The sequence below is a fragment of the Shewanella sp. MF08487 genome, from assembly GCF_050848685.1.
Classification (GTDB): domain Bacteria; phylum Pseudomonadota; class Gammaproteobacteria; order Enterobacterales; family Shewanellaceae; genus Shewanella; species Shewanella glacialipiscicola.
On the sequence record NZ_JBOZPB010000009.1, the window covers coordinates 1 to 115343 of the forward strand.

87 protein-coding genes, 1 tRNA gene, 4 pseudogenes and 1 riboswitch (1 of these 93 running past the window's edge) are annotated in these 115343 nt (G+C 43.7%); of the genes and pseudogenes, 63 read left to right on the forward strand and 29 right to left on the reverse strand.

Features of this window, described 5'->3' with window-relative positions:
- Positions 1-436: 436 nt before the first annotated feature.
- The 4 genes from ACRN9H_RS08350 (at position 437) to ACRN9H_RS08365 (ending at position 3303) form a co-directional block, all read left to right on the forward strand.
- On the forward strand, positions 437-730 hold the full coding sequence (locus tag ACRN9H_RS08350; RefSeq protein WP_432313272.1) for a YciI family protein: 294 nt from the start codon (positions 437-439) through the stop codon (positions 728-730).
- A gap of 312 nt (positions 731-1042) precedes the next feature.
- Positions 1043-2050, forward strand: coding sequence for a class I SAM-dependent rRNA methyltransferase (locus ACRN9H_RS08355; RefSeq protein ID WP_432313273.1), 1008 nt, complete (start codon positions 1043-1045; stop codon positions 2048-2050).
- 152 nt (positions 2051-2202) lie between these two features.
- Positions 2203-2733 (forward strand): NUDIX hydrolase, encoded by a 531-nt coding sequence (locus ACRN9H_RS08360; RefSeq protein WP_432313274.1) that lies wholly within the window; start codon positions 2203-2205, stop codon positions 2731-2733.
- A 39-nt stretch (positions 2734-2772) separates the two neighbouring features.
- The gene (locus ACRN9H_RS08365; RefSeq protein ID WP_432313275.1) at positions 2773-3303 is read left to right on the forward strand and encodes a tRNA-uridine aminocarboxypropyltransferase; all 531 of its coding nucleotides are present in this window, start codon (positions 2773-2775) and stop codon (positions 3301-3303) included.
- A gap of 79 nt (positions 3304-3382) precedes the next feature.
- Here ACRN9H_RS08365 and trhA read toward each other — a convergent pair whose 3' ends face one another.
- Positions 3383-4066 carry a PAQR family membrane homeostasis protein TrhA gene (gene trhA / locus ACRN9H_RS08370; protein WP_432313276.1) on the reverse strand — a complete coding sequence of 228 codons (684 nt, stop codon included), beginning with the start codon at positions 4064-4066 and terminating at the stop codon, positions 3383-3385.
- A gap of 600 nt (positions 4067-4666) precedes the next feature.
- Between trhA and ACRN9H_RS08375 the strand changes: the two are divergent.
- The 9 genes and pseudogenes from ACRN9H_RS08375 to ACRN9H_RS08415 all read left to right on the forward strand — a co-directional run.
- Positions 4667-5208: pseudogene (locus ACRN9H_RS08375) on the forward strand (hypothetical protein); the annotation flags it as partial.
- A gap of 167 nt (positions 5209-5375) precedes the next feature.
- Positions 5376-5474: riboswitch (TPP riboswitch) on the forward strand.
- 201 nt (positions 5475-5675) lie between these two features.
- Positions 5676-7799: a phosphomethylpyrimidine synthase ThiC gene (gene thiC, locus ACRN9H_RS08380; RefSeq protein ID WP_432313277.1), complete on the forward strand. Its 2124-nt coding sequence runs from the start codon at positions 5676-5678 to the stop codon at positions 7797-7799.
- A 2-nt stretch (positions 7800-7801) separates the two neighbouring features.
- Positions 7802-9715, forward strand: coding sequence for a bifunctional hydroxymethylpyrimidine kinase/phosphomethylpyrimidine kinase (locus tag ACRN9H_RS08385; protein ID WP_432313278.1), 1914 nt, complete (start codon positions 7802-7804; stop codon positions 9713-9715).
- Positions 9708-10619: a HesA/MoeB/ThiF family protein gene (locus ACRN9H_RS08390; RefSeq protein WP_432313279.1), complete on the forward strand. Its 912-nt coding sequence runs from the start codon at positions 9708-9710 to the stop codon at positions 10617-10619. The genes ACRN9H_RS08385 and ACRN9H_RS08390 overlap by 8 nt, the downstream gene beginning before the upstream one ends.
- A 16-nt stretch (positions 10620-10635) precedes the next feature.
- Positions 10636-10839, forward strand: a complete 204-nt coding sequence (gene thiS, locus ACRN9H_RS08395) for a sulfur carrier protein ThiS (RefSeq protein ID WP_012587571.1) — start codon at positions 10636-10638, stop codon at positions 10837-10839.
- Position 10840: 1 nt separating this feature from the next.
- Entirely contained in the window at positions 10841-11605 is a 765-nt protein-coding gene (locus tag ACRN9H_RS08400; protein ID WP_006081757.1) for a thiazole synthase, read from the forward strand.
- On the forward strand, positions 11602-12717 hold the full coding sequence (gene thiH, locus ACRN9H_RS08405) for a 2-iminoacetate synthase ThiH (RefSeq protein ID WP_432313280.1): 1116 nt from the start codon (positions 11602-11604) through the stop codon (positions 12715-12717). The genes ACRN9H_RS08400 and thiH overlap by 4 nt, the downstream gene beginning before the upstream one ends.
- 102 nt (positions 12718-12819) lie before the next feature.
- Positions 12820-13083 (forward strand): chemotaxis protein, encoded by a 264-nt coding sequence (locus ACRN9H_RS08410; RefSeq protein ID WP_432313281.1) that lies wholly within the window; start codon positions 12820-12822, stop codon positions 13081-13083.
- 5 nt (positions 13084-13088) lie between these two features.
- Complete coding sequence (locus ACRN9H_RS08415; RefSeq protein WP_432313282.1) at positions 13089-15230, forward strand: putative metalloprotease CJM1_0395 family protein; 2142 nt, start codon at positions 13089-13091, stop codon at positions 15228-15230.
- A gap of 72 nt (positions 15231-15302) precedes the next feature.
- Here ACRN9H_RS08415 and ACRN9H_RS08420 read toward each other — a convergent pair whose 3' ends face one another.
- From ACRN9H_RS08420 to cmoA, 4 genes are all read right to left on the reverse strand, one after another.
- Positions 15303-16214 (reverse strand): LysR family transcriptional regulator, encoded by a 912-nt coding sequence (locus ACRN9H_RS08420; protein ID WP_432313283.1) that lies wholly within the window; start codon positions 16212-16214, stop codon positions 15303-15305.
- 203 nt (positions 16215-16417) lie between these two features.
- The gene (locus ACRN9H_RS08425) at positions 16418-18280 is read right to left on the reverse strand and encodes a M3 family metallopeptidase (RefSeq protein ID WP_432313369.1); all 1863 of its coding nucleotides are present in this window, start codon (positions 18278-18280) and stop codon (positions 16418-16420) included.
- A 93-nt stretch (positions 18281-18373) separates the two neighbouring features.
- A complete protein-coding gene (cmoB, locus tag ACRN9H_RS08430; protein WP_432313284.1) occupies positions 18374-19369 on the reverse strand; it encodes a tRNA 5-methoxyuridine(34)/uridine 5-oxyacetic acid(34) synthase CmoB in 996 nt (331 codons plus the stop codon).
- Entirely contained in the window at positions 19366-20097 is a 732-nt protein-coding gene (gene cmoA / locus ACRN9H_RS08435; protein WP_432313285.1) for a carboxy-S-adenosyl-L-methionine synthase CmoA, read from the reverse strand. The genes cmoB and cmoA overlap by 4 nt, the downstream gene beginning before the upstream one ends.
- Positions 20098-20246: 149 nt before the next feature.
- On the opposite strand from cmoA, the gene ACRN9H_RS08440 reads away from it, so the two are divergent.
- The 11 genes from ACRN9H_RS08440 to ACRN9H_RS08490 all read left to right on the forward strand — a co-directional run bounded on the left by ACRN9H_RS08440 (position 20247) and on the right by ACRN9H_RS08490 (position 34741).
- Positions 20247-23057 (forward strand): transporter substrate-binding domain-containing protein, encoded by a 2811-nt coding sequence (locus ACRN9H_RS08440; protein ID WP_432313286.1) that lies wholly within the window; start codon positions 20247-20249, stop codon positions 23055-23057.
- Positions 23058-23241: 184 nt separating this feature from the next.
- Positions 23242-25020, forward strand: a complete 1779-nt coding sequence (aspS, locus tag ACRN9H_RS08445) for an aspartate--tRNA ligase (protein WP_432313287.1) — start codon at positions 23242-23244, stop codon at positions 25018-25020.
- A gap of 306 nt (positions 25021-25326) precedes the next feature.
- Positions 25327-26073: a YebC/PmpR family DNA-binding transcriptional regulator gene (locus tag ACRN9H_RS08450; RefSeq protein WP_432313288.1), complete on the forward strand. Its 747-nt coding sequence runs from the start codon at positions 25327-25329 to the stop codon at positions 26071-26073.
- 102 nt (positions 26074-26175) lie between these two features.
- Positions 26176-26697 (forward strand): crossover junction endodeoxyribonuclease RuvC, encoded by a 522-nt coding sequence (gene ruvC / locus ACRN9H_RS08455; RefSeq protein ID WP_220773596.1) that lies wholly within the window; start codon positions 26176-26178, stop codon positions 26695-26697.
- Positions 26694-27311, forward strand: a complete 618-nt coding sequence (gene ruvA, locus ACRN9H_RS08460) for a Holliday junction branch migration protein RuvA (protein ID WP_076500402.1) — start codon at positions 26694-26696, stop codon at positions 27309-27311. The genes ruvC and ruvA overlap by 4 nt, the downstream gene beginning before the upstream one ends.
- A 47-nt stretch (positions 27312-27358) precedes the next feature.
- On the forward strand, positions 27359-28363 hold the full coding sequence (ruvB, locus tag ACRN9H_RS08465; protein WP_220773595.1) for a Holliday junction branch migration DNA helicase RuvB: 1005 nt from the start codon (positions 27359-27361) through the stop codon (positions 28361-28363).
- 954 nt (positions 28364-29317) lie between these two features.
- Positions 29318-31855: a TonB-dependent receptor plug domain-containing protein gene (locus ACRN9H_RS08470; RefSeq protein WP_432313289.1), complete on the forward strand. Its 2538-nt coding sequence runs from the start codon at positions 29318-29320 to the stop codon at positions 31853-31855.
- A 245-nt stretch (positions 31856-32100) separates the two neighbouring features.
- On the forward strand, positions 32101-32781 hold the full coding sequence (locus ACRN9H_RS08475) for a response regulator transcription factor (RefSeq protein ID WP_432313290.1): 681 nt from the start codon (positions 32101-32103) through the stop codon (positions 32779-32781).
- Between the two features lie 224 nt (positions 32782-33005).
- Complete coding sequence (locus ACRN9H_RS08480; RefSeq protein WP_432313291.1) at positions 33006-34133, forward strand: M14 family metallopeptidase; 1128 nt, start codon at positions 33006-33008, stop codon at positions 34131-34133.
- Positions 34134-34145: 12 nt separating this feature from the next.
- Positions 34146-34463, forward strand: a complete 318-nt coding sequence (locus tag ACRN9H_RS08485; RefSeq protein WP_432313292.1) for a zinc ribbon domain-containing protein — start codon at positions 34146-34148, stop codon at positions 34461-34463.
- Positions 34460-34741: a YeaC family protein gene (locus ACRN9H_RS08490; RefSeq protein WP_076500414.1), complete on the forward strand. Its 282-nt coding sequence runs from the start codon at positions 34460-34462 to the stop codon at positions 34739-34741. The genes ACRN9H_RS08485 and ACRN9H_RS08490 overlap by 4 nt, the downstream gene beginning before the upstream one ends.
- 252 nt (positions 34742-34993) lie before the next feature.
- Here ACRN9H_RS08490 and ansA read toward each other — a convergent pair whose 3' ends face one another.
- Both ansA and sppA read right to left on the reverse strand, forming a co-directional pair.
- On the reverse strand, positions 34994-36007 hold the full coding sequence (ansA, locus tag ACRN9H_RS08495) for an asparaginase (protein WP_432313293.1): 1014 nt from the start codon (positions 36005-36007) through the stop codon (positions 34994-34996).
- Between the two features lie 137 nt (positions 36008-36144).
- Entirely contained in the window at positions 36145-37992 is a 1848-nt protein-coding gene (gene sppA, locus ACRN9H_RS08500; protein WP_432313294.1) for a signal peptide peptidase SppA, read from the reverse strand.
- Positions 37993-38157: 165 nt separating this feature from the next.
- On the opposite strand from sppA, the gene ACRN9H_RS08505 reads away from it, so the two are divergent.
- Complete coding sequence (locus ACRN9H_RS08505) at positions 38158-40176, forward strand: FAD-dependent oxidoreductase (protein ID WP_432313295.1); 2019 nt, start codon at positions 38158-38160, stop codon at positions 40174-40176.
- Between the two features lie 961 nt (positions 40177-41137).
- On the opposite strand, the gene yfaE is transcribed toward ACRN9H_RS08505, so the two are convergent.
- The 5 genes from yfaE to ubiG form a co-directional block, all read right to left on the reverse strand.
- Positions 41138-41575 (reverse strand): class I ribonucleotide reductase maintenance protein YfaE, encoded by a 438-nt coding sequence (yfaE, locus tag ACRN9H_RS08510; RefSeq protein ID WP_432313296.1) that lies wholly within the window; start codon positions 41573-41575, stop codon positions 41138-41140.
- Positions 41576-41581: 6 nt separating this feature from the next.
- Entirely contained in the window at positions 41582-42712 is a 1131-nt protein-coding gene (gene nrdB / locus ACRN9H_RS08515) for a class Ia ribonucleoside-diphosphate reductase subunit beta (protein WP_220773416.1), read from the reverse strand.
- 84 nt (positions 42713-42796) lie between these two features.
- Complete coding sequence (nrdA, locus tag ACRN9H_RS08520) at positions 42797-45085, reverse strand: class 1a ribonucleoside-diphosphate reductase subunit alpha (protein ID WP_432313297.1); 2289 nt, start codon at positions 45083-45085, stop codon at positions 42797-42799.
- Positions 45086-45605: 520 nt separating this feature from the next.
- The gene (locus tag ACRN9H_RS08525; protein WP_432305876.1) at positions 45606-46280 is read right to left on the reverse strand and encodes an HAD family hydrolase; all 675 of its coding nucleotides are present in this window, start codon (positions 46278-46280) and stop codon (positions 45606-45608) included.
- A gap of 1 nt (position 46281) precedes the next feature.
- Positions 46282-46992 (reverse strand): bifunctional 2-polyprenyl-6-hydroxyphenol methylase/3-demethylubiquinol 3-O-methyltransferase UbiG, encoded by a 711-nt coding sequence (gene ubiG, locus ACRN9H_RS08530; RefSeq protein ID WP_432313298.1) that lies wholly within the window; start codon positions 46990-46992, stop codon positions 46282-46284.
- Positions 46993-47379: 387 nt separating this feature from the next.
- Between ubiG and gyrA the strand changes: the two genes are divergently transcribed.
- From gyrA to ACRN9H_RS08550, 4 genes are all read left to right on the forward strand, one after another.
- Complete coding sequence (gyrA, locus tag ACRN9H_RS08535; protein WP_432313299.1) at positions 47380-50139, forward strand: DNA gyrase subunit A; 2760 nt, start codon at positions 47380-47382, stop codon at positions 50137-50139.
- Positions 50140-50240: 101 nt separating this feature from the next.
- The gene (gene serC / locus ACRN9H_RS08540) at positions 50241-51332 is read left to right on the forward strand and encodes a 3-phosphoserine/phosphohydroxythreonine transaminase (RefSeq protein ID WP_432313300.1); all 1092 of its coding nucleotides are present in this window, start codon (positions 50241-50243) and stop codon (positions 51330-51332) included.
- A gap of 453 nt (positions 51333-51785) precedes the next feature.
- On the forward strand, positions 51786-53120 hold the full coding sequence (locus tag ACRN9H_RS08545) for a glutamine synthetase family protein (protein WP_432313301.1): 1335 nt from the start codon (positions 51786-51788) through the stop codon (positions 53118-53120).
- A gap of 266 nt (positions 53121-53386) precedes the next feature.
- Positions 53387-54307, forward strand: a complete 921-nt coding sequence (locus ACRN9H_RS08550) for a LysR family transcriptional regulator (protein WP_432313302.1) — start codon at positions 53387-53389, stop codon at positions 54305-54307.
- Here the strand turns inward: ACRN9H_RS08550 and ACRN9H_RS08555 are convergent.
- From ACRN9H_RS08555 to ACRN9H_RS08565, 3 genes are all read right to left on the reverse strand, one after another.
- Positions 54304-55200, reverse strand: a complete 897-nt coding sequence (locus ACRN9H_RS08555; protein WP_432313303.1) for a YjjW family glycine radical enzyme activase — start codon at positions 55198-55200, stop codon at positions 54304-54306. The two genes, ACRN9H_RS08550 and ACRN9H_RS08555, sit on opposite strands and share 4 nt — an antisense overlap.
- Positions 55172-56722, reverse strand: a complete 1551-nt coding sequence (locus ACRN9H_RS08560; protein WP_432313304.1) for a YjjI family glycine radical enzyme — start codon at positions 56720-56722, stop codon at positions 55172-55174. The genes ACRN9H_RS08555 and ACRN9H_RS08560 overlap by 29 nt, the downstream gene beginning before the upstream one ends.
- Positions 56723-57099: 377 nt before the next feature.
- Positions 57100-58290 (reverse strand): amino acid aminotransferase, encoded by a 1191-nt coding sequence (locus ACRN9H_RS08565; protein ID WP_432313305.1) that lies wholly within the window; start codon positions 58288-58290, stop codon positions 57100-57102.
- Between the two features lie 435 nt (positions 58291-58725).
- Between ACRN9H_RS08565 and aroA the strand changes: the two genes are divergently transcribed.
- The 10 genes and pseudogenes from aroA to ACRN9H_RS08615 all read left to right on the forward strand — a co-directional run bounded on the left by aroA (position 58726) and on the right by ACRN9H_RS08615 (position 68826).
- Complete coding sequence (gene aroA / locus ACRN9H_RS08570; RefSeq protein ID WP_432313306.1) at positions 58726-60006, forward strand: 3-phosphoshikimate 1-carboxyvinyltransferase; 1281 nt, start codon at positions 58726-58728, stop codon at positions 60004-60006.
- A gap of 186 nt (positions 60007-60192) precedes the next feature.
- Positions 60193-60885 carry a (d)CMP kinase gene (gene cmk / locus ACRN9H_RS08575; protein WP_432313307.1) on the forward strand — a complete coding sequence of 231 codons (693 nt, stop codon included), beginning with the start codon at positions 60193-60195 and terminating at the stop codon, positions 60883-60885.
- 99 nt (positions 60886-60984) lie between these two features.
- Positions 60985-62655: pseudogene (gene rpsA / locus ACRN9H_RS08580) on the forward strand (30S ribosomal protein S1); the annotation flags it as partial.
- 73 nt (positions 62656-62728) lie between these two features.
- Positions 62729-63016 (forward strand): integration host factor subunit beta, encoded by a 288-nt coding sequence (gene ihfB, locus ACRN9H_RS08585; RefSeq protein WP_006081718.1) that lies wholly within the window; start codon positions 62729-62731, stop codon positions 63014-63016.
- Between the two features lie 112 nt (positions 63017-63128).
- Positions 63129-63404, forward strand: coding sequence for a LapA family protein (locus ACRN9H_RS08590; protein ID WP_432313308.1), 276 nt, complete (start codon positions 63129-63131; stop codon positions 63402-63404).
- Position 63405: 1 nt separating this feature from the next.
- Positions 63406-64566 carry a lipopolysaccharide assembly protein LapB gene (gene lapB / locus ACRN9H_RS08595; RefSeq protein WP_432313309.1) on the forward strand — a complete coding sequence of 387 codons (1161 nt, stop codon included), beginning with the start codon at positions 63406-63408 and terminating at the stop codon, positions 64564-64566.
- A 42-nt stretch (positions 64567-64608) separates the two neighbouring features.
- On the forward strand, positions 64609-65304 hold the full coding sequence (pyrF, locus tag ACRN9H_RS08600; RefSeq protein WP_011846776.1) for an orotidine-5'-phosphate decarboxylase: 696 nt from the start codon (positions 64609-64611) through the stop codon (positions 65302-65304).
- Positions 65305-65357: 53 nt separating this feature from the next.
- Positions 65358-66179 carry an SDR family oxidoreductase gene (locus tag ACRN9H_RS08605; RefSeq protein ID WP_432313310.1) on the forward strand — a complete coding sequence of 274 codons (822 nt, stop codon included), beginning with the start codon at positions 65358-65360 and terminating at the stop codon, positions 66177-66179.
- A gap of 75 nt (positions 66180-66254) precedes the next feature.
- Complete coding sequence (locus ACRN9H_RS08610; RefSeq protein WP_432313311.1) at positions 66255-66797, forward strand: DUF2058 domain-containing protein; 543 nt, start codon at positions 66255-66257, stop codon at positions 66795-66797.
- 271 nt (positions 66798-67068) lie between these two features.
- The gene (locus ACRN9H_RS08615) at positions 67069-68826 is read left to right on the forward strand and encodes an acyl-CoA dehydrogenase family protein (protein ID WP_432313312.1); all 1758 of its coding nucleotides are present in this window, start codon (positions 67069-67071) and stop codon (positions 68824-68826) included.
- An 89-nt stretch (positions 68827-68915) separates the two neighbouring features.
- On the opposite strand, the gene dacB is transcribed toward ACRN9H_RS08615, so the two are convergent.
- Together dacB and ACRN9H_RS08625 are read right to left on the reverse strand one after the other, a co-directional pair.
- Positions 68916-70400, reverse strand: a complete 1485-nt coding sequence (gene dacB / locus ACRN9H_RS08620) for a D-alanyl-D-alanine carboxypeptidase/D-alanyl-D-alanine endopeptidase (RefSeq protein ID WP_432313313.1) — start codon at positions 70398-70400, stop codon at positions 68916-68918.
- 70 nt (positions 70401-70470) lie between these two features.
- The gene (locus tag ACRN9H_RS08625; protein WP_107882899.1) at positions 70471-70641 is read right to left on the reverse strand and encodes a hypothetical protein; all 171 of its coding nucleotides are present in this window, start codon (positions 70639-70641) and stop codon (positions 70471-70473) included.
- A 421-nt stretch (positions 70642-71062) separates the two neighbouring features.
- On the opposite strand from ACRN9H_RS08625, the gene ACRN9H_RS08630 reads away from it, so the two are divergent.
- The 3 genes from ACRN9H_RS08630 to ACRN9H_RS08640 all read left to right on the forward strand — a co-directional run bounded on the left by ACRN9H_RS08630 (position 71063) and on the right by ACRN9H_RS08640 (position 73657).
- A complete protein-coding gene (locus ACRN9H_RS08630; RefSeq protein WP_220774746.1) occupies positions 71063-71395 on the forward strand; it encodes a DUF1904 domain-containing protein in 333 nt (110 codons plus the stop codon).
- Positions 71396-71406: 11 nt separating this feature from the next.
- On the forward strand, positions 71407-72720 hold the full coding sequence (gene pssA / locus ACRN9H_RS08635; protein WP_432313314.1) for a CDP-diacylglycerol--serine O-phosphatidyltransferase: 1314 nt from the start codon (positions 71407-71409) through the stop codon (positions 72718-72720).
- 172 nt (positions 72721-72892) lie between these two features.
- Complete coding sequence (locus tag ACRN9H_RS08640) at positions 72893-73657, forward strand: tRNA-uridine aminocarboxypropyltransferase (protein ID WP_432313315.1); 765 nt, start codon at positions 72893-72895, stop codon at positions 73655-73657.
- A gap of 158 nt (positions 73658-73815) precedes the next feature.
- On the opposite strand, the gene ACRN9H_RS08645 is transcribed toward ACRN9H_RS08640, so the two are convergent.
- Positions 73816-75873, reverse strand: a complete 2058-nt coding sequence (locus tag ACRN9H_RS08645; RefSeq protein WP_432313316.1) for a PhoX family protein — start codon at positions 75871-75873, stop codon at positions 73816-73818.
- A gap of 396 nt (positions 75874-76269) precedes the next feature.
- The gene (locus ACRN9H_RS08650; RefSeq protein ID WP_432313317.1) at positions 76270-77376 is read right to left on the reverse strand and encodes a tyrosine-type recombinase/integrase; all 1107 of its coding nucleotides are present in this window, start codon (positions 77374-77376) and stop codon (positions 76270-76272) included.
- Between the two features lie 592 nt (positions 77377-77968).
- On the opposite strand from ACRN9H_RS08650, the gene ACRN9H_RS08655 reads away from it, so the two are divergent.
- From ACRN9H_RS08655 to ACRN9H_RS08670, 4 genes are all read left to right on the forward strand, one after another.
- Complete coding sequence (locus tag ACRN9H_RS08655; protein ID WP_432313318.1) at positions 77969-78454, forward strand: hypothetical protein; 486 nt, start codon at positions 77969-77971, stop codon at positions 78452-78454.
- Between the two features lie 136 nt (positions 78455-78590).
- Positions 78591-78929, forward strand: coding sequence for a hypothetical protein (locus tag ACRN9H_RS08660; protein WP_432313319.1), 339 nt, complete (start codon positions 78591-78593; stop codon positions 78927-78929).
- Between the two features lie 354 nt (positions 78930-79283).
- The gene (locus ACRN9H_RS08665) at positions 79284-81272 is read left to right on the forward strand and encodes a RecQ family ATP-dependent DNA helicase (RefSeq protein WP_432313320.1); all 1989 of its coding nucleotides are present in this window, start codon (positions 79284-79286) and stop codon (positions 81270-81272) included.
- Entirely contained in the window at positions 81265-81540 is a 276-nt protein-coding gene (locus ACRN9H_RS08670; protein WP_076502141.1) for a hypothetical protein, read from the forward strand. Before ACRN9H_RS08665 ends, ACRN9H_RS08670 begins: the two co-directional genes overlap by 8 nt.
- 64 nt (positions 81541-81604) lie before the next feature.
- Here the strand turns inward: ACRN9H_RS08670 and eco are convergent, their stop codons facing one another.
- Complete coding sequence (gene eco / locus ACRN9H_RS08675) at positions 81605-82156, reverse strand: serine protease inhibitor ecotin (protein ID WP_432313321.1); 552 nt, start codon at positions 82154-82156, stop codon at positions 81605-81607.
- 539 nt (positions 82157-82695) lie between these two features.
- Here eco and ACRN9H_RS08680 point away from each other — a divergent pair.
- The gene (locus tag ACRN9H_RS08680) at positions 82696-83838 is read left to right on the forward strand and encodes a cation diffusion facilitator family transporter (protein WP_432313322.1); all 1143 of its coding nucleotides are present in this window, start codon (positions 82696-82698) and stop codon (positions 83836-83838) included.
- Positions 83838-84332, forward strand: coding sequence for a MarR family winged helix-turn-helix transcriptional regulator (locus ACRN9H_RS08685; RefSeq protein WP_432313323.1), 495 nt, complete (start codon positions 83838-83840; stop codon positions 84330-84332). Before ACRN9H_RS08680 ends, ACRN9H_RS08685 begins: the two co-directional genes overlap by 1 nt.
- 52 nt (positions 84333-84384) lie before the next feature.
- Here the strand turns inward: ACRN9H_RS08685 and ACRN9H_RS08690 are convergent.
- Positions 84385-84562: pseudogene (locus tag ACRN9H_RS08690) on the reverse strand (IS4 family transposase); the annotation flags it as partial.
- Between the two features lie 173 nt (positions 84563-84735).
- Here ACRN9H_RS08690 and ACRN9H_RS08695 point away from each other — a divergent pair.
- The 3 genes and pseudogenes from ACRN9H_RS08695 to ACRN9H_RS08705 all read left to right on the forward strand — a co-directional run.
- A pseudogene (locus ACRN9H_RS08695) lies at positions 84736-85123 on the forward strand (prolyl oligopeptidase family serine peptidase); the annotation flags it as partial.
- Between the two features lie 248 nt (positions 85124-85371).
- Complete coding sequence (locus ACRN9H_RS08700) at positions 85372-86997, forward strand: phosphoethanolamine transferase (RefSeq protein ID WP_432313324.1); 1626 nt, start codon at positions 85372-85374, stop codon at positions 86995-86997.
- A gap of 192 nt (positions 86998-87189) precedes the next feature.
- A complete protein-coding gene (locus ACRN9H_RS08705) occupies positions 87190-88218 on the forward strand; it encodes a GGDEF domain-containing protein (RefSeq protein ID WP_432313325.1) in 1029 nt (342 codons plus the stop codon).
- A 163-nt stretch (positions 88219-88381) separates the two neighbouring features.
- Here the strand turns inward: ACRN9H_RS08705 and ACRN9H_RS08710 are convergent, their stop codons facing one another.
- Together ACRN9H_RS08710 and ACRN9H_RS08715 are read right to left on the reverse strand one after the other, a co-directional pair.
- A complete protein-coding gene (locus ACRN9H_RS08710) occupies positions 88382-91087 on the reverse strand; it encodes an acetate--CoA ligase family protein (RefSeq protein ID WP_432313326.1) in 2706 nt (901 codons plus the stop codon).
- Between the two features lie 352 nt (positions 91088-91439).
- On the reverse strand, positions 91440-93050 hold the full coding sequence (locus ACRN9H_RS08715) for an ABC-F family ATPase (RefSeq protein WP_076502157.1): 1611 nt from the start codon (positions 93048-93050) through the stop codon (positions 91440-91442).
- 540 nt (positions 93051-93590) lie between these two features.
- Here ACRN9H_RS08715 and ACRN9H_RS08720 point away from each other — a divergent pair.
- Positions 93591-94172 carry a VF530 family DNA-binding protein gene (locus ACRN9H_RS08720; RefSeq protein ID WP_432313327.1) on the forward strand — a complete coding sequence of 194 codons (582 nt, stop codon included), beginning with the start codon at positions 93591-93593 and terminating at the stop codon, positions 94170-94172.
- A gap of 373 nt (positions 94173-94545) precedes the next feature.
- Positions 94546-95331, forward strand: a complete 786-nt coding sequence (locus ACRN9H_RS08725) for a CLCA_X family protein (RefSeq protein ID WP_432313328.1) — start codon at positions 94546-94548, stop codon at positions 95329-95331.
- Positions 95332-95672: 341 nt separating this feature from the next.
- On the opposite strand, the gene ACRN9H_RS08730 is transcribed toward ACRN9H_RS08725, so the two are convergent.
- Entirely contained in the window at positions 95673-97754 is a 2082-nt protein-coding gene (locus ACRN9H_RS08730; RefSeq protein WP_432313370.1) for a TonB-dependent siderophore receptor, read from the reverse strand.
- A gap of 127 nt (positions 97755-97881) precedes the next feature.
- Between ACRN9H_RS08730 and ACRN9H_RS08735 the strand changes: the two genes are divergently transcribed.
- From ACRN9H_RS08735 to ACRN9H_RS08750, 4 genes are all read left to right on the forward strand, one after another.
- The gene (locus ACRN9H_RS08735) at positions 97882-99051 is read left to right on the forward strand and encodes a PepSY-associated TM helix domain-containing protein (RefSeq protein WP_432313329.1); all 1170 of its coding nucleotides are present in this window, start codon (positions 97882-97884) and stop codon (positions 99049-99051) included.
- Positions 99051-99521: a hypothetical protein gene (locus ACRN9H_RS08740; RefSeq protein ID WP_432313330.1), complete on the forward strand. Its 471-nt coding sequence runs from the start codon at positions 99051-99053 to the stop codon at positions 99519-99521. Before ACRN9H_RS08735 ends, ACRN9H_RS08740 begins: the two co-directional genes overlap by 1 nt.
- Positions 99522-99807: 286 nt before the next feature.
- Positions 99808-101964 (forward strand): TonB-dependent siderophore receptor, encoded by a 2157-nt coding sequence (locus tag ACRN9H_RS08745; RefSeq protein WP_432313331.1) that lies wholly within the window; start codon positions 99808-99810, stop codon positions 101962-101964.
- A 500-nt stretch (positions 101965-102464) separates the two neighbouring features.
- Positions 102465-103439, forward strand: a complete 975-nt coding sequence (locus ACRN9H_RS08750; protein ID WP_432313332.1) for a nucleoside hydrolase — start codon at positions 102465-102467, stop codon at positions 103437-103439.
- A 159-nt stretch (positions 103440-103598) separates the two neighbouring features.
- On the opposite strand, the gene rbsK is transcribed toward ACRN9H_RS08750, so the two are convergent.
- The 3 genes from rbsK to punR all read right to left on the reverse strand — a co-directional run bounded on the left by rbsK (position 103599) and on the right by punR (position 106857).
- Complete coding sequence (rbsK, locus tag ACRN9H_RS08755) at positions 103599-104816, reverse strand: ribokinase (protein ID WP_432313333.1); 1218 nt, start codon at positions 104814-104816, stop codon at positions 103599-103601.
- A 312-nt stretch (positions 104817-105128) separates the two neighbouring features.
- On the reverse strand, positions 105129-105788 hold the full coding sequence (locus ACRN9H_RS08760) for a Bax inhibitor-1/YccA family protein (RefSeq protein ID WP_220774859.1): 660 nt from the start codon (positions 105786-105788) through the stop codon (positions 105129-105131).
- Between the two features lie 166 nt (positions 105789-105954).
- Positions 105955-106857 (reverse strand): DNA-binding transcriptional activator PunR, encoded by a 903-nt coding sequence (punR, locus tag ACRN9H_RS08765; protein WP_432313334.1) that lies wholly within the window; start codon positions 106855-106857, stop codon positions 105955-105957.
- A gap of 116 nt (positions 106858-106973) precedes the next feature.
- Here punR and punC point away from each other — a divergent pair, with 116 nt between their 5' ends.
- From punC to ACRN9H_RS08795, 6 genes are all read left to right on the forward strand, one after another.
- Positions 106974-108245 (forward strand): purine nucleoside transporter PunC, encoded by a 1272-nt coding sequence (gene punC, locus ACRN9H_RS08770; RefSeq protein ID WP_263187314.1) that lies wholly within the window; start codon positions 106974-106976, stop codon positions 108243-108245.
- A gap of 80 nt (positions 108246-108325) precedes the next feature.
- A tRNA-Ser gene (locus ACRN9H_RS08775) sits at positions 108326-108416 on the forward strand.
- 98 nt (positions 108417-108514) lie between these two features.
- Entirely contained in the window at positions 108515-109891 is a 1377-nt protein-coding gene (locus ACRN9H_RS08780; protein WP_432313335.1) for a tyrosine-type recombinase/integrase, read from the forward strand.
- Positions 109892-111165: 1274 nt separating this feature from the next.
- Positions 111166-112065 (forward strand): restriction endonuclease, encoded by a 900-nt coding sequence (locus tag ACRN9H_RS08785; protein ID WP_432313336.1) that lies wholly within the window; start codon positions 111166-111168, stop codon positions 112063-112065.
- Complete coding sequence (locus ACRN9H_RS08790; protein ID WP_432313371.1) at positions 112016-113935, forward strand: hypothetical protein; 1920 nt, start codon at positions 112016-112018, stop codon at positions 113933-113935. Before ACRN9H_RS08785 ends, ACRN9H_RS08790 begins: the two co-directional genes overlap by 50 nt.
- Before the next feature lie 290 nt (positions 113936-114225).
- Positions 114226-114417 (forward strand): hypothetical protein, encoded by a 192-nt coding sequence (locus ACRN9H_RS08795; RefSeq protein WP_432313337.1) that lies wholly within the window; start codon positions 114226-114228, stop codon positions 114415-114417.
- Positions 114418-114684: 267 nt separating this feature from the next.
- On the opposite strand, the gene ACRN9H_RS08800 is transcribed toward ACRN9H_RS08795, so the two are convergent.
- Both ACRN9H_RS08800 and ACRN9H_RS08805 read right to left on the reverse strand, forming a co-directional pair.
- Positions 114685-115137, reverse strand: a complete 453-nt coding sequence (locus ACRN9H_RS08800) for a hypothetical protein (RefSeq protein ID WP_432313338.1) — start codon at positions 115135-115137, stop codon at positions 114685-114687.
- 15 nt (positions 115138-115152) lie between these two features.
- On the reverse strand, positions 115153-115343 hold the end of the coding sequence (locus ACRN9H_RS08805; RefSeq protein WP_432313339.1) for a TorD/DmsD family molecular chaperone. Its footprint extends 469 nt past the window's final position; 191 of the gene's 660 nt are visible here — the last part of the coding sequence; its start codon lies off the right edge, out of view; it ends in the stop codon at positions 115153-115155.

The following is a 115343-nucleotide window of genomic DNA, read 5'->3' on the forward strand; positions in this document are numbered from 1 at the left end:
TTTCCCAGCGTTCATCGGTTAGCATAAGTCTTGGCATGGCTTGAGGTTATGGTTACTTTTGGCGAAGCAAATTATAACGTCTTGTCATGCTGTCTAAAAATCACTCTCGAAAGATCAACAGACCCTAGTTATAAGGCAATTGTAATTCAATACGTTAGTAAATTCACTATCAGTATTATTACTGACTATTAGCCAGTGCTCGGCGGTAAGCTGCTTATTTGTCTACGTCTTAATATTAACGTTCTGATGTCAAATCCTTATATAATCAATCCCCAGAACGTATGCCAATGGCTCGGCTCCCAAGTTACACACTATGCACTATATCGCCAACCTAAATAGCCGCTGGCTCAGATTAAAACTGAGAGGGTTATGGCCGCTTTATTGAGCGCTAAGCGCTAAATTATTTCTCATTGTTTCAGTCGATTAAAGGATTTTTATGTTTGTTGTTTCGCTCACCTATAAAAAGCCCATTGCGGAAGTGGAGTTACACTTAGCCGCCCATATTGCCTATCTTGAACAGTATTATGCCGCAGGAACTTTTATAGCCTCGGGTCGTAAAGTGCCACGTACCGGTGGCATCATTTTAGCTAAAGCAGCAACACGCACGGCATTAGAGCTGATTTTACAGCAAGATCCTTTTGCTATTGCCGATGTTGCTGAGTTTGAGGTGATTGAGTTTGTGCCGACCAAAACCGCCGCTGGTTTAGAACAGCTAATTGAAAAGATCTAATTTTTATCGTTTTTTAAAATATTAATCCGTGTATTTTGTTATCGCTTGGTGGGAGGAAACGATTGGAGCCTCAAGCCACTAGTGATGAAACCATATTAATTTTAGGTCGGTGCCGGCTTTTAGCCTTTGTCTTAAAAAGCGTCTGACGAAAGCGATATAATAAAGTCGGCGTACCTTTTACTACCTCGCCAAAGCCCATTATTTCCGGTTATGTTGGTTAATTTCTCCGATAATTTGCGACTTAGTTTGGTATTATGCCGTTTTACTTCCCCTAACCTTAAACAGGTTTGCGCTTCGCGAGTCTTGCTTTTTATGTCTATTCAAACGCTGTTATCGACTGCTCTGGCGAAACGCCATGATTTTTTACAACAAGCTGAACAGGATCAAACCGATTGTTTTCGGGTGTTCCATGGCACAGTTGAAGGCGTGAGTGGCTTGAATGTCGACCGTTACGGCGATACTTGGCTAGTGCAGAGTTTTCATCAGACCTTAACCGACGAAGAGTTGGTTGATATAGGCACAGTTTTGTTACAACAGGCCGATTTGCCGATAGTGTACAACGATCGCTCATTAGGCCATTCCCGCGTATTGAATGCGTTATCACCCGCACTGACAGAGATCGCGAGTTCTGAGCGAGTAATGCAGGAAAATGGTATTAAGTTCAGCACTAAACTGCGCCACGAAGGACAAGATCCGCTGTTATTTCTCGATATGCGCATTGGCCGTGAATATGTGCGGGCAAACAGCCAAGATAAAACCGTGCTGAATTTGTTTTCCTACACTTGCGGCATTGGTACAGCGGCAGCCATCGGCGGCGCGACTCGGGTGATGAACGTCGATTTTTCTTCCTTTGCCTTAGCGACGGGTAAAGCGAATGCGGCGTTAAATCAGGTGTCGAATGTATGTGAGTTTGTGCAGAGTGATGCGTTTCCGGCATTGCGCCAATTGGCAGGCTTGAGTGTGGGAGGGCGCCGCAATCAAAAATTACCGAGTTATCCCAAATTGGCGCAAACCCAGTTTGATCTGGTGTTTCTCGATCCGCCGCGTTATGCCAAGAGTGCTTTTGGTATTGTCGATTTGGTCAATGATTATCAAGGTTTGTTTAAGCCCGCATTAATGGCGACCAAAGTCGGTGGCACTATCGTTTGCTGTAACAATGTGGCGAAAGTCGAGCGCCAAGCATGGTTCGACAGTTTAGTGCGCTGCGTTGAAAAACAAGGCCGCACCGTTATTGCACATACTTGGCTCGATCCCCATGAGGATTTCCCCTCGTTCGATGACAATCACCCACTTAAGATAGTGGCTATGACGTTAAGCTAATGTAATAGCCTATAAAAATTTATTTTAATTTTGATAAAATGCGATTGAACGATAGAGGAAAGGGCCTAGTTGAACTGGATGTAAGGCAGTTTTTTCTCTGAAATTGTACGTTTTTCGTTTATGCTGCCCTTTTTTAATCTCGAGCAATGAGCATGCGTCTACTCAAATCTACCCAAGATCCAGCGGTTAACCTACAGACGGCACGCGTTTTTTATCGCAGAGCTGCCCGTGCTATTGTGTTATCGGGCGATGATATTTTGCTGCTTTATACCCAAAAATATCGTGATTACAGTTTACCTGGCGGTGGAGTTGACGACGGTGAAAGCCTCGAAGCGGGCCTTATCCGCGAGCTACAGGAAGAAACCGGCGCCCTAGACATTCAAGTGTTAGCGCCCTTTGGTCGTTACGAAGAGTTTCGGCCTTGGTACCGTGAAGGGGCGAACGTAGTGCACATGGAGTCATTCTGTTATGTGTGCCGTATCGACACCGCACTGGGCGAGCGTGGTTTAGGTGAGACTCGGCTCGAAGCCCACGAGATTAAAAATGGCATGCGGCCAAAGTGGTTGAACATCCATAAAGCCATTGCCCACAATGAAGCAATACAACGTAATCATCCGCAAAAAGGCCAATCGATTGAGCGAGAAACTTTTTTACTCAAACAAATCGTTTTAGAGTGCTTATGATTGTTAACAGCGACCTATTCTTAAGCAGTCAGGAAGTCAATGCAGATTATTTTGCTTACCCATGAACGCGAGCTAACCCGTAAAACTAATACTGGCCGTTTAGCCTTAGAAGCGTTTCCAGCCAAGGTGGTGAGTATTGTTTGGTCGAGAGTCGCTGCCGATAAAAACCTCATCGAAATGCTTGCATCGCAGCAAGCTAAATTGTTGTTTCCAACTGAGGATGCCGAACTTGCAGATGACTCTATAGAGAAGGGCTTACCTGAGGATGCCTTACAATTTATGCAAAATCAGGTTATTACAAAACAGGTAATGCCTGAGCACGTGGTGATTTTAGATGCGACGTGGCAGGAGGCTCGTAAAATGCTGCGCCAAAGCCCCTATCTTAAAACTGCTGCACGGGTAAGCCTACCGTCGTTGATACCGCAATCTGCCTTTATATTGCGACGTAATCAACAAGAAGGGGGCTTGTGCACCGCAGAATGTATTATTGCGCTTTGGCGCCAATATGGCTGGGACGAACAAGCGACAGTATTAGCATCGCTGTTTGCTCAGTTGAATACCCGTCAGTAATGGGATGTGTGAGAAAAATTTAAAAAGTATTGGGATAAAGCATCGATGATAACGACATCACGATTAGCGTTAATTTAGTTTAAATTACCGTCAGATAGATGCACAAAAAGTGACTTATCGCGCCGCCGAGCACAAATAGATGCCAAATCGCATGGTTAAATGGAATACGTTTACCGACGTAAAACACTACGCCCAGAGTGTAAAATAAACCACCTAAAATCAAAAGATTAAACCCCAGTTCTGACATCGCCGCGGTTAAATCGCCTATCACAGTGACGCATAGCCAACCCATGGCGAGATATAACACTAGACTTAACTTTTTGAATTTGTGAATAAACAGCGTCTTAAACAGGATCCCGCCAATCGCGAGTGACCAAATTGCCGTTAAAATCACTGTCGATTGTGTGCCTTGTAAGCTTATCAGCATTAAAGGGGTGTAAGTCCCTGCAATCAAACAGTAAATGGCGCAGTGATCGGCAATCTTAAGTTTATGTTTCCAGCCTGAATGGCTAACGCTGTGGTATAAAGTAGAGCATAGAAAAAGCATGATAATGCTGGCACCGTAAATGACAACGCCGGCAAGTTGAATTGATGTCAGGTGATCTTGCCCTTTTAGTAACATCAGCACTAATGCCACTATGCCTGCAATAACACCTAAGCCATGGGATACGCTATTAGCGATCTCTTCTTTAATACTATACGGCCCAGACTTAGCAGGGGTTTTAGCTGGGGTTTGTTGTTCGATAACACTTTGACTCGACATGGTAGATACACACTCGCAAACGATAATGACTGAGTCTATCAGTTAGGAAAATAAATCACCATATTTAAGCGTACACTTGTAAGCTTAAATTAATGACTGACATATATTATTTTCGCCCTTTAGATTTTTAACGCCGTCTCGCACTCCCATCAGTGCATCGCATTGATGATGTTATCCGCTTCAAGACTGAGAGTTAACAAACCATTGCCTTTCAATTTAGCGCAATTGTAATCTCAATTCCCAGCCCTATTTTTCTCAACTGGCAAGTGTCGTATCTATCATAGGCGTAAGCGTTATGCTTATAGCGTGTTGCATTCGCGTTGAACTTTACCCTGTTTGCCTCCTCTAATCTGCGTTGAGCACTCGCAAGTAAATGCAATCATTGGATAATTTGCTTTCAATATTCAGCAACCCGATATTGGATTGATATTGGATTTGAGTGCAATGGTTCCACGTTAAGCATCATCGAAATCAATTGAGACTATACAAAACCTAAGGATGGATTTTGCCTTTTCAACATCAACCCAAAGCCGCGTCTTTATTGACAGTATCTCCTACAGCAATAGCGATTGGAGATGATGCTGATAGTGCTTTGCCTATATCCCTCAATCGAGCCAATCTCAATCACGTGCCCAAAGTGAAGTACTGCCCGCGGAAGTGACGACAAAAAAGCCAACGAATATGTTTGATGCCACAGAAATTAAACCGCAGCTTGGCGCTAAGAGTTCACCCGCAGCAGAAGGCGAGAGCACAATAGCGACATGCTCAAGCATGAGTTTATTCACCCAGCAATATTTTGAACGTCAGCGCGAGCAAGCGCTCGATGATCTCGTCATTGAACAGGCCGATAAATTCACCCGGAAATCGAATATGAGTGAAATGAGCCCTGAGATGGAAGTGTTATTTGTCCCTAACGCCGATGATTTCGGTGGCACGACGAGTCACGATTTACCCTTAGACCCAAATCGTATTGTGCGTAAAGGGGATACTTTTTATCGCGTGGTACAAGTCGGCACTCAAGTTAATCCATACGCCGAAAATTTAGGCTTCCCATTTGACTGTAGTGGCAAAAAATCAATCAAGCTATTGATGATGCCATTCAATCTCGATTAAATAAAATGATGCTCAAACCCCATAAATAGTGACTTTATTTGATGATCTATTTTCACGCCAATTATAACTTTTTTATTTTTATTTAATTTTTTCAATTAAAAACAATAGATAGTGAGTCTTAATTTTGGATTGGTAGTTAAGGTTTTTAATTGTTTTTTTCCTTGTTTGTTGCTGCCGCTTCTGTCTATACTGCGCACTCATCTTGTCGGAGTGCCTCTTGGCTGAGACCGTTTATTCGGGATCCGTTGAACCTGATCAGGTTAAAACCTGCGAAGGAAACAAGCGTAATAACACACATTAAATCGCGAAAATAGACGGCTTGAACACCTGTTAACTCAGCAGTGTTTTAAGTCTTAATGTTTAGATTTAATTGTTATTGAGCAGGGTAACGCAATTTTTGAAGCCAGTGTTGGCCACAAAAGTTGATTGCCATGTCCAGCTATCAACAACTCAATTCTCCAGACAAGCAACTCCATTTTTTAACGTGAGATTGCTTATGTCCAGTTCAAACCAAAACCCAGCTGTAGCTGCCAATGCGATAGAAATCACAGCGCCAGAATCGACAATCCCTAATAAATCGACGGTGCCTAATAAATCGGCTGAGTCTAGTCAATCAACCGTGCCTAAGGCGCCGAGTCGCCGCGAAACCCGCGCGCAGGCTCAAGCCTTTATCGATACGTTAGCGCCGCTGCAACATCCTAATTCACAAAAGATTTATCTCGAAGGTTCCAGTGTCGATATACGCGTTGGCATGCGGCAAATCCTGCAGACTGACACGCTGGTAGGCGGTACTGATGAAACGCCTATCATGGAAAAAAATCCGCCAATCCGCGTGTACGATTGCGCTGGACCTTATTCCGATCCTGAGGCCGACATCAATGTGCGTCTAGGCCTTGGTAAATTAAGACAAAACTGGATCCTAGCCCGCAACGACACAGAGCAATTACCCTGCGCGACCTCCGATTTTACCCAACAAAGACTCGCCGATGATGGTTTAGATCATCTGCGTTTTGAGGCAGGCTCGAGTGCCATTGTCCGCCCACGCAGAGCGCTGCAGGGCAAACGAGTCAGCCAATTACACTATGCCCGTCAAGGGATTATCACGCCCGAAATGGAATATGTGGCGATCCGCGAGAACATGGCACTTGCGCAAGTACAGGATGAAATCCTCAATCGTAAAGCCAAGGGCGAAGCCTTTGGTGCCTTAGTCGGCGAACCGATTACCGCCGAATTTGTCCGCGCCGAAGTCGCCCGTGGCCGCGCGATTATTCCGCTGAATGTTAACCATCCAGAAGCTGAACCTATGATCATTGGGCGTAACTTTCTGGTGAAAGTGAACGCCAATATCGGTAATTCTGCGGTGACGTCTTCCATCGAGGAAGAAGTGGAAAAGCTCGTCTGGTCTACCCGTTGGGGCGCAGATACGGTCATGGATTTATCCACGGGGCGTTATATCCACGAGACCCGCGAGTGGATTATCCGTAACTCGCCAGTGCCCATCGGCACTGTACCGATTTATCAAGCGCTGGAGAAAGTGAACGGCGTGGCAGAGGATTTAACCTGGGAAGTGTTTCGCGATACCTTGATTGAACAAGCGGAGCAAGGTATTGATTACTTTACTATTCATGCTGGTGTACTGCTACGTTATGTGCCAATGACGGCTAAACGCGTCACCGGGATCGTTTCCCGCGGCGGTTCAATTATGGCCAAATGGTGCCTGAGTCACCACAAGGAAAACTTCCTCTACAGCCATTTTCGTGAGATCTGTGAGCTTTGCGTCGCCTACGATGTATCCCTGTCTTTAGGTGATGGTATGCGTCCAGGCTCAATTGCCGACGCTAATGATGCTGCCCAGTTTGCAGAGCTTGAAACCTTAGGTGAGCTAGTCAAAATCGCGTGGGAATACGACGTACAAACCATTATCGAAGGACCGGGACATATCCCGATGCAGCTCATTAAAGAGAACATGGACAAGCAGTTAGCTCACTGCGATGAAGCGCCGTTTTACACCCTTGGCCCGCAAATCACCGATATCGCACCTGGGTATGATCATTTCACCTCCGGCATAGGCGCGGCCATGATCGCTTGGTACGGCTGCGCTATGTTGTGTTATGTCACGCCAAAAGAACACTTAGGATTACCGAATAAACAAGATGTTAAGCAAGGTTTGATTGCCTACAAGATTGCTGCACACGCCGCCGATGTGGCGAAAGGTCATCCGAGTGCGCAAATTCGTGATAATGCGCTGGCAAAGGCGCGGTTCGAATTCCGCTGGGAAGATCAATATAACTTAGGACTCGATCCTGAAACCGCACGTGCTTATCACGATGAATCTTTACCGCAGGAATCCGCTAAAGTCGCGCATTTTTGCTCTATGTGCGGCCCTAAATTTTGTTCGATGAAAATCACCCAAGATGTGCGCGCCTATGCCGCTGGCTTAGAGGCGGCACAAGCGAAGGCGGATCAAGTTGAAGCGGCTGACCAAGCCATGCAAGTCACAGTCAAGACGCCGCAGGAGTTGGAAGCGGCTATGGCGCTAAAATCGGCACAATTTGCTGCTTCGGGCGCCGAGATCTATCACGTGAAAGACAAGCTCGTCGCCGAAGCTGAGGAAGCCTAATTATGTTGGGTATTCATGGGGATAATGCACCCATGAATACCGAGCGTCCCGCGTTTGTTTGGACCATAGCCGGTTCAGACAGTGGCGGCGGTGCCGGTATTCAGGCGGACTTGGCGACAATTCAAGATTTGGGCTGTCACGGTTGCTGCGTGATCACCACAGTGACGGCGCAAAGCTCAGTGGCGGTCACTTTAGTCGAGCCCGTATCAGCGGCGATGTTAATGGCTCAGCTGACGACTCTACTTTCCGACTTGCCACCCAAAGCAATTAAAATCGGCTTACTGGCAGATCAAACTCAAGTGGCATTGCTGGCAGATTGGATCGCGAGTTTTAAAATCCACTATCTATCTGTGCCTGTGATTGTCGATCCTGTGATGGTCGCCAGTTGTGGCGATGCATTAGCAGTCGATAACTGTCAGGATATAAAAAGTGCGGCCAAATCAGCCTTAGATTTTAAGCCTTTCAAAGGTTTAATCGAACTTATCACGCCCAATGTGCTTGAACTTGGGCGGTTAACTCACAGTGATGTTTCAACGAAAGCGCAATTCGCTGCCGCGGCACTGGCTTTATCCCAGAGCCTTGATTGCAGTGTGCTCGCTAAAGGTGGCGATGTGAGCTTTGGTTGCACTGACATTCTTGATGATACTCATGCTCAAACTCACGCTAACGCTCTTGATACCGCTTACAAGAGTAATGGCTGGGATCTTGAGCTTGCCGAGGATTATCTAGTTTGTCGTCAAGTGCGCGCGAGCTCTGAGCTGCATCAAAATGGGCGCTTCTGGTTAGCCAGCCAGCGGGTTAATACCCGTCATAATCATGGTAGCGGCTGCACTTTGTCATCGGCCATTGCCGCCGTGTTAGCGCAAGGTTTTGTATTGCAAGATGCGGTGGTTGTTGCCAAAGCCTATGTGAGTCAAGGCTTAAGCGCGGCGATTGGTTTAGGGCAAGGTCCAGGGCCGTTGGCTCGTACGGGTTGGCCTCATGATTTGTCCCGCTATGCCAAGATAAGGCAGTGTTGTGATAATGGTATCAATCAACATCTTGATGTTAGAAGTGATTTAGTTGCAACAGTTTTATTTGCAACAGATCAGGCAACAGATCAGGCAACCGCTCAGGTAAGAATAGCCTCGACGCTACCTCAAAATATTTTATCCCACGGTTTTAAAGTGCTCGATGCCGATCTTGGTGTTTACCCTGTGGTGAGTGACTTAACCATGCTGGAGAGTTTGTTAGCTGCGGGCGTTAAAACCCTGCAGTTACGGATAAAAACCGACATCAGCGAGTTAACTACTGCAGAGTTAGCCGAATCTGATTTAGGTAAATCTGCGCTAAGTAGATGTGAGTCAGGCGAACCTGAGTTAATTGGCTCCGAATTAGAAGCACAAATTCAAACGGCCATTGCCTTAGGTAAGCATTTTAATGCGCAGCTTTTTATCAATGATCACTGGCAGTTAGCGATAAAATACCATGCCTTTGGGGTACATTTAGGCCAAGAAGATCTCGCCGTTACCGACTTAGCGGCCATTCAAGCCGCGGGGCTCGCGCTAGGCATATCGAGCCACAGTTATTTCGAGTTGCTATTGGCGCACCAATACTCGCCATCCTACATAGCGCTTGGGCATATATTCCCAACCACAACGAAGCAAATGCCTTCGGCGCCCCAAGGGCTCGCAAAACTTAAACACTATGTGGCGTTACTCCAAGATCATTATCCCTTGGTCGCCATTGGCGGTATTGACTTAACAAATCTGGCAAAGGTGAAAGCCACAGGGGTTGGCAATATTGCTGTGGTGCGCGCAATAACGAAAGCTAAGGATCCGTTAGCCGCGTTTGCAGAGCTGAGCCAAGCTTGGGAGCAATGTAGCTTGTCTGAAGAACTGGCTGTAAAGCATGAGTTGGGTGCTAAGCATGAGTAAAAACCCACCGCTTGGTCACGCAGAGGTTCTTTGCGGTCATATACACAGCGACAATGAACACTGCGGCCATACACTCAGTGATGCCGATTTCATGCGTTATTCTCGGCAAGTCTTATTGCCTGAAGTCGGTGAGGCTGGGCAATTGCAATTGGTCGACGCCAGCGTTGTTATTATCGGTCTTGGCGGTTTAGGGCAATTGGCGGCGCAATATCTGGCCTGTGCAGGCATTGGCAACTTGACCTTAATCGATATGGATAAGGTTGAAGTATCGAATCTGCCAAGACAATTGTTATTCAACGATGCCGATATTGGACTCAATAAGGCGCGAGTTGCCAAGCAAAAGCTCAAAGGCTTAGCGCCGCAGTGCACTGTTACTGCCCATGAAACAGCATTTAGTGCTGAGACATCAGCTCATAACTTCGCTGAGGTTTTACAATTAAAACAACAAGGTAAAAGAGTACTTGTGCTTGACTGCACAGATAACTTCGCGACTCGCCAAGCCATTAATCGCCGCTGTATCGAAGCGGCTTTACCTTTAGTCAGTGCGTCAATCGCAGCATTTAGCGGTCAATTGTTTGCAGTCGACCAAATGCGGTTCCCCTCTGGTGGTTGTTATCACTGTATTTTCCCCGCACAGACGAGAGTGTCGCAGAGCTGTAGTACCCAAGGCGTACTCGGGCCGAGCGTGGGCGTGATGGCGTCAATGCAATCTTTGATGGCCATGCAACTCTTGCTGAGTATGGATAGTTGTGATGAACCTAAAAGTGCCTTGTTTGGGCGTTTTTGGCGCTTCGACGCTAAATCACTTTCATGGACAGCGGCGACATTAACGCGGGATCCCCATTGTGACGTATGTGGTCCAAAAGAGATTCGTTCATCATCCGATAAGCCCAGCAAACTATAAAGTATGGAGGTTTGATATGATTTTAATTCACATAAATAATGTCCCGCAGCCATTAACGGAACCGACTTCACTCGCGGCGGTGATCCTCGCGCAAAATATTACCCTCGATTCGGTCGCTATCGTGTTGAATGCAGAGGTGGTTCCGCGTAATCGCTGGCAATCGATTCTCTGCCAACATGAAGATAAATTAGAACTTTTTTCAGCTGTAGCGGGAGGTTAGTATGTTAACGATTGCCGATGTGGAGTTTGAATCACGGTTATTTACCGGAACGGGAAAATTCAGCAATAGCCAAGTGATGCTTGAGGCGATAACGGCTTCAAAATCGCAGTTAGTGACAGTTGCGATGAAAAGAATTGATTTTAAAATGGGGCTTGATGATTTACTCACGCCGTTACGCCAAGCGGGTGTACGGCTATTGCCTAACACTTCGGGGGCGAGAAACGCCAAGGAAGCGGTGTTTGCGGCTGAGCTTGCCCGTGAAATGCTGGGAACTCATTGGATTAAGCTCGAAATCCACCCGGATCCTAAGTACCTAATGCCCGATGCGATAGAAACCTTAGAGGCGGCTAGAATCCTCTGTGAGAAAGGCTTTATCGTGATGCCCTACGTGCATGCCGATCCTGTGCTCTGTCGCCGCTTGGAAGAGGTAGGCTGCGCTGCGGTTATGCCACTGGCGAGTCCGATTGGCAGTAATCAGGGTTTAGTCACTGAAAGCTTTTTAAAAATCATCATAGAGCAGGCGCGGGTGCCTGTGGTGATCGATGCCGGCATTGGCGCACCTTCGCAGGCTGCGCGGGCAATGGAGCTGGGCGCCGATGCGGTGCTCGTTAACACCGCCATCGCTAGCAGTGCGTCGCCGATAGTGATGGCCGAGTGCTTTAAAGAGGCGGTGCAATGCGGTAGACGGGCCTTTGAAGCTGGGCTTGGCCGAGTACAAACGGGCGCGGTACATACCAGTCCTCTGACGGGATTTTTAAACCAATGAGTTTTGTAGCGGAATTTGCCAAGATCCCACGGGATAAATTGTTACTCGATTTGTATTCTTGCACAGCCCAAGATGTTGAGCGGGCGTTAGTGAGTCCAGCTGGGGATTTACGTAGCTTACTGGCCTTGCTATCACCTGCGGCGGAACCTTATATCGAAACCATGGCGCAGCACTCTGCGGCGCTTACGCGGCAGCGATTTGGCGCGAATCTGGGTATGTATTTACCGCTATACGTCTCGAATCTGTGCGCTAATGATTGTGATTACTGTGGCTTTAGCATGAGTAACAAACTCAAACGCAAGACCTTGAATGAGCTGGAGTTGATGGCCGAAATGGCCATTATCAAAGATAGGGGCTTCGATTCTGTTTTACTGGTGTCGGGTGAGCATGAAACTAAGGTCGGCATCGATTATTTCAAGCAAATGTTGCCGCTGGTAAAGCAGCAATTTAGCCATGTGGCGATGGAGGTCCAGCCCATGAGTGAGGACCATTATCGCCAGTTAGTCGCGCTAGGTTTAGATGCTGTGATGATTTATCAAGAGACCTATCAACCAGAGACTTATGCTAGTCACCATTCCAGGGGGAAAAAAATGGATTTTACCTATCGCTTAGCAACACCTGACAGAGTTGCGGCGGCGGGCGTCGATAAAATTGGTCTTGGGGTATTACTGGGGCTGGATGATTGGCGTTTAGATGCGTTAATGATGGGATATCATCTCGACTATTTAGAGCGACGCTATTGGCGCACCCGCTTTAGTATTTCGCTACCAAGGTTACGACCTTGTACTGGCGGGATCCCCCCAAAAGTCATGCTATCGGATCTAGGTTTAGTGCAAATGATTTGTGCATTTAGACTTTTTAATCAACAGCTTGACATCAGCATGTCGACAAGGGAAAGCCCTGAGCTGAGGGATAATCTTTTGCCACTTGGGATCACTCAAATCAGTGCGGGCAGTTCGACACAACCGGGCGGCTATCAAGCGCCTGACAGTCAACTCGATCAATTCGAGATAAGCGATGATCGCAGTGTCGAGCTAGTTATCGAACAGATGCAACGGCAGGGTTTTAATCCCGTATTTAAGGATTGGGAAGCTAATTGGATCACAGGATAAATCTGGGCGTAAATAAATGGTGATAATGCGGATAAAACCTGTACTTTTGCAGGTGATTGGTTAATAATTGACCCATCAATCACAGCATGCAGGAATACCGTTATGCAAATCCAATCTGCTTATTCATCCGGTCTGCAAGGCTTGCAAAGTGCTCAATCTGGGCTCACTCAAGCAACAATAGATGTGGCTAAACCTACACCGACGCAAAGTGCGGCTCCGGCTGAATCTACAAGAGATGTTGCCCAGCCTGATAAAACCTCAGCCTTGCTGTCTGCAAATGAGTCATTAAGACAAGGCGAAGCGTCAACTAAAGTGATTGAAGCTGGATCAGAAACAATAGGCTCGATCATTGATATCAAGGTGTAAATATCATGTCGGTTGTGGCGCTATCACCTAAGGTTGGAGCGCCATCCTCTTCATTTTCGACACATGATAAGACGCTAAACTCGAATCTAAGCCAGACTCAAGCTAATAGCACTTATCAAGGAGCCAGCGCTCACACTGCAGGCTCCGCAAAATTTGAAGCGAGTGGTGCCTATGAACCACATTTTACTGGAACCTCAACCGCTCCGGTTCAAGCTGCGCCTATTGCTTCATTAGCAACTCACGTTTCCCAATCTCTCCACTCATCACCGAATGTATCTTTTAACGCGAGTTCTTCGGCTGCTAGTTCATTGCCCTCGAGCACTCAAACATTTTCTGTTACGCCTGCCGCTATATCATCAGCGCCTTTATTCAACGGGACAAATACCGCGACGCCTATCAGTTCAAATGTTGCTGGCATTGATGCTGCAAAAGCGCCGCTTGCAATTGCTGATGCTACGCCTGTACTACCAGCGTTTAATGGCGCAAGCCAAGCACTAAAGGCCAGTCCTTTTGCTGAATCAAGGCCGCAGGTTACACTTCCTCAAACCAATGCTCCTCGAGTCAATGGGTTAAAAGATCGGGCGAGTTTACATGCCGATGCCAGTTTTAGCTTATTAACGGGGCCAAGATCCATTTCTGGTGTGCGTGGGGGACAAATTGCAGCACCTGTGTCGACTTCGGCATTTTCATCAATCACGAGTACTATAGGAACTAGCCTTGGAGTAAACGCCTTATCTACAACGAGCCCGAGTCTTAGTCTTAGTGTCTCGAGCAGTATTCCCGCCGATATTTTTATGCCTCCGAGTTCATCAATTGGCACGAGTGGCACAGAGCTTCCCGCTTTTAATCCATCGAGTACGGGCAGTGTTTCTCCAATAACGCCTGATTTAGCCGTAGTGTTTGGGCCGCAAACTGTCTTTACTGGCGCAGCGGTAGTTGACCCCTCTACCTCGGAAGGTAACAGCTCTGTAAATAACAGTTCTGGAAATTCTGGAAATTCTGGAAATATAAGTAGTAGTAATAGTTCAGCAGCGATTGCGGGGACTGTTGAGCAGTCAAACTCTGCACAAGCAGCAGATCAATCCGCTCGCAATGAAGTTGCTCAACCGACAGTGTTGGAACAATTTACCCAGGTTTTCGGTGACGCTAAGGCTCAAGTTAGTCAGGTAGAAGATCCTGCTATAGCGTCTAACCCCGATGATCGTCAGCAAGCCTTAGCCGATGTTTTTGCTAAAAATGATAATCAGCTTGAAAAGCAAGCACAGGAAGAAGCGTCGCAGAAACAGCAAGCTGCAGCGGAACAAGCAAAGCAGCAACAATCACAAGCGCAATCACAGGCACAGCAGGCTCAGGAGCAAGTGAAGCAAGCCCAAGAAAAAGCGCAGGCGCAACAGCAACAACAAGTTGATTCACTTAAGGCCAGAGATTCTGAGGTTAAAGCCCATGAACATGCGCATGCTACAGTCGGCGGGCAATATGCTCAGAGTCCGAGTTTTAAGTATGAGAAGGGCGCCGATGGGCAACGTTATGCTACCGATGGTGAAGTGCAGATCGATGTTTCTGCTGTCGGAGGCGATCCACTCGCAACAATAAACAAAATGAAGCAAGTGTACGCGGCGGCAATGGCTCCGGTTGATCCTTCATCTGCGGATATCCGCGTTGCCGCGGAAGCTTTGCAAAAAATGAATGAAGCCAAGGAGATGCTTATAGAAGAGCGCCAGCAACAGATTGTAGATTTACAAACGACTCAAACATTATTGGGTGCTGATGCACAGATTAAAGGGCTACCGCCGTTACAAGAACGTATACCCGTAGTTACGGGGAAAGTGGAAGAGAGTGGAAATATTGCGAAGGAAGAGGAGACGGTTTCAACATCGGTATCTGATGCGCTCGATAGGATAAAACAAGGTATTGAAGCGCAAACGGCCAAAACTGTTACCGATACCCACTCTAAAACCCCGCCTGATATTGTGAATAGCAGCAGCGCAGCCAATACAAAAACGACAGTGGAATCGATTGAACCACCGACCGCCACTTTAGCGTCGGCAATGGCCTTGGCTCCTGCAGATTTAGCCGCGAGATTTATCTCAAGAGCTAATAGCACGGCGAGTCGTTACTATGCTGCTGTTGCCCAAGCCAATCCGTAATTTTTGCTCACAAACGATACAAGCCCAAGAGATGTATGTCTATTAATGATAGGTCGCGCGCGTAGTGCTTTTCTAATGATTGCTATTTGTCGTTTCAATCCCATGCTGTTTTAAAATCAATGAGGTAAGCAGTTTTGATGCGGGACCTTGTTGGTCTCTATCTGGGATTACTAGGCTGAGCATGATGCGACGTTTTTGGTTACCCGATAAATGTAAACGCGCTAAATGACCTGAGCTTAATTCCGTTTGGATTAAGAAAGAAGGGATCCAACAGAAACCAATACCTTGATTCAAAATTTCTTTTGCCTCATGAAAATTAGACACTGTCCAACGCTGCTCCGCCTTCAGCCATCCAATATCGGCATTAGATTGTACGCCAGTATCCTTTATGACTAACTGTAAATGCTGTGCCAGTAGCTTATCGTCTTCGATTATGCCTAAATCAGCCAGAGGATGACTTGGATGACAAACAAGAAAGAGCTCCTGTTCACATAACGGTTCAGATAAATATCCCTTTGGCGGGATCCCTGCACAGATAGCAATGTCGACCTTATTTTGCAAAATATGCTCCTGGGTGCCAGTTATCACTGAGTCTAGCATGATAATACGGGTCCCACGGCTATCAGGAAGAAAGGCATTGAGGGCACAAACCAAGGTTCCCATAGGATAAATAATTTCACGGGCGATAGTCAGAGTCGGCTCCCAGCCTTGCTCGAGGTTGCTTGCCAGTTGCTCTAATTCGTTAACCGCTTGAGTGACATGCCGTGAGCGGCGCAGTAATACTTCGCCCTGTTGTGTGAGATAGGCTTTTCGGCCTTTGACTTCGAGCAAGTTAATCCCAAGCTGATGTTGTAATTTTGCCACTGCATGGTTCAGGGATGATTGACTTTTATTGAGTTTTTCGGCCGCTTGGGCATAGCCGCCAAAATCGACCACCGCTTGCAAAATACGCCATTGTTCTAAGGTAGATTTAGCTCGAGTCATTATAATCTCAAAAAAACGATAGATTGAGGCTTATAGTGGCCACTTCTTACGACTTTTTCAATTAAATATCATAGAGTCAGTCACTCTCACGACATACAGCTAGCTATGTCGCGCTAAGTTATTGAGGGGATAGAGAGTCGAATCATGACGATTAACGGTGTTTGCGCCCGAGCGAGTCGCAAACACAACTTATGCATTCACAGTTAAAACGCACAAGAACCTGTGGCGTCGAAAGCTTGATTGTTGGAGTTGTCAGCATGTTCTGAAGCGGCGCTATTTGAAATTCTTTGGATCAGCGCAGCACTATCAACGGGGGCGCCAATGACCGCTTTTAATTGGTCACTTAAGGTTAAAGCGTCTTCATTGATGACTAATACATTGAATAATTTGAGTTTGTCTTGGCAGTTGAATGTGGATTGAGCTATCAGCTGGGCTAACGATGCTTGCCAGAGTGATTGGTAGTAAAGCGGTCCTTCGTTGGCGATAGCATTGAAGCTATAAGGATAATCCTGTGTTTGTGGCCAGTCTTGACCAAAGCTCGCATTAAACTCTACACCGAGATCGGGGTAGACTTGTGCACTTGAGTTTTGGTAAAAGTTGACTGCAACCTTAGCGCGAAAGACTTTAAGCTGTTTCGAATAAGCTTTCGCAAGTGTTTCACGCTCTTGTAAATAGGTGTGCTCAAACTGCGGGAAGAGTTGATGGCGCAGCACTTCAGCTAACCAGAGACTCGCTACAAAATGGCTATCCTGACTCTGTCCCATGGCATTGTTGAGGTAGAAATGACTCGCTTTAGCAAGGGAAGTGACAGCCTCTGCGATGGATTCGGTTAACTGTTCAATGTCTTTGTAGTTACTCAGCTGCGGCTTAAGATCCAACGCCTGTTGTCCAAATTGCTGGCCGAGTACACTTTGGCGCAATGTCTGCTGTTGACTTCCTTGCTGTGGATTTTGGTTGTACGCCACATAGATTTCACCTAACAATCTTTGCTGGTGGTAGACCCTGACGATATGCGGCCGATTAGGATCGGTTGGTTTTTTTTCGGCGTTGACGGTTGCTATGGTCTCAAACTGCAAACCAAACGCGTGCAGATAAGTAAAGCTGCGACTCAAGACGTCAGAGGTCTGCCATGTGGGGCCCTTGGCTGATGTTTGTTGTGACAGAGTACGTCCAATATCCCAGGGAGCCACTTGCAAATTTTGGGTTTGGCTATCAAGAAAAGCTTTGACCAACTCGGGGGATGATAACTGCTGCGAACTAAGCGCTAATGCGCTGTAATCGGTAAAGCCCGCGGCACTGGCGGCTTGTTGGCGCTGCTCTGCAATTCGCTGTAATACCGTTTGATTGGTTTCACTGGCTCTGGCTTGGTAAGCCTGCCATACATTTTGGCGACATACGGCGTTTTCCTGTGTCAGTAAGTAGCTGACGATAGTGCCCGAAAAATCGCTCTGTTTTGCACTGCTGCGCTTCGGCTCGTCACTTTTATCATCTTCTTTATGCAGATGATGTTGCTGCTGAGTCGCTTCGGGTTGGCATTGGCTGTCATTGAAGGCAATACTATACTGTTGGCTGCCTAACCCTTGGCCTATGCTGGCCTGCGCCGTATGCAGTTTCGCTTTTTCCTCGGCGCTCCAATGCTGTTGTAGCAATTGTTTAAGCTGTTGGCTCAGCAGTATTTGTTCTGCATTGCCTTGGGCTAAGGCATAGGCTAGTTGGCTCAATTCAGTTTGGCTGAGAAGTTGCGACAGGGTGTCGGCGAGGTGTAACTGGCATTGCAGTAGACCCTCGCGTTCCTCACTTGGTAAGTTAAACCCACGGTAATAGTTGAGTCTGTCGTTGATATTATTAAGCCCTAACGTCTGTTGCTCAAAAATCAGCGCTTGCTGAGCTAAGGTGGCTTCAGGTGTATTTGAGCGCGTATTAGCGAAGGCTGCCGCGAGCTCAATACTGGGTAAACGTAAACATTGCTCGACTAAGAGCGGCACAGGGCTTGGCGCCGCATAGGCAACGTCCAAGCTATAAAGACTTAAACTAAATAAGCTAATCAGTAAAGTGGGCTTTAATATAGGCGACATGTTTTGCAACTATTATTAGAGTGAGCTGACATGGCATCAACATGCTTGGCTTAAGCATAACGCCCCCTTTGTGACAACTTAGATTTAGCCCAGTAAATCTTGATTAGGCTGATTTTTCACTGCGATAATAGTGGCGCGTTTTGGCGCAGAATAGCCTTCAACGGTTTTTGTCATATCGGTTGGGTCAAGATATTCAACCAGCGACTCGTTGGGCATCCAGTCGGTACGACGTTGCTCTTCAAGGGCCGTGATATCGGTATCTACACAGCGTATATCGGTGAAGTCACATTTTTTTAACCACAGCATTAGCGCCGCAACGGATGGAATAAACCATACATTATTCATTTTGCCATATCTATCTTCAGGTACGAGTACCGCATTTTCGTCGCCATCAATAACTAACGTTTCTAACACCAGTTCACCACCGGTGCGTAACTGATCGCGCAGCTGTAACAAATGATCGATAGGCGAACGTCTGTGATACAAAACGCCCATCGAGAAAACCGTGTCGAATGCATCGAGCGGTGGCAACTCTTCAATACCAAGAGGCAACAAGTGCACAGGATGATGTGTGCCTGCTAAGCGTTTTACGGCTTCAAATTGACATAAAAACAACGGCGAAGGATCAATGCCCACCACGCGTTTGGCACCAGCACCCAACATTCGCCACATGTGATAACCACTACCGCAGCCAACATCAAGCACAGTACGATTTTTTAGCGGTGAAATATGCTGTTTAACGCGATCCCATTTCCAGTCGCTGCGCCATTCGGTATCAATATGGATACCGTGAATGTGGAACGGTCCTTTGCGCCATGGCATAAATAGGCGCAGTAGATTCTCTAGTTTCTCTTTTTCACCTGGGCTTAATTGCTCGCCGCTACCGACGGTCACGCTATCGACAAAATCCACTTGGTCGGGTGCAGGATAGTGAAGTTTATTCAGCACTTTTTCCCACTTGGGTAAGTTGCCGTGCTTATGTTCCCGCTGCCACTTACCTAAAATACTCGGTAAGGTTTCGAGCCAGTGTTGTAGATTTGAATCGGCGATTTGTTGGTAAAATGAGCTAAAGCTGATCACTTGATGGCCACCATGGAAGTAAAGTTAAAGCATTGAAACCAGAGACTAAAGTGACTAAATCCCTGGTCGGTTAGACGTTGTTGATGTGTGGTTAATGTGTCGGGCTTCATCACATTTTCCAGTGCACTGCGCTTTTGGCTGATCTCAAGTTCGCTGTAACCGTTGGCGCGTTTAAAGTCTAAATGTTGCTCTTCAAGTAAGGTTTGAATAGAAGCATCATCAAAGCGGATTTTTTCAGATAGCACTAATATTCCGCCAGGGTTTAACCCTTGGTAAATTTTAGCGATCAGTGTTTCTCTGTCTTCTGGTGGTAAAAATTGCAACGTAAAATTGAGTACCACCAGTGACGCATTTTGGATATCGATATCGCGAATATCACCACAAACCAGGTCAACCTCTGTATCGCTGACATAGGCATTTAGGTTTTCTTGGCAGCGCGCCACCATTGATTCGCTGTTATCTACGGCAATAATGCGACATTGGCGGCCTTGGATTTGACGACGAATACTTAACGTCGCCGCGCCTAATGAGCAACCTAAATCGTAAATTTGCGTATTGGGATTGACGAAACGATCTGCAAAATCGCCTATAGTATTAATAATTTGCGTATATCCAGGCACAGAGCGGCGGATCATGTCACTGAACACACCCGCCACGCGGTTATCAAACTGGAAATCGCTAATATTGTCGCTCGCTTGAGCGTAGATAGTGTCTTGAGAAACGGTCATCTGAGATTTTTCATGGGAATTCGACCTGGCATTTTAACGAATCCTATTGATTAGCAGCAAGTCTCATCTAGTAATTTGCGCTAATTTTTTGTCTAATATGCTTCTTATAACAAAACCGTTACATGTACCTTACGTACTAAGGGTTTAACTTGAAGTTTTTGACCCATTTAATTGCGATCTTGTGTAGCGTTTTTTTTTGCACTATGGGGCAGGCGAGTTCGCTGACCACTGAGCCGTTAGTTATCGTTATGGGTGAGGATAGCTTTCCTTATCAATATGTTGATAACGATGGTGAGCCAACGGGGCTGCTGGTCGATTTATGGAAAGAGTGGGCTAAACAAACCCAGACTCATGTGGTTTTTGTGACGCGCCACTGGCGCGAGTCCCTTGAACAGCTGAGGCAAAATAAAGCGCAAGTGCATATCGGCATGGGTAAAACGCAAGAGCGAGCGCAAGAATTTGACTTTGCTGAGCCTCTCACTGATGTGGGCACCTTTTTGTATTTGCATAAATCCTTACAGGGTAACAAATCGATTAAAGAACTGATCCCCTTTCAAGTTGGCATCGTGGTGGCTTCGTCCCATGAAGTGGAATTACATCGTATCGAACCTCAGCTGGTGTTTAAACGCTACGAAAGCCGTGAGGCCTTACTGGCGGGTGTAGCTGCAGGCGAGATAATTGTGTTTGCCGGCTTAGAAGGTTATTTGAAAGATCCGGCTTCATCGCAAGTGATTAGCGCAAATTTTCCTAATACTATGCGTATTCAAATTAAAACGATGCAGTTGGCTCCCGCTGTGACTAAGGGAAATACTGCATTAGTTAATAAAATTAATGCGGGTTTTACTTTACTCAAAGCCGATTTTATCCAACAAACGGAGCGACGTTGGCTGGGTTTTCAACGTCAGCAATCTGGATTAGTTATTTCTATGCAGCAAGGTGTTGAACCCTTTGTCGATATTGGCGCAGATGGTTTACCCCATGGCTTGTATGTGGATATGTGGCAGTTGTGGTCTGAAAAAACCGGTATTGCGATTGATTTTATGTCCGGTGATATGAACTCCAGTGTCGACGATGTCCGCCGTGGTCTAGCCGATGCTCATATTGGCTACCCTGAGAGTGATGATTTAAAAACAGGCCTTAAGCGTGCTTGGCACCTATATAGCTTAAAGAGTCGTTTGTTTCTGTATCAACAGCAGTTAACCGATTTAAACAGTTTAAAAGGGAAACGTATTGGTGTGGTGCCGACAGCGCCTTATTTGGTGGAGCTTCGTAAAGCCTTACCTGAGGTTTCACTGCGTTATTACGACAGTATGGATGCCATGGTGACTGGCGCACGTGCGGGGGATATTGTCGGTTTTGTTGCCGCAGGGGCATGGACATCCCACTACTTGTTACTCAATAAAAGCTGGACTGATTTTTATCAGTATCAAGGGCTAGAATTTGCTACCGATGTCTATGTGCTAACCCGCAGTGATGATCCTGGGCTTACTGAGCGGATCGCCAATGGTTTTAATAGTATCAGTCCCCAAGAGTTTGCCAATATTGAACAAAAATGGATGCTTAATCCAAAAGATCATATTTTTACTCAGGCGGAGCCCCATGTCAGTTTAAGTGTTTCCGAGAAGGCCTATGTCGATGGTTTAGGGGAGTTAAAGGTAGGTTATCTTAAGCAATGGCCACCGATGGAGTTTATGGATCCGCAAGGACAATTTTCTGGGATCAATAGCGATGTGGTTAATTTGCTCAAAGATCAACTCAATCTTAAAGTTACCGCAGTGGCATTTAACGATTGGCACTCACTTATCAAGGCATTACAGAAAGGCGAAGTCAATTTAGCTGGCAGTGTTGCCAAAACGGCGGATAGGCAGCAACGCTTAATGTTCAGCGAGGCTTACTGGCCATCACCATGGGCCTTAGTGTCACAATTAGAACAAGTTTCGCTATTCAATATTGCACAACTAGCAGGTCAAAGGGTGGCCGTTATTGAGGGTTATCATTTAGTCGCCCAACTGATGAGTCTAGAGCCATCGCTAAAGTTGGTGCTTGTCCCTAATACACAGGCTGGGCTCGCTGCTGTGGCTAACGGTAATGCCGATGTGTTTATCGATAAAGTGGTGATATTGGCATCTAATCTTAAAACAGGGCAATATCCAACACTGAAAATGTCGTTACTGAGTGATTTAGCCGATCAGCATAGCCATATTGGCGTTCATCCTCAGTTTGCGCCATTAGTACCACTGATTAATAAAACCCTTGCTTTGATTGATGCTCAAAAGCAGCAACGCATTTATGCCCGTTGGGTGTCATTTTCTGTTGCAACGGATAACAGCCAATATCAACAGTGGATAAATTATATTGTGTTTGGTGGTATAGCCTTGTGCTTAGTGATGGTGGCGGTATTGTTAGTCAATCGCCGCTTAAATCGTGAGATAACCCATCGTTTAATCGCCGAAAAACGCTTACAGCATATAGCGAACCATGACGCTTTAACTCAGTTGCCTAACCGCGCCTTACTCGATGATAGATTAGCCCAAGCGTTATTGTCACATCAGCGCGAACAAGCGCATTTTGCATTGTTATTCATTGACATAGATAATTTTAAACAAATCAATGATCAATATGGCCATCCCATTGGTGATGAATTACTTGTATGGATAGCTAAAAAGTTTAGCAAGGTTATCCGTGGTTCAGACACCGTCGCGCGATTTGGCGGCGATGAGTTTGTTATCCTGCTAAATCGTGTGCAAGATCTCGATGCTGTGACCCAAGTTGCTGATAATATTCTACAGGCATTGTCGAACCCTTTGATTATTCAAGGCGTCAGTGTCAGCATAGCGGTTAGTATTGGGGTGGTGGTTTACCCTCGAGATGGCGACACCGCGATAAGTTTGTTGAAAAAAGCCGATCAGCGAATGTACCAAGCAAAAAGTGACGGTGGACGTTGTTATCGCTTAGCTTGATGTTTTTTTGAACGCTCATGCGCCGATAGTGCACTCGGCTCTAGTCAAGGGCGTAAAACTGTTTGATACTTCACCGCCTAAGTGTGAAGTACTTTGGTAATCGGCATTATTTTACTATAATGCCGCTTTTATCTCGTTTTGATTATTTCCAAAGCACCGGTTTCCGGATAAAGGATAGAGTTAGATGCGCAGTCATTATTGTGGAGACGTCAATAAGTCTCACGTTGGACAAGAAGTTACCTTGGTAGGTTGGGTTAATCGTAGCCGTGATTTGGGTGGCGTTGTCTTTTTAGATTTAAGAGACAGAGAAGGTCTGATCCAAGTGGTCTATGATCCAGACTTACCTGAGGTGTTCAATGTCGCCAGCACGCTGCGCGCCGAATTTTGCGTTCAGGTTAAAGGCTTAGTTCGCGCTCGTCCTGACAGCCAAGTCAATGGTCAAATGAAGACGGGTGAGATTGAAGTCTTAGGCCAAGCCTTGACAATCATCAACGCTGCCGATCCACTGCCATTGAGCATGGATAACTACCAGAACAACAGCGAAGAGCAACGTCTTAAGTATCGTTACTTAGATTTACGTCGCCCAGAAATGGCGCAACGGTTAATTTTCCGCGCTAAAGTGACCAGTTCTGTGCGTCGTTTCCTCGACTCAAACGGTTTCTTAGATATAGAAACGCCAATTCTGACCAAGGCAACCCCAGAAGGTGCCCGCGATTATTTAGTACCAAGCCGTACTTATAAAGGTCAGTTCTTTGCCTTGCCACAATCACCACAGCTGTTTAAACAGTTGCTGATGATGTCTGGCTTTGATCGTTACTATCAAATCGTAAAATGCTTCCGTGATGAAGATTTACGTGCCGACCGTCAGCCAGAATTCACCCAAATCGATATCGAAACGTCTTTCATGAGCTCTGAGCAAGTGATGGCGAAAACCGAAGAAATGATGCGCGGTTTGTTCCTTGAAATGCTGAATGTGGATTTAGGCGAGTTCCCGCGCATGACCTACAACGAAGCGATGCGTCGTTTCGGTTCAGATAAGCCAGATTTACGTAACCCATTAGAGCTGGTGGACATTGCCGATTTACTCAAAGAAGTCGAATTTGCGGTATTCTCAGGCCCTGCTAACGATGAAGAAGGGCGTGTTGCTGCACTGCGTATTCCGGGCGGCGCTGCACTGTCTCGTAAGCAAATAGATGATTACACTAAGTTTGTTGGCATCTATGGTGCTAAAGGCTTAGCGTGGATGAAGATTAATGACCTAAGCCTTGGCTTAGAGGGCATTCAATCACCTGTGCTGAAATTCTTAAACGAAAGCATAGTCAATGAAATCGTCAGCCGTACTGGCGCTCAAACCGGTGACATTATTCTGTTTGGTGCTGATCAAGCGACTGTGGTTGCCGAGTCCATGGGCGCACTGCGTCTTAAAGCCGGCGAAGACTTTGATTTACTTGAAGGTCAATGGCGTCCACTGTGGGTGGTTGACTTCCCGATGTTTGAGAAGATCAACGGCAACTTCCACGCGGTTCACCATCCGTTCACCGCACCGCGCGGCGTAACGGCAGCTGAACTTGAAGCTAACCCAGCAAATCGCGTTTCTGATGCTTACGATATGGTATTAAACGGCTGCGAATTAGGCGGTGGTTCAGTGCGTATCCACAACCAAGAAATGCAGTCTGCGGTATTCCGTATTCTGGGTATTACCGACGAAGAAGCTAAAGAGAAGTTCGGCTTCCTGTTAGAAGCGCTGCGTTACGGTACTCCGCCACATGCAGGTTTAGCGTTTGGTTTAGACCGCATCATCATGCTGATGACGGGCGCAAGCTCAATCCGCGATGTGATGGCGTTCCCGAAAACGACTACAGCCGCTTGTCCGCTGACTAACGCACCAGGGTTTGCCAATCCGCAGCAGTTAGCTGAACTTGGCATTGCTGTGGTTGAGAAAGCCACTAAAACAGAAGACTAATTTTTTGGAAGAGGGCTCTATAAGTCGACTCTGGTAAGTTGTCTTTGATTAGTCCTTTTTTATCAGTCGTATCGTAAACCGAGGTACAAGCCTCGGTTTATTTTAGTAACATGTCATTTCATCGCTTATCAATATTTGTTAGTTCAATCCTTTAGGTAAATAAATAGCCATTATTCAATCCGATTACACCTTGAGCTATAAATAATCGGCTATAGATAAGCTGTGCGATGAGACATATCCAAGCAAGATTAAGAAACTCAAACGAGTATCTTAAAATAGTCTGGCTATCACTAGAGGAGACTTCCCATGGCAGGTCACAGTAAATGGGCCAACATTAAGCACCGTAAAGCAGCTCAAGATGCTAAACGCGGTAAACTCTTTACTAAATTTATTCGTGAATTAACCGTAGCAGCCCGTGAAGGCGGCTCAGATCCTGATTCAAACCCACGATTACGTGTCGCGATTGATAAAGCCCTTGGTGGCAATATGACCCGTGATACGGTCGAGCGCGCGATTAAACGTGGCGCCGGTGAATTAGAAGGTCAGCAGCTCGAAACCATTCTCTATGAAGGTTATGGCCCTGGTGGCACGGCTGTAATGGTCGAAACGATGACGGATAATCGTAATCGTACCGTGAGCGGCGTGCGTAATGCGTTTACTAAATCGGGCGGCAATTTAGGTACCGATGGCTCAGTATCTTATTTGTTCACTAAGCGTGGTGTTTTATCCTACGCGCCGGGTACCGATGAAGATATCTTGATGGAAGCGGCGCTTGAAGCGGGCGCGGAAGATATTGTGAGCTATGATGATGGCGCAATCGATGTATTCACCTCTCCCGTTGATTTCTATATGGTGAAAGAGGCGCTGGATACCGAGGGTTTTGTTGCCGATAACGCCGAAATCGCGATGATAGCAGCAACCAAAGCTGAGCTTGATCTCGATACCGCCGAAAAATTTATGCGCCTTATCGATACCCTTGAAGATCATGATGATGTGCAAGAGGTGTATCATAATGCGGAAATATCCGATGAAGTCATGGCAAGCCTAGGTTAGATTGTTGGTGAGCTGGATGGAGTAACAATTTAGGCCCAATACGGCTCTCAAACGCTAGTGTAGGAATCGGGATCAAAATTCAGATCCCATATAAGGCATTGAATGGCAATTATTTTAGGTGTTGACCCTGGCTCACGGATCACAGGCTACGGCGTGATCCAATGTGTGGGGCGACAACAGATTTACCTCGGCAGTGGTTGTATTCGCACATCGTCCGAGGAGCTTCCTGGTAGGCTCAAACAGATATTTGATGGCATCACTGAAATTATTCGTCAGTATCAGCCAGATGAATTTGCGATTGAACGGGTATTTATGGCAAAAAATGCCGATTCTGCGCTCAAGCTTGGTCAAGCACGCGGGGCGGCCATCGTTGCCGCCACTGTGGCGAATTTACCGGTTGCAGAATACAGCGCGACTCAAATAAAAAGCGCAGTCGTTGGTACGGGCCGGGCACAAAAAGCCCAAGTACAACATATGATCCAACAACTTCTTAAATTACCTGCAGCCCCGCAAGCTGACGCTGCAGATGCACTCGGTGTTGCAGTGTGTCACTATCACACCAACCAGAGCTTAATAGCATTAAGCGGCCGGGCAACAGCAAGAACATACGGACGGTACAAATGATAGGTCGTTTACGGGGCGTGTTAGTTGAGAAACAAGCGCCAGAAGTGTTGATTGATGTTAATGGTGTCGGTTACGAGTTGCAGATGCCGCTTACCAGCTTTTACGAGCTGCCAGAGATTAACCATGAAACCATGGTTTACACCCACTTTGTCGTGCGTGAAGATGCGCAGTTACTCTATGGTTTTATCACTAAGCAGGAAAGGGCGTTATTTCGCTTACTGATCAAGACTAATGGTGTGGGTCCTAAACTCGCGCTAACCATATTATCTGGCATGACCGCCGGAGAATTTGTCGGTTGCGTAGAGCGTGACGATATTGTCACCTTAGTGAAATTACCCGGCGTAGGTAAAAAAACCGCCGAGCGTTTATTGGTAGAAATGCGCGATAAGCTCAAGAGCTTAATGGCAGCTTCTGCAGGCTCAGAGCGTGAATTTGTGTTGCAATCCAATTATTCGCCAGCACCAACGGTAAATAGTGCCGAAGAAGACGCTATTTCAGCCTTGATTTCATTAGGTTATAAACCACCGCAGGCGAGTAAGTCCGTTTCTGCAGCCTATAAAGCAGGCATGGATTCAGAAACGCTGATTAAAGCAGCCCTTAAGTCGATGCTTTAATTGAATAATGATGATAATTAAGATGAAAGCTTCGATAAGGAATAATAATGATTGAGGCAGACAGACTTATCCAGCCGCAGATCCAAGTGCAAGATGAGTCCATTGACAGGGCAATGCGCCCTAAAATGCTCGATGAGTACACGGGTCAAGATGACACTCGGGCGCAGCTTAAGGTGTTTATTCAAGCGGCAAAGAATCGTAACGAAGCCTTAGATCACATGTTGATTTACGGCCCGCCAGGATTAGGTAAAACCACCTTGGCTATGATTGTCGCCAATGAGATGGGTGTAAACATCAAATCGACATCTGGACCAGTGCTTGAAAAAGCCGGTGATCTGGCCGCACTTCTGACCAATCTTGAATCCGGTGATGTGTTATTCATCGATGAAATTCATCGATTAAGCCCTGTGGTTGAAGAAATATTGTATCCTGCGATGGAAGATTATCAGCTGGACATCATGATAGGTGAAGGCCCAGCAGCGCGTTCAATTAAACTCGATTTACCGCCATTTACTTTAGTGGGCGCGACCACACGAGCAGGGGCGTTAACCTCACCACTGCGGGCACGTTTTGGGATCCCGCTGCGGCTTGAGTTTTATAACATCAAAGATTTAAGCACCATAGTCACGCGTTCGGCGCAGGTGATGGAGCTGGATATTGATGCAGAAGGGGCGTTTGAAATCGCCCGTCGCTCACGTGGAACACCGCGCATAGCTAACCGATTGCTGCGCCGCGTGCGGGATTATGCGCAAGTGAAGCATGATGGCGCCGTCACCAAGTTTGTGGCCGAGCACGCTTTAGATTTGCTAGATGTAGACTGCGAAGGTTTTGATTACATGGATCGCAAACTATTGTTGGCAATTATCGATAAGTTTATGGGCGGCCCTGTGGGGTTGGATAACTTAGCTGCAGCGATTGGTGAAGAGCGTGAAACCATTGAGGATGTACTGGAGCCTTTCTTGATCCAGCAAGGATTTATCCAACGCACCCCACGCGGCCGTATTGCTACCGCGCGGGCATATCAGCATTTTGAGTTGATTAAGCCCGAATAAGAGTTAGTTTAATGTATTGATAAAAGGTGACACTGTGTGTCGCCTTTTTTTATTGCTAAATTTACGTATTTTGGAATGTAAGCAGATTATTTTGTGCAGAAAATTATATTAATAATACCCAACTAATTAAAGTTAAAGATCTTATCTGTATCTCTTTTATTATTTTTAATCGTATCCTCAATGTAACGCTAGTACTTATTTTTAGTTGATTAGTTCGACGGTGGCAAAGTGATTATTAACTTAATTATGTAAATTTCAAGTCGTCCATAATAAATTACAACTCCGCAACAAATGTATCTATTCTTTTGTTATTGGTTTAATTAAATGACCGAGATGTCTTATTTATTTTCTACAGATTATGAGTGAACAATTAACCATCAAAAGAAACTAACGGGTTTGTTCCGTGACTGAATGCGCAATAGTTTGTATTAAAATTGTTTCATTTCCATTTAGACGACTATGTAGGTGCATAAGTAACGATGATTTTATTCACTGAACTTTGACTGATATGTTGATTTCTCAAGCAGAGATTGGCTTTGAGCGTGTTCTTCAATCAATGTTGAGTTACATAGGTATGCAATTTTAGTCAACATTACTCGGTACAATACTTGTTATCTATTTTCAATTATCTAAAAAAGTGTGATGTGAATCACATTTTTTGATGATGGAAATGTTGCCGATATGTTTTTTATTAACAGTTTTAATTGCTGGTTAGTGTGTGATCGTTAGAGTTATAAACTATTAACATGAAATTATTAAATTAATAAAAATAATTCACCTATTTCTGTTAACTTAATGGTAACCAATAATTAACTATTTGTGGCTTTAAGTTAATATATTGGGCGTTGACGGAGTTAAAGTGAATCTTCAGTATCGTGTGCAACACTGGTACAGCAATTGTTGTACAAGCTGTAAGCATAAAAATAATAGTTAGATCTTAGGGAGCATTCATACATGATCAAAAGAACCAAAGTAGCGTCAGCTATTAACTTAGCTATCGTTGCATCTATCACTACAGGCGCATTTGTTACATCAAGCGCATTTGCTGCTGAAGAAACCGCAAAAGTTGAGCGTATTGAAGTAACAGGTTCACGTATTCAACGCCAAGACATGGAAACAGCTTCTCCTGTGACTGTTATCGATGCAGCAGCGATTAAAGCAGAAGGTTTTACTTCAGTAGACCAAATGCTGCAAGTACAAACGTCTATGGCGGGTGCCGCTGTGGGTTCAACGACAAACAATGGTGCAGATGGCGTTGCGCAGGTTGACTTACGTGGTATGGGTGCACAGCGCACGCTTGTATTACTGAATGGCCGTCGTATGGTGAACTCAGGTTCGGGCGCAGATAGCTCTGTCGATTTGAACTCTATTCCTGTCGCTATGATTGCCCGCGTTGAAATATTAAAAGACGGCGCATCAGCAGTTTATGGTTCAGATGCGATTGCGGGTGTCGTCAACATTATTACCAAAAAAGACTTCGAAGGCTTCCAGTTCGATGTTAATGGCAGCGGCACAGATAAAGGTGATGGCGAAAACGGTGATGTTAGCGCATTGTACGGTTTCAATACTGATGGTGGTAACTATACTTTTGGTGCTGCTTACGCAGACCGTCGTGGTGTTATCCAATCTGATCGTGATTGGACTGAACCTGGTTCAAGCTCGTTCATTCCTACTGGTACTTTAGGTGGTAAAGTTCAAGACGCCAATGGTAACTGGGTTGCACGTACAACAGGTTATGACTTCACTAAAGATAGTTTCTATCAAACACCAAGTGAACGTCGTAGTTTATTCGCTAATATGACACAAGAGCTGGGCAATGATGTAGTGTTGACTGCGGATGCTATATATACGAATCGTCGGTCTAACCAACAATTAGCTCCTCAACCTGGTGATATCATGCTAAATGTTTGTGGCGCTGCGGGTGTGCCTGCAGGAGCATCATGCGTGACACTTGATAATGCGATGATTGCTGGTGGCATTAAAGCTGATGATAAGGGTTTAGTAAATTATCGTCGTCGTACTAACGATGTTGGACCACGTGTTTACTCTCAAGATATTGATACTTGGCGTTTATCAGGTGGTTTAGCGGGCACTCTAGATGTCCATACTGGTATGAACTGGGATCTAACGTATACTTTTGGCAAAAACAAAGCCAACACTGCTGTAGATAACTCTATTAATGCATCAGATATGGCTGACTCTATCTACGCAAATCCAAATGCATGGTTTAGTGGTATGCCATTAACGGAGCAAATGGCTAATGATATTAGCTATTCTGAGAATGCAAATGGTGGTAACGAGCAGCAAACACTTTCTGCTGGCTTAAATGGTGAATTATTTGATTTAAGCGCAGGTGCAGTAGGTTTTGCAATAGGTGCAGAATATCGTCGTGAAAGTGGTTTCTACAACCCAGATGCAGTTGTTATTGCGGGTGAAAGTACTTCAGCACAACAAGACCCAACAGACGGTAACTATAACGTTATCTCCATTTTCCAAGAAGTTAGCGTCCCCTTTACTGAGAAGTTAACAGGTGAGTTTGCACTACGTTTAGATGATTACTCAACATTTGGTAAAGCGACCACGTGGAAAATTGGTTTAACTTATGCGGCAACTGATGATCTAATGCTTCGTACTGTTGCTGCTACTGGGTTCCGAGCACCAAGCGTAAGTGAGCTTTATGGTGGCAACTCAGGTTCTTATGATTACTTAGATGATCCATGGGGCAATGCTCCTGATCCGCAAATTTTAGTAAATCGTACTTCTGATCCAGATTTACAGCCAGAAGAGTCTGAGTCTTATACTGCTGGTTTAGTATACTCACCAAACTATATCGATGGCATGTCAGTAACATTGGATTATTGGCGCTTTAAAGTAGATAACGCGATTGCGCGTATGGACACTCAAGCTGGTTTAAACGCTTGTCATAAATTTCAAACAGCTGGTGATAGTACTGGTGCTGCATCGTGTGAGATATTTAACATCGGTACTAATGGCGATTTAAATAACTTAACGAATGCGTTAACTAACGTTGGTACTCAAGATACGAGTGGTGTTGATTTCAACTTAGCTTATGGTTTCGAGTTAATAGGTCTAGATTGGAAAGTGAATAACGATACAACTTACTTAGTTAACTTTGAACAGGATGGCGAGGATTACACTGGCACTATCGATGGTAACTTCGGTGCATATGCCCGCGTTCGTAACAACTTTAGTCTTTCTGCTGGTAGAGATGATTGGAGTATAATGTACTTCAACCGCTTTATTGGTGAGATGACTGATTTAGCAGAAGGTACAGATGTTGACTCGATTTTGTACCACAATATTTCAGGTACTTACCATATCAGCGACATGACGACTGTTAGTTTAGGTATTAAAAACTTTACTGATGAAGACCCAGTTGCAGTTTCAAACGGTAGCGACGGTGGTACAGTACCACAAGTTTACGACACAATCGGTCGTACTATTTATGGTGGCGTAACCGTTAAGTTCTAATTAGAGTTAATTCTGTTATGACTCATAAAAAGCGCCGAAAGGCGCTTTTTTTATGGAATTATTTTCATTAAAAAACTAAGTGAAATAAACCGATGATATCGGCATTTTGTGCAGATAGAGCACAGGTAATCTTGTTACATATCACACTTTACTTATAACTGAACTGAATGATGTGATTAACACTAGAGTCAGAGATAAACGCATGCTAATATAAATGATACCGATTCTCGTTTGGGCTTTTAGGGATGAGTAAAATACTGTTGGTCGATGATGATCACCTGATAAGAGGGTGGTTAACTGAAGCACTGTGTGTGCAAGGACATGAGGTGGAATGTGCGGTAAATGGTATTGATGGATTGGCTAAAATAGCCAGCTTTGCACCTGATATCATTATGTTAGATGTAGTCATGCCACAAATGAACGGTTTTGAGTTGCTCAGCGCGCGCGAGTGTCTCACACCTGTTATTATGATTTCAGCCAATGATAGTGAAGAGAATAGAATAACTGGTTACGAACTTGGAGCCGATGACTTTTTAGCCAAACCTTTTAGTATCAAAGAATTGCTAGTGAGATTGCATGCGCTTGAGCGGCGTCTATACGCAGCACCACTACGCCAACCCAAAGTGACTGCAATAGGTATGCTGCCAGTTGACTTTGACGATGCAGCCAATCGCATCACAATAGGTATGAAAAGTGTTGATTTAACCCAAACTGAGTTTAGGTTATTTAAATATCTTTTTGAAAGAAAAGGCCAAGTGATCACCAAGCAAGAGTTACAACGCTCAGTGTTGCAGAAGGATTTAGGGCGTTTTGATCGCAATCTCGATATGCACATTAGCAACACTCGCCGTAAATTAGCCAATATTAGCTTGCCGCGTAACTTAATTAATACCGTGCGAGGTCAAGGTTATAGCTTCATGGCTTAACATCATCATTTGACGCCTAGTGAGCTGCTAAAATTTGTGAATTTTAAGGTTGAAAGTGGGTTAATAAAAGTGCGGCTGAAACCGTATTGATTGAATTTTTTGGCTTTTATTTTCCCCTTGGGATGTTTTGGTTTATCCTATCGGCCATATAATAAAATATGCCGTGTGCTATCAGTCACGTGGCATTAATTGCCCTTAGCGTGAACAACCGATTAGGAATCATTATGCGGATCAGTGCCAACTTTGATGGCGGAAATATCCAAGTCGTCAACCTTGATAATCAAGACGATATTCAACTTGCCATCCGTCCCGATGCGGGCAGCGAGTTTTATCAATGGTTTAATTTTCGATTTGAAGGTGAAGTGGGTAACCATTACACTTTAAATATCATTAATGCCGGAACGGCTTCCTATACCAAAGGATGGGAAGACTATCAGGCAGTCGCAAGCTACGACCGCCTGCATTGGTTTCGTATTCCAACTCAATATCAAGACGGTAAACTGAGCATGAGCTTAGAGCTGGATTGCGATGCGATTCAAATTGCTTACTTTGCACCATACAGCTATGAACGCCACCTAGATTTTCTCAGCAGTGCCCAGTTACATCCTGATGTCAATTTAGAACATTTAGGCCTGACCTTAGATGGCCGCGATATTACCTTAATGAAAGTGGGTAATGGCGATACTTCTAAGCGAAATATCTGGATCACTGCCAGACAACATCCAGGCGAAACTATGGCTGAATGGTTAGTCGAAGGTTTAGTGAATCGTTTACTCGATAATGATTGCCCAACGGCAAAGGCACTGCTCGATAAAGCCAATTTCTATATTGTGCCAAACATGAATCCCGATGGCAGTGTTAGAGGCCATCTGCGCACTAATGCCATTGGTGTCAATCTTAACCGCGAGTGGCAAACACCGAGTTTAGAGAAAAGTCCTGAGGTGTACCACGTCGTCAACAAGATGCAGCAGACGGGTGTAGACTTGTTTTATGATGTGCATGGTGATGAAGGCCTGCCTTATGTGTTTTTAGCGGGTTGTGAGGGCGTGCCTGCCTACAATGATAAGCTGGCGCAGCTGCAAGCGGATTTCAGTCAAGCATTGACCTTAGCCAGTGCCGATTTCCAAACTCAGTTTGGCTATGACAAAGACGAGCCAGGCAAAGCAAATTTAACCGTAGCATCGAATTGGGTCGCCCAGACCTTCGAGTGTTTATCCAATACCCTCGAAATGCCTTTTAAAGACAATAACAATCTGGCGGATCCTTTTGTGGGTTGGTCGCCAGAGCGCAGTATTTATTTAGGTGAAGCATCGCTTATCGCGATGCTTGCCGTTGTTGATAAGTTGCGTTAAGGCGAGGTAGATATGGCATTAATTGAATGTCCGGTGTGCCGCAAGCGTATGTCGAGCAAGGCGCCATCATGTCCCTCTTGTCAAGCAAGCACTAATGGCGATAATGAGTCCTTATCGCGTATTAGTCATATTCAAAAGTCCAGCAGCTTAATGAACCAAAGTTTTGTTGCTATGACCTTTTTTATTGCTGGCATGGTGATTTGGTTTTGGGGTGGGGAACCTGCCGAAGGTATGCGGGCGAATATCGCTGGTATATGTTTTGTGTTTGGTTTTGTGGGTTATCTCATTACACGAGTCAGAATCGTGTTACATAAGCGGAAAAGTGTATGACAGATATTAATCAAGTGATCGAGCAAATGCCCATTGAAGTCTACGAAAGGCTTCGCAGTGCGGCTGAATTGGGTAAATGGGAAGATGGCACTGTGTTAAGTGAAACGCAGCGTGAATCGACTCTGCAGGTGGTGATGTTGTATCAAGCGCGTAAGCTTGAGCAAACAGAGCATTTCACCATTGCACCAGATGGTAAAATTAATGAGCTGTCTAAAGCTGAGCTGCAAAAACAGTTCCGCGGTGAACCGATTGCCGAGTTTAAAGCACAGGATTTGTAAATTACTCACTGACTTCAAAAGCTATTTATGCTTGCTAAGAAGTTAGATAAGGATTTATGGTTACTGTTTGAGTGACGTTTATATTGAATTGATATCAAATAACTTCAATGCAAATAATACTCGGCAAACCGAACTAAAATAAGTGCTTATTGGCAGTTGTTTAATCTGAGTTAAAATAAAAAAAGCCCATTAAATATGGGCTTTTTTGTTGCTAGTGATTGAGAACTACGAACAGATTAAAAGACACTATCTTCAATCTATGCTCAATTCACCGACCAAGTTTTGTAACATGGCCGCTTTTATCTCCGCTGGCTGCAAATTTTTCGATAGTAAATAATGTAGTTTTGCCAAGGCCGCTTCTATGGTCATATCGGCGCCACTGATCACGCCAGCTTTAGCGAGTGCATTGCCCGTGGCGTAGCCGCCCATATTCACCTTACCTTGGAAACACTGGGTAAGATTCACCAGCACTATGCCACGTTCATCTGCTTGCCTTAAGGTTTTGAGTAAGGCGGCATCCTGCGGCGCGTTACCCACACCAAATGTCAGCAGTATGAGGGCTTTAACCGGTTGTTGCAGAATGTTCTCAAAAATCTGTGTTGAGATCCCAGGATACAAGGTCACCACACCGACAGGTTGTGGGCTGATATGAGCGACTTCTAATGGGGTATCGTTGGCGACCGTGATTTTGCCTGCGCGCAGATTGATTTTGATCCCCGCCTCAAGCAGTAGCGGGAAGTTGGGTGAGGCGAAGGCATCGAAGCCGTCGGCGTGGGCCTTAGTGGAGCGATTACCCCTAAAGAGTTTGTTATTGAAAAATAAACACACTTCCGCAACCGGATAGTTCGCCGCAATATAGAGTGAATTTAAGAGGTTTATTTGCCCATCTGAACGCAGCTGTGCCAGGGGGATTTGTGACCCCGTGACGATCACTGGTTTTGATAAGCCTTGCAGCATAAAGGACAGTGCCGAAGCCGTGTACGCCATGGTATCGGTGCCGTGGAGGATCACAAAGCCATCGTACTTATCGTAATTAGCTTGTATGTCGTCGGCGATCATCTGCCAATCAGTCGGCGCCATATTAGAAGAGTCGATAAGAGGCTGATATTCGTGGATAACGAATGCCGGCATTTCTTCATGATAAAACTCAGGCATTGATTGCACGCACTGAGTTAAAAATCCTGCCACAGGAACGAAGCCGTTATCGGTCTTTTGCATACCTATGGTGCCGCCTGTATAGGCAACATAAATGGAGCGTTTAGTCATTATTATCGTTTTCTTAGCTTCAAGTGGGTGAATTATACGATTTTATGCGTATAAACCCAATAAAAAAGCCCGAAGGTTCGGGCTTTGTATTTATCATCTGTTTAACACTGCGTGCACTAACACAGAGACTGACAGATTTAGTTCATCAAGTTGCAATTATCACAATAGATGTAAACATTGTTTGGATCATCGAACGAAGTGAGCGTTTTCAAACTACTGCTCCACTGCTGTAGCATGTGCTCTAACACCGATGATTGACTCAGTGAGGCTGGCAGGTAGCTTGATACTGAAGCGAGCATCTGTTGCATAAACATTTGCTCAGGAGTCAGCTCTTGTTCAATGAGACGGGTGTCAAATAACGACATATTTGCCAATTTAGCCGCTTTAGCAATTGCGGCATCCATATCGCCCAGTTCATCGACTAAACCAAGCTCAAGGGCTTTCTTACCACTCCAAACGCGGCCTTGGGCAATCTTATCGACTTGTTCTATGGTCATTTTACGTTCTTTAGCGACTAATGAGATAAAGTCTACGTAGCCACGCTCTATATGGCGTTGAATAATCGCTTCAACTTGGGGCGAAAGGGCGCGAGTGACAGATAATCCCGCCCACTCGGAGGTTGACACCCCATCGGTATGCACGCCTAAGCTGGCCAGTGAATCTTCAAAGGTGGCAATCATACCGAAAATACCAATGGATCCTGTTAGCGTTGTCGGCGTAGCAAAGATATAATCAGCACTAGCTGAAATCCAGTAACCGCCTGAAGCCGCTAAGCTTCCCATACTAACAACCACAGGTTTGCCAGCGGCTTTTAACGCTAACAGTTCTTGCCGGATTTGCTCTGATGCAAACGCGCTACCGCCAGGGCTATCAACGCGTAATACTAAGGCTTTAACATGCTTATCAAAACGTGCCTTACGGAGTAGTTCGGCAGTGCTTTCACCGCCAATTTGCCCAGCAGGTTGAATCCCGTTCAGAATCGTACCACTGGCGACAATAATGCCGACACTATCTTGCTCAACAAAGCTTGGCAATGGCGTGACTAAGGTTAAGTAGTCATAAAAGTTCACTTGCTTGAAGCTATCACCGCTGCTAGCTTTGCCCACGGCTTCTAACATAGTTTTACGAAAATCTTCCGTGGTCGCTAAGCTATCAACCCATTTCATGTTGATGGCCATCGCGGCTGAATCACCATTGGCTTTATCGAGCTCAGCCAAATAAGTGCTGGCATCGGGCACGAGTGAATTGGGGTCTATATTGCGATTACCCGCTACCGTTTGGGTATAGCTTTGCCATACATCGGCTAATAGTGCGCTGCTGGCTTCTCGCGCAGCATCTGACATATCGTCACGCATGTAGGGTTCAACGGCGGATTTAAAGGTCCCCACGCGAAAAATATGCGCTTTGACTTTGAGTTTATCTAAGGCCGATTTGAAGTATTGGTTATACATACTCAGGCCCTCAAGCGATACGCCACCTTGGGGATTGAGATAAATATTGTCGGCAAAGCTTGCGAGAAAATATTGATTCTGTTCGTAGTAATTGCCTATAGCGACAATTTTTTTACCACTTTCTTTAAAGTGAGTGAGCGCATCACCGATAGATTGCAGTTTGCTGATCCCTGCACGTTTAAGATCGGCAAGGTCGAGTACGAGTATGCTAATTCTTTTATCCTGTGCTGCATTATTAATCACATAAAGCACATCGGCTAGGAGAATTTCTCCATCCGTATCAGCATTTTTCCCTTGTTTAAATGCCGCTTCTAAGGGATCGACCTGTTGTTTTTGATCCACAATCGTGCCGGCCAGATTAAGCACCAACGCCGAGTTATCTTCAACTTGGATATCTTCACTGCTACCAATGGCAATAATGATGGCAGCTAAGAGACCAAAAAAGATTAAATTGAGGATGAGTTTACGAGTCCCGTTCAGGGTGTGCCAAATAAATAAACATATTCTTTTGAAAAACGATGGGTTAGCGGACATTTGCCACTCCTTTATAAGTCCAATCTGTTTATGCTAACTGAAAATAGCTCCACAGGCTAAACACAATTGTAAAGGATTTTTACTCGAGGGTTTTACACAACGGTTGAGCTTAGATTTGACTCAAGGTATGCTGATTTAAATCACTTGTTTTAAAAGGATGTTTGAATGTCGTTTCCCCATTTATTAGAACCCTTAGATCTGGGCTTTACCCAGCTCAAAAACCGCGTGCTTATGGGCTCAATGCACACAGGTTTAGAAGAAGAAAAGGGCGGATTTGAGAAACTGGCAGCGTTTTATAAAGAACGCGCTCAGGGCGGTGTGGGCCTGATTGTGACGGGCGGTATTTCCCCTAATCTGCGTGGCCGGCTTACACCCCATGCTTGTCAACTAAGTTTCCCTTGGCAAGTGGGCAAGCATCGTGTGGTAACGCAGGCAGTGCATGAAGCGGGTAGTAAAATCTGTATGCAAATATTGCATGCCGGCCGTTATGGTTACCATCCATTTTCCCTAGCCCCAAGCAAGATAAAATCACCGATTACCCCTTTTACGCCGTCTGCTATGTCTAGCCGCCAAGTGCGCTCGACAATAAAGGATTACGCTAGCTCAGCTGCGCTTGCGAAAAAAGCGGGTTACGATGGTGTGGAGGTGATGGGTTCTGAAGGCTATTTGATCAATCAGTTTGTTAGTTCTCGCACGAATACTCGCACCGATGAATGGGGCGGCGAGTTTGAAAAGCGGGCGCGATTTCCCATTGAGATTGTTAACGCAATAAGAGCAAAAGTCGGTAAAGATTTTATTATTATCTTCCGTTTATCGATGCTCGATTTGGTGGATAACGGCTCAACTTGGGATGAAGTGGTGCAATTAGCACAGTGGTTAGAGCAAGCAGGGGTGTCTATCTTGAACACCGGTATCGGTTGGCACGAAGCGCGTGTCCCGACAATTGCCACCAGTGTGCCCCGCGGCGCGTTTGCCTGGGTGACAGAAAAGCTTAAACAATCGGTCTCAGTGCCGCTAATCGCCACCAACCGTATTAATACCCCCGAGATTGGCGAGCAGATTATAGCATCAGGCCAAGCGGACATGGTATCGATGGCGCGACCATTTTTAGCCGATCCTGAGTTTGTTAATAAAGCTGCAGCTAACACGCCAGAGCTTATTAATACGTGCATAGGCTGTAATCAGGCTTGTTTAGACCATACCTTTGCCCTTAAACGTGCCACTTGTTTAGTGAATCCTCGCGCCTGTTATGAAACTGAAATTAACTTCTTTCCGACATCCAATAAAAAGCGCATTGCTGTCATGGGCGCTGGTCCTGCGGGTATGGCATTTTCGGTATATGCTGCAATGCGTGGCCATGAGGTAGTCCTGTTTGAAGCAAAATCCGAGGTGGGTGGTCAATTTAATCTCGCCCGCAAAATTCCCGGTAAAGAAGAGTTTAACGAAACTATCCGTTATTTTATCAACCAAATTAAGCTACATAAGGTGGAGCTGAGATTAAATACTCGCCTTGATGCCAGTGTGCTCGCAACAGAAAAATTTGATGAAATAGTCATTGCATCGGGTGTTGTACCACGTGATTTAGTGTTGCCAGGATTTGATAATCCACGGGTAGTGGATTATCAAAAGGTACTTTCGGGTGAAGTCACAGTTGGCAATACTGTCGCTTTGATTGGTGCGGGTGGCATTGGTTTTGATATGGCACATTATTTGTGCGAGCGTCAATCTAGCACGCTAAATCCTGATAAATGGCTACAGCAGTGGGGCATCGATAAAACCTACCAACATGCGGGCGGCCTGACAGCGCCTCATACTGATAATACCGATCATCGTAAGGTGTACTTACTGCAACGTAAGGCCTCAAAAATGGGGAAAGGTTTAGGTAAAACGACCGGCTGGATCCATCGTCTCATACTCAAACAACATGATGTGAAAATGAAAACGGGCGTAAGCTACGATAAATTTGATGATGCAGGCTTGCATATCCGAGTGGGTGAAACGAGTGAAGTACTTGCGGTTGATAACGTGATCCTTTGCGCAGGGCAAGAGTCGAATCGCACTTTAGTGGATGAGATGAAAGCGACGGGTGTTCCAGTGCATTTGATTGGCGGTGTTGATGTCGCAGCAGAGCTTGACGCTAAACGCGCTATTCGACAAGGCGCTGAGCTAGCTATGCGTTTGTAGTAAAATAAAAGCGAGTATTTTATGAAGCCTAGACTTAAGTTTGGGCTTTTTTATAGCTGCTATTTGTAAAGGGAGTGATTACTGATTTTATACAGAGTAAAATAGCGATGATTACAGGTTTTATCATCTAAGTTTAGCCAAATTAACTCGATTTTTTTATATTTTTATAATATCGAGTACGATTATTGGTGATTATTAAAGCAGGGTGTAACAGAGTAACACAAGTGCAAGCCAGAATAATTTTCCTATAAACGGCATTGAATATAGGATTGCTGAAATACTGATAATGATCAGTAATGTCGTTGGTTTACATATAGGCTTAACGCCAGTAAGAAATGATTTCATTACGTTTCTCTAGCATGAATACAACAATCGGCCTTGCGGAAAAATAAAAATACGCTGACGATTATAATAATGATACAGCCAAAAGGAATATACAGATTTTCCCTTTTAAAGTAAATGTTGAAACAGATCAATACGTCATTATTTAAACTAGAATATGGAACCTAGAGTCTATTTTTTATAATTAATATTTTAGAATTAAATGTATTCCTATATGACTAAGCTGCTTGGGGCTGAACTGTTATTCTTTTTACACGATCAATCTATCTGAATATATTGAATGTTGATGGTTTTATGATTTTATATAAATATAAAGTTGGAGGGAGCACTAGGTTTTTTGTATGATATAAATCTAAGCTAGATTGATATAAAGTCTATTGTTGAATGTTATTTCGCGGTAAATATTTTTTGTGTCGTTATCGGTTTAATTTATGCGATTACTTACTGCGTTGTCGCGGTTAATTATTTGTTATTGAGCGTATGCATGGTGTTAACAGTGGTAGCGCTAAATGTTTGTGTTCATAAAGTCGGCATTAGTTGAAATGTCTATCAGTATGAAAGAGATAATTAATCCTTTTTTAGCTCAAGTTTTAATAACAGTGCCAGCTCTTCAAATTGCTTAATTCTCAAATACTTCTTTCTGTAGTGTTTGTAGTGTTAGAGTTGAACTATTTTTAGTATGGCTTGTTTTAATACTCGTTGAGACAGTTGTAGTGTTATTTATCTGCTTTGGCTGACAAAAACTAACGACGGCAGCACCTTCTGCTGATAAATCTAGTTCTAAATCCGTGGCAGGTATACAGCAACAAGGTAAACATTCATCGTGTTTGAGTTCGGCCAAGGGGTCGCTTAAATAGCTGACTTTGCCGCTGATGATACGGGTTTTACAGGCACCACAAAAACCGTTGCGACACTCTGAGAATACTTTGACCTTTTTGGCTTCGAGCGCTTGCAGTAAAGTGCCGTATTGCTCGCTAAAGAGCAATACGGGCTGACCTTGCAGGCGCACAATGGGCGCCTTGGTAAACTGTTTTTTTTGTGATGTTTTTGAGATCATTTTTAACTACAGATCGAAATCAAGAAACTCATCGCCATCAACCGCGGAGTCGATTTGGCCTACAAGGTATGAAGACACTTCCACTTCCTGTGGTGCTACTTGCACAGCATCACTTTCTAACCAGCTTTTCATCCAAGGTAGTGGATTGGTTATTTCAGGATACGGTTGTGGTAGGTTAACCGACTTCATGCGTTGGTTAGTAATAAACTCCACATATTGGCAAAGGATTTGCTCGTTTAAGCCTATCATAGAGCCATCTTTAAACAGGTATTTCGCCCATTCTTTTTCTTGCTCAGCTGCCTTGAAAAATAAATCAAAGGCTTCTTGTTGGCACTGGGCAGCAATTTCACCCATTTCAGGATCGTCTTTACCACCTTGCATGATGCTCAAAATATGCTGAGTGCTGTTTAAGTGTAAGGCTTCATCACGGGCGATTAAACGAATGATTTTTGCGTTACCTTCCATTAGCTTACGTTCAGCAAAAGCAAACGAGCAGGCAAAGCTAACATAGAAGCGAATCGCTTCTAAGGCATTGACTGACATCATGCACAAGTACAAGGCTTTTTTCAGAGTACGAGTATTAACAATGATTTCTTTACCATCGATGACGTGGGTACCTTCGCCGAGTAAATGGAACGCTTGGGTTAGTTGTATTAAGTGATCGTAATAAGCGGCTATATCAGTTGCACGGCTTAAGATCTCTTTGTTTACCACGATATCATCAAAAATCACCGAAGGATCATTAACAATATTACGAATAATGTGCGTGTATGAACGCGAATGAATCGTCTCAGAAAAAGACCACGTCTCTATCCACGTTTCTAATTCAGGTAGCGATACTAAAGGTAAAAAGGCCACATTTGGCGAGCGACCTTGAATCGAGTCAAGCAGGGTTTGATATTTCAGGTTTGAAATAAAAATATGCTTTTCATGATCAGGTAATGCACCGTAGTCGATTTTGTCACGACTAACGTCTACTTCTTCTGGGCGCCAAAAAAAGGATAGTTGCTTTTCTATCAGTTTTTCGAACACTTCATATTTTTGTTGATCGTAGCGAGCCACATTGACCGATTGACCAAAAAACATCGGTTCACGGGTGGCATCGTTAGGTGTTTGACAAAAGGTAGAGTAGGCCATGTTGCTATTTTCCAATGGGTAGGGATCTCACCTTAAGTGGATCCCTACACTTCTTATGTGTAAGAGTACCGTTAATGTAAAAAGTTATATTTTACATGCGCCGCCGGCACAGCCGTCGTCTTCTTTCTCAAGGCTGGTAATGTCATCGTGAGAATCTGACGCACCATCGCGAGTGTTATGATAATAAAGCGTTTTAACACCCAATTTGTAAGCATTGAGCAAATCTTTGAGTAGTGTTTGCATCGGTACTTTACGGCCTTCAAAACGTGAAGGGTCATAGTTAGTGTTGGCCGAAATCGCTTGGTCAACAAACTTCTGCATAATACCCACTAGCTGTAAGTAGCCGTCGTTACTTGGCATTTTCCACAGTAATTCATAGCTATCTTTTAGAGTGTCAAAGTCAGGCACCACTTGTTTCAGCTGGCCATCTTTACTCGATTTTACACTGATAAGACCGCGTGGTGGCTCAATACCATTAGTCGCATTAGATATTTGCGATGAGGTTTCTGATGGCATTAATGCCGACAGTGTTGAGTTACGCAGGCCATATTGTTTAATATCGCTACGCAGTGATTCCCAGTCTAAGTGCAATGGTTCAGCACAAATTTTATCTAGGTCACGTTTGTAGGTATCGATAGGTAAAATGCCTTGAGAATAAGTGGTCTCGTGGAATAACGGGCATGCACCTTGTTCTTTGGCTAAGTTCATTGAGGCTTTCAGTAAATAGAACTGAATCGCTTCAAAGGTTCTGTGGGTCAGCGCATTGGCGCTACCATCAGAATACTTCATGCCATTTTTCGCTAAGTAGTTTGCAAAGTTAATCACGCCTATGCCTAAAGTACGGCGATTCATCGAAGCGCGTTGTGCCGCCTTGATGGGGTAATCTTGGTAATCTAATAAGTTATCTAGCGCTCGCACGGCCAGATCGGCTAATGGCTCAATATCAGATAATTCTTTGATAGAACCTAAATTTAGCGCCGACAAGGTACAAAGTGCGATTTCACCCTCAGGATCATCAATATTGTTCAATGGTTTTGTCGGCAGGGCGATTTCAAGACACAGATTAGATTGTCTGATCGGCGCAACTTTTGAATCGAACGGGCTATGAGTGTTGCAGTGATCCACGTTCTGAATGTAGATACGGCCAGTAGAAGCACGCTCTTGCATCATCAGTGAAAATAGCTCAACGGCCTTTATGGTTTTTTTGCGAATATTGCTGTCTTGCTCATACTGCAGATATAAACGCTCAAACTCGTTTTGATCTTCAAAGAAAGCATCGTACAGGCCTGGTACGTCCGATGGACTGAATAGGCTGATATTTTCGCCTTTGATCAAACGTTGGTACATCAGTTTATTCAGCTGCACACCGTAGTCTAAATGACGGATACGGTTGTCTTCTACGCCGCGGTTATTTTTCAATACCAGCAGTGATTCGACTTCTAAGTGCCAAATTGGGTAGAACAGCGTCGCAGCACCACCACGCACGCCGCCTTGAGAACAAGACTTCACCGCGGTTTGGAAATACTTATAGAAAGGTAAGCAACCCGTATGGAAAGCTTCACCACCACGGATTGGACTACCTAATGCGCGAATACGACCGGCGTTAATCCCGATCCCCGCACGTTGGCTGACGTATTTCACGATAGATGAGGCCGTCGCGTTGATTGAATCTAAGCTGTCACCACATTCGATCAGTACGCAAGAACTAAACTGACGCGTTGGTGTACGTACACCCGCCATGATAGGGGTTGGTAGTGAAATTTTAAACGTCGACACCGCATCATAAAAATCTTTAACGTATTTAAGGCGCGTTTCTTTTGGATAACGGGCAAATAAACACGCCGCCACTAAAATGTATAGAAATTGGGCGCTTTCGTAGATGTCGTGTGTCACACGGTTTTGAACTAAATACTTACCTTCAAGCTGTTTTACTGCAGCATAAGAGAAGTCCATATCGCGCCAATGGTTGATATAGGTATCCATCACATCCAGCTCTTCGCGGGTGTAATCTTGTAAAATATGTTTATCGTATTTACCCAGCTCAATCAGCTTAGTCACGTGAGCATACAATGCTGGAGGCTCGAACTGACCGAAGGCCTTCTTACGTAAATGAAATACCGCTAAACGAGCGGCAAGGAACTGATAGTCAGGTGCTTCTGGTGAAATTAAATCCGCCGCTGCTTTGATGATCGTTTCGTGGATGGCTTCAGTCGGGATGCCGTCAAAAAACTGTAGGTGTGAGCGAAGTTCAACTTCAGAAACAGAAACGTTTTTTAATCCCTTGGCTGCCCAAGTAATTACGCGGTGAATTTTATCGAGATCGATGTTTTCACGATCGCCACAGCGTTTTGTGACTGTCATAGTGCTTTTCATTTGAAGATTGGCCTTGGTTCTTATATCTATTTAGGTGAGCAGATCCACCGAACGTATCCTTGTAAAACAATCAATAATCGTCCCTTAAACATCGCTGACTGAGTAAAAATGAGTCAATTAAGCGGCGAGCTTCTAGTGTGTCTGATTGCTACCTATACACAAGATATGGTGTTTTAAATTATATGGGATACAAGATAGTGAGGTTTGCCCCTATTTGCAAGTCTGAATTCAGAGGGTATCTTGTGGATATCTTGGGGGTAAGTCGATGCGTTAGTAGTGACTAACCTTGTAGGTCAATTTCAGGGTAGCATACACAGTTGGTGAATATCTTTTAAGCGATCTCTTGTTGAGATCGCGATCGCTACAATAAGCAGCGATCGCGTTTTTTTGGCTTAGCATTTTTTGAGCGACGTTACTGTTCCTTTTTAGTTCACCGCAAATGGCACCATCTATAATAGATGGTAAGCACCGTTTTTAGGCTAAATTAGCGCAATGACTCAGTATAATGTTAATGCTTGCGTTAACAGGCTAGCCGCTCGATTAATGTTTGATGTAGCTGTTCAGGGCTTACAAAGTAGGCGTGAGCTGGCCACTGTAACGGCTTATCGTTCTCCCCTAAATAACCCCATAGTGCCACGCCGCCTAACATGCCTGCAGCTTTGGCTGCCAGCAAATCGCGCTCAGCATCCCCAAGGTACAAAATCTGCGATGGGGCGCAACCAAGTTGCTGCGCGCCTAAAAGCATCGGCGCCGTGTGGGGTTTAGAATGTTTTGTCGAATCGCCGCTGATAATAACGGGCATACGCAAGTGCAAATTTAGCTTTCGTAATAAAGGCCGGGTAAAGCGCGCTGGTTTGTTGGTGATCACCCCAAATGGCACATGCGTTAATTCGAGCCAATCGAGTAATGCCATTATGCCTGTAAATAGTTCACAGTGATCGCCATTAATGCGCTGATAGTGGGCGAGCAGCCCTTGCTGAACCTGAATACGAAGATCATCCGCTGCATTGGGTATTGCCGCATCGACTAAGGCAAAACTACCATGGGAAGCGGCGTAGCGCATGGCTTCTAACGGCTGCGGTGCAATGCCAACATCTTGAAGACTTAAATTGAGCGCTTGCACCAGATCTGGCGCTGTATCGGCTAAGGTGCCGTCGAGATCGAACAGTACGCCTTTGATCTGCGTCAGACTCATATTAATCAACCTTACGCGTCGCTATCATGTAATTCACATCAACCTTTGGCGTGTACTTAAAAATACTCGTCAGAGGGTTGTAGCTGACTCCTAATGCGTCGATACAAATAAGGTCGGTGTTATCCACCAGTTGAATCAACTCTGAAGGCTTGATGAATTTTTTATGTTCATGGGTGCCAACAGGCAGCATTTTTAGCAAATATTCGGCACCTAAAATGGTGTGCACATAGGATTTAATGTTGCGGTTAATGGTGGAGAAAAACACAAAGCCACCGGGTTTGACCATGTCACAGCAAGCTTTGATCACCGATTGTGGATCGGGTACATGCTCCAGCATTTCCATACAGGTCACAACATCGTAATAGGCTTGATGATCTTGGCTGTGAGCCTCGGCAGTATTTTTCACATAATTAATGCTGACGCCCGTTTCGAGGGCATGCAGGCGGGCGACTTCTAAGGGCTCATCACCCATGTCTAAGCCATCAACCTTCGCGCCGATGCGGGCCATGCTTTCAGATAAAATGCCGCCACCACAACCGACATCGAGTACTTTCTTACCGAAAATCCCGCCAGCAGTTTGATCGATGTAATTTAAGCGCAGCGGGTTTAATAGATGCAGCGGTTTAAATTCGCCGTTGAGATCCCACCAAGTTTCGGCCATACGTGCAAACTTTGCGATTTCCTGCGGATCAACATTGGTATTTTGATGCATGCTATTTACCTGAAAGAAGCTGTATTGTGCCGCCATTATAACGACTATGTTTGATAAACAAAGTGTTCGGCTAAGCCATGTCCTTGTGGTTGACTGAATTTTCAGCAGTTTTCTGGTTTTATGTCAATTGTTGTGCTTCACATCGACTTTTCAGGTCATCTATTTGAAGATTTTTTCTGACCTTCAGTGGTTAATTCGAACGGTTGCTTACCGTTAAAATGGCTAAATTGATAGTGTTTTCATCGATTAAAGCACCAGACTCCCAATTCGATAAGGATAGGTCTGGCGACATTAAATAACTGTGTTAGAATGTCAAATCACGTTTTTGGGCTAGGCAATGATACGGATTATACGTTGTCGGCTATTTTTCAGGGGAACGAGCAGTTTATGACTGATCTGGCATCATCTATTTCGCCAATTAATATCGAAGACGAACTAAAGAATTCGTACCTTGATTACGCCATGAGCGTTATCGTGGGACGTGCATTACCAGACGTGCGCGACGGCTTAAAGCCAGTACATCGCCGCGTTTTGTTTGCCATGAGTGAATTGAAGAACGATTGGAACAAGCCTTACAAAAAATCTGCCCGTGTGGTCGGTGACGTTATAGGTAAGTATCACCCACATGGTGACTCTGCTGTTTATGACACTATCGTCCGTATGGCCCAGCCATTCTCACTGCGTTACACCTTAGTTGACGGCCAAGGTAACTTCGGTTCGGTTGACGGTGACAGTGCGGCGGCAATGCGTTATACCGAAATCCGTATGGATAAGTTAGCGCACCAATTACTGGCTGACCTTGAAAAAGAGACGGTTGATTTCGTCCCTAACTATGACGGTACAGAACTCATTCCAGCTGTATTACCTACACGCGTACCCAACCTGTTAATTAACGGTTCATCGGGTATTGCGGTAGGCATGGCGACCAATATCCCTCCACACAATCTAACGGAAGTAGTGAAAGGTTGTTTGGCACTGATTGAAGACCCCTCACTGTCGATTGAACAGCTGATGGAATACATACCTGGTCCAGATTTCCCAACAGCGGCGATTATCAATGGCCGTAAAGGCATTATTGATGCCTATAACACTGGCCGTGGCCGCGCAATTATGCGTGCATTGGCGAGTGTAGAAACCGAAGATAATGGTCGTGAACGCATTATCGTGACTGAAATCCCTTATCAAGTGAACAAAGCGCGTTTAATCGAAAAGATTGCCGAGCTGGTTAAAGATAAAAAGCTTGAAGGGATCAGCGGCCTACGCGACGAATCTGATAAAGACGGTATGAGTATCGTTATCGAAATTAAGCGCGGCGAAGTGGGCGAGGTAGTATTAAACAACCTTTATGCTCAAACGCAAATGCAGTGTTCTTTCGGGATTAACATGGTGGCACTGACCAATGGTCAGCCTAAGCTATTTAATCTTAAAGAAATGCTCGAATGCTTTATTCTGCATCGTCGTGAAGTGGTAACGCGCCGTACTGTATTCGAATTACGTAAAGCCCGTGAGCGCGCCCATATTCTGGAAGCTCTCGCGGTTGCACTGGCCAACATTGACCCGATTATTGCACTGATCAAAGCCTCGCCTACGCCGGCTGAAGCCAAAATTAAATTGGTTGAACAAGGTTGGGAATTAGGTCATGTTCAAGGCATGCTGGAAAAAGCGGGTGATGACGCCGCGCGTCCTGAGTGGTTAGAGCCGCAATACGGTATCCGTGACGGTCAATATTTCCTGACTGAACAACAAGCTCAGGCAATTCTTGAATTGCGTTTACACCGTTTGACCGGTTTAGAACACGATAAAATCATCGCTGAATACGAAGAACTACTCGAATTTATCGCAGGTTTACTGTTTATTCTTCGTAGTCCTGAACGTCTGATGGAAGTGATCAAGGAAGAACTTGTTCAAATCCTTGAAGAATATGGCGATGCCCGCCGTACAGTGATTAATGCTAACGAAGTCGATATGAGTCTTGAAGACTTAATCAACGAAGAAGACGTTGTCGTAACACTGTCACACTTAGGTTATGCCAAGTACCAACCATTGACCGATTACCAAGCCCAGCGCCGTGGTGGTAAAGGTAAAGCCGCAACCAAAGTGAAAGACGAAGATTTCGTCGAGAAGCTGTTAGTGGCCAATACCCATGACACCATTTTGTGCTTCTCTGATTTTGGTAAGATGTATTGGCTTAAGGTGTATCAATTACCACTGGCGAGCCGTACGGCCCGCGGTCGTCCTATTGTTAACTTATTGCCGTTATCCGATGGCGAGCGCATTACTGCGATTCTGCCAGTACGTGAATACGCGGCTGACAAGTACATCATCATGGCGACCTCACACGGTACGGTGAAGAAAACCGCACTAACTGCTTATAGCAACCCACGTGCAAACGGCATTATCGCCGTTAACCTCAAAGACGGTGACCAACTGATCGGTGTCGACATTACTAATGGTGATGACGAAATTATGTTGTTCTCAAACGAAGGTAAAGTGGTTCGTTTTGGTGAGAAAGTGCGTGATTCAGAAACCGGCCAAGTGAAAACGGATCCCGAAACTGGCGAAGAAGTCTTGTCCTTACGTCCAATGGGCCGTACAGCAACTGGCGTTCGCGGTATCCGTTTAGAAGAAGGTCAAAAAGTCGTGTCACTTATCGTACCTAAAGGCGATGGTGCAATTTTGACTGTGACCGAAAACGGTTATGGTAAACGAACTCAATTATCTGAATATCCAGCGAAGAGCCGTGCGACTAAAGGTGTGGTTTCAATCAAGGTGAGCGAGCGTAACGGAGCAGTCGTTGGCGCAGTTCAAGTCGGTCTTAACGACGAACTGATGCTCATCAGCGATAAAGGCACTTTGGTGCGTACACCGGCAAGTGGCGTGTCTATTATTGGCCGTAACACTCAAGGTGTAACGATTATCCGCACTGCGGGCGACGAGAAAGTGGTTGGCCTGCAACGTATCGATGAAATCCAAATTGATGAGGATGAAGTCGAGCTGGATGAAAACGGTTTACCGATTGTTCCCGTCGTGGTTTCGGGCGAATTAGCCGACCAACCTCTTGATGACCAGCTTGACGAAGAGCTGGATGACGAAGAAGAGTTGGATGAAGACGACGAGCTTGCTGATGATGAGCAAGACGAAGAGTAATTAAGTGTCACATTAACGAGCGTCCAATTGGACGCTCGTTTTTTTGATGGGTCATTTGTCATTAAGAACATTAATCATGGTTGGGATTAAGGAGAGTATCAGTGAGCGCGATTTATAATTTCTGTGCTGGACCGGCAATGTTACCTGCAGCGGTAATGCGAAAAGCACAACAGGAATTACTTGATTGGAATGGCCAAGGCGTTTCCGTGATGGAAATCAGCCATCGAAGTAAAGAGTTCATCGCGCTGACCGAGCAAGCCGAGTCCGATTTACGTGAACTGATGCAAATCCCTGCTAATTACCATGTGCTATTTATGCACGGCGGCGGTCGTGGACAGTTCTCTGCTGTTGTGAATAATTTTTTAGGTAATCATGGCAAAGCCCTGTATTTAGTCAGTGGCCAATGGTCATCAGCCGCATTAGCAGAAGCCCAGAAACTGGCGGGTGAAGCACAAATTGATAGTCTGAATATTGTTGAAAAAAACAATGGACTCAATGCCGTTGTCTTACCTGACTTACATAAAATCGATGCCGATTATCGCTATGTTCACTACTGCCCGAATGAGACCGTCGATGGTATCGAAATTTTTGACGAATTAGATTCACCATGGCCGATTGTTGCCGATTTATCGTCAACAATCATGTCCCGTGAGATCGACGTCAACCGCTACGGCTTGATTTACGCCGGTGCGCAAAAGAACATAGGTCCATCGGGTCTGTCGATAGTGATAGTACGCGATGACATGTTAACACTGCCGAGTTTACCGCAGTCGTCCATCATGGATTATCGGCTCCAAGTCGAGCACGGTTCTATGTTCAATACGCCACCTACTTTTGCTTGGTACCTTGCCGCAGAGGTTTTTGCTTGGCTTAAATCCATTGGTGGTATTGCAAGCATTGCGAAAGTTAATCAACAAAAAGCGCAGATGTTATATCAATGTATTGATGGTAATACGTTTTACCGTAATGGTGTCGTTGCTGCTAACCGCTCACAAATGAACGTGACCTTCCAGTTAGTTAACGAAGCGCTTGATGGTGAGTTCTTAAAGCAAGCACAAATTGCTGGACTCGTCGCCTTAAAAGGCCATCGTATTGTCGGCGGTATGCGTGCTAGCCTTTACAATGCAATGCCACTCGATGGCGTAGTTGCGCTCGTCAAGTTTATGAATGAGTTTGCTGCTAAGCATAGCTAAGCGCGCATGGTTCTATACGCACATAGTGTAGTTTTTATGTCTGTATTGACCTTGTGCGAGTGCCAGAAATCTTTTGTAAAATATGTTGATACATAAAAATGCGAATGCATTTAGTATTCGCTTTTTATTTTTGCATCCCCCGAGTGAACGATATCCACACTCAACCATATCTAATGTCACTCTATTTTCATCTGTGCATGTCTTGATAATGAGTCATTCGAGTATGGTATGACACCACTAGCATTAAGTCATTTAAGGAGCACTCAATATCAGTATCGTATCTACCTAATCCCACTTAATCAGGCTTTTTCGGTTGAGGTTAGTTTTATCACCTTCACTTGTCATTTATATTTTACATATTTAAACAATCTGTATGGCTTTTTAAACGAAAGCCTGATTATAATTTCGTTCTCTCATGGTGCTGTTCTCAATAATTAGTGGCTAACAAATCAAATGGACTCAACTCTTCTTACTGCATTTTTTAAGCACGGTACTATTCGTGATGTCGAATGTTTATTCCCTGATATCTCTGGTTACCCTAGAGGTAAACTTATGCCTGCCCAAGGTTTTGCAAAAGGGGCTGAGCTGCGTATTGCCCAAGCTATCTCAATGCAGGCGATTACAGGCGAATATTCCTATGATGCTGTTTTCCCTGATGCCGATCCTGATATTCTGTTAATCCCTGATTACAGCACCTTAAAAATGATTCCGTGGAGCACTGTGCCACGCGCTTTTGCCATCCATGATTGTGTGTTGTTAGATGGCCGTTTATGTCCATTTGCACCGCGCTCTATCTTAAAAAACGTATTAGCACGTTACCAAGCGCTTGGATTAACTCCAGTGGTCGCGCCAGAAATTGAGTTTTATCTTACTGAAGCGAATACCGATCCTAATGTGCCATTTAAGGCGCCTATATCAAAAAGCGGTCGCACTGAAAATGGACAATCTGCCTTTAGCATGAATATGCTAAATGAGCTTGCGCCATTTTGGGATGAGTTTAATGCCACTATCGATGCGATGGGGATCAAGGGGGATACCTGGATCCATGAGATGGGTTTATCACAATACGAGATTAACTTAGTGCATGGCAATCCACTAGCCTTAGCCGATCAAGCGTTTATGTTTAAATATGCGGCAAAAGAAATTGCGATTAAGCATGGAATGAACGCCGTCTTTATGGCCAAGCCGATAGCGGGCCAACCTGGTAGTTCTATGCATTTACATCAAAGTGTGGTCGATAATAACGGTGTTAATATTTTTAGTCACAGTGATGGTAGCGACACTGAACGGTTTCATCATTACATTGGCGGCTTACAAAAATATCTGCCTGATTTGATGCTGTTATTTGCCCCTAATATCAACTCGTTCCGACGTTACATATCGGGTAGCCAAGCGCCCATTAACTTAAGTTGGGGCGTTGATAATCGTACGACAGGCTTACGTGTGCCATTAAGCGTTCCGTCTGCGAGACGAGTAGAGAATCGTATTGCTGGCGCCGATGCGAATCCGTATTTGATGATTGCCGCTTCTCTTGCTGCAGGTTTGGCTGGGATGGAAGAAAAAATAGCCGCCACCGAACCCGTAATTGGCAACGCTTATGATAATAGTCATGACTTAGCGCCCACCTTTTTAGCGGCATTAACGCAAATGCGCCAAAGCGAATCGGCAAGACGTTTATTAGGCGATGACTTTGTGGCGGGTTTTGTGTCGGTGAAGGAGATTGAATTTCAAAGTTACTTGGCAGAAATAGGCGCTTGGGAGCGACGATTTTTAGGCCCGCAAAGCTAACCTTTTGATACATAAATGCATTAGCCATCTTAGGGTGGCTTTTTTACTTAATACACTGAATAGCGATTCAGTGTATTTCAACATTTATGGGTAAACGTTATCTACTGTGGTAAGTGCTTTACCTTAGGTTGATATCACATTCTATTGATTTTTATCATCTTTTAAAACAGCGCATCCCTTATAATCTTCTAGTCATAGTACCTATCCTCAAATGACATTTATAGCTATCGCGATAAACTGTCTGACCAGCTCAAGGGACATAAGTAATGGATTTAGCGAAACTTTCACGTATCAGCATGAAACACTTGATTACCTTACATGTCATGCTCGATACCCTTAGCGTAACCGCCAGCGCCGAACGTTTATGTTTAAGTCCCTCATCCGTCAGTAAAACCTTAAGCCAGCTCAGGGACAGTTTGAACGATGAACTGTTCTATCGTAACGGCAACTCACTGGTAGCAACCCCATTGGCAAGACGATTAGGGCCAAGCGTGCAGCAGATGATCAATGATATGAATCAGATCATGAGTCAGGATGCGTTTAACCCTGCACATTTTGAGGGGCGTTTCTCGCTTGCGATGCGCGAAAGCACCTTTGAGCTGCTGGCCGCCAAACTGAGCGCCCATATTCTGAGCTTGGCTCCTAATATCCGCCTCGATATTTACAGCAAAGACAATATTGGTTTTGATGGATTGCTTAAAGGTACATTAGATTTTGTGCTGTTACCCCATGATCTGAGCCAACCTAATCCTCGTCAAGACGATCTGGTGTGGGAAACCTTGTTCAGCGATGAAATGGTCTGCCTGATGAATTCATCCCATCCCTTGGCTAAACAGCCGCATATCAGCTTCGATGATTACCTGAGTTTTAGCCATATTGGCATTACAGACACAGATCTGAGCACGCCTTTTTTTGATATTTTGCTCGCCCAGCAATCTAAAAAACGTGCCGTTCCCATTTCGGTCCCAGACTTTGGCAGTGCGGCGTTAATGTGCCATCACAGTGAGTTGCTCTTTACCTGCTCGCGCCGCTGGGCATCCATCGCTAGCCAAGCTCAAGGCTTAACGATTAAATCTTTACCCATAGAATATGGCAAAGTGGCTTACAGCCTAGTTTGGCATAGTCAAAGCATGAAAGATCCCGCACTGCGCTGGCTTTATGAGCAAATTTTGCTTTGCAGTCGTTAAAGGTATATGGAAGGTAACACGAGATTGGTTACGCCTCGCTTTGCAAGCGTTGCGGCTAAGTGTTCAATATCGGCTTGTTTACAGCTTGGCCAATTGAGTGCTTCATCGACAACACCATGATGGTGAAAGGCATTTAACTTAACTCGCGTATCTGGGCCTAGCAGAAGTAAATAGGTCGCTAGCGCTTCTATTTCTTCTTCGTAATCCGTGATGCTCGGAATGTGCAGCAATCTCACCTCGTACAGTTTTTGCTGTTTAGCCAATAACTGGATTGATTTGAACACGGCATGGTTACCACGACCGGTAATGTACCTATGGGTATCCTGTTGCCACGCTTTAAGATCCACCATAGCGCCATCTAAAAACGGCAGCAGTTTATGCCATCCCGTTAAGCTCAAACTGCCATTGGTGTCGAGCATACAAGTCAGGTGTGATAACGGCTTTGAGGCTTTAATCGCTTGAAACAAGGCAATAATAAACGGCAGTTGCAGGCTCGCTTCGCCGCCGCTAACCGTAATGCCATTAATAAAGTGACGCTGACTATGGAGAATCGTCAGTATCTCTTCAACAGTGTATCGGGTGACTTTAGGGCTGGCTTGTTTTGGGCACACAGCAAGACAAGTATCGCACTGGCTACAACGATCTTTATTCCAATGAATCAGATGCTTATTGTTAGCATTTATCAATGTCAGCGCATTTTCAGGGCAGGTGGCGACACAATCGCCACAAGCATCACATAAGCCTATGGTATGTGGGTTATGGCAGTTTTTGCATTGATAGTTGCAACCCTGCAGGAATAATACGAGCCTGCTGCCAGGCCCGTCGACGCATGAAAAGGGCAATAGCTGACTGACAATAGCGTGTCTATTTAAAGACACAAGGGGAGTGTTCATGGGCGATAACTCGTGCTTGTCGTTGCAATATTCCCGTATTAACCGCCGCTTCTGCGGCTAAGCCTGTGGTATTGAGGCGCGAGCCGCACTGTTTAAACGCTTCAATATCTGAGCGTTTTACCATATAGCCGGTCACGCGCATTAAATCGTTAGATGCGACATTGGCGGTAAATTCTCTAAAACCTAACTCCAGCGCGGCTTTACATAGCTGGAACATGGCTTGAGGATTGGATTTTACAGTTTCATCTATGGTCAAAATATCGCTAATCCCCGCCGTATAATACTGATGATGCTGCGCTAAGGCTTGAATGTGAGCGATAGGATTCGGTTCAGTACCATAGGGAATGCGAACGCCTGGGGTCACGTTTTTATCGACACTGATGCCGCCCTGTGAATGCAGCAGTGCTCGCCCATGGTAACCATGCGCGACGGGTGTGGATTTCACTATGGCATCGAGCGTGGCAGAAATACGGTAGCCAAGTTGATTTGCATCCGTTTCATGGCCATATCTAGCGTGTTTAGCTGGCTTTACTTCTTCACTGGCCGTTAATGCTTGCAGAATATTCACGGCTTCTGCCATGCCGTAAATACCAAACATGGGTGCAAAGCGCAATTCATCAATCAATTGCTCTTTAACTAAAAAGCTGTCAAAGAAGTGTGATTCTTGATGCAAAAATGCCGAGCGCGCTTCAATGAGCTCGAAGGTGAGTGAGCAGTAATTTGGCAATACAGTATCAAAAAAATCGTTTATAGAATTGGCCTTTAACGCAACTTCTTTAAGATTAAGTCGAACTAAGGTATTGGCGCCGCCCGCTAACGGCAAAGCGTTGTAGCAACTGACAATACCAAAACCGCGCACATCAAACGCACTGGCATGCAGTGGGTAATTCGCAATATGCGGCTTACTGCACTGACAAATATTGGTGGTCGCAAGCAACAACAATTCATCCGGCGTGACGGCGGGGTCGTACATAAAGGTCAAATTAGGGGCAACTTGTTTTAACTCGGCATCAATGCGCAGTAGGGTGCGGCAAACGATGTTATCTGTAGGACCAATATTCACGTGCATAAAGGCATCGGGCAGGGTTCTGTCGAGCATGATCCAAAACAGTTTTAATTTACGATAAAGGACTTCCGCATCTATTCCTTCAACGAAAGGCATCAAAATGTCATCCAACTGGCCTAAATACACGGGGATATTGGTCACAGATGGCACGTGATGATAAAGGATGGTCAAGGCATTGAGGGCTTCATCTAAATCCTGCGCCGATGAAAGCTCTAAATATTCAGAGCCTTGCTTAAGATAGCGGGCATAGTCTGGCAACACATAGCGTGGTTTAAACGGCGCATGGCCTTCAAACATGTCGCAAATAATACCGTCATTCATCGCGGCTTTTACTTCTGGCGATATTGACATATAGGGCAAACTCGCCTCTGCCTCCAACGCTAAATAGTTGGATTTTTGCTTGGGTGAAAGCTGAGGGCTAGTAACGATTTGCACTAATCTATCTGGTAATAACATGGCGGAATATCCACAAGTTCTATGATAATCACTAATCTACTCAGTGGCGTTGGCTTTAAAAAGTGAAAATAGCCGCAGTCCTGATTAATGAAATGGAAATCCGCCGGCCGAGGTCACAATTTGTGGCTTATTGCGATAAAGCCGCGATGTCAACATCGCTAGAATGTGATTTTACGATTGAAAATAAATGCTTGAACAGTGAGACTGTGGCGTTACTTGTCATATTGGGGGATATGTAACAGAGGATAATAAACTGTCAAAACTGATCGGGTGGGATGATTGAAAAATTTAACACTTGAGGCGGTAAATGAACTCTGCTGTATTCCTTTATTGAGTGAATACAGCAGAGTGAGCGGTGCAGATAAACTCAGCGGCGCTTAAAGCACTTTAGCGATCGATTGGGCTAAGTAATCGATGTTATCTTCACTGATCCCAGCAATACTGATGCGGCTTGAACCTACCATATAAATGCTGAATTCTTTTTGCAGGCGCGCCACTTGCTCTGGATTCACCCCGAGGAAGGAGAACATGCCTTTTTGACGGGCGATAAAGCTAAAGTCACGGTCTACGCCATTGGCTTTAAGTTTATCGACTAAAATGGCGCGGTTGCCGTTAATGCGATCGCGCATTACTTTCAGCTCATCTAGCCATTCTTGGGTTAATTCTGCCGATCCTAAAATCGTCTCAACAATCGCGGCGCCATGGGCAGGCGGCATAGAGTAGAGGCAGCGAACCACATAAAGCAGGACTGATTGCGCTACATTGGCGGTATTAGCATCTTTGGCAATCACAGAACACGAACCGATACGCTCACGGTACAAACCGAAGTTTTTCGAGCATGAGCTGCAAAGGATCATATTATCGACCGCTGCCGCCATTTTGCGCACGCCGTAGGCATCAATATCAACGCCATCACCAAAGCCTTGGTATGCCATGTCAATCAGTGGGGTAAAGCCTTGCTCTTTTGTCAGGGCAACCACTTTATCCCATTGTTCTGTGGTTAAATCCATTCCGCTCGGGTTATGGCAACAGGCGTGGAATAACACCACATCGTCAGGACTTACTTGCGATAGTGCAGCAAGCATCTCATCAAATTTCAATGATTTGCTATCGTAGTCATAATACGGATAGGTTTTAACGGTAATGCCAGCCGCTTCGAACAAACCGATGTGGTTTGCCCAAGTTGGATCGCTTACCCATAACACCGCATTCGGGTTGCAGCGTTTGATAAAATCTCCTGCCACGCGTAGTGCGCCAGTACCACCGGGTGTAGAAACGGTACGGATACGATTAGCGAGAATAGCACTGTGATTTGCACCAAAGGCTAATTCTGTCATTAAGGTGTTGAATTGTGGCGAGCCCGTTGGACCGATATACACTTTGGTGGTTTCGGTATCGAGACGGAATTTCTCGGCTTTTTTCACGCAGTTAAGGATCGGGGTCACGCCTGTAGGGTCTTTATAAACGCCCACACCTAAATCAACTTTTTGCGGGTGGGTGTCTTCGCGGTACTGAGTCAACAAGCCAAGGATGGGATCTGCTGGCATTGCGATGAGTGAGTTAAACATAGCTCCATCTACCTTTCTGGTTATAGTGCAAACGTGATTGTTTGTATCAGATATGCGTTATTTATCGTTTGGGGCTTAGAATAGCGCGGAAAGGTAACGTATTTAAAGTGAAAACTGTGATTACACGCCAGTTATCTTGGCAAAAAAGCCTGCCAAAAATACGATTAAATCCTAAATTAACCGCTTAAATTTTGCGTTTTTGTTATTTTTACACTGAACTCAGTAAATAATCTGACCAAAATGCCATTTTTCTCGAAAAAACGGTTGAATCCTTAGCGACAATCGGTAATTTTATAACGACGAAGCACCAACAAGGCCCCAATCTCCTTTTATTTGTAATCTTAACTTGACGCTGTGTAGCGTGAAGTTGCCATTTTGCGTATTCAGTCCGCGTGATCGTGATGATGACGCCCTATAGAGAAAGAAGATTTATTCATGAAGCAATTACGTCTTGAACCTGTTGTGCAAGTCCGCGGTGAGATCAATATTCCGGGCTCAAAAAGTATTTCAAATCGTGCCTTATTATTGGCCACCTTAGCCCAAGGCACGACCACGCTTACCAATCTGCTCGACTCAGATGATATTCGCCACATGCTGGCCTCCCTCAAGCAGTTAGGGGTGAACTATCGTTTATCGCAAAACAATACTGTGTGTGAACTTGATGGCTTAGGCGGTGTGATTTCCTCAGAATCTGCGCAGGAATTGTTTTTAGGCAATGCGGGCACAGCAATGCGCCCATTGTGCGCCGCCTTAACCTTAGGCCAAGGCGAATTTACCCTCATGGGCGAACCGCGCATGGAAGAGCGCCCGATTGGCGACTTAGTCGATGCCTTAAGGCAACTCGGTGCCAATGTCGTTTATCTTAAAAATGACGGTTTTCCCCCGCTGACGATTAATGCAACGGGTCTTAATGGCGGCGATGTTGACATTGCAGGCGATTTATCAAGCCAATTTTTAACCGCCCTATTGATGGTGGCGCCGCTTGCAAAGGGCAGCGTGAATATCCATGTCAAAGGCGAGTTAGTTTCTAAGCCGTATATTGATATTACACTGTCCCTGATGGCGCAATTTGGCGTAACTGTCATCAACCATGACTATGCCCGATTTGAGATCCTTGCCGGTCAGCAGTACGTGTCGCCGGGTAAAGTGCTGGTCGAAGGCGATGCGTCATCGGCATCGTATTTCCTCGCCGCAGGGGCGATTAAGGGCGGTGAAGTCAAAGTCACCGGTGTGGGCCGTTTAAGTATTCAAGGCGATGTGAAATTTGCCGATGTGCTTGAAAAAATGGGCGCAGATATCGAGTGGGGCGATGACTATATTATTGCCCGTGGCTCTCAGTTAACGGCCGTTGATTTAGATATGAACCACATTCCCGATGCGGCCATGACCATTGCTACCGCAGCGTTATTTGCTAAAGGCACGACGGTTATTCGCAATATCTATAACTGGCGTATTAAAGAGACCGACCGCTTAGCGGCCATGGCGACGGAATTACGTAAAGTCGGCGCCGAGGTTGAAGAGGGTAACGATTACATTAAAATCACCCCGCCTGCGGTGATTAACACCGCAGAAATTGATACCTACAATGATCACCGTATGGCCATGTGTTTTTCGATGCTGGCATTTGCCGATTGCGGTATTACCATCAATGATCCTGATTGCACTTCTAAAACATTCCCAGACTACTTTAAGCAGTTTGCGAGTCTGCAAGGCTAAGCCAATCTGCTTCGTCATTGTTACAACTATTGATGTCAAGAATAGTCAGCCGTATTTGCGCGGCTGCTAATCTTCATAAAAAATCCACGGATTTTGTTTGTCTTTTGTTGTACAATGCTGCGCGCTCATTTTCGGGGGCTCACTTGATGAACTCACGGATGATGGTTATTTTTTGCGGAGGAATGTATGTCTGAACGGGCTCCTGTAGTCACAATCGACGGCCCAAGTGGTGCTGGCAAAGGTACAATTAGTCAATTATTGGCTCAGCATCTAGGTTGGCAACTACTTGATAGTGGTGCTATTTACCGAGTTCTTGCGCTCGCAGCAATTCATCATAACGTTGAACTGGAAAATGAAGAATCGATCACGCTGTTAGCGGCACATCTCGATGTGAAGTTTTTAACAGGCAATGATACCGATCCGGTTCAAGTGATATTGGAAGGTGAAGACGTCACCACCGACATTCGCACTCAAGAGTGCTCAAATGCCGCTTCAAAAGTCGCCGCGTTTCCACGGGTGAGAGAAGCATTACTGCGTCGTCAACGTGCTTTTAAAACGGCGCCAGGATTAATTGCCGATGGTCGCGACATGGGAACGGTTGTTTTCCCCAATGCACTGGCAAAATTATATTTAACCGCCTCAGCTGAAGAGCGTGCCCAAAGACGCTATAATCAGTTGCAGGACAAGGGCTTCGATGTTAATATCGACCGCCTTTTAAGTGAAATTATCGAACGTGATGAACGCGATATGAATCGTCCGGTGGCTCCTTTAGTCCCCGCCGAGGATGCGCTCATTATCGATACTAGCGGTAAGGGTATTGATGAAGTACTGGCGCTTGCGCTTAACTTTATCAACCAAAAATTATCCGACGCTAACTAAGTTAGCCCACCGGGTAGGTATTCGTATTAAGGATGATACGGATAATTTGACTGACTCCACGTCTAGGACGGACAGTGGTTTAATAAAGAAAGTAACCTAAACATGACTGAATCTTTTGCTGATCTATTTGAACAATCCCTTCAAACTCTGGAATTCCGTCCAGGCTCTATCGTTCGTGGTACTGTTGTATCAATCAAAAACGGTATGGTACTGGTTGACGCGGGTCTGAAGTCTGAAAGCCCAATCCCAGCTGAACAATTCAAAAACGCTCAAGGTGTTTTAGAAATTCAAGTTGGCGATGAAGTTGACGTAGCTCTTGACTCTGTTGAAGACGGCTTCGGTGAGACTCAACTGTCTCGCGAAAAAGCGAAACGTCATGAAGCTTGGATCGTTCTGGAAAAAGCTTATGAAGATGCTGAAACTGTAATCGGTATCATCAATGGTAAAGTTAAAGGCGGTTTCACTGTTGAATTAAACGGTATCCGTGCTTTCTTACCAGGTTCTCTAGTAGATGTGCGCCCAGTTCGCGACACCGCTCACTTAGAGTACAAAGAATTAGAATTCAAAGTTATCAAACTAGACCAGAAGCGTAACAACGTTGTTGTTTCTCGTCGTGCAGTTATCGAATCAGAAAGCAGCGCTGAGCGTGATGCACTGTTAGAAAACTTGCAAGAAGGTCAAGCTGTTAAAGGTATCGTTAAGAACCTGACTGACTACGGTGCATTCGTAGATTTAGGTGGTGTTGACGGTCTGCTACATATCACAGATATGGCGTGGAAGCGTGTTAAGCATCCATCAGAAATCGTCAATGTTGGCGATGAAATCAACGTTAAAGTACTGAAGTATGATCGTGAGCGCACTCGTGTATCTCTAGGTCTGAAACAACTTGGCGAAGATCCATGGTTAGAAATCAGCAAGCGCTACCCAGAAAACACACGTTTAACGGGCCGCGTTACTAACCTAACTGACTACGGTTGCTTCGTCGAGATCGAAGAAGGCGTTGAAGGTCTGGTTCACGTTTCTGAAATGGATTGGACTAACAAGAACATTCACCCATCTAAAGTGGTTAACTTAGGTGATGAAGTTGAAGTTCTGGTTCTGGACATCGATGAAGAGCGTCGTCGTATTTCTCTAGGTCTGAAGCAATGTAAGACTAATCCATGGGATGACTTCGCAACTCGTTACAATAAAGGCGACAAGGTTTCTGGTAAGATCAAGTCAATCACTGACTTCGGTATCTTTATCGGTCTTGACGGCGGTATCGACGGTTTAGTTCACCTGTCTGACATTTCTTGGAACGGTACTGGCGAAGACGCAGTTTCTGAATACAAGAAAGGCGATGAAATCCATGCAGTGGTTCTGTCTGTAGATCCAGAGCGTGAGCGCATCAGCTTAGGTGTTAAGCAAACTGAAGATGATCCATTCAACGCATATTTAGCTGACAAGAAGAAAGGCACTATCGTAAACGGTACTGTTTCTGCTGTTGATGCTAAAGGTGTAACTGTTGAATTGGCCGACACTGTTGAAGGTTACATCCGTGTAGCTGACATTTCACGTGAGCGTATCGAAGATGCATCTACTGTCTACAATGTAGGCGATGCAATCGAAGCTAAGTTCATGGGTGTTGATCGTAAGAACCGCTCTATCAGCCTGTCAATCAAAGCGAAAGACGAAGCTGAAGAGAAAGAAGTAATGGCGACGTTGAACAAGCAAGATGACGTTGTTATTAGCAATGCAATGGCTGAAGCGTTTAAAGCAGCTCGTAAATAATCGCCTGTTGTTTGGGGAGACTTATCTCCCCATTAGGCGACTGTGTTTGGCTTGATAATAGGGGATAGCTAAGATGACGAAATCTGAACTTATCGAAAAACTCGCCACCAGGCAGTCGCAGCTGTCGGCGAAAGAGGTTGAAGGCGCAATCAAAGAAATGTTGGAGCAAATGGCAACAACATTAGAAAGCGGTGATCGTATTGAGATCCGTGGCTTTGGCAGTTTCTCTCTTCACTATCGTGCACCGCGGACTGGCCGTAATCCAAAGACGGGTTCATCTGTCGATTTGGAAGGTAAATATGTCCCGCACTTTAAGCCAGGCAAAGAACTGCGCGAGCGTGTTGACGCCGTTAATGTGTGATTGACCGCATAGTAAAAAGCCTCCGTTAGGAGGCTTTTTTGTATCTATTGCTGGTCAGCTCAGTAAATTTCTTGGATAATCATTAAATTGAAACGCGAATAGGGAGTGCAGCGTGAAATCATTTGTGGCAACTGTGCTGGTAGCACTATTATTTATTTTGGCGTTGATTTTTGGTGCACGTAACGAACAAGTGGTGACAATTAGCTATTTTGTCGCACAGGGTGAGTACCGCCTGCCAGTCGTGCTTGCTGTGGTCTTTTTTGCCGGTTTTATGCTGAGTTGGTTAGTGGCGAGCTATTATATTGTTCGCTTGAAATTGAGCTTAGCGGCAACGAAGAAAAAGCTAAATCAAGTGCTTGCCAAGGTCCCTCAGGATATAGACGCTTAATATGCTTGAGATCCTCTTTCTGTTGCTTCCTATTGCTGCCGCTTACGGTTGGTATATGGGGCGACGGAGCATAAGGCAGAATCAATCTAATCAACGTAAACAATTGAGCCGTGATTATTTTACGGGGCTCAACTTTCTGCTGTCGAATGAATCCGACAAGGCAGTTGATTTGTTTATTAGTATGCTCGATGTTGACGATGAAACCATCGACACTCATTTATCGCTTGGCTCGTTATTTCGTAAACGCGGCGAGGTCGATCGCTCTATTCGCATTCACCAAAATTTAATCGCGCGGCCTACATTAACTAATGAGCAGCGTGACATCGCTATGATGGAGCTGGGTAAAGATTATCTGGCTGCAGGTTTTTACGACAGGGCCGAAGAAATTTTTATTAATCTCGTCAGTCAAGACGACCACAGTGAAGAGTCCGAAACCCAACTTATTGCTATCTATCAAGTGATTAAAGAGTGGCAAAAGGCGATTGATATCACTAAGCGTTTGAGTCGTAAGCGCCAGCAAGCTTTAAAGCCATTAACAGCACATTTTTATTGCCAGTTAGCTGATGAAGCGAGCGACGATGCACAAAAAATTAAATTACTGCAACAGGCACTCAAACAAGATCCCCAGTGCGGCCGTGCTTTATTGACCTTAGCTAAAAAGTTTCTCGATATTCAAGATTATGATCAGTGTAAGCAAATGCTACAGCAGTTGAAGAATGCTGATATTGAGCTGTTTGCCGATGCGATTCCAACGGCAAAACAAGTGTACCGTGATACTAACGATAGAGAAGGTTTCCAAGAATTACTGGCAGGCGCTATGGCCGATGGCGCCGGTGCTTCTGTGGTGGTCGCCTTAGCACAGCACATGATTGGTTTAGATGAGATAAAAGCAGCAGAAACCATGGTGCTCGATGCGTTATATCGTCATCCGACCATGAAAGGCTTTCAGCACTTGATGCAAATGCATTTACGTCAAGCCGAGGAAGGGCAAGCCAAACAAAGTTTAGCTCTACTAGAGCAGCTCGTTGAGCAACAAATTAAATTCCGTCCAAGTTACCGTTGTAAAGAGTGTGGTTTCCCATCCCATGCGCTTTACTGGCATTGTCCTTCTTGTAAAAACTGGGGCAGTATCAAGCGGATCCGAGGCTTAGACGGCGAGTAATAAGATAATATCTATAGTTAGTGTAACTCTGTTGGAGAGATGATGACGACTAAACCTATCCTCGTAGCGCTTGATTACGATAACAAAAACCACGCTTTACAACTGATAGAAAAACTCGATCCCAACATGTGCCGCCTTAAAGTCGGCAAAGAAATGTTTACCCTGTTTGGCCCGCAATTGGTGAAAGATATCCATGACCGTGGTTTTGATTTGTTCCTTGATTTGAAATTTCACGATATTCCCAATACTGTCGCCAAAGCCGTGGCCGCGGCCGCAGAACTGGGGGTGTGGATGACGAATGTACACGCCAGTGGCGGTTTAGCCATGATGGAAGCGGCCAAAAAGGCCTTGCTGCCATACGGCGACAAAGCGCCTATGCTGATCGCTGTGACGGTATTAACCTCCATGAGTGATGATGATCTTAAATTACTCGGCATCAATGTACCTGCATTTGAACATGTTCAGCGTTTAGCTAAACTGACGCAGCAAGCAGGACTCGATGGCGTAGTGTGTTCAGCCCAAGAGGCGACAGCGTTAAAATCGCTGTTAGGTCAGGATTTCAAGCTCGTTACGCCGGGGATCCGCCCAGTTGGTAGCGATGCTGGCGATCAACACCGCGTGATGACGCCGCCTCAAGCGATTGCTGCGGGTTCAGATTACCTGGTGATTGGCCGCCCCATCACCAAAGCAGCCGATCCATTAGCGGCATTGCAAGCGATTCACCAATCATTGGCATAGAGAATAATTAATCACACCCTGAGTGCTTATCTCACTGTTCACGGAGAACGCCCATGTTTAATGCTACGATGTTTAACTATCAAGGTAAGAATGTTGTCGTTGTCGGAGGAACCAGTGGGATAAATCTCGCGATTGCCATTGCGTTCGCACAGGCTGGCGCCAATGTCGCAGTCGCGAGTCGCAGCCAAGATAAAGTTGATGCCGCGGTATTGCAGCTGAAACAGGCCAATCTTGATGGCATTCATTTAGGTGTGAGTTTTGATGTACGTGATTTAACTGCACTCGAAGTGGGCTTTGATAAAATTGCCTCAGAGTTTGGCTTTATCGATGTACTCGTCAGTGGCGCAGCGGGCAATTTTCCGGCTAGTGCGGCTAAACTCTCCGCTAATGGATTTAAGTCAGTAATGGATATTGATTTACTGGGAAGCTTTCAAGTCCTCAAACAAGCTTACCCTTTGTTACGTCGTCCCAATGGCAGTATTATTCAGATTTCAGCGCCGCAAGCTTCAATTGCGATGCCAATGCAAGTGCATGTTTGTGCGGCTAAAGCGGGCGTTGATATGTTAACGCGTACACTTGCATTAGAATGGGGTTGTGAAGGGTTAAGGATAAACTCTATTGTTCCAGGGCCAATTGCTGATACGGAAGGTTTTAATCGTCTGGCCCCTAGTGCGGTATTACAGCAAAAAGTGGCCCAATCGGTCCCGTTAAAACGCAATGGCACAGGTCAAGATATTGCTAATGCGGCGCTATTCTTGGGCTCTGAATTGGCATCTTATATTACGGGTGTAGTCCTGCCAGTAGACGGCGGTTGGTCACTGGGCGGCGCCAGTATCGCAATGACAGAACTTGGCGAATTAGCCGCAAAAATGTAATGTTATTTTAAGCGTCGACAGAAATCCCACATCGACCATCTTGTGTTTATAAATAGATTAAATAGGTAATGATCCATGGCTAATGCATTACAAGAGCAATTACTCAAAGCTGGGCTTGCCAGTAAACAAAAGGCGCGTGACCTTAAAACCCAACAACGCCGTGACAAAAAATCGCGCATAGACGATGGCTCAGGAGTTTTTAAGCAAGAAGTCGCAGATCAAAAACGTCTGCAGGCACAGAAAGATAAAGCGCTCAATGAGCAACGTTTTGCCGAAGCATCGGAGCGTGGACAAGTGCGCGGGTTAATCACTGAGTTCACCCAGTTTGCGATTAAAATCCCTACCTATGCTGAAGTTAAATTTAATTATACTCTTGATAATAAAATCTATTCTTTATATATAGATGAAAAATTACAGTCGGAATTGCTCAAAGGGCAGTTAGGTATAGTACGTTACGAAGACAAGAGTTACTTAGTTCCGCATAAGTTAGCCGAGCGAGTGAAGCTGTTAGTGCCGCAGTGGTGCGGTTATTTATGGCAACAGGATAGTGCTAAAGCCGTAGTGGTTGAAGATGATCCCTATGCTAATTATGCGATTCCAGATGATTTAATGTGGTAATAATTGTAAGCGTGAGCTAACGCTGCGACAATTCAATTGTAAAACTTATAAAATAGAGACCCTTAAGATGCTTAAGGGTTTTTTTATGGGTTTAATTTGTACTTAGCTCACGCACTTTTATATCTAACCCAGCTTAAAAGATACCGCAGTTCGAAAATTGAGGTGGGTTAGGGATATATTATTCGTAGTTGTATTTGTAATGAGATTGTTTTCTACATTGAACTGGTATAAATTAAAACAACTGTTTTAATTCTACGTTAAGAGTCTACTAATGAACCCTTACCAAGCCCCGTTGACGGATATGCGTTTCCTGTTAGAACAGGTATTTGATGCTCCTACCACTTGGGCACAATTGCCTGATATTGCTGAAATAGTCGATATTGATACCGCAAATGCCATTCTTGAAGAAGCGGCAAAAATTAGCAGTGACTTAATCCATCCCCTGAACAGAACCGGAGATGAGCAGGGCGTGTTACATCAAGATAATCAAGTGATTACTCCTGATGGCTATAAAGCCGTTTATGAACAGTATTCGCAGGGCGGTTGGATTGGGTTGTGTGGCGATGCTGAGTTTGGTGGCATGGGCATGCCAAAGATGCTGGGGATCTTAGTTGACGAAATGGCTTACAGTGCCTGTAATGCGTTTACGCTTTATGGCTCGTTAACTGCGGGGGCGGCTTTATGTATCAATGCACACGGCAGCGAAGAATTGAAACAAGCTTATTTGCCTAAGTTATATTCCGGCGAATGGGCTGGTGCTATGGATATGACAGAGCCGCAAGCGGGTTCTGATCTGCGTAATATTCGCACTCGAGCTTTACCGCAGGATGATGGTAGTTATGCCATCACGGGCAGCAAGATTTTTATCACGGGTGGCGATCACGATTTAACTGAAAACGTTATCCACTTAGTGCTTGCCAAGCTACCGGATAGCAAAGGGATTTCACTTTTTCTTGTGCCTAAAATATCGATTAATGCCGATGGCAGTTTAGCCAAGCCAAACGGTGTATCTGTGGGTTCTATTGAGCACAAAATGGGCCTTAAAGGTTCTGCGACCTGTGTGATGAATTATGACAACGCCCAAGGTTACTTGATTGGTGAGCCTAATCGCGGCCTAGTGTGTATGTTCACTATGATGAACTATGAACGTTTAGCGATTGGTATTCAAGGGCTAGGTAGTGCTCAGGCGGCGTATCAAATGGCAGCCGATTACGCTAAAGAGCGTAATCAAGGCGTTGCCGCTGGCGGATCGCCGACCGGTAGCGAGTCCGATCCGATTATCGTTCATGGCGATGTGCGCCGTATGTTGTTGACCATACGCGCCATGACAGAGGCTGGTCGCGCTTTGTCGGTATTTACAGGACAACAGCTCGATTTAGCAAAATATGCTCAAGATGACATTAAAGCTAAAGCGACGCGTTATGTGGGATTATTAACCCCTGTTGCTAAGGCATTTTTAACCGATCGCGGTTTAGATGCCACCATCATGGCTCAACAGGTCTTTGGTGGGCATGGTTATATTCGTGAAACTGGCATTGAGCAATTAGTGCGTGATACCCGTATTGCACAGATTTATGAAGGCACAAATGGTATTCAAGCGATTGATTTTCTTGGCCGTAAAGTTACTGGCGATAATCTAGCCGCATTGAACGAATTTGTGGCTGACTTAAAGGCGCAAATGCGAGCATTTACTCATGTTGATGCGGTGAAAGTGGCGGCAGTGAGCTCACGTCTTGATGCATTAGTCATCGTTGCTGAGTCAGTTAACCAGCAGAAAGTAGCTCAGCCTGCGCTAATTAATGCCTGCGCGGTCGACTTTTTAGATGCCTTTGGTTACACCTTGTATGGTTTCTACTGGTTGGCTATGATCGATAAAGTGACGGTGCACGAAGATAAAGTCTTTGCCGAACAAAAAAACTACTTAGCTAAATTCTATTTCGACAAGCTATTACCTAAAGCGGATTATCATATCGCGCAAGTTCGTGCGGGTGGCACAAGCACGATGGCAATGCCAGCGGAGTTGTTTTAAATAATATATTTCGTTTAAGTAAATAAAAAGCACTGAATATTCAGTGCTTTTTATTGAAATTATTGCCGCTGTTTAAGCTGAAATATAAGCTAGTGTATTGCGATGTTAACCGCTTCAGTGGTCGGTGAGGGCTGTTGCAGTATTGAAATTAATTGTTGAAGAAATTCAGCACTAAAAGATATTTTATGCTGTTTTTTGACATCAGGACTCATGCCATTCTCAAGTATCACAAATAGCGTGTCGCTACGCTGCGGCAATCGAATAAACCCCGCTAAATTAGATACGCCTTGCATTGAACCCGTTTTGGCAAAAATTTGATGTTTAAGGGGGGGCTTATTGTAGCCTAAACGGTATTTTAAGGTACCGCTAACGCCTGCTTGCGGCAAACTGGCAATTAATGGACTAAAGCGACTATCTTGATGCATCAATGCAAGAACCGCTGCGAGTTGCTTAGCATTAAGTAGATTATAACGTGATAACCCCGAGCCATCGACAATCTTGGCATTGGTTAAATCAATACCTAAATCAGTTAAAATTCGGTTCATCGCCACCGCGCCATTGGTAAAGCTGCCTTGGGTATTAAAATAACTTTTACCCAATTGCTTAAACAGACTGTCGGCGATTAAGTTATCTGATTTAAGTAACATAATATTAAGTAATGCTGGTAGCGGTGCTGAACTATGGCTGGCAATGAGCTTCGCCTTTTTAGGTAAACTTGTCCCAGGTTGAACTTTACCTGCCAATGACATTTCCCCCTTGAGTTGAAAGGTCAGAGTATCTTGGGCAAACTTCAGTGGATCAGTCACTGCAATCGCTAATGGAATGGCTTCTGCACCTGGATAACAGCCACGTAGATGGTAGCTATTTTGGCCTAGTCGTATCAAATCGAGCTGGCAAAATTCGCGACTCGCTTTTTGATCAAACACGGCATCACTACTGATTTTTATACCGTAGCTTCCCGTTCGTAGACTCACCAGTGAGGGTTTATTGGCGCTGCTAGGGCTGAACTGACCATAAACACAATTCTGGTTAATAATGTAGCTCGATACTGGCGCAGCAAAGCAAATCCCTAAATCATCCCATACCCAGCCTGGAGCTTGTAATTGCTCCTGTTTATCGCCGAGCAAATACAGATGCCCATCAATACGGTTAATGCCTTGTTTAACTAAGCTGGCAAAAATGGCTTTGAGATCGGCCTGAGTGAGCGTTGGGTCGCCACTAAAACGCAGATAGACACTGCCAGCGATATGGCCTTTACGTATAGGAGCATCGCTCCATAATTCAGTGACATATCTAAAATCCGCACCAAGCTGAGCCATAGCGCTTACCGCCGTGAGCAGCTTTTGAGTACTGGCAGGAATAAACAGTGTTTCGGCCTGTTGGCTATAAATAACTTGATGATTAGCCATATCCATTGCAAGCAGTGCGACTTGAGAGTAGCGAGGGCTTAGCTCATTGACGGCTTGGCTCAGTGATTGTGCTGGTGCACTTTGAGTTTGTTCAGCATAGGCGAGATTATGGCTCACTGTTAACATGAGTCCTGCGCACAGCGTGTTTTTTAATAATATATCCATTTAACGAGTAACCCAATCAGTCCAAATCAACATTAAAAGGAACTGAGTAGTGATATAGCCATGAACTGGGCTAATCCTCATTATTATCCTTTTCCATTAAGCGGTATAAACGTAAGGTAACAAATAATACCAGTCCAATAAACAGTGGCAGGATGAATAATCCCAGTTGGGCTTTAAAGTGAAAAATACCCCAAGCAAATAACAATGTTAGCGCTAGGGTGAGTAAGATTTTCTTATTCATTTTCAGTCTCTTTTATGGAAGTGATTTAATCAGCAAAAGTCACTTTAGTTTACGTTAAATCACCTTGCTCAGGGTCAAAAGCAAGTATTTTAAAGGAGTATTTTGTGATTTAACTACCAGGTTATCAGTATTTCAGTGGCATATTACATCATTAATAGGGAGTCAATACGGTGATAAAAAAGCAAAAGAGTCCGCTCCGTAGACTGAATAAGTCTCTTTTTGAGCGGACAGGCCTAAAGATACTATTCGGGTATATTTTGCCTAAATGTGTCCAATTTGCTGACATAAAATCGTCCAAGGTCAAATTACCAGCAAAACCGCGAGGTTTAAGGGGACTTTTGGGAGAAAAGTCTTGCCGAGACGGGGTGAAGTCGGTAATTTCTAATCCTTACGATTTTAGGTTCTTAGGTAACAACTAAACATGCCACATATTAGTATGCGCGGCCTACCACAAACGGTCGTTGCAGCGTTCAGCCAAACATTACTGCAGTCATTGGCGGATATATGTAAAGGTAATGTAGAGAGTTTCACATTAGATTGGATCCCAAGCATCAGTTTTCGAAATGGAAAAATTGATCAACGCTTCGTCCAAGTTGAATTACTCTGGTTTCCTAAGGATCCTGATATCCATCTAAAAGTCGAACAAACGATCAGGCTGGCAGTTATAGATGCCTATCCAGAATTAACTCATATTGCGGTGATGTTTTTATCACTCAACCCCAGTACTTCCTATCGGGGTGGTCAGCATGTTTAAAGGAGGATGCCTTGCTAGATAAGCTTGGTGGAATAGCCGTTCAACCCGAGGCTTTAACGTGGTTGCTCACGCCATGCCGCTTCAAGGCAGAATTGCTTGCTCGCATTGCAAGCGCCAAGCAGAGTATTTATATTGCGGCGCTGTATTTAGAAGATGACGAAGCTGGCCGTGAGATATTACAAGCGCTGATGGCTGCCAAAGCCGCCAATCCTGCACTCGATATTAAAGTGTTGGTCGATTTTCATCGTGCTAGGCGTGGTCTGATTGGTCATAAAGGCGATAGCGGTAACTATTTGATGTACCGTAGGGTAATGGCTGAAGCTGAACATCCTATTGATATTTTAGGCGTGCCGGTTAAGTCGCGCGAATTTATGGGCGTACTGCATCTTAAGGGTTTTATTATCGATGATGCGGTGATCTATAGCGGTGCGAGTCTTAACAATATTTATTTACAGCAACATGATAAGTATCGATTCGATCGCTATCATTTGATTGAATCGGCGGAATTAGCCCGCAGTATGCGCGCTATGATCCAGACGAATATTATTGCTGATCCTGCGGTGTGTTCGCTCACGCAAGAAGCGGCAGAAGAAGTGCTCCCCCCTAAAGCGGATATGCGTAGCTTTAAGTTGAGATTATCTGACGTTGAGTACCAATTTAAAGAAACCCATGAAGGTAATCGAATTACCCCGTTACTGGGTTTAGGGCGGAAGAAAAATCTGCTCAATAAAGTGGTGGTGGCTTTAGTCGAGGAATCTAAGAAGTCGCTGTTTATCTGCACTCCTTACTTTAACCCACCTTACATTTTAGTTCGTGCTTTATCTAAGCACTTACGTAATGGCAAACGTATCGATATCGTAGTCGGTGACAAAACCGCGAATGATTTTTATATCCCGCCTGAACAAGACTTCTCTACGATAGGTGCGCTGCCTTATATGTATGAGCAATCCCTGCGTAAGTTTGCTAAACGCCAACAATGGGCGATTGATAATGGCCAGTTGAATATCCATCTGTGGAAGCATGGCATCAACAGTTATCACCTCAAGGGTATCAGTGCTGACGGTAATAAGCATTTGATCACGGGTTCTAATTTGAACCCAAGAGCTTGGGCGCTGGATTTAGAGAATGGTTTATTGATCCAAGATGAAACCGGCTGCTGGAAAACTCAGTTTGAAGCAGAGCAAACCCATATTTTGGAACACACACAGCGGTTATATCACTACAGCCAAGTAGATACGTTACAGAGCTATCCTGCGCCAGTGAAAAAGATCATGACCCGAATTCGTCGCCTTAAAGCCGACTTTTTACTGCGTCGTATTTTATAGTTTTTTAAGCGGAACACAGTTATTGATGAACCCAAAAGCCACAGAAATGTGGCTTTTTATTTTCGATGAATTGCACCTTTTACCAGCAAGAGCTAAACTGCGGCGCTGCGATTGAAATAGCTTAACCTCTAAATCGTTACCCCTATTTGGTTTTAACAGAGAATTGGTTTTTATGGCTTTAGCCCCCCATGCCGTACATCGTTTATATCAGTACCGTAAATCAATCTCGACTAAGCCTTTTGGTGCCCGTGGTAAAAGCCTAATCCGTTGTCCATTATGCCTATTGGGCGAGCAGTTTTGTACTTGTGCGCTACGTCGCCAGTTACAGACTCAAGCCAGTTTCTTGCTGATTATGTATAACGACGAAGTATTAAAACCGACCAATAGCGGCCGCTTAATTGCCGATTTAATCCCTGATACCCATGCTTTTCTTTGGTCAAGACTCGCCCCAGAGCCAGAGTTATTGGCACTATTAGCATCACCACAATATCAACCATTTTTGGTATTTCCAGCCCAGTATGCAGAACCAGGACAAACGGTTTTGAGCCAAGTCTCGCCGTCGATGCTATCACAAGGTAAGCGGCCACTACTTATCATGCTCGATGGCAGTTGGCGAGAAGCGATTAAGATGTTTCGTAAGAGTCCTTACTTACACGCGTTGCCGCTGTTGTCCTTCGATCCTGACACGCTGGCAACTTATGCATTGCGTAAAGGCAGCCATGATTTTCAACTTGGCACCGCTGAGGTCGCTTCATTAGCATTAGGCGCAATGGGAGAGGCGGCCAATGCTAAGGCCTTAAGTACATGGTTTGATTTATTTGTTGAGTCATCTTTATTGGGGCGTAATCGCCGTTGTCGTGAAGATTTACTGCCCATTACAAACTTCACTGATGCGTTTGAGCAAGCCTTTGAACAGGCAAATAGCAGCCATAATTAACCATTATGTGATGTTAATGCGCTCGTTACTGTGCTGATAAATCGCCATAAAAATAAAAAGCTGCTCATAGTGAGCAGCTTTTTATATATAATTTTTAGCTTTAATTAAGTTTCTAAAATTAAGTACTTATGATTGAAATTGATTAACAAGATTATTGTTTATACGGCGACTTCTTTACCATCTAACTTACGGATCACCACAGTGGCAGCGCGTGGGCGTAATTTTGTCCCAGTGGGTGTTGGCTCTGCGGCATTAGATGAGTAAGGCCAGTTACCTGGGTGTTGAATATTGGCAAATATGGAGGTGTAATCAGGGCTAATCGCAAAACCTGTGACTTCACAATCATTGGGGCCAACGAAAAAACGTTTTAATTCCATTTGGTTATCTGCTGTTACACCAAGCTGCTTTTCTTGGCTATCCGTAAGTGTTGATGGCACGATAGCGAGCATTTGATCGTTAGTATCTTCAGCGACTTCCTTTGCTCCATTATCAGTTTGAACCCACAAAATACCACGTTGATCGAAAGCTAAACCATCTGGACTGGCAAATTGATTAAGATCTGTTAAACCCGACAAGTTAGTGTCGGCATTCGCATCACTAGAAGCGCCGAATATAAAGATATCCCATGTAAATTCAGTGTCTTTCTCACCTTCATCCCAACGAATAATATGGCCAAAATTATTTTTTAATCTTGGGTTTGCAGGATTCGCCTCGGTACGTTTTGAGTTATTCGTCAAGGTTAAATAAATAGAACCGGTAAACGGGTCAACCGCGCACCACTCAGGGCGATCCATCGGTGTTGCACCGACTAAATCTGCAGCACCAGCAGTATTTAAAATCATGTCGGCTAAGCTTGCGAAAGTATTGCTTAAGGTTTTGCCGTCTGTAGTTTGGCTATCTAATGTTAACGGTAACCAAGTACCACCGCCATTTTCATTGAATTTGGCGACATATAAAATCCCTTCATCCATATACTTATCACCGGTTTGTAGGCGATTAGTGCTATTGGCATCTTGTTCATCCCAAACTGCCGCGGAGACAAATTTATATAAGTATTCAAATTGTGAATCGTGCCCAGAATAAAAGATAACCGGCTTGCCTACGATTAATTTACCAAAGGTACAACCTTCATGGCGGAACCGACCAAGTGCCGTTCGTTTGACCGCGCGCGATGTCGCATTATAAGGATCGATTTCAACGATATAACCATGACCGTTCGCTTCATTACGGTAGTCGTCTTGGGCACTTAAGCCCTTTGGCGTTACATCGAAACGGGCAAATTCATCCAAACGTTCTTCATCGTGGCCAGCAAGATCATCCCAGCCATAACGAGTACTGGTTTTGCTGATCCCAATACGGCTTTGATCGGCCGTTAAGCTGCTACGATTAGCAAAATAACCAGGCCAATTTTCTTCGCAGGTAAGATAAGTGCCCCAAGGCGTATAACCATTGCCACAGTTGTTTAAGGTGCCACGTGTTTGACTACCATCGGGAGAATAGCGGGTTTCGAGTAGGGAAGAGTAGGCCAGTGGACCACTGACATCCATCACAGTCGCGCCGGTGAAGCGGCGGTTATGGTTATCATTGTTGACCACTTCCCACTGATTATTCATCAGCTTAATTCGTACAACTGATACACCGTGAGCGTTAATTTCTTTGCGTACCTCATCGACAATGGTACGTAAGCCAGAAGCGGGATCGAATGTTTGCCCGTTAGGGTGTAATGCATCTTCATCAATATATTCGTGATTAATGCAAAGCAAACCATCATCACCCGCTTCATTTAAAGGGAAAAAATGCATACCATCATGGTGCATTCCAACTGAGTTGGCTTGATCATCGGCAGTGTTACTACCATCACTTTTCCATGGCGCCGCTTTGGCGTTTAATGGCGTCCCCCAAGGGGCTAAAACTTGCGCCATGTAGCCTTCTGGAACAACAACCGCATCTAAGCGAGAACCCGCAACTGAGGTGAAATTCAGTTTAGCGCTACTTTTAGTTGGCAGTAATGGCGTGACAGGAGTGATAGGTTTTGGACTTGATGCGCTATCGGAGCCACAAGCGGTTAAGCCAACACTCGCAAAAGCGGTCATAGCACTGAGGCCTAAACCACTTTTGACAAAATTCCGACGAGATAAGTGTTTATCCAACACTTGATTAAATGGGATATTATTACTCTTATTATACAGTGTGGGGTCAAAGGTAGCCTTGCTCATATTTACTCCGCTTAAGACAATAAAATAACTTTCGTGCTTAAGGTTAAAGTATCAATATGACAAAAATAATGAATTTACATTTCAAAAATGTTACGTGTTGAATGCCATTAAGTTCCGACTATACATGATGGAATGTAGTAAATGATGAGCGTCATTGAAGTTGACATTGCTAGGTAAGGAAGAATGAATATATGATATATACATCTATATTAACTTAATCGTTTATGATTTAACCCACTACTTTTTTATCATAAAAATATTATTCAAATATAAATATAATCTTAATGACGTATAAGTGATTATTTCTTTTTAAGCAGTAAATTATATGCTTGAAAAATAGAAGATAGAAAAAACTAATAACTTGATGGGTGATTTTTATCTTATAAGTATCAACATTTAGTCCCTCGGTTTTAAATAATGACGTAATGAACGAGGATCTGTGTGTCCGGTTCTTGCCATGATATACAAATGATCTCTATTATTTTCATGAAGTTGCGTAACACAACCACTACGTAAACTATGAGCACCATAAAACCTTGCGGGTAATCCTGCTTTAGTACAATACTTTTTGATAATACGATAAATATCATCACCGGTGAGGAAACCACTATTTTTATTTAAGGTTGAGTTTGCATCTAAATTACGCTCGACAATCTGATATGGGCGTAAATCTTTACCATCACGGGATATCGAACGAAATAAATGTCCATCTTTAATATTGGTTAACGCTAACCAATATTTAACAGCATCAAATGCGGCAAAGGGTTCATGATCTGGAAGATCTTTCCATTCTTTTTGACCTTGCTGATTACTCTTAGAATAAGGGAGGCGTACTTTCAATTTGTTTCGCAAAAAACTGACATACTGTACTTTTATATCTGCAAGTTCAGAACGACGAAATCCGCCCTGCAATCCTAATTGAATAATGGCTTTATCTCGCGCACGTGTTAAAGGATGCACTTGTTCATCGATTGCCTGAATTAACATTTCCACTTCATCATACATGATGGGTTGTTGATCATAATCACTGACATGACGAGATTGGTTTCTGCTTAAGCCGCGCATCACTCGGATCACCAAAGGGTGCTCGGTTGGAGAATGGAATCCGGCTTGAATATGATAATAACGAATCGCTGCCAATCTTGTCGTAAGAGTCTGCTTTGATAGTTGTACGCCCGTGTTTTCTTGAATTAATTCTTTTTGATGACCGATAAATGAAATCACACTACGGGGATCGGCTGGCAGGGACTGAAGTTTATGTTCTGCACAATAACGGCTAAACAAACTAAAGCTCGTGTTATAGACACGGCGAGTATTAGCTGAAATTTCATATTCCGTTTCTTCGGCGGCGCTTAAATAGTCATTACGTACAGATTGTGGAAGATATGATTCCTCAAAAAAATGCGGGTTTTCGGTGTGATTATTCTCTAATCCAGTTAGTTTTTCATTTGATATATTGTGGTTATTTTGACCAGATGAATTTACACGGATCATTTTAGACATACTGCTCGTATTACCTGATATCGAATAATAAGGCGTAATTATACGCAAATCATAGCAATATCTACCAGCGATAATCGTCATTATCACTGGTAGATATGCTATTTGATTAAAAAGTATTCTTTTATTGAGCGGGGTGTTTTAAATGCTTAAAAAGAACACACAGTTTAAGCGCTTTAATAATGTTCGATAATAAGTCAAAAATATAATAGAAGAGAGCAGTTGCATTAAAATTATACACAGTATGGGTTCGCGCTTTAGTTAAGTTAGCCGAACACTCTTCATTTTAAAAGAATGGTTTAACCATTCTATCTGATGTCTATATGACTAACATTGAACGAGAGAGTAAGTTTGAATAATTTTTAACCAATGAGTTACAGTAAGTTATCTGACTCTTATCTTGTTTATTCCGCATAAAAATACCTAAAGCAGCATTTTAGCGTTTCCAACCCTATAAAATGGTTTAACCATATATTAATGATTGACGATTTGTACTAGTATTGGGTGTCATTTAATTACATATATTAATGATTGACGATTTGTACTAGTATTGGGTGTCATTTAATTAATAACATCTTAGATATAAAAAGTATTTATGGCAGCACAAGCTTGGAAGTATCATGAGAGTAAGCCAACAGCAGGCAGAAAATTATTGTTGCTTGAGGAGAGTGAGTTAATCTTTGCTTTACCTTTAATTTATCGACTTATAAACCCTGACGCTACAACCTCGAAAGCAACGTGGTTTTATAATCTAAACTCTTACCTTGAGTTGGTCACTCTGTTAAATGAAGTGGTCCGTTTACGCAAAAAAGGGCAGCTACTCGATAACGAACTCACCAAAGCAAATAATATGCTTAATCAATATTTCACTGATTTTGGTTGGCGTATGGTTCGCAAAGAATTATCTCAAATAAAAAAACGCCAAAAAAAATCTCATATTGAGGTTAGTAGGGATATTATTCAAAGGTTGAAGCACTATATGGAAACTCAAAAATTAGACAGCTTTGATCAGGCGATAGATACCTTGTTATCAGAGCATAATGAAATATCAGCATTAGATATTTTCAAGCCGGCAACATAATTGACTAAGTAATAAAAAACTATTATTAGCGATACTAATTTGCGGTTTTTTATATTTATGCGTATCGGCATTGAAAATAATGGTTAAGCTTAACGCGATATGTTAAGTTTTTACGGTATCACATTGAGGGCTAAAGATGAGTGTAAGTATTGTTAGCGAGCGACAAATTGCAGTATTGTGCCGCATTGAACCTGGCTGTCTTGGCCCCAATGGCTTGGCACATATTGAAGCTTTTTGTGCTTTAGCCCAAAAGGCGATGCAAAACTTTGACGTCAATGTCGGCACTTGGGTACTGACCCCAAGGTATAATAAAAGCCTTGAAGAGATGCAGTACAGTGTTGCTAATAAATTACTTTCATATGAACAAGCAACCAGATATTTCCAATTAATTGGGCGCGATATTGAGAGTTTTGAAGAAAGATTTCAAGATAAACTGACCGCTTTAATTAATCTCTATTTAGCGAGGAAATCATAAATTATCAATAATTTATAAAAGCACTGGTTATAGCAATAAGCTCACCATTATTTATAAATAATGGTAGGTTTCGCTAATCTCTTCATTAAGCAAACTTATTTAGTTATTAGCATTTTATTATTGACTAAAAGGTCACGTTAATTCTTCTTTTATCAATCAGTTAATGACTATCAATTCATGATGTCCTCCTGCTTTTTTATCAGCTCACTTGCGGTTTTAAATGCGCTTGTGAGTAATTAACTCCATAAAGTATCTTAAAATTTGCTAAACTAGGCGATTAATTAAATGCTAAATCTTTTTCTTGCACTAGGTCTTAACATTTAGGCGGGTAAGAATGAGTGTAAAGGACGCTTGATGCTTAATCCTATTCTAGAGACCAACCCATATGAAAGTTTATTGCAACAAGGGTTTGGTTTCTCTGAATTTCGTCCTGGGCAAGTGCAAACTATAGCGCAACTATTGAGTGGACAGTCGAGTTTAGCTATCTTCCCAACGGGCTCGGGTAAATCCCTTTGCTATCAATTTACGGCATTGCAGTTACCTCATTTGACACTAGTGATTTCACCATTACTGGCTTTGATGAAAGATCAGCTGGAATTTTTGCAATCTAAAGGCATTAATGCTGCAAGCATTGACTCCACATTGAGTGCCGAACAAAGTCAAAAAGTGATGGTAGATGCACGTTCTGGTACACTTAAGATTTTAATGGTGTCGGTAGAACGTTTTAAAAATGAGCGTTTTAGACAATTTATTCAATCGGTTACTTTGTCTATGTTAGTAGTTGATGAGGCACATTGTATTTCAGAATGGGGGCACAACTTTCGTCCTGATTATCTTAAATTGCCTGATTATCGCCGTGATTTACAAATCCCATTAGTATTGTTGTTAACCGCTACGGCGACACGCAAAGTTAAGCTGGATATGGCAAAACGGTTTGATATCGCGCCTGAGCACATAGTGCAAACGGGTTTTTATCGACCTAACTTAGATTTGACAGTACTGCCTATCTCCACACAAGAAAAAGATGACTTGCTTGTTAAGCAAATCGCCTCATTTTCTGGCGCCGGTATTGTGTATGTGACGTTACAGCAAACTGCTGAAACGGTAGCGCGCTTATTAAGCCAACATGGGATTATTGCCAGCGCATACCACGCTGGATTTGAAGATGAAAAGCGTCAACAAATCCAAAATGACTTTATGCAAGATAAGTTACAAGTCGTTGTGGCTACTATCGCCTTTGGCATGGGGATCGATAAGAGTAATATTCGTTTTGTGATCCATTATGATTTACCTAAATCGATAGAGAATTACAGCCAAGAAATAGGTCGAGCAGGGCGTGATGGTGCGCTATCTCACTGCGTGACTTTAGCGAATCTTGATGGATTAAATACCGTTGAAAATTTTGTCTATGGTGACACTCCTGAGCAGGATGGTATCGCACAAGTAGTTGACACTATTAGACTTGAGCAGCATTTAGGTCAATGGGAATGCCAGTTAAATGGACTCTCCACCGTGAGTAATATTCGCCAGTTGCCCTTGAAAACCTTGCTCGTTCAACTAGAAATATTGGGGATAGTAAAGCCGTTGTTTGCTTACTACGCTGATGTAAACTATAAATTTCTAGTAGATAAGCAAGCCATTTTGGATCGATTTAATCCAGAGCGGCAGGCATTTTTGACGCAGATTTTTAATCATACGCAGATGAAAAAAATATGGGGCGCATTGGATTTTGATGCCCTATACAGTGCCACGGGCCATGAGCGCAGTCGCGTGTTACTAGCACTGGAATATTTAGCTGAACATCAGTTAATTGAGTTAGAAACTAAACGTATAACAGATGTGTATCAGGTAGATGTGAACGCATTGGCGCAAGCGGATTTGATTGATGTGCTTTATCATTATTTTAACGATAAAGAACAGAAAGAAATTGCACGAATAGCACAATTAGTGCGCTTTTTTGAGCTTGAAACATGTTTAAGCCATAATTTATCGCGTTATTTTGATGACAATCAGGCACCCACTTTGTGTGGTCATTGTAGTGTTTGCCGTGGAAATATTGCTCAGTTACGCTATTCAACAGAGCCCGTTTGGCCTACTGAACAGCAAATATTGCTTGATTTGATTGAGTTAAAAACGCATTTAACCGCCAAAGGTATTAATGCTATATCCCCTGATACTTACTGTCGTTGTCTTGCAGGTATGGCAGTTCCCTTGGTCAGTCGCTTTCAAGTGCGCAAGTTAAGTGGCTTCGGTCGCTGTGAAAAATTGAGATATGCTGAAATTAAACAGAAAGTTGCGTCGCAGTTGTCGCAACTAGATGAGAAAAGAGTTGAACATGAATAAGGCCGTAAAAAAGATGTTAGCTACCCATGAGCATTTGGTTCACTCTGAAGGTGTGACTGTGGTTTCTCACATGCAAAGAGAAAAAGCTGACTGGGTACAACATACCGTGATGATTGAAGATTGTGATGTGCCGTTTAAATTTCGCCGCGTCAAAAAGTATAAAAATTTGCAAGGGCAAAAAATCAACGTTATCTATTATCCAGAAACAGAGACTGTTGCTGGCTTTGAAATAGAGATTATGCAAGTTGTTAGAATTAAAAGATTTTGATTAATGTGCTTCGAGCCTTTGCTCGTGATGATAAGCAAAGACTCGAAGCGCATTGGAACTATTTTTACTTAGAATATTGATATGTTGAGTCTACTTTCCAGGTTCTAACGCGTATTTCTGTTCCCTCAGGAAGATAAAAAACGTTAGGTAAGCGGCTGTCATAGCGCAGTATAAGTTCGTCTGGGATTTTGATAAAAGCACTTTGTTTTGCTGTATCAGAACAAGCCATCATAGTGCTTGGACCTGCCGATATTTCATCTACTTGATAATAGTTATAGCCCCAGCCTTCGACTGTGCGCTCTTTTAACTCGCCATTTAATCCATGTTTATTGCAATCAACCATTTTCGTCTGACCAATTTGAATTTCGATCATATAGTCATCTTCATTTTCTAGCTTAGGCAATGTCAAAATATGTTGCACCATCCCTGCCGAAGGCGCGGGAAACATCTTAGTCACTTCCTGTGGGCTGTAATCTGTTTGACCAAAACGTTGAATGCTGATCATGGGGGTATCGAGTCCTATTAACTGGGGTGAGCTTATTGCTATGGCGTTAAATGAGCTAATGGAAAGTGCTAAGGACAGGGCTACAGCACTTAATAACGTATTCAATTTCATCTTATTTCTCCTAATCGAACTCGCTTTTATCGGCAGCGTTGCCGATGTGTTGTCCCTACAAACGCAGAATATTCAACAAAGGGTTAAATAATATTATAAAAAAACTATGAACCGTATTTGTTATTGCCTCAGCAAAAAGTGATTCATGTTATTGCCATCAATTTATGGGCTGAAGATGAGATTTCAAGTTAAGCCATTACTCATCATTAAAGTATGAATTTGTCATCTTAACCTTTGTCATTTTAACCATAGTCTCATTAAAATTTATGGTTTTTATACCCTCGATTCTGACATGCAAATACATAATTTAATTGATTTTATTTTTCAATACTTTGCTTGTGCTAAAGGTCAGTTGTTAAGGTTTATCATCAATCGGCGGATAAGATAGTATCACTGCCGTTATGAATGATAATGTTTGAGGTCAAAATAGCTTGATAGTCATTATTTTTGACTTTGATGTATTTCGTTATTCATGTATTTTGGTTTTCAAACTATAATCCCAGTATTAATCATTGATAGTGCTGGAAAAGGATTACACGATGGAATCAACCACAAGCGAACAACATTTACATCATGCCGAAACGAGCCATGGGAAAGGGCACTCGCTCACGCCGTGGCAGCATTCCCATCAGTTTTCTAGCCTAAATAGAGAAGGTGAAAAAAATACGCGTTATGTACTGTATTTGACTATTGTGACTATGGTGGCTGAAATTGCCGCCGGAACCATTTACGGTTCTATGGCGCTGCTGGCCGACGGTTGGCATATGGGCACCCATGCCGCGGCCTTTATGATCACTTTATTCGCTTATTCCTATGCCCGTAAACACGCTAACGATCCTGCTTTTGCTTTTGGTACGGGCAAGGTAAGTGTACTTGGCGGTTACACCAGTGCGATTGCTTTAGGTTTAGTCGCATTGGTGATGGTGATTGAATCGGCAATGCGGTTGATTAGTCCTGAGCAAATTCATTTCAACGAAGCTATTTTTGTGGCGGTGATAGGTTTAAGCGTTAATGTGCTGAGTGTGTTTTTACTTAAAGATCATCATACCCACGACCATGGGCATCACAACGGGCACGGACATAGTCACGATAATGACCATCAAGATGATCATGAAGACGAACATGCTTATACAGCGCATTCACATGATACGAATTCGCACCATGACTCACATGAACAGGACCACCAACATGCTGCTGAGCATGAGCATAAGAGCCAGAAGGTCCAAGGTGGCCATGATCACAATCTTCGCGCCGCCTATTTTCACGTGCTAGCCGATGCGTTAACGTCAGTGCTCGCCATCGCTGCCTTGTTGTTTGGTAAATACATGGGACTGACTTGGCTCGACCCAGTTATGGGGATTGTGGGGGCGGTGATTATCAGCCGTTGGTCATGGGGGCTTATTCAGCAAACGAGTCCTATCTTGCTCGATGGTGGTGTTAAAGCGTCATTGCAGCGTAAAGTGGCAGAAACCATCGAGGCTGTACCCGATCATCAAATCGCCGATTTACATCTTTGGCGAGTGAGCGCCGATCACCATGCTATTATGGTATCTATCGTGTCCCATTCACCAAAAGATGCCAGCTATTTTAATCAGTTACTGTCACAATTTCCTGAGTTGTCCCATATCACTATTGAACTCCATACTTGTCGTCAGCGCGAGTGTATGGCTAAGGAAGCCTAATGACTGTTGCACATCATCATTTATCAAACTTGCATGAAAGTGACTCTGATTCGACTGCTGCTGATTCAACAGCCTCACATTCAACAGATCATGCATTAAATCATGTGATTATTGAGTTTTACGAAAAACTGTCATCTTGGGAGCACTCCATAGTACGTGATAAAGGCTTTAGTCTATCGCAAGTGCATACTATTGAGTTGCTTGGCGTGCACGGTGCCATGCGGATGAAAGAACTGGCGGATAAAATTGGTGTCACGACCGGCACGTTGACAGTGCAAATTGATAAAATGGTAGAGGCACAGTGGGTCGTACGTCGTCCCCATGAAACCGATCGCCGTTCTATTTTGGTGGAATTAACTGACAAGGGACAAACTTTGTTCCTTGAGCATGATGCACTACATCTACAGCTCACCACAGATCTCACCGCAAAAATGAGCCGTGAGGAACGAGTCGTGTTGGTTAATTTACTGTCACGCATGAATAACGAGTTTTAATGTAGCCTATTTTTTTTACTAAAAAGCGTCCCTCGTGGGTAATGCCGTTCACTTAAGAGTGAACGGCATTTTTATTTGGTCTAATTGGATACTTGTTTTGCTCATTTTAATCGCTCTTGGATAAGCCAGTTACTGTTACCATCCAACTTAAATTGTCTTGTATTGCGTTCTATATCCAATACATCTCTCGTGACATTCCCCGGCTTTTGTGATAGTAGTTGTGTCAGCTTAAGGCGCTTTTTTATAGTAATAAATCTTTAAAAACGCGATTCATTCTAGATTAATCATCTTCTATTATTATCCCTTGCACTCTGTTGCATTATTACTGAGTTAATCGTTGAGCTAGCGATTAATTAAGCTAATCAGCATGAGTGGTCAGCTTCACGCAGAAGAAGATAAATATATTTGTGATATGTTTAGATTAAATAAGTTGCTAGCGGGTGCTAGCTGGATGGGCGAATATGGTAACCCAGATATTCCAGAGGAATGGGCGTACATTAAAAGCTACTCGCCTTATCATCATCTGCATAAAGACGTGCATTATCCAAAAGTCTTTTCACCACCTCTACCCGTGACGACCGGGTTCACTCAGGTCACGCTCGTAAGATGGTAGTTAAGATGAAAGACATGGGGATTGATGTGTTGTACTACGAAATGAAGGTGGCCACGCTGGCGCTGCAGATAATAATCAAGCTGCGGAACTTAATTCAATGGCGTTTGCCTACTTAATTACAGCAGTTACGATAATTGCCACCGAATTTACATACTTTAACAAATTAGCCACAAATTAGTGGCGAACCGAGCAAGTCCCTAATAGGTTGGGGAACAAAAAAACGGTCGAACTTCTTGGGGTTCGGCCGTTTTCTATTTTGCTCTTGCTGCAGGTTGTTGCATTTATGTTTTCATTATGTTGTTTTTTTACTGAGCGATTTGAGCCATATGCAAGAGTTTGTTATCATAGGTTAAATTTAAGTCGTAAGACTATCTTAAGATAAATAAGTTAGCTTCGATAAATTATCAATTTGAGAGAGTTATAGCAGTGTTAGCAAGATTTAAAACTCTATCAGTGAATCAATTCACTTTTATCATCGCGTTATATTTCGTCTGTATTTTCAATATTCCATTATTTGGCATCATTAAAAAAGGCTTGGAAAAACAAACTGATGTAGATCCCATCTTTATCGCGACTATGCCGCTATTTTTAACGTTTGCACTCAGTTTTGTATTTTCATTATTTACGACAAAATATCTGCTGAAGCCATTTTTCATCATACTCACGTTATTGTCATCGAGCGTTTTTTTTGCCGCGTATGAATACAACGTCGTGTTTGATTACGGCATGATTGAAAACACCTTTCAAACTAATCCTGCCGAAGCGTTAATGTATGTGAATTTCGCTTCAATCATGAACATGTTACTAACAGGGATTCTACCTGCGTACCTTATCTATAAAGTGGATATTCAATATAAGCCTTTCTTAAAGGAGCTGCTACATAAGGTGCTGTTTATGCTAACCATGTTGGCAGGTCTTGGTGTAATTGCTTTCTTCTATTTTCAAGATTATGCCTCCTTTGGCCGTAATCATGACGAGTTGAAACGCTATGTCGTACCGACCTATTTTATTGGCGCCGCATCTAAATATATTAATGTGCGTTATTTACAAACACCGATGCAGTATGAACAACTGGGGCTGGATGCTAAAAATGTCAGCGCTAACCCCAACGGTAAACCTAACTTATTAGTTTTGGTGGTGGGTGAAACCGCGCGCTCGATGAACCATCAATATTATGGCTATGACAAACCAACTAACGCCCATACCCAAGATCAAGGGCTTACCGTATTTAAAGATACCAGCTCATGTGGCACGGCGACTGCGGTGTCTCTGCCTTGTATGTTTTCACGCATGGGGCGAGAGGATTACGATGCTCGCCGCGCCTATGCCCAAGATACTGCGGTGGATGTACTTGATCATGCTGCCATTAAAGTACAATGGTTTGATAATGACTCTGGCTGTAAAGGTGTGTGTGACCAAGTCGAAAATATCACCATTAATTTAAAAAGCGATCCTAAATTATGTTCTGGAGACTATTGTTTTGATCAAGTGTTACTCAATAAGTTAGATGAAGCGTTAGCCAACGCAGAGCGCAAAGATACTGTGATTGTCTTGCATATCATCGGCAGTCACGGGCCAACTTATTTTTTACGCTATCCGCCAGAGCACCGTAAATTTACGCCCGATTGTCAACGCAGTGATATTCAAAACTGTAGTGCCACTGAGCTAATGAACACTTACGACAACACCATTTTATATACTGATTACATCATCAGTGAGGTGGTTAAAAAATTACAACATCAGCAAGATAAATTTGACTCTGCCATGTTGTATCTGAGCGATCACGGTGAGTCTTTAGGTGAAAAGGGTATGTATTTGCATGGTGCGCCTTACCGTATTGCCCCCGTTGAACAGACGAGTATTCCTATGCTTGCTTGGATATCAAAGGATTTTAGCCAGGATAATCATTTAGATATGGCTTGTTTAGCGCAGCATGCAGCCAAAGGCGGGTTTTCCCATGACAATTTATTTGACAGTCTATTAGGCCTAATGAATGTTAAAACAGCAGTGTATAAGCCAGAGTTAGATATCTTTGCCCGTTGCCGTGGCTAAAGCATCAATGGTTTATTGCTGGGCTTATGTTATAGCGTTTGGTTAATCGCAATTATTACTGTGAAAGAGGGTGGTAATATCCTCTTTTCTTTTACTTCTCATGATAATAATTCATTTCCCCCATATCCAAATTGAAGCAGTTGAGTTAACTTAAGGCATACAAAAATATAACATTTATATGGTTTACGATTTATGCCTCCTACTGCAGAAAATAAAGAACTTGATTCTGCCGCGCACATTTTGCGTTTGGCGGTACCGCGAATGTCAGCCCTTGAAATTCCGGTCACGCCTGAAAACTACACCGTTTGGTATGAGTATTTTTCTGGAACAAATCTTGATTTAAACCGTGCGATTGATGGTTTTTTGGCTAATTCTGTTTCTTTTACCAAGGAGGTAAATACCAGCCTGTATAAGAACTTTATTCAAGAGCAATCACCCGAAGTCATTGAAAATGTGCAGATCGAAACGCAAATTCTGATCAACAGTCTGATGACTAAAATCAGTCAACTCAATCAAGGCACCACTGCGTTCTCTGGCTCATTAGCCGAGTTTGGTTTGCTTCTTCAAACTAAGCCCGATATTCATACCTTAAATGAGCTGGTTGATGGTGTTGTCGATGAGATGCAAATGCTGCTTATCAACACTCGTGATATGGAGCAAAGCTTACGCACTATGGGTCAAGAAGTGCAAAGTCTTAAATCGGAAATGGAAAACCTGAGTCTAGCGGCGATGACAGACCAATTAACGTCGCTGCACAATCGCCGCGCTTATGAGTTGAGTATTCAGGACCAAATTCACCATGCTGAAGATCACCATACCCGCTGTAGCCTGTTGTTGATTGATATTGATAATTTTAAAGCGTTTAACGATACCTATGGTCATTTAACCGGCGATAAAGTGTTGGCCTATGTTGCATTAGCCTTAAAACAATGTGTGCGTGGTGATGACTTTGTGGCACGTTATGGCGGCGAAGAATTTGTGGTGGTGTTACCCAATACGCATTTTCATGATGCACTACAAGTGGCTGAAAACCTGCGAGAACGTATTTCTGAGCGCCACTTAACTATAGGCAAGGACAAAAAACTGTCCCTCGGCGCGATTACCGTGTCTATTGGATTGGCCTCATTACAGCAGGATGACGATGCTGAAACCTTATTCAGCCGTGCTGATACAGCGCTTTATCAAGCTAAAGCAGAAGGCCGTAACTGCGTTAGAGGTTGAACTGCTGTCAATGTAAGTGACTGTGCTGTATGCATTTATATGTAAAGACAAAAAATCCCAATCATATTTCACCAAGAAATAACCTTAAATAACACAACGCCGCAATAATTTGCGGCGTTGTGGTCTGTAGTTTACAAAACAATAAGTGCGTTACGAATAGCTGCTATTTATCACTGGGCGGCGTTAAATCCATGTGCATTTTGATTAAATGCTCCTCCATATCGAAGGTGACTTTAAAGCCTAAACTTTTAGCTAAACTTGCCATATTACGATTTTCAAACATGGTAAACCCTGCAAGCACAGGAGTGTTATTGGCTTGATAATACTTAATCAGCTTTTCCAGTAATAACTTACCTAAACCTATACCTTGGTGATCGCCGCGCACTGCCATGGCAAATTCGGCCTCTGTATTATCAGGATCAATTGAAGCGCGCACTGCGCCAAGCGTAATATCATCGCCATCAGGCCCTTTGGCTGTAGCGATAAAAGCCATTTCGCGGGCATAGTCGATTTGGGTTAACACCGCCATTTCTTCATGGGTCATTTTTGAGCGCACGCCAAAATAACGCTTGTATCTGTCTTCATCGGATAGCGAGTTATCAAAGGCTAAATGCTTTGGTTCATCCTCCGGTAAAATCGGTCGCAGCATGACCTTAAGCCCATTTTTAAGCACCGCAAATTCTTCTAACTCTTTCGGATACGGCATGATGGCCATACGAGTAGAATTGTCAGCATTCGCCTCATGCAAACGGATATTCACATCAAGCAGGGTGATGTTTTCACCTGCGGCTAACACAGGATTTAAATCTAACGAGGAGATTTCAGGACAATCGATGATGATGTGCGATATTTGCGTGAGCATTACGCACAGGGCATTCATATCGAGTCCCAACGGTAAATGTCGGTCTTTTAATTTATGGGTCTTTAATGCTTGGATCACCATATACCGTGCCAGTGCCATATTCAGTGGCGGCAGTGCCACGGCGGCATCATTAGTCGGATCCCATTCTGAACCGCCTTCACCTAAACAAATCGCAGGGCCAAACACGGGATCGCTTATCACTGCAACGCGAATTTCTTGCGCGCCTGCGGTTAAGGCCATTTTCTGCACTATCATGCCTTCAATAATCGCTTCAGGATTGGCTTGATGCACCCTTTGAGTAATCGCATTTGCGGCGTGACGGATATCTTCGGCCGAGGTTAAATTGAGCATCACCCCATGGACATCGGATTTATGCAAAATATTGGGGGATTGCACTTTTAAGGCTAAGGGATAGCCCGCTTCGTTCGCAATGGCTACGGCTTCATCGGCATCTTTGACAAACCAAGTGTCGATAGTATTAAGCCCATAGGCACGCAAAATAGGGCTGGCCTCGTGAGTTTCTAATACGGATTTACCTTTAGCTTGAGCCGCTTGCAGTAATTTGCGTGCCGTTTGGCTATCGGTAGGGATATTATCGGGAATCGATTGCGGTACTTCTTGCAGCAGCTTTTGGTTGCGGCGGTATTCCACCATGTGCATAAAAGCACCCACTGCCCCTTCGGGCGTACGATAGGTTGCAATGCCACCTTTGGTAAAGCGTTTACGAGCTTGATAAGCTGAATCTTCACCGCTCCAGTTAGTGAGAATATTTAAACGATTCTTTTTAGGATGCGCATGAATGGTTTTAATTAATGCATCGGCTATTTCAACACTTTCACCCAATGCTGATGGAGAGTGCATCACTAAAATGGCATCTAATTCATTGCTATCCATCAAAATATTTAACGCTTTAGCATAACGTTCTGCGTTAGCATCGCCAATAATATCCAGTGGGTTTTGTTTTGACCATATATTGGGTAACACGCCATCAAGTAGTGCAATCGTGCCATCGGTAAGCTCGGCAAGTTTACCGCCGCGCATAATGAGCTCATCGACCGCAAGCACCGCTGGGCCGCCACCATTACTGATGATACCTAAACGCTCACCTTGCAGCGGATTAGAATGCGCGAGGCTTTCTACCGCAGCAAATAATTCAATTAAATCGTTAACCCGCAGCATACCAGCACGGCGAAACGCCGCTTCGTACACCGCATCGTTTCCGCCAACGCCGCCCGTGTGCAGTTTTGCTGCACGCGCCCCCTCAGGACTTCGACCTGATTTAATCACTAAGATAGGTTTATTGCGTGAAGCTGCGCGCGCTGCAGAGAGAAAATGGCGCTTTTCATTGACTGAATCGATATAAAGCATAATCGCACTGGTACGGCTGTCGCGGCCAAGGTAATCCAGTAACTCATCAAAACTAATATCGGTAGCATCACCAAGGGAAATAAAAGAAGAAAAACCAATGCCTTTATTATTTGCCCAATCAAGCACTGTGGTACAAATTGCCGCAGACTGTGACACAAAGGCGATTTTACCAGGAAGGGCACCAGCATGGGCTAAACTGGCGTTCAACCCCAGCGTTGGTAATAATATCCCTAAACTATTTGGCCCAAGAATACGCATGCCGTAACGTTTAGCATGTTGCATGGTCAGTTCAAGCAAACTCACGCCTTCTTCGTTAAATTCCTGCGCCATACCAGAGGCCATAATAATGGCGACTTTACAGCCAAACTGAGCAAGAGTTTCAACAATGGCGGGGACTCGACAAGCACGGGTACAAATAACCGCTAAATCGGGCTTAATCGGTAAAGCCTGAATATTGGGATAAGCGAGCACGCCCATCACCGCCCGATATTTAGGTGTGACTGGCATGATTGGCCCAGAAAAACCCGCGGATAGCAGATTTTTCATCAGCACGTTACCGGCACGCTTTTCAGTATTGGATGCGCCAATAATGGCCACCGAGGTGGGTTTAAATAAGGAGTGTAACGTACGTTGGCTCATAAGCGGTTCCATCCCAGTCAATGACATAGCCAGTGTAACCTAGGGGTTTAAGGACTGCACCGTTAAGTTTTTGTATTGGTGAGATATGTAAGCGAGTAGATCCTTAATTTGTTAAAAAGAGCGTTTTATCCTTCGCCGCTTAGAGACAGATATTAATGTTTGAAATGATACTAAGGTAAGCGTTTTAACCGGTCGAATTAATGCAATGTGGATGCGTTTATTACCTGTTAATACCATAGATAACTTTATAGGAGATTGTTTTACTCGTAATAAAAAAGTCGTCATTGGATACCAATGACGACTCTTAAATGCGATAACGCTGGGTTAATCGATACGAGTTAGCCGAGCAATATTACGCGCTTTTTCTCGCTTCCATTTCAGCTTGGCTTGAAAGATATTCTTCGAAAGTGCCTTGGAAGTTTGTTATCTTTTTATCTTTAATATCAATGATACGTGTTGCTAATGACGATACAAACTCTCGGTCATGGCTAACAAATATCAAAGTACCTTCAAAATCTTTCAAAGCATTATTTAATGCTTCAATCGCTTCCATATCCATGTGGTTAGTCGGTTCGTCCATGATCAACACGTTGATGTCTTGCATCATTAACTTGCCGAATAACAAGCGGTTTTTCTCACCACCAGAACAGTTACGGGCTTTTTTGTTGGCATCATCTTCGGTAAACAGCAAGCGACCTAACATGGCGCGCACCATTAAATCGTTATGCTTAGGTAAGCGCCATTGGCTCATCCAATCCATCAGTGTGTAGTCATTATCAAACTCGCTGCTGCTGTCTTGTGGACAGTAACCGATTGATGCGTTTTCTGACCACTTGACCACGCCTTTGTTGTGCTCTAAATCGTTGACTAAACAGCGTAAAAAGGTCGTTTTACCTACACCGTTTTCGCCGATAATAGCCAGTTTAGCGCCAGCTTCGAGGATTAAATCACCACCTTCGAATAACACTTCGCCATCAAATCCGTGGGCTAAATCTTCTAAAATCAATGCTTGGCGATGCATTTTTTTGCCCGCGTCAAAGCGAATAGAAGGGTGGATACGGCTAGATGATTTCACATCATCCAGTTTAATTTTGTCCATTTTCTTTGCGCGTGAGCTAGCTTGTTTAGCTTTAGAAGCGTTAGCACCAAAGCGGTTAACGAAGTCTTGTAATTCTTCGATTTCAGCACTTTTCTTAGCATTGCCTGATAATAATTGCTCACGGATCAAGGCTGATTGGGCAAGGAAGTATTCGTAGTTACCTGGGTAAATGCGCAGTTCACCGTAATCGATATCGGCCATGTGGGTGCAAACGGCATTCAAAAAATGCCTATCATGGGAAATGATAATCATGGTGCATTTACGTTTGTTCAACTCGGCTTCCAACCAGGTGATGGTATGGATATCCAAGTTGTTGGTCGGCTCGTCGAGTAGCAAAATATCTGGGTTAGCAAACAGTGCTTGTGCTAGCAAGACGCGTAATTTCCAACCCGGTGCGACTTGTTGCATTAAACCGTAGTGGAAGGATTCTTCAATCCCCGCTTCTAGCAGAATTTCACCGGCACGGCTTTCGGCGCTGTAACCATCCATTTCGGCAAATTCGCTTTCTAAGTCACCTACACGCATGCCATCGTCTTCAGTCATGTCAGGTTTAGCGTAAATAGCATCGCGTTCTTGTTTGACTTTCCACAGGGCAACGTCACCCATGATCACCGCATCAATGACACTATATTGCTCAAACGCAAATTGATCTTGGCTCAGAGTACCGACTTTTAAGCCGGGTGTGATGGACACATTACCTGAGGTTGGTGCTAAAGCACCGCTGAGGATCTTCATAAAGGTCGATTTGCCGCAGCCATTTGCGCCAATCAAACCATAACGGTGACCATTGCCAAATTTAGCTGAAATGTTTTCAAACAATGGCTCAGGGCCAAATTGCATCGTGATGTTCGCGGTAGAGATCAAAGGAGCTTTCCTAGGTATTTGCTAACGGGGAGGGTGACAAACAAGCCTCAAAATGAAACATGCGCTGTACCAACACCAGCCAAACATTTAAGTTTGCGCTAAAGTTGAGATAATAAGGTCGCGGAGTATACAGACTAAGGCTCAAAGATGCGAGCAAGTATGTGAGCCACGCTATAAATCGGTTGATTTAACTGCTATTAGGGAGGCGTTATAATGCACTTTGTCGCCGTGTTATCAGTAGGGGGCGATAATAGGGTAAATAAGTGTTAAGCCTTTGGCACGATAGCAGTTACGCCATCATATACACTGTTAACGGTAAATATTTTACGATAGTTGCTAGTCGTTTTATGTGGATTAAATACGGCTGTAGGCTCACTTAGCCCAATACTCACGTAAATAAAAGGAGGCGTTTAGCGTATTTACCGTTATTATTCCTCCAGTTTTGCCCTGTTCGTCTAAAGGGCATTCACCTAATAGACAACATACTTACAGTAAACTAATACAGTAAAATCAGCCAATTGGGCTGGATTTGGAATTCCCATGATTGAAGAGCAACAAAATAATCCATTACACGGCCTTAAACTCGAGACCATGATCACCGAGTTAGTCGACTTTTATGGCTGGAAAATTTTATATGCAGCATTGAAATTAGGCTGCTTTAATACCAATCCTACCGTTGAGGCATGTATTACTTTTCTCAAAAAAACGGAGTGGGCGCGGGAGAAAGTTGAAAACTTTTACCTATATCGCTTTAAGCGTATGCCTAAGGCTATTGGTGAGCAGTTTGAGCTCAAGCCACGTGAAAGAGGATTTGCTGCGGGTTTAGCGCCGCGTAAACCGATGGAATTGACGATAGAATCCATCGCCAAAATGCAGGCCCAAGCCAGTGCAGAATACGAAGCGGGTAACCGGCATCCAAATGCGGGTAAAAAACCCATGGGTGGACGTGGCGTAAACTCAGGCGCACATCAACGTAGCAAAAGCGCTTCAGGTTCTTCCTATGGCAGTTCAGATAACGGTTATACGCAGCGTCGAGACAGGTCAGAACCGAGAACAACGGAACGTTCTGGGCCGAGTCCATCAACGGATGATAGCGATCCGTGGGGCACCAAACGCGGCTAGTGCAGTGCGAGTGTCACGCTTGAGCAAAGCGTACCTCTAGCTACCAAGCTGCTGGGTGTGTTGGTTAGGAGCGGGTAGCTGACGGCATGGTTGTGTTAACAGTATCTAAATGTTAACTCCAGAACCCATTGTTAAGTTCACGTTAGCCGCAAGACAGGGCTAACGTGGTTTAAATTGAATATAAATTCATTCATTTGCATTTTGGTTAAAAAATTCTCGGGGCTATATTTTTAAAACTGCATATTTTAGAATAAGTATGCGTGCCTGCTATCTTTGTAACCTGTCTATTATGCCGTTGCTATTTTCTCTAAAATATCCCTGTAAACGCTATTATTAATCATCCATCGTGCGCGATAAAGCTCAAAGGTAAGCCGTGTTAATCAATCAGCAATATACTCGCCACGGGCCAGATTATCGATTTGGCGAACAGGTGACTTTTTTGGATATCAAACAGACCTTTGGTTTTAGCCATGTGCGCGTTGGCCGCTGGGTTACGCGGGAAGAATCACGTATTGCGGCGAATTTGGTGTTTGATTCGCTCGCCGATCTGGCTTTTATCTTAAAATTGCCCCCTTTGACTTTAGGACTGCGTCAAACAGTGAGTTTGGCCTTTGGCCATGGTGGACAAAAGGGCGTACAAGCCCATTATGCACCCTCCACTCGAGAATTAGCATTAGCTAAAAATGCGGGTGCAGGTGCATTAGCCCATGAGTTTTGGCATGCGTTTGACCATTACATTGCAGAAAAATCCTTCCAATCTTCAACTAAACGTTTTCAATGTGCGAGCGACCTTTGGTTAGCCGATTTACCCATTATCGAACATCCACTTAACGCACGGTTATCTGACATCTTTAAGATGACATTTTTAACTGGCAATAACGATGAACCCCACGATTATGTGCGCCGAGCGATAGCGTTAGACAAAAAATACCAAATGCAGTATTTCTCGCGTCCGACAGAGATGATGGCGCGGGCATTTGAAGCGTGTATTGAGTCTTATACTGAAATTTCAAACCCCTATTTGGTATCGGGTACGTGTTTTTCTGCATTAGCAAAGGAAGGCGGTTATCCGGATGAAAGCCACCGACAACGCATTTTTCAAGTATTGATTAATTACTTTGAACCGTTAGGTATCGCATTAGGTAAAACGTCGCAGTAATAATCTGATTCAATAGCGGTCAATTTTACTGGTTTGAAAGTGCTTTAAAATCTGTCTTTGGGCGGGTTAAATCTACATATCGTTATAGCGACTATTATTACGTAAATGTGTGCATTGCCAATATGATTAATGTTACGCAGGGTTTGCTGTTAGTGTGAGCATAGGTTTTATAATGGCAAGGGACGAGATAGTGTCTATATAGGACTGAAGGTCAAACTCAAAAAGTTGATTATTTGGATCTTTGTCGGATGATGTTCCATATATGCTAGCTATGCATCACGCATGCCGCGCACAGTAAAGTTATGCGCGGCACTTTACGATAGTGACAATCAGTAATCTGGTTAAAAGTTGTAGCTCAGGCTGAGCTCGACATTACTCGGTTCGCCAAAGAAACCTTGATCGTAAAAATCGATACTTGAATAATACTTTTCATCAAACAAGTTACGAATATTCAGCCGCACAATTGCCGCGTCAGTGAATTGATAACTGGCCATGAGGTTGGCAATAAAATAACTGTTTTGCTGTGAACGCTCACCGTTAGGACCTGTATTCTCTACATAAATCTGGCTCTGCCAGCTTATGTTGCCGCCGAGAGTGAAATCTTCCAATGCGCCATTAAAATGATAGAGCGAAGATAAACGCACTAAGTTTTCAGGTAAATGGGTACTAAAAGCCGTGCCATCGGCTTTCTCAGACTCACTATAGGTGTAACTAAAATACAGATCCCAATCCTCCGAGGGTCTTCCGGTGAGTTCCATTTCAAAACCACGGTTACTGGTGCCATCCACTGCACGCATTGGGAAACTGCCATCGGGTAATGGGTCTTTATTGTTAGGATCTCTTTCTGCCACATTTTCTTTTTGCACTTTAAACACTGCAATGCTGGCGGTGAGTTTTTCGTCGAAGAAGTCGGCCTTACTACCCAGCTCAATATTATTACCTGTTGTCGGATCTAAGCGTTTGTTATTAAAATCTTTTGCGTCTTGCGGCTGAAAAATCTCGGTGTAACTGGTATAAATCGACACGCTGTCAGTAATGTCGTACACCAGCCCTGCATAGGGAGTGATAACGTCATTGTGCTCATAGCCTGGATCGATTTTGTACTGGCTGATTCGGCTGCCGAGTAGCAGCATCACTTGGTCATGCAGATTCAGTTGGGTGGCAATATAGGCGCCTTTTTGGATTTCTTCCGTTTTTTCTGTTGAGGGTGTGGATGGATAATTAGGTTCTGTTATCAAGCCATCCCACTCAAAGAAATTACCCACGTTTAACGTATCTGTTGTGTAATAAGAATCAGCAGTCACATCTTGTTTTGAATATAACAAACCCGTTGTGAGTTGATGTTCTCGACCAAATAATTCAAATGGACCCGAAGCAAAAAATCGCGCCGCATCTTGTTTACGGGAGGATTGATAAATCATCGGTGATGCCCCCATGCCCAAGCCCGTGGTTTTATCGGGGGAGCCATACAAAAATAACAAATGGCCATCCATTTTATCTTCACGATGCTCAATGTCGAATTTGAGTTCCCAGTCATTCTCAAAGCGATGATCTACAGTAGAAAAAACGTTAGTGCCATGACGCTTCCAACTCGACCAAGTTGCGGCAGTGGTCGTCGAGCGGGGTAGATCATTAGCTAGACTGCCATCGGCATAAAATAGTGGTAACGCCCCCCAAGTTGAACCTTTAGGATCGCGATCACTGTGATCTGCTCCTACAGTCAATAATGTGTTGTCACCTAATCTGGCGGTAACAACACCATAAACTTGTAGGTTTTCATCTTCTGCTAGATCGGTAAAACTGTTCGATTTTTTATAGGCTGCGGCAAATCGCGCTTGAACATCACTGTCTGCAGTGATGTCAACTGAGCTATCACCCTCAACACGGTAACTGTCCCATGACCCCGCCTTTGCACTGAGGTAACCACCAGGGGATGACTTTGGACGTTTACGGATAAGATTAATGGCGGCTGAGGGTTCCCCGGCCCCTGTTAATAATCCCGTTGCTCCCCGAACCACTTCAACACGGTCGAATATGACGGTATCAGTTGATGCATCATTGAAAAAACTGGAGTAATTAACCGGTACACCGTCAAATTGAAAATTCGTAATCGGATTACCACGTGCGCTAAAGAAGTAACGATTAGTTTCTATTTTCTGTGCTGAAATGCCCGGCGTTAAAAACATTAAGTCCGCAACATTATTCAGCGAAAAACTTTGAATAAACTCTTGATCTATAATGGTGACCGACTGCGGTGTTTCCCTGAGCGTCAAAGGTAAGCCCGTTGCTGTTGCCGCTTTATCTAAACGACTTCCTTTAATACTGATAACTTCTATATTGGTGTCTGGTTGAGTTTGTGCGGCGTACAAATTTGGCGTAAGCAACATGCTCGAAATGAGCGTAGCTAGTAAGGTTTTATGCATCATAATTCCCATCATCGTTTTCTGTGTTTGGCATTCTAATTGAAAATAATAACCAGTCCACCGTATTGATAACAATTCGTATTACCTTTACAATGCCAAGATTAAAGAAGTATTAGGAAAGTCATCAATGGCAAAGGTCAGTAACCGGTTCTGGTTTATGTTGCATGGTTGGGTATCACTCCCAATATGGTTATTATTTTGTTTTATCTGTTTGACGGGCACGATTGCAGTATTGAGCCATGAGATAACCTGGCTAACTAACCCTGCGTCTAGGGCGTTAAACCCCGATAATTTAGCTGCGAAACCCGTTAGTGAGTTAATGACCATTGTTGAGCAGGCGCATCCAACGGCGGCGGTTACCGGTGCGATGACTTTTGAACCTTATCTGGTGAATGCAATCATGTTGACTGACGTGGATAAACCCTACGCCATTGCTTACGTCAACCAATATACTGGCGAGATCCAACAGATTAATGAGGGCATGACGTTTATTGGCTTTATGCGCTCCTTACACTCTTGGTTATTATTCCCTTGGCATGGCAGTTATAGCGTTGGTTATTACCTCGTTTGTTCGATGGCACTATTTATGTTGGCGTCGCTTGTCACTGGGTTGATTGTTTACAAGCGTTTTTGGCGGAATTTTTTTGCGCCTAAATTACGTGTCAATCAAGGTAAAAAAACACTGTTAGCCGATTTACATAAACTATCCGGTGTTTGGTCAATATGGTTTATTGCCATTATGTCGCTGACAGGATTATGGTATTTAGTGCAAGCAATTTTTTGGCATGCAGATATTGATATCGAGCCCCATGCACCATTAATTGCCGTTGAGCAATTACCCTTTAGCCCGAAAGGTGACAATAGCTCACCCATAACCAGCGTTTCATTTGCACAGGCGTTAACATTAGCGCAAACACGCTTCCCTGATTTTCAGCCCAGTTATGTGATGAAACCTGAACATCATCGCGACATGTACCATTTGAGCGGTGGCGGCGATTATATATTTTACGACAAAAACGTTTATAACCTCAGTATTAATCCTTGGACGGGGGAGGTGGAAAGTGCCTCATCACCTGAAACAATGACAGCAATGCAAACCATCATGCACCTTGCTGATCCACTGCATTACGGCACATTAGGCGGGATTTGGACAAAAATGATTTGGTTCATTTTTGGACTGATATTATCGGGTATGTCGATCACTGGGTTTATGATGTGGGGATTACGTCATGTGCGTGCATTTAAGAGCCAAAAGTCAGATGACTTGGCCGCAGAAATATTAGAAGAGGTTCGATAATGACAATGAATGACTCGCTTTTTTGGCAAAAAAATAAATATAAGCTCAATGGGCTCATTCTATTATTGCCGTTGTTGTTTCTTTATCAATCCTTAACGCCCACGTTTCCCCCCGCATGGCTATCGCAGCAAGTCGGTGAGTTTAAAATTGCTCCAATGCCATTAGATCTCAACACACCCTATACACATCATGATGATTATGTGAAAGATTTCATGTTGATATTTGAGCAAGGGGACATAGGTAATATACGTCAAGGTTATGTCAATATTGGCCCCGAAGCATTACCACTGGATATTTTACAACGCAGTGAGAATGGTATTTTACATGGGAATAAACATGGCCAGCATGTGCATGCTATTGCCGCAAAAAGTTTAACCGCCACAGATAAGCTGTGGGTCTCAATAGAGAATTGGCAAGGTGAATGGCAGGTCGCAAAGTGGCCTTTGCCTAACGAGCTACTCGCGCCATAACACTCAGTCAACTTTAACCGAGGCAGAGGATAGGCCTAACAGCGCTCTAAAGAAATATAGCAAGGGGCGCTATTGGGATGAACAATCCCTGCCGCGCTCGTCAGAAATCCCGCTAAAAAGATAGTTTCGTATTACCAAAAACATTTTATCTCGCAAAGCGTACCGTTAAGTATCAATTATTTTAATCATAATAAGTAATTTGTTACCCAAATCACCAAAATACAAATGAAACTGATTCGTAATAGTGTTACCGTATGCATACTTTACATAAACTACCGAAAAGACTATGCGATTTAATTTACTTCCTCTTGCAGCCGCGATTACTTTGGCATTAAACCCTTTAGTGGTTTTAGCCGAGGAACAATCAACGACTGATACCAATACTCAAAACATCGAAAAAATCTCCGTAAAAGGTAAGTACACCGTCAGTAAGACCATAGATACGGCGACGGGCCTTGGATTATCACTGATGGAAACCCCACAGTCAGTATCGATTTTAACGGCTGAGCGCATTCAGGATCAGGCACTCAATACCGTAGTTGATGTCGTTAATAACGCAATAGGATTATCTTCATCTAAAACGGACAACGTCCGTAATGGCTTTAGTGCTCGCGGGTTTTCAGTGCAAAACTATCAGATTGATGGCGTACCATTATCTTGGAGCCTAGGCGGCGATGCGGGCGAGACAGTATCTGATGTGTCACTGTATGAGCGCGTTGAAGTGGTGCGTGGTGCGACAGGTTTACTCACGGGTGCGGGCGATCCGTCAGCTTCAATCAATTTGGTGCGTAAACATGCCGATAGCACTGAACTTCAGGGCTATGTTGATGTTGCCACTGGCAGTTGGGATAAAAAGCAGATCACTGCTGATGTCTCTAATGGGCTGAATGACAGTGGCAGTGTGCGTGGTCGCATGGTGGCTAAATATGTTAATAGCGACTCATATCAAGATCTCTATCAAGATCGTAAGACCATTCTTTACGGTGTAATCGATACCGATATTACAGATAACACTATGTTACGCGTGGGTGGCAGTTACAACAACAATAATCCTAAAGGCGCCATGTGGGGCGCATTACCTGCGGTATTTAGTGACGGTACGGCTACAGATTGGGATGTATCGACGACTACAGCAGCAGACTGGAGCCGCTGGGAAACGACCAACATCAACTATTTTGCTAACTTGAATCATTACTTCAGCAATGGTTGGCAATTGGTGGCCAACTATAATCGCATGGAGTATGAAACAACTAACAAGATGATCTATATGTCTGGTTTGCTTGATAAAGAAACTGGTACCGGATTAAGTGGCCAGCGTTACCATAGCCATGGTGAGAGCAATTCTGATAATGTCGATTTTCAGCTCAAAGGGGATTATGAACTGTTTAATCTTCAGCATGAAGTGGTCGTTGGTGCCCTATACAGCAAACAAAAATCCTATGCAGATACCTTTGATCCTATTCGCGAAGATATGTCCGGTTGGGACAGTAAGCCGGTAGATAATTTCTTTGACTGGGAAAACACGGCATTTACAGAGCCACAGTGGTCAACTGATGCTAATCGTCAGATGGACATGGAAACTGAGCAAAAAGGTTTTTATGCGGCAACGCGATTGACGATAACTGATGACTTAAAGTTAATTGCTGGTGGCCGTATTTCAAGCTGGAACCGTGAAGGTGTTAGCTATGGCACAGTAACTGACTTTGGTGATGACGGCGTATTTGTACCCTATATTGGTGCCTTGTATGACCTTACCGACCAACATCGTATTTATGCCAGTTATACCGAAATTTTCAACCCACAAAACTATAAAGACATTAACGGTGATTTTCTCGATGCACTCGAAGGTCAAGCCTATGAGATTGGTCTGAAAAGCACCTATTTGGATGATCGTCTGCACACCACTGTGGCGCTGTTTCAGATTGAACAGGATAATCTTGCTACCGCAGCAGGCACGATTGTCATTGATGGTATGCCGACGACTTACTATAAGCCTGCTCAAGGAACTGAGAGTAAAGGCTTTGAGTTAGAAGCTGTGGGTGAACCTGTCGATGGTTGGAACATCACCGCAGGATATTCGCAATTTAAAGCAGAAGATGCTGACGGTGAACGCGTTGCGACAACGAGCCCCAGTAAGCAGTTTAAATTATTTACCACCTATCAGTTTGTTGATCTATTACCTGAGTTAACCGTCGGTGGTGGCGTTAACTGGCAGAGTGATAGTTATTCTGAAAGTGCTGTGACAATCAAACAAGATGCTTACTCGTTAGTCAACTTGATGGCGCGTTACGACTTGGCCGACAATATGGATCTACAACTTAACGTAGAGAATCTGTTAGATGAAAAATATTATGCTTATATGTCAGCTTCTTCTGCAGCATATAGTGTCTACCACTATGGTACACCGCGTAATATGACCGTAAGCTTTAATTATCGTTTCTAAGTTGTTTGCTAGCATAACGTCGTGGCAGTTTTACTTGCTACGACGTTATGTTACACATTTAAAAGATGCCCCGCTGAATTAATTATGTAATTACATTTTCTTAATTAGCCTACGACTCATCGCGCTGACACAATAGCCCCACATTAGCGCTTTACATCCGTCTTTACCGATCATCTCTGGCCGTTATATTGATAACCACGGTTACCGCTCCAATATTGCTGTATTAGTAGGCCTGCTTATACATGTATTATCAGGAAGTGCCAGTATTCCTCAGAAAATTGTGAACCAAAATGTTCATTTGCTTGGATAAGTTTGGTGACCTATCACACTTAAACTTGGATTATCTTTGTATAGTGACAAGTGCTAATAAACCTCTGCTTGTTGATATCCGTTTCGGGTATCTTGTTGATGCACCTAAAAGAACCTGTAAAATAATGACAGGACATTCAGTAAAACCCTATAGTGTTTCGATTCACCTAATTGATAGGACAGTGATCCCCATGACAACTAAAATTATATTAGACACAGATCCCGGTATTGATGATGTATTTGCGATTCTATTTGCAGAAGCGCATCCAGATATTGAACTTAAGGCGATTACCACGGTTTATGGTAACGTGACCATCAAAGATGCGACACATAATGCCCTTTACCTTAAACAGAAATACCAACTGAATGCCGATATCGTCACTGGCGCGAGTAAGCCTCTTATTCGTCCTCCTGTTGGCCCAACGGTGGTTGTTCACGGTGAAGGTGGCTTTGGTGATGTAAAAGTGCCTGCTGAGGTAGAAGGTCAAGCCGATCCTCGTCCTGCATATCAATACATTATCGATGCAGTGAAAGCTGAGCCAGGTGAAATAACCTTGGTCGCCATCGGCCCGTTAACCAACCTTGCCCTAGCACTTCAAGCCGATCCGACGATTGTGGATTTGGTGAAAGAAGTCGTCATTATGGGCGGCGCTTTTGGTGAGAATGATCACCGCGGCAATGTCACGCCGTTTGCTGAGGCAAATATTCATGACGATCCCCATGCTGCAGATATAGTCCTGACGGCCTCGTGGCCTGTGGTCGTTATTGGTTTAGATGTTACAGAGCAAAGTTTCTTTACACGTGAATATCTTGATCAACTGCGTGATGATGCGGGTGAAGTAGGGCAGTTTATTTGGGATGTTAGCCGTTATTATTTAAAGTTTTATAGTGAAAAAGTGGGCCTAGAAGGTTGTCATGTACATGATCCATCGGCGATTGCCTATGTGATTAATCCCGCGCTATTTACGCTTAGAGAAGGCCCAATACGGGTTGTTACCGACGGTGTTGCAGAAGGCATGACCATTCAAAAATTTGATGGCCGCGTTTATTTACATGATGAATGGATGAATAAAGCCTCGCAAAAGGTCGGTGTTGCGGTAAAAGATGCTGAGCTATTAGCACTCTACCGTAACAGCATTATCGATTATGCAGCCCGTTTGAAATAAGCGCTTAGAGCAGATTGATAGTAAAAAAGCCAGTCAGTTAATCACTGACTGGCTTTTTTATCTATTAATTTGTAGCCGCAATATCGTGAGCACTAATGTCATGGGGATAAAAGTACACAATACATTAAGCATTTTGAAGCATTTTGATGCATCTACACCTTAGGCATTGAGTCTTGCAGCAACAAGCGAAGCATCGGGCATATTTGCGGCGCCAAGGCGCTCGACAGCTAATGATGCATAAGCATTGGCATATTTAGCCGCTTGATGCAGCGTTCTGCCTTTAGCAAGCTCAGCAACTAGCGCCCCGTTGAATGCATCTCCAGCGCCCGTAGTGTCGACCACTGCACTTTTTAATGCATCAACTTGTGTAAACTGACCGTTTTCATAGAGTAAAACGCCATCACCGCCTCGCGTTATCACCACCGAGGTAACGCCTAATGCATTGATCGCAATAGCGGCCTGTTTGGCACTGTCTAAATCGGTCACTTCTATCCCCGTCATTAATGATGCTTCGGTTTCATTCGGGGTGAGCATATCCACCAAAGGCAGTAATTCTGGGGTTCTATTGTGATAGGGAGCCGGGTTGAGGATCACTTTGGCACCATACTCTTTGGCAATATCCATAGCTAACTTGATGGCATCAAAATTGGTTTCAAGCTGAGTTAAAAATAATTCCGCACTAATAATGTGTGGTTTAGCCAAATATATGTCCTCGGCGGTCATCGTCATATTGGCGCCTTCATTCACCGCAATCATATTTTCACCAGCCTGTTCACTCACATAAATCAGGGCCGTGCCTGTTGGGCTGGTAGATGATTCAATAATAATCGTATTGTCTATACCGGTACTGTTTAAGTGTTGGCGCGCAAATTGGCTAAATTGGTCGGTACCTATTTTGGTCATAAAGGTGATATTTGCACCATTTTTAGCCGCTGCATAAGCTTGATTAGCCCCTTTACCGCCGGCACCAATGCTACTGCTGCTTGAATGCATGGTTTCACCTGGTTGGGGGAAACGCTCTAAATTAGCAACGATATCAACATTGAATGAGCCAAGTACAAATACATTATGTTTCATCTTTTTTAATTTACCTTGGTTTGAATCGAACTCTACACTGCTAGATAGCGAATGGTGTTGTATCAACTCCGCTAACATGGCATCAAAGCTGTACCTTGTGATATCCAATCCCGCAGATAACGTGACACCGCCATGAATGCGTTTTACTAGCGCGTCTTCTTCTAGTTGAACAAGATCACAACGAACCGTTTTGGTGGTCACAGCCAGTAAGTTGGAAAGCTGTTGATTTGACAATTGTTTATGTGTACTAAGCAACTTGAGAATAACAGCCCGTCTTTCGTTTCGACTTAGTTTATTCATAATAGAATATAGCGCTTCTGCTGAAAAAGTTGTGATGAATATGATAGCCTAACATGCCAAACGAACGACTTGGTTCGTTTAGTGACATTGTTATCGCTTTTAGATTCTATGGGGTTTTGTGAGCTAATGTGCGCGGTTTGGAGCTAAGTGAATTACATAAGATAAGTAAATACCGTATAAAAACCATCAACATCATAAATCTTTGATTTTACTTATTAATGAGCCCTCAGTGTGATGGGTAATCTTGGCCTAAAAACCAATCACATAGAGGACTTTTATTGCAATGTTTGTCTAAGTTTACGTTAACGAGGATTAATCATCGTTGCCTATACCCATAAGGTGTAATAGTGCGATGAAGAGGTTTAAAAAGTCCAAATATAGCGAGATAGTCGCGCGGATGTAGTTTGTCTCACCGCCGTTTACAATCCGGCTAGTATCAAACAGGATAAAACCTGTCATTAATAATGCTAAACCTGCGTTAATTGCCATAAAGGCAACGCTATTACCCATAAAGATATTAATCACAGCGGCGGCAATCACCACGATTAAGCCCGCGAATAAGAATCCACGTAGGAAAGAGAAATCTTTCTTAGTGGTTACCGCATAGGCGGATAGCGCGATAAAAATCACTGAAGTTAATCCCAGTGCCTGCATAATCAGCTGTGGACCATTTGCCATACCAGCATAATGATTCAGCATATAGCCCAGTGACGCGCCTTCCATACCCGTAAAGGCAAATACCCAGAAGATCCCCGCAGCAGATTCAGCTTTACGCAAAGTCACAAACAATAACACCAAGCCACCAATCGATAAACCAATCGAGACGAGTGGACTGATATTTAACGCCATTGCCAATCCCGCGCACAGTGCAGAGAAGGCTAATGTCATAGACAATAACATGTAAGTATTTTTAAGAAGCTTGTTCACTTCCAATGTTGACGCACTTGTCGAATATAGGGTTTCTTGTCTCATGTTGTTCTCCGTTAACATATTTCCTAACTGAATATTTGGATTTTTTACAGTGAATTAAGTTCCCGTAAAATCCTAAAATGAATCGAGTGGGTATACCGTACCTGAGGTACGGGTGAAAGTCATCGTGCTTAGCTCACTACAACAGCATACTGAGTGTAAATCAAACTTAAGCTAACCACTCTTTATGTAATTTTTCTGTATCACCTAAATACTCAAGCACCCAAGCCAGAGCCGGTGACATTTTGTCCGCATTCCACGCAAGGCAGCAAGGGCTTATTTGCCTAGGGTTTTCAAGCTGTTTCTCGATTAAGGCGCCCGCTTTAATAAATACACTCGCCAAATGCACGGGCATATAACCAATACCTAAACCCTCGCGGAAACAATTAATGGCGCGGATCCAATCTGGCACCACTAATCTACGTTGATTATCCAGCAGCCAAGTCATCCGCTTAGGGATTTCTCGTGAAGTATCTTCTAAACAAATCGAGGGGAAAGGGCGTAACTCATCGTCAGTTAAGGGGCGATCAATATTAGCTAAAGGATGATTTTTGCTGACAAGAAACGCCCACTCTATTTGGCCCATATCTTTATATTGATAAACACCACCGACCGGAATAGCCGTAGTCGCGCCAATCGCAATATCACTGCGGCCTGTAGCCAGCGCTTCCCATACACCGTTAAATACTTCGATGCGTATAATTAATTCAATATCATGGAAATGACGATAAAAGTCAGCGATCAGTACACTTATCCTGTCAGCTCGCACAATATTATCAAGCGCAATAGATAAAGTCGGTTGCCAACCATTAGCCACGCGTTGAGTTCCGCGTTTCATCTCATCCATCTGCGTGAGTAACGTTCGAGCATATTTAACAAAATGCTCACCCGCAGGGGTTAACGTCACGCTACGATGGTGGCGTTCGAAGAGAATAACGCCCAGTTCTTCCTCTATTTGCTTAACTGCGTAACTCACGGCAGAGGGCACCTTATGCAGCCGATGCGCCGCCGCGGTGAAACTTCCTACATGAGCCACAATGTCAATGAGTTCTAGCGTTTGTTCTGAAAGCATAACCGGGCGCCCATTCCAATGAAAATTATTGATAACATATGTCAAAAATAAACGTTTCCCATGGATTTAACAAGCGATTAGACTGCCAGTTTTAGTCAATCTGACACGATTATTTTATGAAAACGTCTAGTAACACCTTTGCAAACATTAAATTCTTTATGTTTCTTTTCTATTTAGCCATGTTGAGTATGCTGGGTTTCATTGCCACTGACATGTATCTTCCTGCGTTCAAAGCAATTGAAGGTTCATTTAATAGTACACCATCACAAGTTGCCATGTCGTTGACATGTTTTCTTGCTGGTCTTGCGCTGGGACAATTACTCTACGGGCCTTTAGTCAACAAAATAGGCAAACGTTGGGCACTCATCTTTGGTCTGGTGGTCTTTGCCATTGCCAGCATCTTTATTGCCAACAGTGACTCTATTTTAATGCTCAATACTGCGCGTTTCTTCCAAGCGATTGGCGCTTGTAGTGCAGGGGTTATTTGGCAAGCCATTGTCGTTGAACAATATGATGCAGATAAAGCCCAAGGCATTTTCAGTAATATTATGCCACTGGTCGCGTTATCACCGGCACTTGCACCTATTCTTGGCGCATTTATTCTGAGTGAGCTAGGTTGGCGTGCGATCTTTATCTCTTTGTGTATTATCGCGTTTTTATTGCTTTTAATGACGTTATATTTTGTCCCAGGTAAGACTCAACATCAACACAGCGAGCACACTGCCGTATCTTATTGGCATATTTTGAAAAACACCCGTTATGTCGGTAACGTTGTGATTTTTGGTGCCTGTTCGGGTGCATTCTTTGCCTATTTAACCGTTTGGCCGATTGTTATGGAGCAGCATGGTTATCTGGCAAAAGAAATTGGTTTAAGCTTCATTCCGCAAACCATAATGTTTATTGTTGGCGGTTATGCGAGTAAGTTGCTAATAAAACGTATTGGTGCTAATCAAACGCTAAATATTTTGCTATCGGTATTTGGCGCATGTGTAATCTCTATTGCATTGTTTACGTTAGTATTCCCAGCGAGTACTATTTTCCCGCTGTTAATATCGTTCTCGATTTTAGCCGCAGCCAATGGTGCAATTTATCCTATCGTGGTGAACAGCGCACTGCAGCAATTTAGTCAGAACGCCGCTAAAGCTGCAGGACTACAGAACTTCTTGCAGATCAGTATCGCTTTTGGTGCATCTAGCTTAGTGGCCGTGTGGGCAAGCCTTGGCGAAGTCGCAATTGGCTGGGGAATTTTAAGCTGCGCTGTCTTAGTGATAGCGGGCTACATTCTTAAGAGTCAGCAAGAATGGGGCGATTTTGCTAAACATTTCACCAAGCCTGATACTGCTCGCGTAGGCATAACGCCAAATGTGAAACAAAATCCAGCAGATTGAATGTAATACCAGCACTTGATGCATAATGTTGAGTTAGTGCTTTACAGCTAATAAACTAACTTATATTATGCGTCTCGTTCGGAGGGGTGGCAGAGTGGTTTAATGCACCGGTCTTGAAAACCGGCGTGGGTTTATAGCCCACCTAGGGTTCAAATCCCTACTCCTCCGCCATATTCTAAAGTGAAAAAGCCATTGATAATCAATGGCTTTTTTGCTTTCTGGCATTTGAAAAATCCTATTCTCAGACCCAAAACGGATGACTGAGACATATGTACTTATTCAGAGCCACAAATTGTACCTATTACACTCGCATGGTGTTGCCTGTTTATCTGCGTGATAAAGGCTTTTCTGCCGACATTAAAATATCCTTACTGACTAAGCAGCGCTCAATCGCCATAGGTCGCAATCTTATTGTGGCGGGAGTCTTACGACAATTAATCAGTAACTTAACCCCACAATCAATGCCTGATGCGTTTAAAGCACACGTTAATCAATTGATTAATGATGCCCGAGCAGGCTTTGTTGGGGTTACCGATACGCTGGATGACAAGGCTAAGCCAGTTCGAGAAGTGACAGCGTTTATTCCCATACGGCCTATCCAATTTACTTCGGCAGATGACAATCCATCCCCACAAACAACGTTGGCATTATCAAATAATGCTGATAGTAAAAACCAAACAAAATCAGTGGGTAATATTACTTTGCAGGATGCACTGAGTAAGTTTATTACCTCCAAGCAGAAGCAGTCCATCTCAGCCTTAACAGTAAAGCAGCTTAATCAACGTATTAGCCATTTTATTGAGCGAACCCACTTAGAGGATGTCGTCGACATAACCAGCGCAGAGGCAATGGAATACAAGGATTGCTTGCTAGAGGAGGGCAGAAGCCACAAGAGTAACAAAGACTATCTCGCTGCCGTGTCACAGTTCTTTAAATGGAGCCGATTGATGCAGTACACCAGTGCCAATCCGTTTGATGAAGTCACACTATCAAAGCCTTCAAATCTGGCTGGGCAGGATTTAGCGCGTCAGCGCTGGCAACCACATCAACTTAAACAGGTACTGCAATCGCAAGACTTTATCGATAAACATCCCGACTTTAAATGGATAACGCTGTTGATGCTCTATCATGGCCTACGTCCATCCGAGGCTTGTCAGCTCCATAGCCATGATATAACCGACATAGACGGCTTAGCCGTCATCCACGTCACCAATGAGGGCATCACTCAACAGCTCAAGACGGCGCATTCCAAGCGCACCGTTCCATTGCACAAAAAGCTAATTGAATTGGGCTTTATTGATTTCGTCAAAAGCGTTACTGACCGAACATCAAAAAACAAGCCTTTGTTTGGCTACCCACCCAGCAGTGACGGTGTTTGGTCGCACAAGTTCTGCCGTGAATTTTGTAAACTACTCGGCCAGCTCAACTTCATTGCCGGTAAACGGCCAACCGCATATTCATTTCGGCACACCTTTATAGATGAACTCAAACAGCTGCAAATCGAAGAATCAGTGGTGGCGCAAATTGTCGGACACGCTTATCACAACATCACCTATGGACGATACGGTAAACAATATGATGTAAAAACACTCAAACCTGTGGTGGATAAAGTCGAGTACGCGCTGAACTTGTCCCAGACAATATAGAAAGTGGCATTGTATGAGAGGATGTTTACTGAAAATGTTAACCGTAGAGTGCCATCATAACCGCGCTCAGCAAATCCTGAGTGCATTTACACGCCAAAATTTGCTCTCACAGCACCCGCAATCAGCCTGAGAAAGCACATTTTGATGTTTAAACAGCCATTTTAAATCGTTTCGCACTCGGTGAGTGCGAAATAAAACTCACAAATAAAACGCTAGTTTAAAACATAAACTAACTAGCTCAACAGTCTTAAATACGCTGCAACCCACAGGGCACAGGCTATAGCGTAAATCGAAAAAAAGGCTTCGCTCTCAGTGAGTGCGAAAAAGTATCGCGTAATCGTTAAAAAACTAAGCGTAACACTACATGACTTATGCAAGCACAGACGAACACCTTAAAAGTCACATTGGCACACATCAAATAAGACTATCGACACTGTTTCTATACTATTTGAACAATCGAACAATCAATTTGAATGATTAATCAGTCTCACGCCCTCGAATAGGCCTCTTAATCGGGTAATTTGTCCTAAGTTGCGGCCACAGAGTGTGAATAATGACAATCGTTAGCAAAGTAACGGCAAAATTCACGCTCACAGCGCCAATAGTTAGTCTGAGAAATGAGAGAGCTTACCCGTCACATCATTTCTCAGCCGCAAAACTGGCTCCTACAAGCGCAAATCAATTAAATATTTTGCTGATAAAACGCATTTTCACGTTAATAGTGCAATTTTAAATCGCCCCGCACTCGGTGAGTGCGAAGCCAAAGTAGCCCACTAAATAAGTGGGGTACAGCGTAACCCGGTACGTTTATCTCCCACTTTTTGTGCCAAAAAGATGGGAGATAAACTCGGGCAAGGGGAGTGCCCCTTTGAACCCCAAGGGCACATGCTGCGCATGTGAAAAAATCAAAATAGTTAAAGATAAAATCAGCATGAACGCTGTCATTTATCACATTATCGATTTACGATAAAAATCGATTGGATATCGTTATTTAGTTGTATCGCTTTAAAAATAGAGAAACCGTAATAATCTGATTTTGTTGTCTTTAATTTTTAGTACAGTGACCACAAACTCTATTTTACGCGCAAGATCGGTTTGTTTTTGTCTGTTAGGCACAATTAATTGCTTTACTTCAATAAGATAGCAAATGTAGGATGATATTAATCAATAACTTAAACCACTGGCTTTATTTGGCCGTCCAATAAGCAGTTAGGGCACTGACCAATCCATAGAACGTTATCGTAGATTCGGAAAGTACGACTTTAGGGACTAGAATGAAAATTGATGTTGCATGTAAGAAAGGCAGTAGCAATAAAGCAAAAGGAGATCTTCTAGAGGAACTAGCGAAGAAACTTCTATTGGCGCAGAATTATGATGTTATCGAAGAAATAAGAATTGTTGGTGCTGAATTAGATCTTCTTTGCAAACACAGAGTTAATGGAAAAGTAATTTATGTGGAGTGCAAGGCTCAAAAAGATAATATTTCTGCACCTATATTAAGGCAGCTATGGGGCACTGTAGATTGTGAAGATTATTCTGAAGGATGGTTAATTTCGACATCTGAATTTACCAAAGATGCGAAAGGGTTTATTGAAAACTGGAAGTTGAAGCCTAAAGAAAAATCCGAGAGGTTAAGTTTTTACCAACCATCTGTAATTGTTGACGCTTTGAAAAGTTCATTAATTATTGGTGAACCACCAAAATATTCAGCGGAGCAATTTATTGGTGACCCAGAAGAGCTTGGTGATTGGACTCTATTACTGTCTGACTTCGGTATGTACTGGTGCGTTTATACGTTGAAGGGTGGAGCTCCTTATGGGGTCTTGGTTTATAACGCTTCAAGCGGAAAACATATTCGTGACAAGGATACCATTTTAAATTTAGCTACTTTAGAAACAACTATCGCAGATTATGACCTTAGAGTTGGTATACACGAAGAAAAGGCTACAGTTAGAGCTGTATCAAAAAAATTACCACCTGTCGTACAGGTTCAAATTGGCGAGTCATGGGATGATTACCGTCCTGCTCGCCCAGAAGACTTTGTAGGGCGTGATACTACCCAAAAAAGAAATATTAAATTTCTTAAGTTCAGCAATAGAAAATTCAGGAACAAGAATATTCGCTATAACCGGGAACTCAGGACTTGGAAAAAGTTCTCTGATTGCAAAGCTTAGAGATAGATCTAAAAACAAACATTACAAAAATAAATACTTTGTATATGCGGTAGATATCCGTGGAGCTCGTGAGCCTTCGTATATCCCAGCTTCATTGGTTGCTTCTTTAAGGGAGGCTCAAAAAGCTGGCTTTGGCGACGAAATTGAAATAAGCCTTACAGATCCGAGCTCCCCACTAAATTCTAATAGTATTCAAAGCTACTTAGAGTCGTTAGGGCGAAAAGATCAGGTTGTATGTTTGGTATTTGATCAGTTTGAAGAGCTTTATTCAAAGTCTGAGTTATTCGGGATATTCAATGCAGCAAAAGATCTAATGCTTGATGTTGCAAGCAGTCAAAGTAATTTGGTCCTAGGGTTTGCATGGAAGACAGATAGTACTACGCAACAGGACCATCCTGCCTATCATTTATGGCATGAGCTGGCTGACCATAGGAAAGAGTTTCGTTTAGATGTTTTTGAAAGTGGTGAGATTTCAAATTCAATTACAAAATTCGAAAAGGAAATTAATAAAAAAATATCTGCAGAAATTAGACATCAAATTTCTGAGATTAGCCAGGGCTTTCCATGGCTGTTAAAAAAGCTATGTATTAATTTATTTGAAGGTATGGCAAAGGGTGAAAAAGCTGATGCGGTACTTCTTGATTTAGATGTTGAGCGCCTCTTTGAAGCAGACTTAAATATTCTATCACCTCAAGAATTAGTATGTTTAAAACTTATTGCTCAGAAAGCTCCTGCTGATTGGAGTGAAATTATTGAAATTTCTGGTGCAACAGTTTTGAATAATTTAGTCCATAAACGATTAGTAATAAAGAGTGGTGATCGACTTAATGTGTATTGGGATATTTTTAAAGATTATCTCTTGACAGGAAAAGTTCCTGTAGTGCCCTACAACTACATACCAACATCAGACCCATCCTCGATTCTAAATATATGTACCAAATTAAAAGCTAATGAGTTCACTGACTCTGCAAATATAGGGAGCATGGTAGGGCTAGGTGAGAAGACCATCTGGAATATTGGTGCTGATTTAGCAATGTTTGGTTTGGCAGAAAGAGATGGAACATCCTTTAAGATAAGTAGAAAACTTGGGGCAAGTGACGAAAGATCTATATTGAATCAATTACGTGAGACCCTTGGGAAGCACTCCCTAAAAGTATCTTTATATAAGAATTATTCTGGAAAGACGATAACCCAAAATACTGTACGTGAAGCTTTTAAAGAGTGTATACCAAAAGCAAAATTTGGAGTGAAGACTTGGAATACCTATGCTAATAGACTAACTAATTACTTTATTTATACCGGATACCTATTAAGAGCTGGAAATGATTTAGTTGTGCAAGACTCTGGCGCAGCTATTCTAGACAGAACTGACCTTGCGCGGCGTGGGAAGCAGCGAGGAAAGGTTTTCTCAGTTTCAGTTTCTCCTTTTGCAGCATTTACCACCTTAAGTGCTATGCCAAGATCTGGATCAAAAGTTGATACAATTAAGCGAAATGAGCTTTCTGTTTTAAAAAGATTCGAATTGGTGACGATTAAAGATTATGGGGTGTTTCCAAATTCAGAATCAATTGAAAAATCCGGTGGTGTTAAAGAAGCTATATGGGCCGCTGCAAAAAATGAAGGTTCGCTGTTGCGATGCGTTGATATTTTGCAAGATGATCCAAATATTTTTGCTAAAGATATGGCTGCTAAAATTTCTGATGAAAATAACTTAAAGTGGTCAGAAGGTTCAAAAATAAGAAACGGTGGAATATTAAAACAGTGGTCTTTATGGATTAAAGAAGGTTTAGAAATGCCTGAGATACCTGCGCCTCCTGGACGCCTTAACAAGTCAAAGCACACGGACGAAAAAATCAGCGTCGGTGTTTGAGGCGTTAATCATTGACAACCTAACCGATAAATATTTAAATGTCATATATCGACTACGAATGTTCACTTTCTGAGATGTGATTTTTCGATTAGTTGTTGATTATAATGAATTTTAATTTTATTTTGTGGCTGATTTCTTGGGTTCAAATCCCTACTCCTCCGCCATATTAAATACGAAAGAAGCCGTTGATTATCAACGGCTTTTTTGTTTCTGGCGTTTGAGAGACTCTCCATGAGGATTGACTCAGACAATGTATCCCACGTTTATCATGTAAGTGAGCCCCCAACAACGTGTACTTCACACGTATCTGTTTAGCCAAATCCTTACGCGATATCGGCTATCCTTTCGATGTTAAAGTCTCATTATTAACTCGTGACCGCTCTGAAGCGGTTATTCGTAACATTGATGTCGCTGGAACCCTTAAAAAACTGCTTAAATCGATTGATGAACACTACACTTTTGAGTGTGAGCAAAAATCATAAACTTAGAAAAATTTTCGCATTAATAAACGTCAAATACTCAAAATTTATGACTTTAAGCGCTTGTTTCTCAAATATTTGGAGTTTAAGCGCAGAGCAGATAAAAAGGTCATCATCGGAGAGTAAAGTTTTTGATTAATATTTTTACAAGTCAGTAAGTTTTTTAAAAGTGTCATGATTATCTGTGGATTACAGGCTTGAACTGAGTCATCTTGACTAGCTACAAAGTTCAGCTGAAAGCTGATATTACGATCTAGACAATAGACTGGTTTAATTACGCCCCATATTTTGACGTGATGTACGGTTTTTTTTACGTATGCTCTCAAGTCGAGACATGGCTGTAATGATATAAGAGCTCTTTTGAAGATCATTCATTTCAGCACCAATTTGTTGCTGACTTATTTTGTTGGCAAAATAAACCGCAATAGATAAAATTAATTGCTCTGCTTGGGTCAATGTGTGATATTCTATTTCTTTTATAAAAAGTAAATAGAAGCATTGAAAAAAATAATCAAACACTTGATTTCGATCTATTTTAAAGTCTTTATTGTTTATCTCCGCAGGTAATTCAACCATAGCGGCAATGAGAGTACAGATCGTGGTTCTATTTGTTACTCCCACAAAAAAATCATTAATGGCGCTATCTTGGCTTAAGTATATCTCTAATTTATGAGCAAACTCTGCCTTGTTCCATTGTGCAGCAACTGACCGAATCACACTCATATAATATACCTTATTTTAACGAAATAGACGCATCGGCATAGGCACTACATTCATAGTGTGGGCAAGGACTGATTCAAAATCTTGGGCAAGAAGAGCGATCGCCCTATAAAAATCCGTTTGTGCATGTTTAATAGCGAGTTCATGACAACGTCCAGACCATGGCAACATATGTTGTTGTAGCAAAATGATGAGTGTATCTTTAGCTA

Bases quoted from the DNA above. Each gene is read 5' to 3' on its own strand.
- ACRN9H_RS08735 (WP_432313329.1), top strand. From the start codon at position 97,882: ATGGCAAAGGTCAGTAACCGGTTCTGGTTTATGTTGCATGGTTGGGTA.
- ACRN9H_RS08490 (WP_076500414.1), top strand. From the start codon at position 34,460: ATGACAGATATTAATCAAGTGATCGAGCAAATGCCCATTGAAGTCTAC.
- ACRN9H_RS08685 (WP_432313323.1), top strand. From the start codon at position 83,838: ATGACTGTTGCACATCATCATTTATCAAACTTGCATGAAAGTGACTCT.
- ACRN9H_RS08640 (WP_432313315.1), top strand. From the start codon at position 72,893: ATGGCTTTAGCCCCCCATGCCGTACATCGTTTATATCAGTACCGTAAA.
- punC (WP_263187314.1), top strand. From the start codon at position 106,974: ATGAAAACGTCTAGTAACACCTTTGCAAACATTAAATTCTTTATGTTT.
- ACRN9H_RS08785 (WP_432313336.1), top strand. From the start codon at position 111,166: ATGAAAATTGATGTTGCATGTAAGAAAGGCAGTAGCAATAAAGCAAAA.
- ACRN9H_RS08365 (WP_432313275.1), top strand. From the start codon at position 2,773: ATGCAGATTATTTTGCTTACCCATGAACGCGAGCTAACCCGTAAAACT.
- ACRN9H_RS08385 (WP_432313278.1), top strand. From the start codon at position 7,802: ATGTTGGGTATTCATGGGGATAATGCACCCATGAATACCGAGCGTCCC.
- ACRN9H_RS08350 (WP_432313272.1), top strand. From the start codon at position 437: ATGTTTGTTGTTTCGCTCACCTATAAAAAGCCCATTGCGGAAGTGGAG.
- ihfB (WP_006081718.1), top strand. From the start codon at position 62,729: ATGACGAAATCTGAACTTATCGAAAAACTCGCCACCAGGCAGTCGCAG.
- ACRN9H_RS08645 (WP_432313316.1), bottom strand. From the start codon at position 75,873: ATGAGCAAGGCTACCTTTGACCCCACACTGTATAATAAGAGTAATAAT.
- ACRN9H_RS08410 (WP_432313281.1), top strand. From the start codon at position 12,820: ATGCAAATCCAATCTGCTTATTCATCCGGTCTGCAAGGCTTGCAAAGT.
- ACRN9H_RS08450 (WP_432313288.1), top strand. From the start codon at position 25,327: ATGGCAGGTCACAGTAAATGGGCCAACATTAAGCACCGTAAAGCAGCT.
- cmoA (WP_432313285.1), bottom strand. From the start codon at position 20,097: ATGACCGTTTCTCAAGACACTATCTACGCTCAAGCGAGCGACAATATT.
- ACRN9H_RS08560 (WP_432313304.1), bottom strand. From the start codon at position 56,722: ATGTTATTACCAGATAGATTAGTGCAAATCGTTACTAGCCCTCAGCTT.
- ACRN9H_RS08710 (WP_432313326.1), bottom strand. From the start codon at position 91,087: ATGAGCCAACGTACGTTACACTCCTTATTTAAACCCACCTCGGTGGCC.
- ACRN9H_RS08390 (WP_432313279.1), top strand. From the start codon at position 9,708: ATGAGTAAAAACCCACCGCTTGGTCACGCAGAGGTTCTTTGCGGTCAT.
- ACRN9H_RS08610 (WP_432313311.1), top strand. From the start codon at position 66,255: ATGGCTAATGCATTACAAGAGCAATTACTCAAAGCTGGGCTTGCCAGT.
- ruvB (WP_220773595.1), top strand. From the start codon at position 27,359: ATGATTGAGGCAGACAGACTTATCCAGCCGCAGATCCAAGTGCAAGAT.
- ACRN9H_RS08660 (WP_432313319.1), top strand. From the start codon at position 78,591: ATGAGTGTAAGTATTGTTAGCGAGCGACAAATTGCAGTATTGTGCCGC.
- rbsK (WP_432313333.1), bottom strand. From the start codon at position 104,816: ATGAATAAACTAAGTCGAAACGAAAGACGGGCTGTTATTCTCAAGTTG.
- ACRN9H_RS08745 (WP_432313331.1), top strand. From the start codon at position 99,808: ATGCGATTTAATTTACTTCCTCTTGCAGCCGCGATTACTTTGGCATTA.
- nrdB (WP_220773416.1), bottom strand. From the start codon at position 42,712: ATGGCCTACTCTACCTTTTGTCAAACACCTAACGATGCCACCCGTGAA.
- ACRN9H_RS08420 (WP_432313283.1), bottom strand. From the start codon at position 16,214: ATGACTCGAGCTAAATCTACCTTAGAACAATGGCGTATTTTGCAAGCG.
- ansA (WP_432313293.1), bottom strand. From the start codon at position 36,007: ATGACTAAACGCTCCATTTATGTTGCCTATACAGGCGGCACCATAGGT.
- ACRN9H_RS08400 (WP_006081757.1), top strand. From the start codon at position 10,841: ATGTTAACGATTGCCGATGTGGAGTTTGAATCACGGTTATTTACCGGA.
- eco (WP_432313321.1), bottom strand. From the start codon at position 82,156: ATGAAATTGAATACGTTATTAAGTGCTGTAGCCCTGTCCTTAGCACTT.
- ACRN9H_RS08545 (WP_432313301.1), top strand. From the start codon at position 51,786: ATGGACTCAACTCTTCTTACTGCATTTTTTAAGCACGGTACTATTCGT.
- ACRN9H_RS08605 (WP_432313310.1), top strand. From the start codon at position 65,358: ATGTTTAATGCTACGATGTTTAACTATCAAGGTAAGAATGTTGTCGTT.
- thiS (WP_012587571.1), top strand. From the start codon at position 10,636: ATGATTTTAATTCACATAAATAATGTCCCGCAGCCATTAACGGAACCG.
- dacB (WP_432313313.1), bottom strand. From the start codon at position 70,400: ATGGATATATTATTAAAAAACACGCTGTGCGCAGGACTCATGTTAACA.
- ACRN9H_RS08480 (WP_432313291.1), top strand. From the start codon at position 33,006: ATGCGGATCAGTGCCAACTTTGATGGCGGAAATATCCAAGTCGTCAAC.
- punR (WP_432313334.1), bottom strand. From the start codon at position 106,857: ATGCTTTCAGAACAAACGCTAGAACTCATTGACATTGTGGCTCATGTA.
- ACRN9H_RS08670 (WP_076502141.1), top strand. From the start codon at position 81,265: ATGAATAAGGCCGTAAAAAAGATGTTAGCTACCCATGAGCATTTGGTT.
- cmk (WP_432313307.1), top strand. From the start codon at position 60,193: ATGTCTGAACGGGCTCCTGTAGTCACAATCGACGGCCCAAGTGGTGCT.
- ACRN9H_RS08750 (WP_432313332.1), top strand. From the start codon at position 102,465: ATGACAACTAAAATTATATTAGACACAGATCCCGGTATTGATGATGTA.
- ACRN9H_RS08360 (WP_432313274.1), top strand. From the start codon at position 2,203: ATGCGTCTACTCAAATCTACCCAAGATCCAGCGGTTAACCTACAGACG.
- ACRN9H_RS08650 (WP_432313317.1), bottom strand. From the start codon at position 77,376: ATGTCTAAAATGATCCGTGTAAATTCATCTGGTCAAAATAACCACAAT.
- ACRN9H_RS08625 (WP_107882899.1), bottom strand. From the start codon at position 70,641: ATGAATAAGAAAATCTTACTCACCCTAGCGCTAACATTGTTATTTGCT.
- ACRN9H_RS08505 (WP_432313295.1), top strand. From the start codon at position 38,158: ATGTCGTTTCCCCATTTATTAGAACCCTTAGATCTGGGCTTTACCCAG.
- ACRN9H_RS08760 (WP_220774859.1), bottom strand. From the start codon at position 105,788: ATGAGACAAGAAACCCTATATTCGACAAGTGCGTCAACATTGGAAGTG.
- pyrF (WP_011846776.1), top strand. From the start codon at position 64,609: ATGACGACTAAACCTATCCTCGTAGCGCTTGATTACGATAACAAAAAC.
- ACRN9H_RS08615 (WP_432313312.1), top strand. From the start codon at position 67,069: ATGAACCCTTACCAAGCCCCGTTGACGGATATGCGTTTCCTGTTAGAA.
- ACRN9H_RS08720 (WP_432313327.1), top strand. From the start codon at position 93,591: ATGATTGAAGAGCAACAAAATAATCCATTACACGGCCTTAAACTCGAG.
- trhA (WP_432313276.1), bottom strand. From the start codon at position 4,066: ATGTCGAGTCAAAGTGTTATCGAACAACAAACCCCAGCTAAAACCCCT.
- ACRN9H_RS08800 (WP_432313338.1), bottom strand. From the start codon at position 115,137: ATGAGTGTGATTCGGTCAGTTGCTGCACAATGGAACAAGGCAGAGTTT.
- ACRN9H_RS08355 (WP_432313273.1), top strand. From the start codon at position 1,043: ATGTCTATTCAAACGCTGTTATCGACTGCTCTGGCGAAACGCCATGAT.
- ACRN9H_RS08475 (WP_432313290.1), top strand. From the start codon at position 32,101: ATGAGTAAAATACTGTTGGTCGATGATGATCACCTGATAAGAGGGTGG.
- ACRN9H_RS08525 (WP_432305876.1), bottom strand. From the start codon at position 46,280: ATGAGTCTGACGCAGATCAAAGGCGTACTGTTCGATCTCGACGGCACC.
- ACRN9H_RS08730 (WP_432313370.1), bottom strand. From the start codon at position 97,754: ATGCATAAAACCTTACTAGCTACGCTCATTTCGAGCATGTTGCTTACG.
- ACRN9H_RS08565 (WP_432313305.1), bottom strand. From the start codon at position 58,290: ATGTTTAACTCACTCATCGCAATGCCAGCAGATCCCATCCTTGGCTTG.
- ACRN9H_RS08485 (WP_432313292.1), top strand. From the start codon at position 34,146: ATGGCATTAATTGAATGTCCGGTGTGCCGCAAGCGTATGTCGAGCAAG.
- ubiG (WP_432313298.1), bottom strand. From the start codon at position 46,992: ATGCATCAAAATACCAATGTTGATCCGCAGGAAATCGCAAAGTTTGCA.
- ACRN9H_RS08555 (WP_432313303.1), bottom strand. From the start codon at position 55,200: ATGAACACTCCCCTTGTGTCTTTAAATAGACACGCTATTGTCAGTCAG.
- ACRN9H_RS08740 (WP_432313330.1), top strand. From the start codon at position 99,051: ATGACAATGAATGACTCGCTTTTTTGGCAAAAAAATAAATATAAGCTC.
- ACRN9H_RS08680 (WP_432313322.1), top strand. From the start codon at position 82,696: ATGGAATCAACCACAAGCGAACAACATTTACATCATGCCGAAACGAGC.
- lapB (WP_432313309.1), top strand. From the start codon at position 63,406: ATGCTTGAGATCCTCTTTCTGTTGCTTCCTATTGCTGCCGCTTACGGT.
- aroA (WP_432313306.1), top strand. From the start codon at position 58,726: ATGAAGCAATTACGTCTTGAACCTGTTGTGCAAGTCCGCGGTGAGATC.
- ACRN9H_RS08470 (WP_432313289.1), top strand. From the start codon at position 29,318: ATGATCAAAAGAACCAAAGTAGCGTCAGCTATTAACTTAGCTATCGTT.
- sppA (WP_432313294.1), bottom strand. From the start codon at position 37,992: ATGTCCGCTAACCCATCGTTTTTCAAAAGAATATGTTTATTTATTTGG.
- ruvA (WP_076500402.1), top strand. From the start codon at position 26,694: ATGATAGGTCGTTTACGGGGCGTGTTAGTTGAGAAACAAGCGCCAGAA.
- thiC (WP_432313277.1), top strand. From the start codon at position 5,676: ATGTCCAGTTCAAACCAAAACCCAGCTGTAGCTGCCAATGCGATAGAA.
- ACRN9H_RS08655 (WP_432313318.1), top strand. From the start codon at position 77,969: ATGGCAGCACAAGCTTGGAAGTATCATGAGAGTAAGCCAACAGCAGGC.
- thiH (WP_432313280.1), top strand. From the start codon at position 11,602: ATGAGTTTTGTAGCGGAATTTGCCAAGATCCCACGGGATAAATTGTTA.
- ruvC (WP_220773596.1), top strand. From the start codon at position 26,176: ATGGCAATTATTTTAGGTGTTGACCCTGGCTCACGGATCACAGGCTAC.
- yfaE (WP_432313296.1), bottom strand. From the start codon at position 41,575: ATGATCTCAAAAACATCACAAAAAAAACAGTTTACCAAGGCGCCCATT.
- ACRN9H_RS08705 (WP_432313325.1), top strand. From the start codon at position 87,190: ATGCCTCCTACTGCAGAAAATAAAGAACTTGATTCTGCCGCGCACATT.
- aspS (WP_432313287.1), top strand. From the start codon at position 23,242: ATGCGCAGTCATTATTGTGGAGACGTCAATAAGTCTCACGTTGGACAA.
- gyrA (WP_432313299.1), top strand. From the start codon at position 47,380: ATGACTGATCTGGCATCATCTATTTCGCCAATTAATATCGAAGACGAA.
- ACRN9H_RS08665 (WP_432313320.1), top strand. From the start codon at position 79,284: ATGCTTAATCCTATTCTAGAGACCAACCCATATGAAAGTTTATTGCAA.
- nrdA (WP_432313297.1), bottom strand. From the start codon at position 45,085: ATGAAAAGCACTATGACAGTCACAAAACGCTGTGGCGATCGTGAAAAC.
- ACRN9H_RS08630 (WP_220774746.1), top strand. From the start codon at position 71,063: ATGCCACATATTAGTATGCGCGGCCTACCACAAACGGTCGTTGCAGCG.
- ACRN9H_RS08550 (WP_432313302.1), top strand. From the start codon at position 53,387: ATGGATTTAGCGAAACTTTCACGTATCAGCATGAAACACTTGATTACC.
- ACRN9H_RS08415 (WP_432313282.1), top strand. From the start codon at position 13,089: ATGTCGGTTGTGGCGCTATCACCTAAGGTTGGAGCGCCATCCTCTTCA.
- ACRN9H_RS08780 (WP_432313335.1), top strand. From the start codon at position 108,515: ATGTACTTATTCAGAGCCACAAATTGTACCTATTACACTCGCATGGTG.